General features: G+C 69.1%; 93 protein-coding genes, 3 tRNA genes, 1 pseudogene and 1 riboswitch (2 of these 98 cut by a window edge). Of the genes and pseudogenes, 48 read left to right on the forward strand and 49 right to left on the reverse strand.

What is annotated here, in order from left to right:
• A protein-coding gene (purL, locus tag M0L44_RS15025; RefSeq protein ID WP_252770629.1) for a phosphoribosylformylglycinamidine synthase crosses the window boundary here: on the reverse strand, positions 1-3,699 show its 5' portion. The gene continues 306 nt to the left of window position 1, outside the view; 3,699 of the gene's 4,005 nt are visible here — the first part of the coding sequence; it begins with the start codon at positions 3,697-3,699; its stop codon lies off the left edge, out of view.
• A 141-nt stretch (positions 3,700-3,840) separates the two neighbouring features.
• Between purL and map the strand changes: the two genes are divergently transcribed.
• From map to M0L44_RS15050, 5 genes are all read left to right on the forward strand, one after another.
• Entirely contained in the window at positions 3,841-4,644 is an 804-nt protein-coding gene (gene map / locus M0L44_RS15030; protein WP_252770630.1) for a type I methionyl aminopeptidase, read from the forward strand.
• Positions 4,645-4,723: 79 nt separating this feature from the next.
• A complete protein-coding gene (locus tag M0L44_RS15035) occupies positions 4,724-7,306 on the forward strand; it encodes a [protein-PII] uridylyltransferase (RefSeq protein ID WP_252770723.1) in 2,583 nt (860 codons plus the stop codon).
• Positions 7,307-7,477: 171 nt separating this feature from the next.
• Positions 7,478-8,212 (forward strand): DUF2189 domain-containing protein, encoded by a 735-nt coding sequence (locus M0L44_RS15040; RefSeq protein ID WP_252770631.1) that lies wholly within the window; start codon positions 7,478-7,480, stop codon positions 8,210-8,212.
• The gene (locus tag M0L44_RS15045) at positions 8,213-8,431 is read left to right on the forward strand and encodes a DUF2788 domain-containing protein (protein ID WP_252770632.1); all 219 of its coding nucleotides are present in this window, start codon (positions 8,213-8,215) and stop codon (positions 8,429-8,431) included. It abuts the gene before it with no gap.
• Positions 8,428-9,063 carry a YitT family protein gene (locus M0L44_RS15050; protein WP_252770633.1) on the forward strand — a complete coding sequence of 212 codons (636 nt, stop codon included), beginning with the start codon at positions 8,428-8,430 and terminating at the stop codon, positions 9,061-9,063. The genes M0L44_RS15045 and M0L44_RS15050 overlap by 4 nt, the downstream gene beginning before the upstream one ends.
• Before the next feature lie 77 nt (positions 9,064-9,140).
• Here the strand turns inward: M0L44_RS15050 and phbB are convergent, their stop codons facing one another.
• Together phbB and phaC are read right to left on the reverse strand one after the other, a co-directional pair.
• The gene (gene phbB, locus M0L44_RS15055) at positions 9,141-9,881 is read right to left on the reverse strand and encodes an acetoacetyl-CoA reductase (protein ID WP_252770634.1); all 741 of its coding nucleotides are present in this window, start codon (positions 9,879-9,881) and stop codon (positions 9,141-9,143) included.
• Positions 9,882-10,032: 151 nt separating this feature from the next.
• Positions 10,033-11,655, reverse strand: coding sequence for a class I poly(R)-hydroxyalkanoic acid synthase (gene phaC / locus M0L44_RS15060; protein WP_252770724.1), 1,623 nt, complete (start codon positions 11,653-11,655; stop codon positions 10,033-10,035).
• Between the two features lie 162 nt (positions 11,656-11,817).
• Between phaC and M0L44_RS15065 the strand changes: the two genes are divergently transcribed.
• Complete coding sequence (locus M0L44_RS15065) at positions 11,818-12,108, forward strand: hypothetical protein (RefSeq protein WP_252770635.1); 291 nt, start codon at positions 11,818-11,820, stop codon at positions 12,106-12,108.
• Here M0L44_RS15065 and pgeF read toward each other — a convergent pair.
• Both pgeF and maiA read right to left on the reverse strand, forming a co-directional pair.
• A complete protein-coding gene (gene pgeF / locus M0L44_RS15070) occupies positions 12,040-12,825 on the reverse strand; it encodes a peptidoglycan editing factor PgeF (protein ID WP_252770636.1) in 786 nt (261 codons plus the stop codon). The genes M0L44_RS15065 and pgeF overlap by 69 nt on opposite strands.
• A complete protein-coding gene (gene maiA / locus M0L44_RS15075) occupies positions 12,815-13,447 on the reverse strand; it encodes a maleylacetoacetate isomerase (RefSeq protein ID WP_252770725.1) in 633 nt (210 codons plus the stop codon). The genes pgeF and maiA overlap by 11 nt, the downstream gene beginning before the upstream one ends.
• 64 nt (positions 13,448-13,511) lie before the next feature.
• On the opposite strand from maiA, the gene M0L44_RS15080 reads away from it, so the two are divergent.
• On the forward strand, positions 13,512-14,057 hold the full coding sequence (locus M0L44_RS15080) for an NUDIX hydrolase (RefSeq protein ID WP_252770637.1): 546 nt from the start codon (positions 13,512-13,514) through the stop codon (positions 14,055-14,057).
• Positions 14,058-14,066: 9 nt separating this feature from the next.
• Here M0L44_RS15080 and M0L44_RS15085 read toward each other — a convergent pair whose 3' ends face one another.
• The 4 genes from M0L44_RS15085 to aceE form a co-directional block, all read right to left on the reverse strand.
• Positions 14,067-15,965, reverse strand: coding sequence for a bifunctional diguanylate cyclase/phosphodiesterase (locus tag M0L44_RS15085; RefSeq protein ID WP_252770638.1), 1,899 nt, complete (start codon positions 15,963-15,965; stop codon positions 14,067-14,069).
• A gap of 135 nt (positions 15,966-16,100) precedes the next feature.
• On the reverse strand, positions 16,101-17,948 hold the full coding sequence (gene lpdA / locus M0L44_RS15090) for a dihydrolipoyl dehydrogenase (protein WP_252770639.1): 1,848 nt from the start codon (positions 17,946-17,948) through the stop codon (positions 16,101-16,103).
• Positions 17,949-17,961: 13 nt separating this feature from the next.
• A complete protein-coding gene (aceF, locus tag M0L44_RS15095) occupies positions 17,962-19,617 on the reverse strand; it encodes a dihydrolipoyllysine-residue acetyltransferase (protein ID WP_252770640.1) in 1,656 nt (551 codons plus the stop codon).
• Positions 19,618-19,637: 20 nt separating this feature from the next.
• Complete coding sequence (aceE, locus tag M0L44_RS15100; protein WP_252770641.1) at positions 19,638-22,355, reverse strand: pyruvate dehydrogenase (acetyl-transferring), homodimeric type; 2,718 nt, start codon at positions 22,353-22,355, stop codon at positions 19,638-19,640.
• Between the two features lie 229 nt (positions 22,356-22,584).
• On the opposite strand from aceE, the gene M0L44_RS15105 reads away from it, so the two are divergent.
• The 5 genes from M0L44_RS15105 to M0L44_RS15125 all read left to right on the forward strand — a co-directional run bounded on the left by M0L44_RS15105 (position 22,585) and on the right by M0L44_RS15125 (position 29,521).
• The gene (locus M0L44_RS15105) at positions 22,585-25,170 is read left to right on the forward strand and encodes a PAS domain S-box protein (RefSeq protein WP_252770642.1); all 2,586 of its coding nucleotides are present in this window, start codon (positions 22,585-22,587) and stop codon (positions 25,168-25,170) included.
• Positions 25,167-25,790, forward strand: a complete 624-nt coding sequence (locus M0L44_RS15110; protein ID WP_022980093.1) for a response regulator transcription factor — start codon at positions 25,167-25,169, stop codon at positions 25,788-25,790. The genes M0L44_RS15105 and M0L44_RS15110 overlap by 4 nt, the downstream gene beginning before the upstream one ends.
• A 123-nt stretch (positions 25,791-25,913) precedes the next feature.
• Positions 25,914-26,771, forward strand: coding sequence for a bifunctional methylenetetrahydrofolate dehydrogenase/methenyltetrahydrofolate cyclohydrolase FolD (folD, locus tag M0L44_RS15115; protein ID WP_252770643.1), 858 nt, complete (start codon positions 25,914-25,916; stop codon positions 26,769-26,771).
• Between the two features lie 38 nt (positions 26,772-26,809).
• A complete protein-coding gene (locus M0L44_RS15120; RefSeq protein ID WP_252770644.1) occupies positions 26,810-28,831 on the forward strand; it encodes a M3 family metallopeptidase in 2,022 nt (673 codons plus the stop codon).
• Positions 28,832-28,885: 54 nt separating this feature from the next.
• Positions 28,886-29,521, forward strand: a complete 636-nt coding sequence (locus M0L44_RS15125) for a glutaredoxin family protein (protein WP_252770645.1) — start codon at positions 28,886-28,888, stop codon at positions 29,519-29,521.
• 35 nt (positions 29,522-29,556) lie between these two features.
• On the opposite strand, the gene M0L44_RS15130 is transcribed toward M0L44_RS15125, so the two are convergent.
• Genes M0L44_RS15130 through M0L44_RS15140 form a run of 3 tightly spaced genes read right to left on the reverse strand, consistent with a single transcriptional unit; the run spans position 29,557 to position 32,862 of the window.
• Positions 29,557-30,834 carry a DNA recombination protein RmuC gene (locus M0L44_RS15130; RefSeq protein WP_252770646.1) on the reverse strand — a complete coding sequence of 426 codons (1,278 nt, stop codon included), beginning with the start codon at positions 30,832-30,834 and terminating at the stop codon, positions 29,557-29,559.
• A gap of 27 nt (positions 30,835-30,861) precedes the next feature.
• On the reverse strand, positions 30,862-31,863 hold the full coding sequence (locus M0L44_RS15135; RefSeq protein WP_252770647.1) for a 2-hydroxyacid dehydrogenase: 1,002 nt from the start codon (positions 31,861-31,863) through the stop codon (positions 30,862-30,864).
• An 18-nt stretch (positions 31,864-31,881) separates the two neighbouring features.
• Positions 31,882-32,862 carry a histone deacetylase family protein gene (locus tag M0L44_RS15140; RefSeq protein WP_252770648.1) on the reverse strand — a complete coding sequence of 327 codons (981 nt, stop codon included), beginning with the start codon at positions 32,860-32,862 and terminating at the stop codon, positions 31,882-31,884.
• Positions 32,863-33,080: 218 nt separating this feature from the next.
• Between M0L44_RS15140 and phaP the strand changes: the two genes are divergently transcribed.
• Entirely contained in the window at positions 33,081-33,638 is a 558-nt protein-coding gene (phaP, locus tag M0L44_RS15145) for a TIGR01841 family phasin (protein WP_252770649.1), read from the forward strand.
• Between the two features lie 190 nt (positions 33,639-33,828).
• Here phaP and M0L44_RS15150 read toward each other — a convergent pair whose 3' ends face one another.
• Positions 33,829-34,740, reverse strand: coding sequence for a patatin-like phospholipase family protein (locus M0L44_RS15150; RefSeq protein ID WP_252770650.1), 912 nt, complete (start codon positions 34,738-34,740; stop codon positions 33,829-33,831).
• A gap of 170 nt (positions 34,741-34,910) precedes the next feature.
• On the opposite strand from M0L44_RS15150, the gene M0L44_RS15155 reads away from it, so the two are divergent.
• From M0L44_RS15155 to M0L44_RS15200, 10 genes are all read left to right on the forward strand, one after another.
• Entirely contained in the window at positions 34,911-36,632 is a 1,722-nt protein-coding gene (locus tag M0L44_RS15155; protein ID WP_252770651.1) for a nitrite/sulfite reductase, read from the forward strand.
• A gap of 8 nt (positions 36,633-36,640) precedes the next feature.
• Positions 36,641-37,114, forward strand: coding sequence for a DUF934 domain-containing protein (locus M0L44_RS15160; protein ID WP_252770652.1), 474 nt, complete (start codon positions 36,641-36,643; stop codon positions 37,112-37,114).
• A gap of 13 nt (positions 37,115-37,127) precedes the next feature.
• Positions 37,128-37,922, forward strand: a complete 795-nt coding sequence (locus M0L44_RS15165) for a phosphoadenylyl-sulfate reductase (RefSeq protein WP_252770653.1) — start codon at positions 37,128-37,130, stop codon at positions 37,920-37,922.
• Positions 37,923-37,928: 6 nt separating this feature from the next.
• The gene (gene cobA, locus M0L44_RS15170) at positions 37,929-38,666 is read left to right on the forward strand and encodes a uroporphyrinogen-III C-methyltransferase (RefSeq protein WP_252770654.1); all 738 of its coding nucleotides are present in this window, start codon (positions 37,929-37,931) and stop codon (positions 38,664-38,666) included.
• A 133-nt stretch (positions 38,667-38,799) separates the two neighbouring features.
• Positions 38,800-39,123: a ferredoxin FdxA gene (fdxA, locus tag M0L44_RS15175; protein ID WP_252770655.1), complete on the forward strand. Its 324-nt coding sequence runs from the start codon at positions 38,800-38,802 to the stop codon at positions 39,121-39,123.
• 140 nt (positions 39,124-39,263) lie between these two features.
• A riboswitch (TPP riboswitch) is annotated at positions 39,264-39,368 on the forward strand.
• Between the two features lie 65 nt (positions 39,369-39,433).
• Entirely contained in the window at positions 39,434-41,605 is a 2,172-nt protein-coding gene (locus M0L44_RS15180) for a TonB-dependent siderophore receptor (protein WP_252770656.1), read from the forward strand.
• A 37-nt stretch (positions 41,606-41,642) separates the two neighbouring features.
• Positions 41,643-41,718, forward strand: a tRNA-Asn gene (locus tag M0L44_RS15185).
• 84 nt (positions 41,719-41,802) lie between these two features.
• Positions 41,803-41,878: transfer RNA gene (locus M0L44_RS15190), tRNA-Asn, on the forward strand.
• 84 nt (positions 41,879-41,962) lie between these two features.
• Positions 41,963-42,307 (forward strand): zinc ribbon domain-containing protein YjdM, encoded by a 345-nt coding sequence (locus M0L44_RS15195; protein ID WP_252770657.1) that lies wholly within the window; start codon positions 41,963-41,965, stop codon positions 42,305-42,307.
• A 25-nt stretch (positions 42,308-42,332) separates the two neighbouring features.
• Positions 42,333-43,640, forward strand: a complete 1,308-nt coding sequence (locus M0L44_RS15200) for a leucine-rich repeat-containing protein kinase family protein (protein ID WP_252770658.1) — start codon at positions 42,333-42,335, stop codon at positions 43,638-43,640.
• Between the two features lie 7 nt (positions 43,641-43,647).
• On the opposite strand, the gene M0L44_RS15205 is transcribed toward M0L44_RS15200, so the two are convergent.
• The 3 genes from M0L44_RS15205 to M0L44_RS15215 are packed head-to-tail and all read right to left on the reverse strand — an operon-like array spanning position 43,648 to position 48,284.
• Positions 43,648-45,351, reverse strand: a complete 1,704-nt coding sequence (locus M0L44_RS15205; RefSeq protein WP_252770659.1) for an AMP-binding protein — start codon at positions 45,349-45,351, stop codon at positions 43,648-43,650.
• Positions 45,348-46,526, reverse strand: a complete 1,179-nt coding sequence (locus M0L44_RS15210) for a helix-turn-helix domain-containing protein (protein ID WP_252770660.1) — start codon at positions 46,524-46,526, stop codon at positions 45,348-45,350. Before M0L44_RS15210 ends, M0L44_RS15205 begins: the two co-directional genes overlap by 4 nt.
• 51 nt (positions 46,527-46,577) lie before the next feature.
• The gene (locus M0L44_RS15215) at positions 46,578-48,284 is read right to left on the reverse strand and encodes an AMP-binding protein (RefSeq protein ID WP_252770661.1); all 1,707 of its coding nucleotides are present in this window, start codon (positions 48,282-48,284) and stop codon (positions 46,578-46,580) included.
• Between the two features lie 306 nt (positions 48,285-48,590).
• Between M0L44_RS15215 and M0L44_RS15220 the strand changes: the two genes are divergently transcribed.
• Both M0L44_RS15220 and M0L44_RS15225 read left to right on the forward strand, forming a co-directional pair.
• Positions 48,591-48,833 (forward strand): hypothetical protein, encoded by a 243-nt coding sequence (locus tag M0L44_RS15220; RefSeq protein ID WP_252770726.1) that lies wholly within the window; start codon positions 48,591-48,593, stop codon positions 48,831-48,833.
• Between the two features lie 65 nt (positions 48,834-48,898).
• The gene (locus tag M0L44_RS15225; RefSeq protein WP_252770662.1) at positions 48,899-49,252 is read left to right on the forward strand and encodes an H-NS histone family protein; all 354 of its coding nucleotides are present in this window, start codon (positions 48,899-48,901) and stop codon (positions 49,250-49,252) included.
• On the opposite strand, the gene recD is transcribed toward M0L44_RS15225, so the two are convergent.
• The 13 genes from recD to M0L44_RS15290 all read right to left on the reverse strand — a co-directional run bounded on the left by recD (position 49,191) and on the right by M0L44_RS15290 (position 67,921).
• On the reverse strand, positions 49,191-51,326 hold the full coding sequence (gene recD, locus M0L44_RS15230) for an exodeoxyribonuclease V subunit alpha (RefSeq protein WP_252770663.1): 2,136 nt from the start codon (positions 51,324-51,326) through the stop codon (positions 49,191-49,193). The two genes, M0L44_RS15225 and recD, sit on opposite strands and share 62 nt — an antisense overlap.
• Positions 51,320-55,021 (reverse strand): exodeoxyribonuclease V subunit beta, encoded by a 3,702-nt coding sequence (gene recB / locus M0L44_RS15235; RefSeq protein WP_252770664.1) that lies wholly within the window; start codon positions 55,019-55,021, stop codon positions 51,320-51,322. The genes recD and recB overlap by 7 nt, the downstream gene beginning before the upstream one ends.
• 1 nt (position 55,022) lies before the next feature.
• Entirely contained in the window at positions 55,023-58,508 is a 3,486-nt protein-coding gene (gene recC, locus M0L44_RS15240) for an exodeoxyribonuclease V subunit gamma (protein ID WP_252770665.1), read from the reverse strand.
• Positions 58,509-58,664: 156 nt separating this feature from the next.
• Positions 58,665-58,741 (reverse strand) — tRNA-Pro (locus M0L44_RS15245).
• 31 nt (positions 58,742-58,772) lie between these two features.
• Positions 58,773-59,243, reverse strand: a complete 471-nt coding sequence (locus M0L44_RS15250) for a MerR family transcriptional regulator (RefSeq protein WP_252770666.1) — start codon at positions 59,241-59,243, stop codon at positions 58,773-58,775.
• A gap of 60 nt (positions 59,244-59,303) precedes the next feature.
• Positions 59,304-59,678, reverse strand: a complete 375-nt coding sequence (locus M0L44_RS15255) for an integration host factor subunit alpha (protein WP_252770667.1) — start codon at positions 59,676-59,678, stop codon at positions 59,304-59,306.
• Positions 59,679-59,701: 23 nt separating this feature from the next.
• Entirely contained in the window at positions 59,702-62,125 is a 2,424-nt protein-coding gene (gene pheT / locus M0L44_RS15260; RefSeq protein ID WP_252770668.1) for a phenylalanine--tRNA ligase subunit beta, read from the reverse strand.
• 66 nt (positions 62,126-62,191) lie between these two features.
• Complete coding sequence (pheS, locus tag M0L44_RS15265) at positions 62,192-63,247, reverse strand: phenylalanine--tRNA ligase subunit alpha (RefSeq protein ID WP_252770669.1); 1,056 nt, start codon at positions 63,245-63,247, stop codon at positions 62,192-62,194.
• Positions 63,248-63,357: 110 nt separating this feature from the next.
• Entirely contained in the window at positions 63,358-63,714 is a 357-nt protein-coding gene (rplT, locus tag M0L44_RS15270; protein WP_022981258.1) for a 50S ribosomal protein L20, read from the reverse strand.
• Between the two features lie 26 nt (positions 63,715-63,740).
• Entirely contained in the window at positions 63,741-63,944 is a 204-nt protein-coding gene (gene rpmI / locus M0L44_RS15275; protein WP_022981259.1) for a 50S ribosomal protein L35, read from the reverse strand.
• Between the two features lie 120 nt (positions 63,945-64,064).
• A complete protein-coding gene (gene infC / locus M0L44_RS15280; protein WP_252770727.1) occupies positions 64,065-64,613 on the reverse strand; it encodes a translation initiation factor IF-3 in 549 nt (182 codons plus the stop codon).
• 81 nt (positions 64,614-64,694) lie between these two features.
• The gene (thrS, locus tag M0L44_RS15285; RefSeq protein ID WP_252770670.1) at positions 64,695-66,614 is read right to left on the reverse strand and encodes a threonine--tRNA ligase; all 1,920 of its coding nucleotides are present in this window, start codon (positions 66,612-66,614) and stop codon (positions 64,695-64,697) included.
• Positions 66,615-66,826: 212 nt separating this feature from the next.
• The gene (locus M0L44_RS15290; RefSeq protein ID WP_252770671.1) at positions 66,827-67,921 is read right to left on the reverse strand and encodes an AraC family transcriptional regulator; all 1,095 of its coding nucleotides are present in this window, start codon (positions 67,919-67,921) and stop codon (positions 66,827-66,829) included.
• Between the two features lie 136 nt (positions 67,922-68,057).
• On the opposite strand from M0L44_RS15290, the gene M0L44_RS15295 reads away from it, so the two are divergent.
• The gene (locus M0L44_RS15295; protein WP_252770672.1) at positions 68,058-69,734 is read left to right on the forward strand and encodes a GMC family oxidoreductase; all 1,677 of its coding nucleotides are present in this window, start codon (positions 68,058-68,060) and stop codon (positions 69,732-69,734) included.
• Between the two features lie 16 nt (positions 69,735-69,750).
• Here the strand turns inward: M0L44_RS15295 and M0L44_RS15300 are convergent, their stop codons facing one another.
• The 5 genes from M0L44_RS15300 to M0L44_RS15320 form a co-directional block, all read right to left on the reverse strand.
• The gene (locus M0L44_RS15300; RefSeq protein ID WP_252770728.1) at positions 69,751-70,854 is read right to left on the reverse strand and encodes a patatin-like phospholipase family protein; all 1,104 of its coding nucleotides are present in this window, start codon (positions 70,852-70,854) and stop codon (positions 69,751-69,753) included.
• A gap of 39 nt (positions 70,855-70,893) precedes the next feature.
• Positions 70,894-73,224, reverse strand: a complete 2,331-nt coding sequence (locus tag M0L44_RS15305) for a Tex family protein (RefSeq protein ID WP_252770673.1) — start codon at positions 73,222-73,224, stop codon at positions 70,894-70,896.
• A gap of 115 nt (positions 73,225-73,339) precedes the next feature.
• Entirely contained in the window at positions 73,340-74,431 is a 1,092-nt protein-coding gene (locus M0L44_RS15310; RefSeq protein ID WP_252770674.1) for a hypothetical protein, read from the reverse strand.
• Positions 74,432-74,534: 103 nt separating this feature from the next.
• Complete coding sequence (locus M0L44_RS15315) at positions 74,535-75,035, reverse strand: GNAT family N-acetyltransferase (RefSeq protein WP_252770675.1); 501 nt, start codon at positions 75,033-75,035, stop codon at positions 74,535-74,537.
• 35 nt (positions 75,036-75,070) lie between these two features.
• A complete protein-coding gene (locus M0L44_RS15320) occupies positions 75,071-75,511 on the reverse strand; it encodes a PaaI family thioesterase (RefSeq protein WP_252770676.1) in 441 nt (146 codons plus the stop codon).
• Between the two features lie 120 nt (positions 75,512-75,631).
• On the opposite strand from M0L44_RS15320, the gene M0L44_RS15325 reads away from it, so the two are divergent.
• From M0L44_RS15325 to M0L44_RS15350, 6 genes are all read left to right on the forward strand, one after another.
• The gene (locus M0L44_RS15325) at positions 75,632-77,131 is read left to right on the forward strand and encodes a protein adenylyltransferase SelO (RefSeq protein ID WP_252770677.1); all 1,500 of its coding nucleotides are present in this window, start codon (positions 75,632-75,634) and stop codon (positions 77,129-77,131) included.
• Positions 77,128-77,565 carry a peptide-methionine (R)-S-oxide reductase MsrB gene (msrB, locus tag M0L44_RS15330; protein WP_252770678.1) on the forward strand — a complete coding sequence of 146 codons (438 nt, stop codon included), beginning with the start codon at positions 77,128-77,130 and terminating at the stop codon, positions 77,563-77,565. Before M0L44_RS15325 ends, msrB begins: the two co-directional genes overlap by 4 nt.
• Positions 77,562-78,215 carry a septation protein A gene (locus M0L44_RS15335; protein WP_252770679.1) on the forward strand — a complete coding sequence of 218 codons (654 nt, stop codon included), beginning with the start codon at positions 77,562-77,564 and terminating at the stop codon, positions 78,213-78,215. Before msrB ends, M0L44_RS15335 begins: the two co-directional genes overlap by 4 nt.
• A complete protein-coding gene (locus M0L44_RS15340) occupies positions 78,212-78,493 on the forward strand; it encodes a BolA family protein (protein WP_252770680.1) in 282 nt (93 codons plus the stop codon). The genes M0L44_RS15335 and M0L44_RS15340 overlap by 4 nt, the downstream gene beginning before the upstream one ends.
• Before the next feature lie 139 nt (positions 78,494-78,632).
• Positions 78,633-79,433 (forward strand): peptidylprolyl isomerase, encoded by an 801-nt coding sequence (locus M0L44_RS15345; protein ID WP_252770681.1) that lies wholly within the window; start codon positions 78,633-78,635, stop codon positions 79,431-79,433.
• 124 nt (positions 79,434-79,557) lie between these two features.
• A complete protein-coding gene (locus M0L44_RS15350; protein WP_252770682.1) occupies positions 79,558-80,487 on the forward strand; it encodes a DUF808 domain-containing protein in 930 nt (309 codons plus the stop codon).
• Positions 80,488-80,502: 15 nt separating this feature from the next.
• Here M0L44_RS15350 and M0L44_RS15355 read toward each other — a convergent pair whose 3' ends face one another.
• Positions 80,503-81,195, reverse strand: coding sequence for an ABC transporter ATP-binding protein (locus M0L44_RS15355; RefSeq protein WP_252770683.1), 693 nt, complete (start codon positions 81,193-81,195; stop codon positions 80,503-80,505).
• Positions 81,196-81,213: 18 nt separating this feature from the next.
• Between M0L44_RS15355 and M0L44_RS15360 the strand changes: the two genes are divergently transcribed.
• Positions 81,214-81,906, forward strand: coding sequence for an arylesterase (locus tag M0L44_RS15360; protein WP_435526428.1), 693 nt, complete (start codon positions 81,214-81,216; stop codon positions 81,904-81,906).
• 12 nt (positions 81,907-81,918) lie between these two features.
• Here M0L44_RS15360 and M0L44_RS22125 read toward each other — a convergent pair whose 3' ends face one another.
• Together M0L44_RS22125 and def are read right to left on the reverse strand one after the other, a co-directional pair.
• Positions 81,919-83,853: a DUF6600 domain-containing protein gene (locus M0L44_RS22125; RefSeq protein WP_290429061.1), complete on the reverse strand. Its 1,935-nt coding sequence runs from the start codon at positions 83,851-83,853 to the stop codon at positions 81,919-81,921.
• Positions 83,854-83,938: 85 nt separating this feature from the next.
• On the reverse strand, positions 83,939-84,478 hold the full coding sequence (gene def / locus M0L44_RS15370; protein WP_354004134.1) for a peptide deformylase: 540 nt from the start codon (positions 84,476-84,478) through the stop codon (positions 83,939-83,941).
• A gap of 95 nt (positions 84,479-84,573) precedes the next feature.
• Between def and M0L44_RS15375 the strand changes: the two genes are divergently transcribed.
• Together M0L44_RS15375 and M0L44_RS15380 are read left to right on the forward strand one after the other, a co-directional pair.
• Positions 84,574-86,325 carry an ABC transporter ATP-binding protein gene (locus M0L44_RS15375; RefSeq protein WP_252770684.1) on the forward strand — a complete coding sequence of 584 codons (1,752 nt, stop codon included), beginning with the start codon at positions 84,574-84,576 and terminating at the stop codon, positions 86,323-86,325.
• Positions 86,312-88,114: an ABC transporter ATP-binding protein gene (locus tag M0L44_RS15380; protein WP_252770685.1), complete on the forward strand. Its 1,803-nt coding sequence runs from the start codon at positions 86,312-86,314 to the stop codon at positions 88,112-88,114. The genes M0L44_RS15375 and M0L44_RS15380 overlap by 14 nt, the downstream gene beginning before the upstream one ends.
• A 26-nt stretch (positions 88,115-88,140) precedes the next feature.
• Here the strand turns inward: M0L44_RS15380 and M0L44_RS15385 are convergent, their stop codons facing one another.
• The 3 genes from M0L44_RS15385 to M0L44_RS15395 form a co-directional block, all read right to left on the reverse strand.
• Entirely contained in the window at positions 88,141-88,305 is a 165-nt protein-coding gene (locus M0L44_RS15385; RefSeq protein ID WP_252770686.1) for a DUF3149 domain-containing protein, read from the reverse strand.
• A 108-nt stretch (positions 88,306-88,413) separates the two neighbouring features.
• The gene (locus M0L44_RS15390) at positions 88,414-89,484 is read right to left on the reverse strand and encodes a 6-phosphofructokinase (protein ID WP_252770687.1); all 1,071 of its coding nucleotides are present in this window, start codon (positions 89,482-89,484) and stop codon (positions 88,414-88,416) included.
• A gap of 35 nt (positions 89,485-89,519) precedes the next feature.
• The gene (locus tag M0L44_RS15395; protein ID WP_252770688.1) at positions 89,520-90,263 is read right to left on the reverse strand and encodes a 2OG-Fe dioxygenase family protein; all 744 of its coding nucleotides are present in this window, start codon (positions 90,261-90,263) and stop codon (positions 89,520-89,522) included.
• A 140-nt stretch (positions 90,264-90,403) separates the two neighbouring features.
• Between M0L44_RS15395 and M0L44_RS15400 the strand changes: the two genes are divergently transcribed.
• Positions 90,404-92,299 (forward strand): hybrid sensor histidine kinase/response regulator, encoded by a 1,896-nt coding sequence (locus M0L44_RS15400; RefSeq protein ID WP_252770689.1) that lies wholly within the window; start codon positions 90,404-90,406, stop codon positions 92,297-92,299.
• A gap of 11 nt (positions 92,300-92,310) precedes the next feature.
• Positions 92,311-93,231 carry a DMT family transporter gene (locus M0L44_RS15405; protein WP_252770690.1) on the forward strand — a complete coding sequence of 307 codons (921 nt, stop codon included), beginning with the start codon at positions 92,311-92,313 and terminating at the stop codon, positions 93,229-93,231.
• Between the two features lie 9 nt (positions 93,232-93,240).
• Here M0L44_RS15405 and M0L44_RS15410 read toward each other — a convergent pair whose 3' ends face one another.
• Entirely contained in the window at positions 93,241-94,149 is a 909-nt protein-coding gene (locus M0L44_RS15410; RefSeq protein ID WP_252770691.1) for a DMT family transporter, read from the reverse strand.
• Between the two features lie 159 nt (positions 94,150-94,308).
• On the opposite strand from M0L44_RS15410, the gene M0L44_RS15415 reads away from it, so the two are divergent.
• Positions 94,309-95,157, forward strand: a complete 849-nt coding sequence (locus M0L44_RS15415; RefSeq protein WP_252770692.1) for a TlpA family protein disulfide reductase — start codon at positions 94,309-94,311, stop codon at positions 95,155-95,157.
• Positions 95,154-95,786 carry a thiol:disulfide interchange protein DsbG gene (gene dsbG, locus M0L44_RS15420; RefSeq protein ID WP_252770693.1) on the forward strand — a complete coding sequence of 211 codons (633 nt, stop codon included), beginning with the start codon at positions 95,154-95,156 and terminating at the stop codon, positions 95,784-95,786. The genes M0L44_RS15415 and dsbG overlap by 4 nt, the downstream gene beginning before the upstream one ends.
• Before the next feature lie 27 nt (positions 95,787-95,813).
• Here dsbG and M0L44_RS15425 read toward each other — a convergent pair whose 3' ends face one another.
• The 6 genes from M0L44_RS15425 to M0L44_RS15450 are packed head-to-tail and all read right to left on the reverse strand — an operon-like array spanning position 95,814 to position 101,718.
• Entirely contained in the window at positions 95,814-97,625 is a 1,812-nt protein-coding gene (locus M0L44_RS15425; RefSeq protein ID WP_252770694.1) for a GspE/PulE family protein, read from the reverse strand.
• Positions 97,626-97,637: 12 nt separating this feature from the next.
• On the reverse strand, positions 97,638-98,423 hold the full coding sequence (locus tag M0L44_RS15430) for a spermine/spermidine synthase domain-containing protein (protein ID WP_252770695.1): 786 nt from the start codon (positions 98,421-98,423) through the stop codon (positions 97,638-97,640).
• On the reverse strand, positions 98,420-98,917 hold the full coding sequence (locus M0L44_RS15435; RefSeq protein ID WP_252770696.1) for a DNA-deoxyinosine glycosylase: 498 nt from the start codon (positions 98,915-98,917) through the stop codon (positions 98,420-98,422). The genes M0L44_RS15430 and M0L44_RS15435 overlap by 4 nt, the downstream gene beginning before the upstream one ends.
• Positions 98,918-98,922: 5 nt before the next feature.
• The gene (locus M0L44_RS15440) at positions 98,923-99,741 is read right to left on the reverse strand and encodes a TatD family hydrolase (RefSeq protein WP_252770697.1); all 819 of its coding nucleotides are present in this window, start codon (positions 99,739-99,741) and stop codon (positions 98,923-98,925) included.
• Positions 99,742-99,752: 11 nt separating this feature from the next.
• A complete protein-coding gene (gene lolD, locus M0L44_RS15445) occupies positions 99,753-100,454 on the reverse strand; it encodes a lipoprotein-releasing ABC transporter ATP-binding protein LolD (protein WP_252770698.1) in 702 nt (233 codons plus the stop codon).
• Positions 100,447-101,718, reverse strand: coding sequence for a lipoprotein-releasing ABC transporter permease subunit (locus M0L44_RS15450; protein WP_252770699.1), 1,272 nt, complete (start codon positions 101,716-101,718; stop codon positions 100,447-100,449). Before M0L44_RS15450 ends, lolD begins: the two co-directional genes overlap by 8 nt.
• Positions 101,719-102,010: 292 nt before the next feature.
• Here M0L44_RS15450 and M0L44_RS15455 point away from each other — a divergent pair, with 292 nt between their 5' ends.
• Positions 102,011-103,057 carry a M35 family metalloendopeptidase gene (locus tag M0L44_RS15455; protein ID WP_252770700.1) on the forward strand — a complete coding sequence of 349 codons (1,047 nt, stop codon included), beginning with the start codon at positions 102,011-102,013 and terminating at the stop codon, positions 103,055-103,057.
• A gap of 40 nt (positions 103,058-103,097) precedes the next feature.
• Complete coding sequence (locus M0L44_RS15460; protein ID WP_252770701.1) at positions 103,098-103,589, forward strand: hypothetical protein; 492 nt, start codon at positions 103,098-103,100, stop codon at positions 103,587-103,589.
• Positions 103,590-103,597: 8 nt separating this feature from the next.
• Here the strand turns inward: M0L44_RS15460 and otsB are convergent, their stop codons facing one another.
• Positions 103,598-104,368: a trehalose-phosphatase gene (otsB, locus tag M0L44_RS15465; protein ID WP_252770702.1), complete on the reverse strand. Its 771-nt coding sequence runs from the start codon at positions 104,366-104,368 to the stop codon at positions 103,598-103,600.
• Positions 104,365-106,770: an alpha,alpha-trehalose-phosphate synthase (UDP-forming) gene (locus M0L44_RS15470; RefSeq protein ID WP_252770703.1), complete on the reverse strand. Its 2,406-nt coding sequence runs from the start codon at positions 106,768-106,770 to the stop codon at positions 104,365-104,367. The genes otsB and M0L44_RS15470 overlap by 4 nt, the downstream gene beginning before the upstream one ends.
• Before the next feature lie 136 nt (positions 106,771-106,906).
• On the opposite strand from M0L44_RS15470, the gene M0L44_RS15475 reads away from it, so the two are divergent.
• From M0L44_RS15475 to M0L44_RS15505, 7 genes and pseudogenes are all read left to right on the forward strand, one after another.
• Positions 106,907-108,721 carry a glycoside hydrolase family 15 protein gene (locus M0L44_RS15475; RefSeq protein ID WP_252770704.1) on the forward strand — a complete coding sequence of 605 codons (1,815 nt, stop codon included), beginning with the start codon at positions 106,907-106,909 and terminating at the stop codon, positions 108,719-108,721.
• Between the two features lie 41 nt (positions 108,722-108,762).
• Positions 108,763-109,701, forward strand: a complete 939-nt coding sequence (locus M0L44_RS15480; protein ID WP_252770732.1) for a hypothetical protein — start codon at positions 108,763-108,765, stop codon at positions 109,699-109,701.
• A 5-nt stretch (positions 109,702-109,706) separates the two neighbouring features.
• The gene (recJ, locus tag M0L44_RS15485) at positions 109,707-111,455 is read left to right on the forward strand and encodes a single-stranded-DNA-specific exonuclease RecJ (protein WP_252770731.1); all 1,749 of its coding nucleotides are present in this window, start codon (positions 109,707-109,709) and stop codon (positions 111,453-111,455) included.
• Positions 111,455-111,910 carry a hypothetical protein gene (locus tag M0L44_RS15490; RefSeq protein ID WP_252770705.1) on the forward strand — a complete coding sequence of 152 codons (456 nt, stop codon included), beginning with the start codon at positions 111,455-111,457 and terminating at the stop codon, positions 111,908-111,910. The genes recJ and M0L44_RS15490 overlap by 1 nt, the downstream gene beginning before the upstream one ends.
• 229 nt (positions 111,911-112,139) lie before the next feature.
• Positions 112,140-113,104: pseudogene (locus tag M0L44_RS15495) on the forward strand (IS110 family RNA-guided transposase).
• 238 nt (positions 113,105-113,342) lie between these two features.
• The gene (locus M0L44_RS15500) at positions 113,343-114,038 is read left to right on the forward strand and encodes a hypothetical protein (protein WP_252770706.1); all 696 of its coding nucleotides are present in this window, start codon (positions 113,343-113,345) and stop codon (positions 114,036-114,038) included.
• A gap of 246 nt (positions 114,039-114,284) precedes the next feature.
• Positions 114,285-114,362, forward strand: the 5' portion of a protein-coding gene (locus tag M0L44_RS15505) for a DUF3892 domain-containing protein (protein ID WP_252770707.1). The gene runs 201 nt beyond the window's last position; only the first 78 of its 279 coding nucleotides appear in the window; its start codon is at positions 114,285-114,287; its stop codon lies beyond the right edge, outside the window.

The raw sequence follows: 114,362 nt of genomic DNA on the forward strand, positions 1-114,362 counted from the left end.
CAGGCGGCTGCCGGCCATGCCCTGGAAGAAGATGGAGGGGCTCTCCAGCACCTCGACCTGGGCCAGGCGGGCCTCGAACTGCTCGCTCTTGTTGCGGGTGAACTTGGGCCAGGCCTCGGCGCCCGGGATGATGGGCGACAGCGCCGCCATCATCTGGCAGCCGTTGCAGATGCCCAGGGCGAAGGTGTCGCTGCGGCCGAAGAAGGCCTGGAACTGGTCGGCCAGGGCCGGGTTGAACAGCACGGAGCGGGCCCAGCCCTCGCCGGCGCCCAGGGTGTCGCCGTAGCTGAAGCCGCCGCAGGCCACGAAGCCCTGGAACTGCGACAGCGGCACGCGGCCGGACTGCAGGTCGCTCATGTGCACGTCGTGGGCGTCGAAGCCGGCCAGCGCGAAGACCTGACTGGTCTCCACATGGCTGTTGACGCCCTGCTCGCGCAGGATGGCCACCTTGGGCCGGGCCTTGGCGATGTAGGGCGCGGCCACGTCCTCGGCCGGGTCGAAGCTCAGGGCCAGGTGCAGGCCCGGATCCTCGCTGCCGGCGGCGGCGTGTTCCTGGTCGGCACAGGCGGGGTTGTCGCGCAGGCGGGCGATGCGCCAGCTCACCTCGTCCCAGAGCTGGTGCAGCTCGGACAGCGGGGCCGAGAACTGGCTCTTGGCGTCGCGCCAGACCTCGACCACACCCTTGTCGTTGGGCTTGCCCACCACGTGGCTGCAGGTGGACAGGCCGTGCGCGCGCAGGGTGGCCAGCACCGCGTCGCGGTCGGCAGTCCGCACCTGCAGCAGGGCCCCCAGTTCCTCGTTGAACAGGGCCTGCAGGGTCAGCTCGTCGCGGCGGCCGCTGACCTGGGTGGCCCAGTTCTTGGCATCGCCGGTGTCGGCGCGGCTGTCGCTGATGCCGTCGCCCTCGAAGACCAGCATGTCCACGTTCAGGCTGACGCCACGGTGGCCGGCAAAGGCCATCTCGCAGGCTGCCGCCCACAGGCCGCCGTCGGAGCGGTCGTGGTAGGCCAGCAGCTGGCCTTCGGCACGCAACTGGTTGACGGCGGCCACGAGGGCCTTGAGCTGGGCTGGGTCGTCCAGGTCGGGCACCGCGTCGCCGAACTGCTGCAGCGTCTGCGCCAGGATGGAGCCGCCCATGCGGCGTTTGGCCTGGCCCAGGTCCACCAGGATCAGGGTGGTGTCGCCATCCTGCAGCTGCGGGGTCAGGGTGCCGCGCACGTCGTCCAGCGTCACGAAGGCGGAGACGATCAGCGACACGGGGGCCACGACCTGCTTGGTCTGACCTTCATCGTTCCAGCGGGTGCGCATGGACAGGCTGTCCTTGCCCACCGGCACGCTCACGCCCAGGGCCGGGCACAGGTCCATACCCACGGCCTTGACTGTTTCGTAGAGCGCAGCGTCCTCGCCCGGCTCGCCGCAGGCGGCCATCCAGTTGCAGCTGAGCTTGACGCGCGAGAGCTCGAAGGGTGCGGCCAGCAGGTTGGTGATGGCCTCGGCCACGGCCATGCGGCCCGACGCCGGGGCGTCCAGCGCCGCCAACGGGGTGCGCTCGCCCATGCTCATGGCCTCGCCGCGGAAGCCGGCGAAGTCGGCCAGCGTCACGGCGCAGTCGGCCACCGGCACCTGCCAGGGGCCGACCATCTGGTCGCGGTGGTTCAGGCCGCCCACGGTGCGGTCACCGATGGTGATCAGGAAGCGCTTGCTGGCCACGGTGGGGTGGCGCAGCACGTTGCGGGCCGCATCGGCCAGCGACACGCCGGTCAGGTTCAGCGGCGCCAGCTGGCGTTCCACCCGCTTCACGTCACGCAGCATCTTGGGCGGCTTGCCCAGCAGCACGTCCATGGGCATGTCGATCACGCGCTCGCCGCCCGGCCCGTCCTCCAGGATCAGCTCGGGCTCGTCGGTCGCCACGCCGACCACTGCGTAGGGGCAGCGCTCGCGCCGGCACATCGCATCGAAGGCGTCCAGCTTGGCCGGGTCCACCGCCAGGGTGTAGCGCTCCTGGCTCTCGTTGCACCAGATCTCCTTGGGCGCCAGGCCGGATTCCTCCAGCGGCACCTGGCGCAGATCGAAACGCGCGCCTTTCTCGGCACCGTCCACCAGCTCGGGGAAGGCATTGGAGATGCCGCCAGCGCCCACGTCGTGGATGGCCACGATGGGATTGGCCTCGCCCAGCGTCCAGCAGTGGTTGATGACTTCCTGGGCGCGGCGCTGGATCTCGGGGTTGCCACGCTGCACGCTGTCGAAGTCCAGCGCCGCGGTGTTGGTGCCCGCGGCCATCGAGCTGGCGGCGCCGCCGCCCATGCCGATGCGCATGCCCGGGCCGCCCAGCTGCACCAGCAGCGTGCCGGCACCGAAGGGCAGCTTCTTGGTCTGGCCATCGCTGATCACGCCAATGCCGCCGGCGATCATGATGGGCTTGTGGTAGCCGCGGCGAACGGCCTGGGCGCCCTCGCCCACCGTCTGCTCGTAGACGCGGAAGTAGCCGCCCAGGTTGGGTCGGCCGAACTCGTTGTTGAAGGCCGCGCCGCCCAGCGGGCCCTCGGTCATGATCTGCAGCGGGCTGGCGATGTGCTCGGGCTTGCCGTAGGGTTGGGCTTCCCAGGGCTCGTCCGTGTCGGGCAGATGCAGGTTGGACACGCTGAAGCCGGTCAGGCCCGCCTTGGGCTTGGCGCCGCGGCCGGTCGCGCCCTCGTCGCGGATCTCGCCGCCCGCGCCGGTGGAGGCCCCGGGGAACGGGGAGATGGCTGTCGGGTGGTTGTGGGTCTCCACCTTCATCAGCACATGGGCCGTCTCGGCTTTGGCGCCGTACTTGGGCGCGTCCAGATAGCCCTCGGGCAGCCAGCGCTGCACCGGGCCGCCTTCCATCACCGCCGCGTTGTCGTTGTAGGCAATGATGGTGTGCTGCGGGTTGAGCTTCTCGGTGTTGCGGATCATGCCGAACATCGACAGCGGCTGCTTCTCGCCGTCGATGACGAACTCGGCGTTGAAGATCTTGTGCCGGCAGTGCTCGCTGTTGGCCTGGGCGAACATCATCAGCTCGACGTCGGTCGGGTTGCGCTGCAGGCCGGTGAAGGCCTTGACCAGGTAGTCGATTTCGTCGCCCGACAGCGCCAGGCCGAAGGTGACGTTGGCGGCCTCCAGCGCGGCACGCCCTTGCCCCAGCACGTCGACATGGGCCATGGGTTCGGCCGGCTTCTCGTCGAACAGGTGGGCGGCCGCCTCGCGCTCGAAGGCCACGCTCTCGGTCATGCGGTCGTGCAGCAGCAGCGCGCAGGCCTGCAGTTCCTCGGTGTTCAGCGGCTTGGCGCTGCCGGTCAGGCTGCTCACCAGCCCGCTCTTGAGCTGCAGCCGGTATTCAGTGACGCGCTCGACCCGGTGGATGGCCAGGCCGCAGTTGTGGGCGATGTCGGTGGCCTTGGAGGCCCAGGGCGAGACCGTGCCCAGGCGCGGCATGGTCAGCACCAGGGTGCCGTCGTCACCCTGCGCCGGGTCGCCGTAGTTCAGCAGCTCGGCCAGCTTGCCAGCGGCTTCGGTCGACAGCGGTCCGTCGCTCCAGACCCAGTGCACATGGCGGGCCGTCACCCCGGTGATGCGCGGGCAGGCGGCCTGCAGGCGAGGCAGCAGCGCGGCGGCGCGGAAGGCGGACAGGGCGTTGCCGCCCTCGAAGTGCATCAGGTGCTTGGGAGCTGTGGACATGGAATCCCGTCGGTTGGCGGCGGTCTGAGGCGGTGCTTGCGGGCAGCCTGGAGTGGCATCGGCACGGGCAGTCCTTGCGCGAAAGCACTGCCTGGGCCATGGAAACCGGCAATTTTACGATGCGATGGGATAATTCAGCCCATGACGATTTCCATCAAGAGCGCGGCCGACATCGAAGGCATGCGGGTGGCCGGACGCCTGACGTCCGAAGTGCTGGACATGCTGGCCGAGCATGTGAAGCCCGGGGTCACCACCAACCAATTGGACCAACTGGCCCACGACCTGATCGTCCACGAGCAGAAGGCCATTCCGGCGCCGCTGAACTACGCGCCGCCGGGACACCGCCCCTACCCCAAGTCGATCTGCGCCTCGGTGAACCACCAGGTCTGCCACGGCATCCCGAACGACAAGCCGCTCAAGGAAGGCGACATCGTCAACCTGGACATCACGGTGATCAAGGACGGCTGGCATGGCGATTCCAGCCGCATGTTCATCGTCGGCGAAGGCTCCATGGTGGCCAAGCGCCTGTGCCTGCTGACCCATGAGGCCATGTGGAAGGGCATCGTCAAGGTGCGCGCTGGTGCCCGCTTGGGCGACATCGGTCACGCCATCCAGACCTTTGCCGAGAACGCCGGCCTGTCGGTGGTGCGCGAGTTCTGCGGCCACGGCATCGGCCGCGGCTTCCACGAAGAACCCCAGGTGCTGCACTATGGCCGCCCGGGGACGCTGGAAGAACTCAAGGCGGGCATGACGATCACGATCGAGCCCATGCTCAACGCCGGGCGCCGCGAGATCAAGGAAGGCCCGGATGGCTGGGCCATCGTCACCAAGGACCGTTCCCTGTCCGCCCAGTGGGAACACACGGTGCTGGTGACTGAAACCGGCTACGAAGTGCTGACCCTGTCGGCCGGCACGCCCAAGCCACCGGCCTTCGTCACCGGCTGAACGCCTCCGGCCCCGCAGTACCATGGCCCGCGACGACGACAGCTCCGCACCCGCTCCGGCCCCGGCCGGCCCGCTCCCAATGGGCGAGATCCGCCAACGCTTCAAGCAGGGCAAGGCGGAGTTGCTGGACCATTTCCGCGAGGCCCGTCCCACGGTCACCAGCGCCTCGCGGCTGATGAAGGCCCTGGCGCGGCATGTGGACACCACGCTGGCCCAGCTGTGGCATCAGGCGGCGCTGCCTTCACAGGCCGCGCTGATCGCGGTGGGTGGCTACGGGCGTGGCGAGCTGTTCCCCTACTCGGACGTGGATGTGCTGGTGCTGCTGCCCGAGGCTCAGGCGCGCGACGAAGCCGTGAAGTCCGCGGTGTCGGACTTCATCACCGCCTGCTGGGATGTGGGCCTGGAGATCGGTTCCTCGGTGCGCACGCTGGCCGAATGCATCACCGAGGCCAAGGCCGACGTGACGGTGCAGACGGCCTTGCTGGAAAGCCGCCTGCTGTGCGGCACCCGCAAGGTCTACAAGCAGTTCGCCGACCGCACCCTGGCGTCGGTGGAGCCGGAGGGCTTTCTGCGCGCCAAGACGCTGGAGATGCGCCAGCGCCATGAAAAGTACGAGGACACGCCCTACGCGCTGGAGCCCAACAGCAAGGAGAGCCCGGGCGGCCTGCGCGACCTGCAGGTGGTGATGTGGGTGGCCCGCGCCGCGCGCCTGGGCAAGACCTGGGCCGAACTGGCGGCCAAGGGCCTGATCACGCCCTTCGAAGTCAAGCAGTTGCAGCGCAACGAGGGCATCCTCAAGCTCATCCGCTGCCGGCTGCACCTGGTGGCTGGGCGGCGCGAAGACCGGCTGGTCTTCGACCTGCAGACCGCCGTGGCCGAGAGCTTCGGCTTCCACGCCAGCGGCAGCGAACGGGCCTCCGAGGTGCTGATGCACCGCTATTACTGGGCAGCCAAGGCAGTCACGCAGCTCAACCAGATCCTGATGCTCAACATCGAGGAGCGGATCAACGCGTCCGAGAGCGTGCCGATGCGGCCGATCAACGCCCGCTTCCTGGACCGCGCCGGCATGCTGGAGGTGGCCAGCGACACGCTGTACCTCGACAACCCGCATGCCATCCTTGAGACCTTCCTGATCTACCAGCAGACGCCGGGGATCAAGGGCCTGTCGGCCCGCACGCTGCGCGCGCTGTACAACGCCCGCGGGGTGATGAACGGCGCTTTCCGGCGCGACCCGCTCAACCGCGATCTCTTCATGGAGATCCTGCAGCAGCACGAGGGACAGACCCACGCCTTCCGGCTGATGAACCAGACCTCGGTGCTGGGGCGCTACCTCTGGGTCTTCCGCGGCATCGTCGGACGCATGCAGCACGACCTGTTCCACGTCTACACCGTGGACCAGCACATCCTGATGGTGCTGCGCAATGTGCGGCGCTTCTTCATCCCCGAGCACGCCCACGAATACCCCCAGTGCAGCCAGCTGGCGGCCAACTGGGACAAGCCCTGGCTGCTGTACATCGCCGCTCTCTTCCACGACGTGGCCAAGGGGCGCGGCGGCGACCATTCCGAGCTGGGCGCGGTGGAGGTGCGGCGCTTCTGCCGCGACCACGGCCTGGACAAGACCGACACCGGTCTGGTCGAGTTCCTGGTGCGCGAGCACCTGACCATGAGCCGCGTGGCGCAGAAGGAAGACCTGTCCGATCCGGACGTGGTGGCCCGTTTTGCCCAGAAGATGGGCGATGCCCGGCGGCTGACCGGTCTGTACCTGCTGACTGTGGCCGACGTGCGCGGCACCAGCCCGAAGGTCTGGAACGCCTGGAAGGCCAAGCTGCTGGAAGACCTGTTCCGCATGACGCTGCGGGCCCTGGGCGGCGCGGCACCCAATGCCGATGCCGAGATCGAGGCCCGCAAGCAGGAGTCCCGCCATTTGCTGGCCCTGCATTCGGCCCTGCCCGGCACCGAGGGGCCGCTGTGGGACACGCTGGAGCTCAGCTACTTCGCGCGGCACGACGCCTCCGACATCGCCTGGCATGCCCGCTCGCTGTGGCGCTACCTGGAGACGCAGGAGCCGATCGTGCGGGCGCGGCCGTCCAGCGTGGGCGAAGGTCTCCAGGTGCTGGTGTATGCGCCGGACCGGCCGGACCTGTTCGCACGCATCTGCGGCTACTTCGATGGCGCGGGCTTCTCGATCCAGGACGCCAAGGTGCACACCACCAAGAAGGGCTATGCGCTGGACACCTTCCAGGTGGTGAGTTCCACCATGGACGATCCCGAGCCCTCGGCCTACCGGGACATGATCTCCCTGGTCGAAACCCAGGCCACCCAGGCCCTGGCCAGCACCGCCCCGCTGCCGGAGGCCGGCATGCGTGGCCGTGTTTCGCGCCGGGTGCGCTCCTTCCCGGTCAAGCCGCGGGTGGCCCTGCGGCCTGACGAGCGCCGCCAACGCTGGCTGCTGTCCATCAGCGCCAGCGATCGGCCCGGCCTGCTGTACGCCATCGCCCGGGTATTGGGTCGCCATGAGATCAGCCTGCAGCTCGCCAAGGTGACGACGCTGGGCGAGCGGGTGGAGGACACCTTCCTGGTCTGTGGCAAGGCCATGCAGCAGCCCAAGATCCAGCTGCAGGTCGAAAGCGAATTGCTGGATGCCCTGACGCCACCTCGGTGATTCTGGCGCCTCGGGACCAACCCGGTGGCGTGAGCCCGGTCGGACACTGACACTTGGGCTGCGCCCCCTTTCGGCGCGGTGAGCATGTCTGTCAGGAGAGCCGCCATGTCCATCCACCTGGCCGAGAAGGCACTGATCGAGTCCCGCAGCTACCGGGTCCGTGCCCTGCCCTTGCTGCAGCCGCTGGCCTGGCTGGGGCAGGGATGGCGGGATTTCATGCGCTGCCCGGTGCCGGGGCTGCTGCACGGCCTCGCGGTCAGCCTCTTCGGCATGTTGCTGGCTGCCGCGGGGTGGCACCATTTCTGGCTGCTCATCGGGGCCTTCACCGGCTTCCTGCTGATCGGGCCCTTGCTGGTCACTGGCCTGTATGCGATCAGCCGCGATCTGGAGCGCGGGCTGTCGCCAAGCTTGCATACCGCGCTGTCATGCTGGGCTCTGCGGGATGGGCGCCTCGTGGTTTTCGGTATCCTTCTGGCTTTTGCCGGCACGGGTTGGGTGTTGACCTCGGCCCTGCTGGTCACTGGTCTGGTGCCCAGACACCTCGAGACGCTGGAAGACTTCTTGCGTTATGTGGTGCTGGCACCGGAAGGACTGGTGTTCGAATCCTGGCTGGCGCTGGGAGCCCTGCTGGCCGCACCGGTGTTCGCCTCCACAGTGGTGGCGATGCCGCTGCTGCTGGATCGCCCGATCGGGGTGATGGGCGCCGTGTTCACCAGCTGGAAAGTGATCCTGGAACACCCTGCCGCCATGGCATTCTGGGCGGCCCTGCTGATGGGCCTGACCGCCCTGGGCATGGCCACGGCCATGCTGGGATTGATCGTGATCGTGCCCTGGTTGGGGCATGCCAGCTGGCATGTCTACCGGGATGTAGTGGACGGTTCTGCCCGGGCAGGCCGCGATGGATAGATGTTTGGTTTTTCGGAAGAACAGATTGCCTGGTTCGGCCTGACCTTCGGGGTCACGGCCTTCATGCTGTACATGGTGTTCATCATCCTGCAGCTGGCCCGGGAGTCGAAAGCGGGGCGTTTCGGTACCTTCGTGCTCCTGCTGGGCCTGGGGGTGGGACTGCTGGGTTTTGCTGCCAAGGGCCTGATCAAGTTCTTCATGGCGGGCATCATCGAATGAGCACCGCCCCTTCTGCAGCGGCTGCGGCCGAGGTCTCCGCGCAGCGTCACACGCTGTTCGAAGATGTTCAGGCACTGCTGATCGGCACGCTGTTCGTGGCGGTCGGCCTGACCCTGTTCCGGCAAGCCGGCCTGATGACCGGCGGCACTGTGGGCCTGGCCCTGCTGACCCGCCTGGCCACCGGCTGGGCTTTCGGGCCGGTGTTCTTCGTCATCAACCTGCCTTTCTACTGGCTGGCGTGGCGACGGCTGGGGCCGCGCTTCACCATCAAGACCCTGCTGGCGGTCAGCCTGCTGGCCCTGCTCAGCGAATGGATGCCGCACTGGCTGCGCCTGGAGATGGTGCAACCCCTGTTCGCGGCCGTGGGGGGCGGCCTGATGATCGGCACCGGCTTCATCATCCTGTTCCGCCATCGCGCCAGCCTGGGCGGTCTGAACGCCGTCGTGCTGTGGCTGCAGGAACGCTTCGGCTGGCGGGCGGGCAAGGTGCAACTGCTGCTGGACGCCACCATCCTGCTGGCATCCCTGCCCTGGGTGGATGTGCGGCGTCTGGCACTGTCCGTGCTGGGGGCGGCGGCGATGAACTTCGCTCTGGCCGTCAACCACAAGCCGGGGCGCTACACCGCGTTCTGAACAGTTCGCATCGCGGGCACCGCCACCAAAGAAAACGGGCGCCCAAGGGCGCCCGTTTTGTCGTTGGCCGAGGGCTTTCAGCCCATGTGCAGGCCGCCGTTGCAGGAGAAGTCCGCGCCCGTCGTGAAACCCGAGTCCTCACCGGCCAGCCAGGCGACGATCGAGGCGATTTCTTCTGGAGCCCCCAGACGCCGGACTGGGATGCTGGCCACGATCTTTTCCAGGATCTCGGGCTTGATGGCACGGACCATGTCGGTGCCGATATAGCCAGGCGACACGGTGTTCACGGTCACACCCTTGGCCGCCAGTTCCTGGGCCAGGGCCATCGTGAAGCCATGCATGCCCGCCTTGGCGGCCGAGTAGTTGGTCTGACCCGCCTGCCCCTTCTCACCGTTCACCGAAGAGATCTGGACGATGCGACCCCAGCCGCGTTCGACCATGTCACCCACCACCTGTTTGGTGACATTGAACATCGAGGTCAGGTTGGTGCTGATCACCGCATCCCAGTCTTCCTTGCTCATCTTCAGGAACATGCGGTCGCGGGTGATGCCGGCGTTGTTCACCAGCACATCGATCGGGCCGTGGGCCTGCTTGGCGGCATTGAAGGCCTCGACGGTGGAATCCCAGTCGGCCACATTGCCCACGGAGGCGTGGAACTCGTAGCCCAGGGCCTTCTGTTCGTCCAGCCACTTCTGGAAGTCGCGGCTGGGGCCACAACCGGCGATCACCTTGTAGCCACTCTTGGCCAGGCGCTGGCAGATGGAAGTGCCGATGCCTCCCATGCCCCCGGTCACGTAGGCCACCCGTTGCTGCGTCATGGTCTGTCTCTCCTCTGGTGTGTCAATGGATTGCTTGAGGAACACTATCGGGCCTGCCGGATCGTCACACCCTCGGGACTATCCCTTTGCACTGCAACAAAGCCCACGCGGCATGATGTTGGGCCCGGGCTGACGAGCGGCTTGACACGGCTCAAGCAGAAGCCTTCACATAGCGTCCGGGTGCGGGCTCGATGGCCTGATAGCCACGCCCGCCATAGCTCTTGGGGGCCGTGATCTGGCGGCCGCTGTGCGGCGCCAGCCAGGCTGACCAGTCCGTCCACCAACTGCCCGGCTGCTCCTGGGCACCCGCCAGCCAGGCTTCCGGTTGGTCTGCCAGCGTCTCGTTGGTCCAGTGGGAGCGCTTGCGGGCCTCGGGCGGGTTGATGACCCCGGCGATGTGGCCCGACGCGCCCAGCACGAAGCGGCGGGGCCCCTGGAACAGGCGGGTGGAGGCGTAGGCGCTCTGCCAGGGCACGATGTGGTCCTCGCGCGAGGCATAGAGGTAGATCGGCAGCTTCAACAGCCCGAGGTCCAGACGCTCGCCGCAGACGGTGAGCGCCCCGGGCTCGCGCAGTCGGTTCTCCAGGTAGGTGTTGCGCAGGTACCAGCAGTACATCGGCCCGGGCAGATTGGTGCTGTCGCCGTTCCAGTAGAGCAGATCGAAGGCTGGCGGCATCTCGCCCTTGAGGTAGTTGCCGACCACGTAGTTCCAGACCAGATCGTTCGGGCGCAGGAAGTTGAAGGCCGTGGCCAGTTCCTGCCCCTTGAGCAGCTTGGGGCCGCCCGGGGCCTTGTCGCCGATAGTGACCTCACGCAGCTGCACGGCCGCTTCGTCGATGAAGACGTCCAGCATGCCGGTGTCGCTGAAATCCAGCAGGGCGGTGAGCAGCGTCATCGAGGCGGCGGGGTGCTCGCCGCGCGCTGCCAGCACGGCCAGGGCCGTGGCCAGCAAGGTGCCCCCCACGCAGAAACCCAGGGTGTTGATCTGCTTGGCGCCGGAGAGCGCCTGCACCGTCTGGATGGCGCGGATCACGGCCTGCTCGACGTAGTCATCCCAGCTCCGGTGGGACAGGCCCTCGTCGGGGTTGCGCCAGCTGAGCATGAAGACCCGGTTGCCCTGTGCCACCGCATAGCGCACCAGCGAGTTGGCCGGCTGCAGGTCCATGATGTAGTACTTGTTGATGCACGGCGGCACCATCAGCAGCGGCCGCTCGGCCACCTTGGCGGTCAGCGGCTTGTACTCGATCAGTTGGAACAGTTCGTCCTCGAAGACCACCGCGCCTTCGGTGGTGGCCACGTTGCGGCCCACCTCGAACTGGGTGGTGTCGGTCTGCGACACATGCCCCTGGCGCAGGTCGTTCCACAGGTGCTGCATGCCCTGGACGATGCTCTGGCCGCCGGTCTCCAGGGCCTTGCGCTGGGCCTCGGGGTTGAAGGCGAGGTAGTTGGCCGGGCTGGCGGCGTCCACCCACTGCTGCACAGCAAAGCGCACCCGGGCCTTGGTCTTGTCGTCGGCCTGCACGGCCTCGGCCATTTGCATCAGCGTGCGCGCATTGAGCAGGTACATGCGCGCCACATAGTCGGAACTGGGCCGGGTCTGCCAGTCCGCCGCGCTGAAGCGCCGGTCTTTGACCGGCGCGAGCGGTGGGCCGGCCTCGCCAGCCACCGGCGCGAGCACGCCATTCCAGAGCAGCGTGGCATCCCGCAGGTAATCGGCCTGCAGTTGGGACAGCGCGGCCGAAGGAATGCTCAGCGCAGACAGGGACTTCCACATTTCCCCCACGGCAGAGCCAAAGGCTTCGGCGGGATCGGGCTGCGGGCCCGTTTTGGCTTGTTCGGACTTCTTCTTGGTCACCACGCTTGTGTCTCCGTCATGCCCTCACAATGGATGCGTGAGCCGGCAGCGCCTCACCCACCTTCATCCCACTGATCCCGAATGTATATCGTTGCCATTGCATGGGCCTTCGTCGTTGCCCTGATGACACTGGTGGAAGCCACCTCTCCTCAGGGCAGCGTGCTTGGGGCACTTTTCACGCTGTTGCTGTATGGCGTCATCCCGCTGTCCGTTGTGCTCTACATCCTGGGCACGCCCGCGCGGCGGCGGGCGCGTCTTCGCGTGACAGAAGCCGTACCGGCCGAGACGGCCCGTGCACCTATTTCAGACGATCCAGATGGCGGCAGCGTGTCGGCCGGTGTCCCGATCGCGCCGGAACGAGAAGAACCGTGATGGGTCGCTGACGGTGCACCATTGCCCGCCGCTGATCTGCCGTACCCCCAGGTGGCCCAGGCGCTCCCGCGCCAGGCCTGGCAGATCGGCCCACCATTTGCCCTGCACGCCGGTGGCGCGGAAGCGCTCTGCCGAATGCTGAGGCTGATCCAGGAAGGCCGTTCGTACTTCGCCGCCCACCTCGAAGCGCGCGGGGCCGATGCTGGCGCCCAGCCAGGCCGAGAGCTCCGATGGTGCGCAGCCGCTGGCCTCGCACAGCGCGGCCACAGTGCGATCCAGCACCCCGCCGGCCAGACCGCGCCAGCCGGCGTGCGCAGCGGCGACCCCTCGGCCCGCAGGCGCGGCCAGCAGAACCGGCAGGCAGTCGGCCACCAGCACCGTGCAGGCCACGCCCTGATCGGTCGTCAGGCTGGCGTCGGCCACCGGGCAGTCGCCCGGCGTGGGCAGCCGGTCCCGGTGCAGGCGTACGACGTCAGCACCATGCACCTGGTTCAGATAGACCGGCACGGCGCCGTCCAAGGCGGCGGCAAAGCGCCGCTGGTTCTCGCGGATGTGGGCGGGATCGTCCTCGGTGGCCCGGGGCAGTTCGTTGGGGCGCAGGTTGAGTCCCTGGCAGGCGCCCTGGCTGACGCCGCCGGCCCGGGTGGCCATCAGCCCCCGGACCTGCGCGGGCAGCCCGTCGGCCACCAGCCAGTCGGGATGGCGTTCACTCGGCATCGGGGCAGTACTTGGGCTGGGTCTTGTCGAAGGCCGGCAGGGCCATGCAGGCCTCGAACACCCGCATCACTTGCGGCACGTGGTCGAGTCGGCAATTGAAGCGCTGGGCGTTGAACACCTGGGGCACCAGCACGCAGTCCACCAGTCCTGGCTGGTCGCCGCAGGCATAGCGGGCTGGCGCCTGGGCCAATTGGGCGTCCAAGGTAGCAAGGCCCGACTCCACCCAGTGACGGTACCAGCGCTGCTTGTCGGCGTCTGGCAACCCCAGGTCCTTGACCAGAAAGCGCAGCACCCGGGTGTTGTTCAGGGGGTGGATCTCGCAGGCGATGTCCATGGCCAGTGCCCGCACCCGGGCTCGCTCGGCCGGTGTTCTGGGCAGCAGCGGCGGCTCGGGGTGGGTCTCGTCCAGGTACTCCAGGATCGCCAGGGACTGGTGCAGGCGCTGATCACCGTCGACCAGCAGGGGCACCAGCCGTGTGGCAGACACCGCCGCATAGGACTCGCCGTGCTGCTCTCCCTTGGCCAGATGAACGGGGCGGTAGGTGTAGTCCAACCCCTTGAGGGCCAGACCAATGCGTACCCGGTAGGACGCGGAAGACCGGAAGTAGTTGAAGAGTTCCATCTCGCAGGCGGGTGTGCGGTTCAGGCAAGGCATCATGCCACGCGCACCGGTACACTTTGCCGCCATGCTGCCCGTGCGCTCCATCTGTCATTGCCGCGTCTGCGGTGCCCCCACCGACTACCGCGTACCGCCGGACGACAACCGGCCCAGGGCGGTCTGCACCGCCTGTGGTCTGGTGCACTACGAAAACCCGCTGAATGTGGTGGGCACCGTGCCCGTGTGGGGTGAGCAGGTGCTGCTGTGCCGGCGTGCGATCGAGCCCCGCCATGGGCTGTGGACCCTGCCCGCCGGCTTCATGGAACTGGGCGAGACCACGGCCGAAGGCGCCCTGCGTGAGACGGTCGAGGAGTCCGGCGCCCATGTCGAGCTCGAAGGGCTTTTCACCCTGCTCAATGTGGTGCGGGTGGGCCAGGTGCACCTGTTCTACCGCGCCAGGATGCTGGACCTGCACCTGGATCCGGGCCCGGAAACCCTGGAGGCCCGCCTGTTCCGGGAAGACGAGATCCCCTGGGACGAGCTGGCCTTCCGCACCGTGCGCGAAACGCTGCGCCTGTTTTTCGAGAACCGTCGCACGGGCCAGTACGACGTCCACGCCCTGGACATCGCCTGACCTGGCCCTTCAGCGCCGGGCAGCTGGCCCGGTGATGCCGTCCACCCCGGCGCGCCACAGTGCGGCGGCGTCGTCCGGACTGGCCACGCCCTCGGCATAGACCTTCAGGCCAATGCCGTGCAGCATGCGGACCAGCGCATCTGCGTGCTGGCCCAGGGCCTCGTCAAGGGCGATGCCCTCGGTCACGCTGGCATCGAGTTTGACAAAGTCCAGTCCGGCCTCCAGCAGGGCGGTGGGGTCGGACAGATGGTGGCCGGCGTGCTCCAGGCCCACGCGGGCGCTGCGGGCGTGGGCCATGCCCACCAGCTCTCGCAGCGATGGCAACTGGTTCAGGGCGCCCTGCTCGTCCACCTCCAGCCACAGGCCCGGTGCACTGGCGGCGTGCGCTTCCAGCAGCGCCCGCAGGCGCGGCATCAGCTGGCTGTCCTGCAACGACCGGGGGCTCAGGTTCACTGCGCGGGACATGCTGTCGCGCGCGATGGCCTTGAGCGCCAGTTCCACCGCCACCAGGTCGACCTGGGCCGTGAGCTGGGTCCGCTTGGCCATGGGCAGCCATTCGGCCGCCGGGGCGGGGGTTTCGGTCCCCTGCAGGGGCAGACGCAGAGGGCATTCCAGGTGCACCACCGCGGCGTTCATGTCGATCAGCGGGAACTCGGCCAGCGCGGCCTGGCCCGTCGACAATGCGTTGCGCAGCAGCTGGCGCCACGCGTCTTCGCCCATCGCCAGGGAATCGCCGCTGTCATCGATCTCCACCGCAAAAGGCCCCCGCGCCTCGGCGCGCGCCAGGGCATGGTCCGCCGCTGCCAGCAATGCAGACATGGGCGCGCCATGCCACCAGCGCACCGCGCCGATCACCGCGGCCACTGGCGGCAGCTGGCCGCGCCAGAGCGAACGCAGCCGTGCGGCCACATCCATGGCGGGTTCGCGCAGGCTGCCCACCTCGGGCAGGACGATCGCAAAGTCGGAGCCATTCAGACGCCCCACCTCGAAGACGCTGGCGCCTCCCACCGAGTCCAGGATGGTGTGGGCGGCCTCCCGCAGGACATCGTCCGTGCGCTGGCGGCCCAGGCGGCGGTTCAGGCCCTGCAGGTCGCCGACACGCACCAACAGCAGCGCACCGCCTGCGGCATGTTCCTCGGACTGCAGCATCAGCTTGAGCCGCGTCATGAAGTGGGCCCGGTTGGACACGCCGGTCATCGGGTCAGCATGGGCCTGACGGCGCCAGTGCTCGACCTGTCCCGCCTGCTCGTCGAACAGCGCCTTGAGCCGTTCCACCATCACATTCATGGCCCGGGTCAGCTGACGCAGTTCGGGCACATCGGGTTCGCTGACCGTCACGAAGCGTCGTTCGGTCAGGGCCTGGGCCTGTTCCACCGTGCGGGCCAGGGGTTGACGCAGGCGCCGCAAGACGCCCCAGCCCAGCGCCCCCATCAGGACGCCAAGGCTCAGCATCGCGAACAGGCTGCGTCGGCTCACCGCCCAGAGCTCCTGCAGCGCAAAGCGGGTGCTGCTCTGCACCTCCAGAACGCCGGCGTGCTGGGGCCCTGCCATGAGCTCGGCCCGCCCCGCCACCGGTTCGAGCGCCACCCAGCGCGCAAACCAGCCAGGCACACCGTCCACGGTCGGGGACGCCGTGCGCTCCAGCACCGGCATGCCCTGGGCGTCGAGCAGCCGCAGGTGTTCATAGGCACCCAGCTTGAACTGCCGGTCCAGCGTCAGCGCCATCACGGTCAGTCGCCCGTCCTGGTCCAGGACCTGCGCCAGCGACAAGGCGCTGTTCTGGTTCTGCTGGGTGATCTGGGTGCTCAGCGACGCGCGGGCCGAAACCAGCGACAGGCCAAAAGCACCCCCGAAGGCCAGGATCAGGGTCAGCAGCAGCAACAGCCAGATTTGGCGGATCAGACTCATGGGCTCTCCTCTGGCGCTCTTATACCCTGCGCGCTCCATGGGTGAGCCTTCGAAAAGCGGGGCCGTCCGCCCAGCCAGGCAGAAAAAAGGGGACCCGGAGGTCCCCTGCTCTGCCCGTGGCGGAGGATGAGGGCATCAGCGCCGCTGCGGCGGCAGGTCGGTGCAACTGCCGTGGGCCACCTCGGCCGCCATGCCCAGGCTCTCGCCCAGCGTGGGGTGCGGGTGGATGGTGGCGCCGATGTCCACCGCGTCCGCGCCCATCTCGATGGCCAGCGCGATCTCGCCGATCATGTCGCCCGCATGGGTGCCGACGATGCCACCACCCAGGATGCGGCCGTGGCCATGGGCTTCGGGCGAATCGTCGAACAGCAGCTTGGTGAAGCCCTCGTCGCGGCCGTTGGCGATGGCGCGGCCCGAGGCGGTCCAGGGGAACAGGCCCTTCTTGACCTGGATGCCCTGGGCCTTGGCCTGGTCCTCGGTCAGGCCCACCCAGGCCACCTCGGGGTCGGTGTAGGCCACGCTGGGAATCACGCGGGCATCAAACTGGCTGCGGGCCAGCGCGGCATCGCCCTTGACCGTGCCGGCGATGACTTCGGCCGCCACATGGCCCTCGTGCACCGCCTTGTGGGCGAGCATGGGCTGGCCCACGACGTCGCCGATGGCGAAGATGTGTGGCACGTTGGTGCGCAGCTGGGCATCCACCGGGATGAAGCCGCGCTCGCCCACGGCCACGCCGGCGGCCTCGGCACCGATCTTCCTGCCGTTGGGCGTGCGGCCCACGGCCTGCAGCACCAGGTCATAGACCTGCTCGCTGGTCGTGCCGTCGGCGGCCTCGAACTTCACCTTGATGCCTTCGGGCGTGGCCTCGGCCCCCACCGTCTTGGTTTTCAACATGATGTTGTCGAAGCGCGGCGCGTTCATCTTCTGCCACACCTTGACCAAGTCGCGGTCGGCGCCCTGCATCAGGCCGTCCAACATCTCCACCACGTCCAGGCGGGCGCCCAGGGTGGAATAGACGGTGCCCATCTCCAGGCCGATGATGCCGCCGCCGACGATCAGCATCTTCTTCGGGACGGACTTCAGGTTGAGCGCACCGGTGGAGTCGACGATGCGCTCATCGGCCGGGAAGAACGGCAAGCGCACGGCCTGCGAACCCGCGGCGATGATGGCGTGGCCGAACTTGACCACCTTGCCGCCGCCGCTGCGGTCCTGCCCGGGGCCGGTGGTCTCGTCCACCTGCAGGTGGTAGGGGTCGATGAAGCTGCCGTAGCCGCGCACGATCGTGACCTTGCGCATCTTGGCCATGGCACCCAGGCCGCCGGTCAGCTTGCCCACCACCTTGTCCTTGTGGCCGCGCAGCTTGTCGATGTCCACCGCCGGCTCGGCGTAGGCGATGCCCGCTTCGGCCAGGTGCTTGACCTCGTCCATCACCGCGGCCACATGCAGCAGCGCCTTGGACGGGATGCAGCCCACGTTCAGGCAGACGCCGCCCAGGGTCGGGTAACGCTCGACCACCACCACGTTCAGACCCAGGTCGGCCGCGCGGAAGGCAGCCGAATAGCCGCCAGGGCCACCGCCCAGCACCAGCACGTCGCAGCTCAGGTCCACCGGGCCGGTGTAGCTGCCGGCCGCGGCCGGCGCCGCCACCGGCGCGGGAGCCGGAGCCGGAGCCGGAGCCGGAGCAGCCGCCGGTGCGGCGGCCGCGGGGGCTGCCACGGGTGCGGCAGGCGCCGCGGCGGCAGCTTCGGCCGCTTCCAGCGTCAGGATCACGCTGCCCTGGTTGACCTTGTCGCCCAGGGCCACCTTCAGTGCCTTGACCACCCCGGCATGGCTGCTGGGGATCTCCATCGAGGCCTTGTCGGACTCGACGGTGATCAGGCTCTGCTCGGCCTTCACCGTGTCGCCGGGCTTGACCAGCAGCTCGATGATGGCCACGTCCTTGAAGTCGCCGATGTCCGGCACACGCACGTCGATCAATGCCATGCTGTGCTCCCGCTCAGAGGGCGATGCGGCGGAAGTCCGCCAGCAGCTGCGCCAGGTAGACGTTGAAGCGGGTGGCCAGCGCGCCGTCGATCACGCGGTGATCGGCGGTCAGCGACAGCGGCAGCACCAGACGCGGCTGGAAGGCCTTGCCGTCCCACACCGGCTTCATCACGCTCTTGTTGACCCCCAGGATGGCGACCTCGGGTGCGTTGACGATCGGCGCGAAACCGGTTCCGCCGATGCCGCCCAGGCTGGAGATGGTGAAGCAGGCGCCCTGCATGTCGGCCGGGCCCAGCTTACCGTCGCGGGCCTTCTTGGCCAACACGGACGACTCCGCGGCGATCTCGATCACGCTCTTCTTGTCGGCATCCTTGATCACCGGAACCATCAGGCCATTGGGCGTGTCGGCCGCAAAGGCAATGTGGAAGTACTTCTTGTAGACCAGGTTGTCGCCGTCCAGCGAGCTGTTGAACTCGGGGAACTTCTGCAGCGCCTTGACGCAGGCCTTGACCAGGAAGGCCAGCATGGTCAGCTTGGCGCCGCCGGACTTCTCGTTCTCCTTGTTCACCAGGACGCGGAAGTCCTCCAGGTCGGTGATATCGGCATCTTCGTGGTAGGTGACCGCGGGGATCATCACCCAGTTGCGGGCCAGGTTGGCGCCGCTGATCTTCTTGATGCGCGACAGGGCCACGGTCTCGATCTCGCCGAACTTGGCGAAGTCGACCTTGGGCCAGGGCAGCAGGCCAGGGATGCCACCGCCCTGCTCGGCCGCTGGCGCGGCGGCCTTCTGGGCCGCGGTCTTCACCTGGCCGGCCATCACGCCCTTGACGAAGCCCTGCAGATCCGCCTGGGTGATGCGGCCTTTGGGGCCGCTGCCCAGGATCTCGGCGAGCGGCACGCCCAGCTCGCGCGCGATCTTGCGGATGCTCGGCGAGGCATGCGGCAGCTTGCCGCTGGGCGCGACCGTGGGCTCGTGGGCGGGCACCGCCGAAGCGACCGGTGCCGTCGCGACAGCGGTGGCCGGAGCCGCCGCGGCCACGGCAGGTGCGGCTGCCGGTGCAGCCGCCACCGGTGCGGGGGCGGCCGACGACGCGACGCCTTCCAGGATGGCCACCAGGCTGCCCTGGTTGAGCTTGTCGCCCAGGGCGACCTTGATTTCCTTGACCACACCGGCCGCGCTGGAGGGGATCTCCATCGAGGCCTTGTCGGACTCGACCGTGATCAGACTCTGCTCGGCCTTGACGGTGTCACCCACCTTGACCAGCAGCTCGATGACCGCGACGTCCTTGAAGTCGCCGATGTCGGGCACGCGCACCTCGACCGGGCCCGAGGCCGCCGGGGCTGCCACGGGAGCCGCTGCAGCAGGGGCGGCCACTGGTGCCGCCACCGCGGGTGCAGGGGCTGTGGCCGGAGCCGGCGCAGCCGCACTGCCCGCCGTTTCCAGCAGCAGCAGCAGGCTGCCCTCGTTGACCTTGTCACCCAGGGCGACCTTGAGTTCCTTGACCACGCCCGCGTGGCTCGACGGAATCTCCATCGAGGCCTTGTCGGATTCGACCGTGATGAGGCTCTGCTCGGCCTTGACCGTGTCGCCGGGCTTGACCAGCAGCTCGATCACGGCGACGTCCTTGAAATCCCCGATGTCGGGGACCTTCACTTCCACCAATGCCATGTTCTTGTCTCCGTGGTGCGTCAGGCGTACAGCGGGTTGATCTTGTCGGCGTTCAGGCCGTACTTGGCGATGGCCTCGGCCACCACCGTGGCGGGCACGCTGCCTTCGTCGGCCAGGGCCTTGAGCGCGGCGACCACGACATAGTGGCGGTTGACCTCGAAGTGGCAGCGCAGCTTGCTGCGGAAGTCACTGCGGCCGAAACCGTCCGTGCCCAGCACCTTGTAGCTGCGGCCCTTGGGAATGAAGGCGCGGATCTGCTCGGCGTAGCTCTTGATGTAGTCGGTCGAGGCGATGACCGGGCCGGCGTGGGCCGAGAGCTGCTCGGTGACGAAAGGCACCTTGGGCGTCTCGGTCGGGTGCATCAGGTTCCAGCGTTCGCAGTCCTGGCCATCGCGGGCCAGTTCGTTGAAGCTCGGGCAGCTCCAGATGTTGGCGGCCACGCCCCAGTCGGCCTCCAGCAGCGCCTTGGCAGCCATCGATTCGCGCAGGATGGTGCCCGAGCCGAGCAGGTTGACGCGCGGGGTCTTCTTGGCGCCCTCTTCCAGCAGGTACATGCCCTTGATGATCTGCGCTTCGGTGCCCGGCTTCAGGCCCGGCATGGCGTAGTTCTCGTTGAGCAGCGTGATGTAGAAGAACACGTTCTCCTGCCGCTCGACCATGCGCTTCAGGCCATGGTGCATGATCACCGCCACCTCGTGCGCAAAGGTCGGGTCGTAGCTGACGCAATTCGGGATGGTGCCGGCCAGGATGTGGCTGTGACCATCTTCGTGCTGCAGACCTTCACCATTGAGCGTGGTGCGACCCGAAGTGCCGCCCAGCAGGAAGCCGCGGGCCTGCATGTCGCCCGCCGCCCAGGCCAGGTCGCCGATGCGCTGGAAGCCGAACATCGAGTAGTACACGTAGAACGGGATCATGATCCGGTTGTTCGTGCTGTAGCTCGTGGCCGCGGCGATCCAGCTGGCCATGCCGCCAGCCTCGTTGATGCCTTCCTGCAGGATCTGACCGTTGGTCTCTTCCTTGTAGTACATGACCTGGTCGCGGTCGACCGGGGTGTACTGCTGGCCCTTGGGGTTGTAGATGCCGATCTGGCGGAACAAGCCTTCCATGCCGAAGGTGCGGGCCTCGTCCACCAGGATGGGCACCACGCGCGGGCCGATGGCCTGGTCGCGCAGCAACTGCGTCAGGAAGCGCACATAGGCCTGGGTGGTCGAGATCTCACGACCGGCGGTCGTGGGTTCCAGCACCGCCTTGAAGATGTCCAGCGCGGGCACGGTGAACTGCTCGGTCGCCTTGGTGCGGCGGTGCGGCAGGTAGCCCCCCAGCGCCTTGCGGCGAGCGTGCAGGTACTGCATCTCCGGCGTGTCGTCGGCCGGCTTGTAGAACGGGATCTTGGGCAGCTCGCTGTCCGGGATGGGGATGTTGAAGCGGTCGCGGAAGTACTTGATGTCTTCGTCGGTCAGCTTCTTGGTCTGGTGGGCGGTGTTCTTGCCCTCGCCGCTCTTGCCCATGCCGTAGCCCTTGACCGTCTTGACCAGCAGCACGGTAGGTTGGCCCTTGTGGTGGTGGGCGCGGTGGAAGGCGGCATAGACCTTCTGGGCATCATGGCCGCCACGGCGCAGCGCCCACACATCGTCGTCGCTCATGTGCTCGACCAGCTTGGCCGCGCGCGGATCACGCTCGAAGAAGTGCTTGCGGACGAAGGCGCCATCGTTGGCCTTGAAGGCCTGATAGTCGCCGTCCAGCGTGTCCATCATGATCTTGCGCAGCGCACCGTCCTTGTCGCGCGCCAGCAGCGGGTCCCAGTTGCTGCCCCAGATCAGCTTGATCACGTTCCAGCCGGAACCGCGGAACTCGCCCTCAAGTTCCTGGATGATCTTGCCGTTGCCGCGCACCGGGCCGTCCAGGCGCTGCAGGTTGCAGTTGACGACGAAGATCAGGTTGTCCAGGCCCTCGCGCGCGGCCAGACCGATGGCGCCCAGGCTCTCGGGCTCGTCCATCTCGCCGTCACCCAGGAAGGCCCAGACCTTGCGTTCGGAGGTGTCGGCGATGCCTCGGGCGTGCAGGTACTTGAGGAAGCGGGCCTGGTAGATCGCCATCAAGGGGCCCAGGCCCATCGAGACGGTGGGGAACTGCCAGAACTCCGGCATCAGCTTGGGGTGCGGGTAGCTGGACAGGCCCTTGCCTTCGACCTCCTGGCGGAAGTTCAGCAGTTGCTCCTCGCTGATGCGGCCTTCCAGGAAGGCGCGGGCGTAGATGCCAGGGGCGCTGTGGCCCTGGATGTACAACAGGTCACCGCCGTGCTGACCACCGTGGTCGGTGTCGTCCGCGTGCCAGAAATGGTTGAAGCCAGCCGCCAGCATGTGAGCCAGCGAGGCAAAGGAGGAGATGTGTCCTCCCAGGTCGCCGCCATCTTCAGGATGCAGGCGGTTGGCCTTGACCACCATGGCCATTGCGTTCCAGCGCATGAAGGCGCGCAGGCGTCCTTCCAGGTCCAGGTTGCCAGGCGAGCGGGCCTCGTCCTGTGGCTCAATGGTGTTGACGTAACCGGTGGTGGCCGAGAACGGCAGGTCCACCCCTTGCTGCCGGGCTTCTTCCAGCAGTTGTTCCAGCAGGAAATGCCCCCGCTCGCGGCCTTCGGCCTGGATGACGGCGTTCAGGGCATCCAGCCATTCACGGGTCTCCTGGCTGTCGGCATCGGTGGCCGGGGTGCCCATGGAGGATTCGGGCGGAGCGGACATGCGTGTCTCCTGAGTTGTGCGGGACGGCCTGAGGCTTCCCGCCTTGGTGGGAACTTGGGTGCGGGCGGAGTTTGGCACAGCCCGATTTGATTTTCAAATAGCGAATGTTGATTTCATAATACGGAACAAATGCGACCCCCCAAACAACGCCTTTCTAGGGGAAAACCCCCGATAAAAGCATGCTGTGCTGCACCATCCCCCTCCATTCCCGCTTCGATAATTGCGCCTGATGCAAGCCCCCCGCGATGTTTTTCCTCCGCTGCCGTCCAGCCGGCTGAACCTGCTCGTGCAGCGTTGGTGGGGGCGCCAGTCTCCATCCCGTCAGGACAGGCTGGCCACGCTCGCGCCGCTCACCTCGGTGCTGCTCTTCTTGGCCGCCATCACCTTTGCCTTCTGGTACCTGCGCAACGAGGAGATGAGCCGGGCAGAGGAATCGCTGCGCCGGGACACCGAGGTGGCGCAGCAGGAGATTCGCCTTCACCTGGTGGACAACCAGGAGCAACTGTTGCGCATCGCGCGCGAAGTGGCCACTCGGGCGATCACCCCCGAGCAGTTCTTGACTCAGGCGGCCAGCTTCCTGCAGGTGCGGCCCGCGGTCCGCTATCTGAACTGGCTCAACGCCAAGGGGGAGCTCCGCGCGACGCAATCCCTTCAATCGGGTACGGGCATGGGCATGGACGGTGCCGCGGACCCCGCGCATGGCCCTGGTGTGGGTGGGGGCGAGGGGGCGGCGAGCGTGCCCCAGGCTTCCGAGGCCGCGCTCGAGGCGGCGCGGGCCATGCGTCAGCCCATCTATTCCCGCGCCTTCCGGCACGCCGACGGGGTCTGGGTGTTTCAACTTCAGGTTCCCATCATCGACCGGGGGGCCTTCGCGGGCGTGCTGGTGGCTGAGTACGGTCTGGACACCTTGCTGCGCACGGCGGTGCCGGCAGAAGTCACGGTGCGCCACCCGGTCAGCATCCTGGACGTGGACTTCAGCCCGCTGGTGAGCACGGTGACGAATCTTCCCGGGCAACGCAGCGCACCGCCCTCCATGACCCTGGACCTGCCGCTGACCCCGGCTGCCAATGGGCTGATGCTGCGGGCCCAGGGCTACCGCACCACCGCGGGCCTGGTGGGCAACACCCTGTTCTGGATGGTGGTGGCCCTCTCGGCCCTCACCGTCTGGACCCTGCTGGCCACCTGGCGGCACATGCGTCGGCGTGCGCAGATCCAGAACGCGCTGATCAACGAGACCAACTTCCGGCGGGCGATGGAGAACTCCATGCTCACCGGCATGCGGGCCACCGACATGGACGGCCGCGTGACCTATGTGAACCCGGCCTTCTGCGCCATGACCGGCTACGCCGAATCCGACCTGCTGGACACCCTGCCGCCCTTCCCCTACTGGCCCAGCGACCGGGTGGACGAGCACATGCGCATCTTCCAGCAGGAGTTGCAGGGGCGCAGCCCGGCGGGCGGCATCGAGGTCAAGGTTCAGCGCAAGGATGGCTCCAATTTCGATGCCCGCCTCTACGTTTCGCCGCTGATCGACCCGCGTGGCCAGCAGACCGGCTGGATGACCTCGATGACCAACATCACCGAGGCCAAACGCATCCGCGACCAGCTCTCCGCTTCGCACGAGCGCTTCACCACCGTGCTGGAGGGCCTGGACGCCGCCGTGTCGGTGCTCTCGGTCCAGCAGGGCGAGTTGCTGTTCGCCAACCGTTCCTACCGGCTCTGGTTCGGGGCCGATGCCCGTGGCCACGATCTGCTGGCCAATGGCGATGCCGCCTACACCGAGGTGCCGGAAGACGATGTGGATGCCATGTCCGGTCTGCCCACCCAGGAGTTGACGGAGATCGGTACCCATCCACGCGAGGTCTATGTGGAGTCGCTGCAGATGTGGTTCGACGTGCGCACGCGCTACCTGCAGTGGACCGACGGCCGCCTGGCCCAGATGCTGATCGCCACCGACATCACAGCACGCCGGCAGATCGAGGAACAGGCCCAGCAGCAGGCCGAACGGGCCCAGGTCACCAGCCGCCTGGTGACGATGGGCGAGATGGCCTCCTCGGTGGCCCACGAACTCAACCAGCCGCTGACGGCCATCACCAACTACTGCAACGGCATCGTCAGCCGGGTGCGCAACAACGCCATCAACACCGAGGAGCTGGTGGCCGCCTTGCAGAAGACCGCCCGCCAGGCCGAACGTGCGGGCCAGGTCATCCACCGCATCCGGGCCTTCGTCAAAAAGAGCGAGCCGCAGCGCCAGGCCGCCAAGGCCCAGGACATCGTCGAGGACGCGGTGGAATTGGCCGGCATCGAGTTGCGGCGACGCAAGGTGGCCATCCACACCTATGTGGCGCAGCGCCTGCCGCTGCTGCGCGTGGACCCCATCCTGATCGAGCAGGTGCTGATGAACCTGCTGAAGAACGCGGCCGAAGCCATTGACACCTCGCAGCTGCCGGCCGAGCGCCGCCATATTGAACTGCAGGTGGTGCCACGCCAGTCGCCGGACGAGGGCAGCGTGATCGAATTCTCGGTCACCGATGCCGGCCCCGGCATGCGCGAAGAAGTCATCTCCCGCCTCTTCGAAGCCTTCTTCTCCACCAAGGCCGAAGGCCTGGGCATCGGGCTTTCCCTGTGTCGCTCAATCATCGAGTCGCACCAGGGGCGGATGCGTGCGGAGAACCTCTACAATGGATCGACCGTCGTGGGGTGCAGGTTTGCCTTCACCCTGCCGGTTGATCAGATGTCCCCCGCAGATCGCCCGCCCGCGCCTGCGGTGCCCAAGGATGTTTCTGCTTCCAACCCCAACGCTGCTGCTTCATGAGCCTGATTCCAAAAAAGGGTACCGTCTACGTCGTGGATGACGACGAAGCCGTTCGCGATTCGCTGCAATGGCTGCTGGAAGGCAAGGACTACCGGGTCAAGTGCTTCGAGTCTGCCGAGTCGTTCCTCTCCCGCTTCGACCCCCGTGAGGTGGCCTGCCTGATCGCCGACATCCGCATGGATGGCATGAGCGGCCTGGAACTGCAGGATCGTCTGCTGGAGCGCAAGAGCCCGCTGCCCGTGGTGTTCATCACCGGCCACGGCGATGTGCCGATGGCCGTGACCACCATGAAGAAGGGGGCGATGGACTTCATCGAGAAGCCCTTTAAGGAAGAGGAGTTGGTGTCGCTGGTCGAACGCATGCTGGACCAGGCCCGTGCCGCCTTCTCGCACCACCAGGAAGCCGCCAGCCGCGACGCCCTGCTGGCCCGCCTGACCACCCGGGAGGCCCAGGTGCTCGAGCGCATCGTCGCCGGCCGCCTGAACAAGCAGATCGCCGACGACCTGGGCATCAGCATCAAGACGGTGGAGGCCCACCGGGCCAACATCATGGAAAAGCTCAACGCCAACACGGTGGCCGACCTGCTCAAGATCGCGCTGGGCGCCTCGCACAAGGCCTGAAGCCGGGCCTGCGGCGCCGGCAGACTGGGAACCATGGGGCCTTCGAGGCCCCTTTCCCTTTTTCGGCATCCGCTTTGGTCCCGCACCTTTGAACACCTCACCTCTGACCGAAAGAGAACGCCCATGACCGCTCAAGTGATCGACGGCAACGCCCTGTCCCGCCAACTCCGTGCCGAAGTCGCCCAGCGGGCGGCCGCCCTCACCTCGCGTGGCCACCAGCCCGGCCTGGCGGTCATCCTGGTGGGTGAGGATCCGGCCTCGGCGGTCTACGTGCGCAACAAGGTCAAGGCCTGCGAGGACAGTGGTGTGCGCTCGGTGTTCGAGAAGTACGACGCCAGCCTGACCGAGGCCGCATTGCTCGAGCGCATCGCTGCGCTGAATGCCGACCCGACGATCCACGGCATCCTGGTGCAGATGCCCCTGCCCAAGCACATTGACCCGCACAAGGTGATCGAGGCCATCGCCACCACCAAGGACGTGGACGGCTATTCGGTGCTCTCCGCCGGTGAGCTGATGGCCGGGCTGGAAGGATTCCGCCCCTGCACCCCCTACGGCTGCATGAAGCTGATCGAGAGCACCGGCGTGTCGCTCAAGGGCAAGCACGCGGTGGTGATCGGCCGCAGCAACACGGTGGGCAAACCCATGGCCCTGCTGCTGCTGCAGGCCAACGCCACCGTCACCATCTGCCACAGCGGCACGCCCGACCTGGGCTACCACACCCGCCAGGCCGATGTGGTGGTGGCTGCCGTGGGCCGGCGCAACACGCTGACCGGAGACATGGTCAAGCCCGGGGCCATCGTGATCGACGTCGGCATCAACCGCAACGATGAAGGCAAACTCTGCGGCGACGTGGACTATGCCTCGGTGAGCCCCGTGGCCTCGCACATCACCCCGGTGCCGGGGGGCGTGGGCCCGATGACCATCACCATGCTGCTCGTCAACACGCTGGAGGCCGCCGAACGGGTGGCTGGCCAGGCCTGAAGAAACACCGCTACCGCGACGCGACCAGGACCCCATAGATGACCAATCCGCTGCTGCAGGACACCCCCCTCACCGACTTCGCCGTCGTGCGCCCCGAGCATGTGACGCCGGCGATCGACGCGCTGCTGGCCGAGGCCAACGCGGCACTGGACCATGCGGTCGGCCCCGACGTGCCGCCCGACTACGACGCGCTGTCGATGGTGCTGGAGGTGCCGGTGGAGCGGCTGGGCCGGGCCTGGGGCGTGGTCAACCACCTGGCCCATGTGGCCGACACGCCCGAGTTGCGTGCGGCCCATGCCGAGAACCTGCCCAAGATCACCGAGTACTACACCCGCCAGGGCAGCGACGAGCGGCTCTACGCCAAATACAAGGCGATCGCCGCCAGCCCCGCGGCGGCCCAGCTGAGCCCGGCCCGCCGCCAGGCCCTGGCCCATGCGCTGCGCGACTTCCGCCTGGGGGGGGCCGACCTGCAAGGCGAGGCCAAGACCCGCTTCATGGCCCTCCAGGACCGCATGGCCGAGCTGTCGCAGGCCTTCTCCAACCATGTGCTGGATGCCACCGACGCCTTCGCCCACTACGCTACGGCGGAAGAGCTGGCCGGTGTGCCAGCCGATGTGGTGGCCGCGGCCCGCGCCGCGGCCGAGGCCGAGGGCAAGGAAGGCCACAAGCTCACGCTGCACTTCCCCAGCTACTTCCCGGTCATGCAGTACGCCCAGAACCGGGCCCTGCGCGAAACCCTTTACACCGCCTACGTCACCCGCGCCAGCGAGCTGGGCGTGGCGGAGCGCGACAACAGCGCGGTCATGCGCGAGCTGCTGACCCTGCGGGCCGAAGAGGCCCGGCTGCTGGGCTTTGCCAACTACGCCGAGGTCTCGCTGGCGCCCAAGATGGCCGGCACCCCGGCCGAGGTGCTGCACTTCCTGCGTGACCTGGCCCAGCGTGCCCGCCCCAGCGCCGAGAAGGACCTGGCCGACCTGCGCGCCTTCGCCGCTGGCGAGCTGGGCCTGACCGAACTGCAGGCCTGGGACCTGGCCTACGCCGGCGAGAAGCTCAAGGAAGCCCGTTATGCCTTCAGCGACCAGGAGGTCAAGGCCTACCTGCCTCTGCCCAAGGTGCTCGATGGCCTGTTCCACATCGTCGAGACCCTGTTCGAGGTGAAGATCCGCCCGGCCGAGGCGCCGGTGTGGCACCCGGCGGTGCGCTTCTTCCGCATCGAACGGGCCGGCCAGGTGGTGGGCGAGTTCTATCTGGACCCGCACGCCCGCCCCGGCAAGCGTCCCGGCGCCTGGATGGACAGCGCCCGCAGCCGCTGGCTGCGGGTCGACTCCCACCGCCTGCAGACCCCGGTGGCCTACCTGGTCTGCAACTTCTCGTCTCCGGTGGGCGACAAGCCGGCCCTGCTCACGCACGACGAGCTGACCACCCTCTTCCACGAGTTCGGCCACGGCCTGCACCACATGCTGACGCAGGTGGACGAGATGGGCGTCTCGGGCATCGACGGCGTCGAATGGGATGCGGTGGAGCTGCCCAGCCAGTTCATGGAGAACTTCTGCTGGGAGTGGGACGTCATCCGCCGCCTGAGCGCCCATGTGGACAGCGGCGAGCCGCTGCCGCGCGCCCTGTTCGACAAGATGCTGGCGGCCAAGAATTTCCAGAGCGGCTTGCAGACCCTGCGCCAGGTCGAGTTCGGCCTGTTCGACATGCGCCTGCACACCGAAGCCGATGCCGCCGACCGCGTGCAGGCCATTCTGGCGGAGGTGCGGCAGGAGGTGGCGCTGGTGCCGGTGCCGCCCTTCAGCCGCACAGCCCACACCTTCTCGCACATCTTCGCGGGCGGCTACTCGGCCGGCTACTACTCCTACAAGTGGGCCGAGGTGCTGTCGGCCGATGCCTGGAGCGCCTTCGAGGAAGAAGGCGTGCTCAACCCCGAGACCGGCCGCCGCTACCGCCGCGAGATCCTCGAAGCCGGCGGCGCCCGCCCGGCCATCGAGAGCTTCAAGGCCTTCCGCGGCCGCGAGCCACGCATCGACGCGCTGCTTCGCCACCAGGGCATGGCCTGAGCCCAGGGCGTACCCTGAGCGTATAGTCCGAGCCGATTGAGTCTGCCTGCTGCCATGACATCGATGTCCCACCGTCTTTCCGCCCTGTCTGCCCTGTTGCTCACGCTGGTGGCCGCGCCGTCGGCCATGGCCCAGTACAAGGTCATCGGGCCAGATGGCAAGGTCACCTACACCGACCGGCCGCCGACCTCCTCGCAGGCACAGGTGCAGATGATTTCTCCCAATGGGGCCGTGGGCGGTGGTGCGGAACTGGCGTCCCTGCCGGCGGCCTTGCGCCAATCGGCCAGCCGCTACCCGGTGACGCTCTACGCGGCCAAGAACTGCCCGCCCTGCGACACCGGCCGCGACCTGCTGGTGCAGCGTGGCATCCCGTTTGCCGAGAAGCGGGTGGAGACCAGCGCCGATCTGGAGGCCTACGCCAAGTTCAGTGGTGCGCGCACCCTGCCACTGCTGACCGTGGGCAGCCAGCAGATCAAGTCGGGCTCTCTCAACGACTGGAGCAGCTATCTGGACGCGGCCGGCTATCCCAAGACCTCCGCCCTGCCCGGCAACTACCGGCGACCCTTGCCAACGCCCATGGCGGGCAATGCCCTGCCTCCAGGCGCGATCCCGGCATCCGCCCCCGGGCCGGCGCCCGAGAATCAGACCGCGCCCGCGCCGTCAGGCAACACGCCCAACATCCGCTTCTGAGCGGTTTCGCGAGCCGACTCCGCCCGTGACGGTGCTCAGGTCTCGGGCCCCTCGTCGGGCTCCGCACCGGCCTGCAGGATCTGCTGGGCCTGCGGCTCGGGCAACTGCTCGACGCTCTTGAGCCTGCGGGCCATTGCCCGGGTCCGCACTTCTGCGCTGTCGATGGTGGCGCTGGCCTCTTCCAGCTTCTTCTTGGTCTTGGCCAGCACCTCGCCGAACTTGGCGAACTCGGTCTTGACAGCACCCAGCACCTCCCAGACCTCGGCGCTGCGGCGCTCCAGCGCCAGGCTGCGAAAGCCCATCTGCAGGCTGCTGAGCGTGGCCAGCAGCGTGGTGGGGCCGGCCAGGGTGATGCGGTGCTCGCGCTGCAGGGCCTCGACCAGGCCCGGCCGGCGCAATGCCTCGGCATACAGCCCTTCAGTGGGCAGGAACAGGATGGCGAAGTCGGTGGTGTGTGGCGGCGCCACGTACTTCTCGCGGATGCTGCGGGCCTCGGCACGCAGGCGGACCTCCAGCGCCCGGGCCGCCGCCTCGGCCGCCACCGGATCGGCCTGGTCCTGAGCCTGCAGCAGGCGCTCGTAGTCCTCGCGCGGGAACTTGGCATCGATCGGCAGCCACATCGGCAGGCCATCCTCGCGCCGCCCCGGCAGCCTGATGGCGAACTCGACCCGCGCGCCCGTGCCCGGCACGGTCTCGACGTTGGCAGCGTACTGTTCCGGGGTCAGCACCTGCTCCAGCAGGCCGGCCAGTTGCAGCTCGCCGAAGACGCCGCGCGACTTCACATTGGTCAGCACGCGGTTGAGCGAACCCACATCGCGGGCCAGCCCCTGCATCTCGCCCAGGCCCTGGTGCACCAGTTCCAGCCGCTCGGCCACTTGGCGGAAGCTCTCGCCCAGGCGCTGCTCCAACGTGGCGTGCAGCTTCTCGTCCACCGTGGCCCGCATCTGCTCGAGCTTCTTCTCGTTGCCATCCTGCAGTTGCAGCAGGCGGCGCTCGATGGTCTCGGTCACCCGACGCAGGGCCAGATCCTGGGCCTCGCGCGCCTGCGCCAGGCTGCGGGCCGCGTCGCCCGATTGCGTCAGCAGGCTCTGTTGCAGTTGGCCCAGGGACTGCGCCAGGGTCTGAGCCTGCTCCATGCGCGCCACACGCGCGCTCTGCTGCACCTCGGTGCGCAGTTCGCGCTCCAGCCGCTCCAGGGCATCCAGCAGCTCAGGGGGGAGGTTCGAGGCGGGCCGCAGCCAGAGGCCCAGCACCGCCAGCAGGGTCAGGCCCAGCAGGACCAGCACGCCAACTTCATAGAGAGACAGGGACATGCCGGCATTGTCGCCGGCCCCCGGGGCTCAGGCCGAGGCCAATACCTCGGGGTTCAGCGGCGTGAGCGGCTGCCCGCCCGTGAGGGCAGCGATCAGGTTGTCGGCCGCCAGTTCGGCCATGGCCCGGCGGGTGGCCAGGCTGGCACTGGCGATGTGCGGGGTCAGCACCACATTGGGCACCTCCAGCAGGGCCGGGTGGACACGGGGCTCGCCTTCAAACACATCCAGGCCGGCCGCGGCCAACTGGCCGGCCTTCAGCGCCTCGGCCAATGCGGCATCGTCCACCACGCCCCCGCGGGCGACGTTGGTCAGCGTGGCGGTGGGCTTCATCAAGGCCAGCTGCTCGCGCCCCACCAGGTGGTGGGTGGCGGCGCTGTAGGGCACCACGATGACGAGGTGGTCCGCCTGGGCCATCAGCTCGGGCAAGGTCAGCCAACGGGCGCCGATGGCGGCCTCCTCGGCCTCGGACAGTCGGCTGCGGTTGTGATAGATCACCTTCATGCCGAAGCCCAGGGCGCCGCGGCGGGCGATGGCCTGGCCGATGCGGCCCATGCCCAGCACCCCCAGGGTGGCGCCGTGGATGTCCTGGCCGGCCATCAGGTCGTAGGACCAGTGCGTCCACTCGCCGCGGCGCAGAAAGCGCTCTGACTCGGTGATGCGACGGGCCGTGGCCATCATCAGCGCAAAGCCGAAGTCCGCGGTGGTCTCGGTCAACACCCCGGGGGCGTTGGTCACCAACACCCCGCGGGCGGTGCAGGCGGCGACGTCGATGTTGTTGTAGCCCACGGCCATGCTGCAGACGGCCTTCAGGGAGGGACACGCATCGAGCAAGACCGCATCGATCGGCTCGGACGCGGCCACGAAGACACCCGCCTTGCCTTGCAGACGCCGGACCAGTTCTTCACGCCCGATCAGGGCGCTGTCCGCATAGGCCTCGACATCAAAGTGTTGGCGCAGGCGGTCCACGGTGTCGGGAAACACCTGGCGGGCCACCAGGACGGCAGGACGGTGGGGGGCCGATGGGGACATGGCGTGCAGAGGCTGTGTTCAGCGCGGAGTCGTGTCAGGCGGGCGATTGTGCGTGGAATCCATGCCCCTGCGGACCTGCCTGGCTTCCCAACTGGCCAGGGCCTGCGCCACGGTGGTCAACTGGATGGACACCGTGTCTGCGATGTCCCGGCCGTAGCCGCCAGCCATGGTGAGCGCCACCGGGATGCCGCGCTCGCGGAGTGCGACCAGCACCCGGCAGTCCCGCTCGGCCAGCCCGGCGGCGGTGAGGCGCAGCCGCCCCAGCCGGTCGTTCTCGTGCGGGTCCGCACCGGCCAGATAGAAGGCCAGCCCGGGGAGATGGTCCCCATGCCGGGCCCAGACGGTGTCCAGGGCCTGGTCCAGGGCTTGAAGGTAAGGCTCGTCGGTGCAGCCATCGGGCAGGTCCACGTCCAGGTCGCCGGGCACCTTGCGAAAAGGAAAGTTCCGCTCGCCATGCAGGGAGAGCGTGAACACCGTTGGATCGTCAGCAAAGATGGCGGCCGTGCCATTGCCCTGGTGCACATCCAGGTCGATCACCAGCACCCGCAGCAGCTGCCCATGGAGGCGATGCCACTCCCCTTGCATTCGCCGGGCGGCGACGGCGACGTCGTTGAAAACGCAGTAGCCTGAGCCCTTGTCGGAGCTGGCGTGGTGGGTGCCGCCGGCCAGGTTGACGGCCACGCCTTCGGACAGCGCGGTTCGGGCCGCCGCGATCGTCGCACCGACGGATCGCCTGGAACGCTCGGCCATGCGCTCGGACCAGGGAAAGCCGATCTCCCGTTGCTGGGCCGGACTCAGCCAGCCTTCGAGCACCGCGGCCACGTAGTCGGGGCTGTGCGCCAGCATCAGTTCGCCATCACTGGCGGCGGGCGCCGGGCTCAGCCGAACCTTGGGCAGGCGGCTGGCCACAGCCTCCCGCAGCAAGCCGTACTTGGAGACAGGAAAGCGGTGCCCCGCCGGCAGAGGCAGCGTGTGGTGGTCGGAGGTGAAGGCCTGCATCGGTGCCTGATTCTGCGTCGCGCAGGGATGCCCCGTGCGGCAGCCGCTTTTAGAGTGGCGACACTAGATTGCTGCATCGCAACATTCTGGGCTTGTGTTCCCGCCGCCGGGCCCTATACTTGGAGCCATGTTGCAGCGCACAAACCTCGGATGGTTGTCGTAGACCGAATGGGCTGCATCGGTTCCTGAACCCCTGACCCCCACCTTTGGAGACTGACATGCTGACTGCCGAACAAGTGATCGCCACCCAAAAAGCCAACGTCGAAACCGCCCTGGATCTGGCCAGCAAGGCCTTTGAAGGTGTGGAAAAGCTGGTTGAACTGAACATGCAAGTGGCCAAGGCCACCATGGGCGATGCCGCCGAGACCGCCAAGGCCGCCATTGCCGCCAAGGACCCGCAAGAGCTGCTGTCGCTGCAAGCCGGCATGCTGCAACCGGCCGCCGAGAAGGTTGCCGCCTACAGCCGCCACCTGTACGACATCGCTGCCAGCACCAACGCCGAACTGACCAAGGCCATGGAAGCCCAGCTGGGCGACGCCCAGAAGAAGTTCATGGCCACCGTGGACACCGCGGTCAAGAACGCCCCGGCCGGTACCGAGAATGCCGTGGCCCTGGTGAAGTCCGCGATGGCTGCCGCCAACAACGCCTACGAATCCGTGCACAAGGCCGCCAAGCAGGCCGCCGACGTGGCCGAAGCCAACTTCCAGGCCATGACCAACACCGCCGTGAAGGCCGCCCAGGCTGCCCCGAAGGCAACCCGCCGCACGACGGCCTGAGTGAAGGACGCCTGCGGGCCTGGAACTTTCCTGTCCCGCAGGACTCTTTCCGGGTGTCATGGCGTTGCCATCGCCATGGCCTCCACAGGAGACCTCTCCTCGGTACCTGTCTGAGATGACTCTCAAGGTACTTTGACCCGGCCCTTCGGCCGGGTTTTTCTTTGGGGGCACCCGTTTTGTGCCCCGCCCCTCAACGGGTCAGGGCTGCGATCTTCGCCTTCAGCGCGGGCCACTGGGCCGTGGCGGCCTCGCGTCCCGACTGCACCGCCTTCATCCGGGCGGTGAAATCCGAGCTCGACACTCCGACCAGGCTGGGCCGGATCAGCACATCCGCGTTCTGCAGTTCCCAGCGGTTGATGCTGCGCCCCATGATGGCAAAGGTCTGCATCAGCAGATGAAAGGCATCGCCGGTGGCCCCCGGGTCCGGCGGGGTCGAGATGTCCACCGCAATCACCAGTTCGGCCCCCATTTCACGTGCGAAGCGCACCGGGACCGGGCTGGCCAGGCCGCCATCCAGGTATTCCCGCTCGCCGATGCGCACCGGCTGGAACACCGCCGGCACCGCGCTGGATGCACGCACCGCTGTGCCGGTGTCGCCTCGGCGGAACAAGACCGGATCACCACTGGCGGCATCGGTGGCCACGATGCCCAGAGGCAGTGGCATCTGCTCGATCAGCCGGTTGCCGGTCTGGCTGCGTACATAGCGCGCCAGGGCCTCGCCACGAATCAGCCCACGGCCCGGAAAGGCCCAGTCCGTCAGGGCCGACTCGTCCATGGTCCGCGCCAAGCCGACCAGTTCAGTGCCGTTCTTGCCACTGGCATACAGCGCGGCCACAAGGCTGCCGGCCGAGGTGCCGACCACCAAGTCCGGTCGAATGCCGTGTTCTTCCAGAACCTGGATCACCCCAATGTGGGCAAAACCGCGTGCAGCACCGCCGCCCAGGGCCAGACCGATGCGTGGCAGACGGGGCGGCTTGACAACGGGGGGAAGCGGGGGCGGCTCGATGGCCGGCGGGGTGGACTGGCATCCAGCCAGGTACAGCAGACCGGCCCCCAGGCCGCCCAGGAGGTGGCGGCGGGCCGGAACAAAGTCAGACGGCATGGCGGGATTCTAGGACCAGCGCGACCTTCTTCGAAAACATCATATTCAAATGCGAAATAAGCATTCAACTTAAATGTACTTTTCAAGAATATAAGGCCTCCCTAGAGTGCGGGTCATGGGTCGTCCTCGATCCCCTTCTCTGTGCCGTTGACCTGCACCTCACCTGCGTCATGTACCAGTACACCTCCTTTGACCGCCAAGTCGTCCACCAACGGGCTGCCCAGTTCCGCGACCAGCTGGAACGCAACCTGAAGGGCGAGTTGGCCGACGACGACTTCCGCCCGCTGCGGCTGCAGAACGGCTGGTACATCCAGCGTCATGCGCCGATGCTGCGGGTGGCCGTGCCCTATGGCGAGCTGTCCTCGGTCCAGCTGCGGCAGCTGGCGGTCATCGCCCGCGAGCTCGACCGCGGCTTCGGACACTTCACCACCCGCCAGAACCTGCAGTTCAACTGGATTCCGCTGGCGCGCTCCGCCGACGCCATGGACCTGCTGGCCGAGGCGGACATGCACGGCATCCAGACCTCGGGCAACTGCATCCGCAACATCACCAGCGATGCACTGGCTGGCATCGCACCGGACGAGATCGTCGACCCGCGGCCCTACTGCGAGATCCTGCGCCAGTGGAGCACGCTGCACCCTGAGTTCGCCTTCCTGCCGCGCAAGTTCAAGATCGCGGTCAGCGGTGCCGCTGAGGACCGTGCGGCCATCGCCTGGCATGACGTCGGCCTGCAACTGCTGAAGAACGACGCGGGTGAGGTCGGCTTCAAGGTCTATGTTGGCGGCGGCATGGGCCGCACGCCCGTGATCGGCTCGGTGATCAACGCTTTCGTGCCCTGGCAGGAGATCCTGGTCTATCTGGAGGCCATCGTCCGCGTCTACAACCGCTTCGGCCGGCGCGACAACCTCTACAAGGCCCGCATCAAGATCCTGGTGAAGGCCGAGGGCCAGAAGTTCTTCGACGCGGTCAACGCCGAGTTCGACAAGATCCTGAGCCAGGATGCCGACGGCCGCGAGCACATCATCCCGGTCAGCGAACTCGAGCGCGTGTCGCGCAGCTTCGTCGACCCGGCGGGCGTGCGTCCGGCCACCAACGGCTTCGACCCGCACCGTGGCGGCCAGACCCCGCCGGCCTTCCTGCGCTGGCTGGAGCGCAACGTGCACGCCCACCGCGTGCCGGGCTACCGCGCCGTGACCCTGTCGCTCAAGCGTGCGGGCCAGGCCCCTGGCGACGTGACCGCCGAGCAAATGGACATCGCCGCGACGATGGCCGACCGCTATTCGCTGGGCGAGCTGCGTGTGACCCACGAGCAGAACCTGCTGCTGCCCTGGGTGCGTGAGGCCGATCTGCTGGCCGTCTGGCATGCCGCCCGCGAAGCCGGCTTCGCCACGCCCAACATCGGCCTGCTCACCGACATCATCGCCTGCCCAGGCGGCGATTTTTGCGCCCTGGCCAATGCCCGCTCCATTCCCGTGGCGGCCGACATCAGCGAGCGCTTCGCCGATCTGGACGCGGTCTACGAGCTGGGCCCCATCGACCTGCACATCAGCGGCTGCATGAACTCCTGCGGCCACCACCACACCGGCCACATCGGCGTGCTCGGCGTCGACAAGGACGGCAAGGAGTGGTACCAGGTGTCGGTGGGGGGCTCGGATGGCAGCCACCTGTCCGGCCCCGCCATTCCGGGCAAGGTCATCGGCCCCGCCTTCGCGGCCGAGGAAGTGGCCGACGTGGTCGAGGCCCTGATCGAGGCGTACCGGGCCCACAAGGCGCCTGGCGAGCACTTCGTGGACACGGTGCGCCGCATCGGCATCCCGCCGCTGCGCGCCGCCGCCGACGCCGTGCGCCATGCCACCGCCCAGCCTGCCACGGCCGAAGCCGAGACCGTGTGAGAACCGCCATGCAATTCATCCACGACCCCCAAGACCGCTGGCACCGCCTGGACGGTGACGCGCCGGCCCTGCCGACAGCCCATGCCCTGCTGACCCTGCCGCAGTGGCAAGCCGTGCGCACCACCTGGCCGGCCGATCTGCCGGTGGGCCTGGCCCTGGCCAACACCGACGAGGTCGAGGATCTGGCTGGCGATCTGCCCCGCCTGGCGCTGGTCGCCCTGCACTTTCCCAAGTGGACCGATGGCCGCGCCTACAGCCAGGCCCGCGTGCTGCGCACCCGTCTGCGCTTTGCCGGCGAGCTGCGCGCCACCGGCGATGTGCTGGTGGACATGCTGCCCTTGCTCTCGCGCACCGGCTTTGACGCCGTCCAGTTGCGCGCGGGTGAGAACGAGGCCAGTGCCCGCCGCGCCCTGACCCTGGTGACCGATCACTACCAGGGTGACGTGCACCAGCCCCGCCCCCAATTCGCCCGCATTGCCTGAAGAGTTGCCTGAGATGACCGACCTGTCCGTGTTGCCGGGCGCCGCCCGTGCCAGTGCCATCGAGCTCTACGCTCGCAAGACCACCGGTTATGAATTCCGTGTGGAAGCCGCCGTCCAATGGCTGCGTCGGGCAGCCGAGCAGCATGCCGGCCACGTCGTCCTGGCCAACAGCCTGGGCGCCGAGGACATGGTGCTCACCGACCTGATCGCCCGCCACCAGATCCCCATCACCATCGGCACGCTGGACACCGGTGCCTTGCACTCGGAAACCCTGGCACTCATCCCGAAGATCGAGCAACGCTACGGGCTGAAGGTGGAGGTCTACCGTCCCCGCGAGGAAGCCGTGGTGCAGTTCGTGCGTAAGAACGGCGAGAAGGCCATGTACCAGAGCCTGGACTTGCGCAAGGGCTGCTGCCAGGTGCGCAAGCTCGAGCCCCTGGGCCGCATGCTGGAAGGCCGCAGCGCCTGGGTCACCGGCCTGCGCCACGAGCAGTCGAGGAACCGCTCGGACATGCCGGCCCACGAGATCGAGCCCAATGGCCGCGCCAAGTTCAATCCGCTGGTGGACTGGACCTGGGCCGATGTCTGGCACTACATCGCCAGCCACGACGTGCCCTACAACGACCTGCACGACCAGTTCATGCCCAGCATCGGCTGCGCGCCCTGCACCCGCGCCATCGCCGTGGGCGAGGAGTTTCGCGCCGGCCGCTGGTGGTGGGAAGACGAGAAGGCCAAGGAATGCGGCCTGCACGTCAGCACGGCCCACCCGACGGACGCTCCGAAGAAAGAAGCGCCGGCGCACGCCTGAGCTGCCATGCCGTCGGGCCATGTCGTCTTCATCGGTGCCGGACCGGGCGCCGCGGATCTCATCACGCTGCGCGGGCTGGCCGCCCTGCAACAGGCCGAGGTGGTGCTGGCCGACGCCCTGACCGACCCGGCGCTGCGTGAGCACGCGCCGCAGGCCGAGTGGATCGATGTCGGCAAGCGCGGCTTCGCCCACGCCACCGGCCAGGCCCGCATCAACACACTGCTGGTGGAGCAGGCTCTGGCAGGACGCCGGGTGGCCCGACTCAAGGGCGGCGACCCCAGCATCTTCGGCCGGCTGGAGGAGGAACTCCAGGCCCTGGCCGAGGCCGGTATCGCCTGCGAGGTGATCCCTGGCGTGACGGCCGCTGTGGCCGCGGCAGCCCAAAGCCAGCGGCCGCTCACCCGCCGCGGGCAGGGGCGCACCGTGGCCCTGACCACAGCCATGACGCTGCAGCACGCTCTGCAGGCCGGGCACCATGCCGACACCGAGGTGTTCTACATGGCGGGGCAGCAACTGGTCGCCCTGGCCGACAGCCTGCAAGCCTGCGGCTGGCCCTTGGCCACGGCGGTCAGCGTCGTCTCTCGCGCCGGTTGCGCCGATGCGCAGGTGTCGGCCCACACGGTGGGTTCACTGGCCCAGGCGGCGGCCCTGCATGCGGGGCGACCGGCGGTCGTCACCGTGGGGGTGGGCGCCACACCGGCCACGGCCGCACCAGGGCCGGCCGAGGTGGTCCGGGATGATTGACGGCCATCAATTCAGCCCGGCCGACAAGACTTAGAATTCATCGGTTGGTCAGAACGTGCCGCCCGACGGCGTGTTCAGGCCCGCGTTCCTTTCGGGGGGCGCTCTTTCACTTCCATCCTTCACAGTTCGCCCCATGACCCACGTCGTCACCGAAGCCTGCGTCCGTTGCAAGTACACCGACTGCGTCGATGTCTGCCCCGTGGATTGCTTCCGCGAAGGCCCCAACTTCCTGGCCATCGACCCGGACGAGTGCATCGACTGCGCCGTCTGCATCCCCGAGTGCCCGGTGAACGCCATCCTGCCTGAGGAAGACGTGCCCGCCGACCAGCAGGCCTACATTCCGCTGAACGCCGAACTGGCCAAGGCTTGGCCCAGCATCACCAAGCGCAAGGCCCCGCTGCCCGACGCCGAGGAGTGGAAGGACCGCAAGAACAAGATCGGCGAGATCATCCGCTGATCGCCAAGCGCTGGCGGCCCCGCGCCGTTGCCTCGCTGAAAAGCCCACCCTTGGTGGGCTTTTTTGTTGCCACCTGTCCACGCCAAAGCCTGGGGTGCGTGCCGGGCGCGATAATCCGTGTCGGCCGTGTGAAGACCCGGCCACTTCGCTAGGGGTGTTGGCCCGCCGCAAGGCAGGTCGACTGAGAGAGTCCCTTTGAACCTGATTGAGGTAATCCTCGCGCAGGGAAGCCGTGTTCAGCGTGCCACCGTTCGTGTGGTGTCGCCTCTCCTGACACTTGCCTCTCTGCCATCGACATGGATGTTCCACGATGGCTGCTTGCCGTACCCGTTTTTCTTCCCTTCCTTCACGCACCCCGCTGTGCCTGGCCCTGGGCCTGGGCCTGATCGGCACGGCCGCCACAGCACAGACCGTTGCGGTGGCCGACACCGCCGCGCCCAGCGTCATCACCATCACCGGCCAACGGGCCGCGCTGCCCAGCACCGGCGTGGCTGGCTTCGGCGATGTGCCAGCCGCGCGTGCGCCCTTCCAGACGCAGGGCTATGACAGCGCGGCGTTGAGCGACGCGGGCATCACCGCCCTGAACGAACTGACCCGGCTGGACCCGGGGCTGGGCGACGCCTACAACTCCACCGGCTACTGGGCCTCGTTCAGCATGCGCGGCTATGCGCTGGACAACCGCTTCAACTACCGGCGTGACGGCCTGCCGGTCAATGCCGAGACCGCCATTTCGCTGGACAACAAGGAGCGCGTGGAACTGTTGCGCGGCACCAGCGGCATCCAGGCCGGCACCAGCGCCCCTGGCGGTGTGGTGGACTTCGTGGTCAAGCGTCCGCGGGGTGACCAGAAGAGCTTCTTCCTGGGTTACACCCAGAGCGGCAGCCTGAAGGCAGCGGCCGACATCGACCAGACCCTGGGCAACGAAGGCCAGGCCGGCCTGCGCATCAATGCCTCGGTCGAAAAGCTCGACCCCCAGCTGCGCGTTGCCCAGGGCCACCGGCAGCTGCTGGCAGCCGCCGGCACCCTGCGGGTGTCCCCAAACACACTGCTGGAGGTGGAGGTCGAGTACAGCCACCAGTCCCAGCCCAGCCAGCCGGGCTTCAGCCTGCTGGGTGGCACGCTGCCCACGGCGGGCAGCATCAACCCGCGCATCAACCTCAACAACCAGTCATGGACCCAGCCGGTGGTCTTCGACGACACCACCGCCAGCCTGCGCTGGACCCAGCAGCTCGATCGCGACTGGCGGCTGCAGACCCAGGCACAGGTGCAGCGCCTGACCAACAACGACCGTGCGGCCTTTCCCCTGGGCTGCTCCAGCGAGGACAACTACCAGAGCTACTGCAGCGACGGCAGCTTGGACCTTTACGACTACCGCAGCGAACACGAGCACCGCACGAGCCGTGCGGTGCAGACCGAGTTGCAGGGCCGCACCCAGTGGCTGGGTCTGGCACAGGACCTGACGGCCGGCCTGCTGTGGAACGACTACCGCGGCCGCTTCGGCCCGCAAGCCTACAACTGGGCCGGTGTCGGGCAGATCGATGGCAGCGTGCAGGTGCCCGCCGCGCCGGACGCCGGCTACACCAACACCAACCGTACCGAGCGCAGCCTCGAATGGACGCTGCGCGACGTGGTGACACTGGCCGAGCCCACCCGCCTGTGGCTGGGCCTGCGCCACACCACGCTGCACCGCGACAGCGTCAACACCGATGGCACCGAGCCCACCCGCAGCGCCCAGGCCTTCACCACGCCCTGGCTGGCCCTGAGTCAGCAGTTCACGCCGGCGCTGATGGGCTATGCCAGCTGGGGTCAGGGCGCAGAAAGTTCGGTGGTCCCGAACCTGCCGATCTACAGCAACCGCGGCCAGGGCAGCACCCACAAGAGCCGCCAGACCGAGCTGGGGCTGAAATACGCGGATGACACCTGGGCCGCCAGCCTCACCGGTTTCGACATCCACCGCCCGGCCACGCGAGACACCGGCAACTGCGATTCCGACGGCGGCTGCACGGAAGTGTCCGACGGCAACGACCACCACCGCGGCCTGGAGGCCAGTCTCTCAGGCCACTGGGCCAGCTGGACGCTGGACACGGGCGCCATGTGGCTGCGGGCCCGCCGCGAGGGCTCGGGTGACGCCAGCCTGAATGGCCTGGCGCCCACCAACGTGCCGCGCCAGACCCTGCGCGCCGCGCTGGACTACGCCCTGCCCGACTGGCCGGGCCTGAGCCTGCAGGCCACGGTGCTGCACGAAGGCCAGCGCGAGGTGCTGCCCGACAACAGCCTGAGCCTGCCCGCCTGGACCAGCTGGGGTCTGGCTGCCCGCTACCAGTGGCAGCAAGGGCGCGGGACACGCTACACGCTGCGCGCCGGGGTGGACAACCTCTTTGACGTGCGGGCCTGGAAGGAGAGCCCCTACCAGTACGACCATGTGTATCTCTACCCGCTCGATCCGCGGACTGTGCGCATTTCTTTGCAAGCGAGCTTGTAAAGGTCGCAAAACTCTGCCTATAATTTGAGGCTTCACTTCCCCGATAGCTCAGTTGGTAGAGCGCCGGACTGTTAATCCGTAGGTCCCTGGTTCGAGCCCAGGTCGGGGAGCCAAATTCAAGAATGCCGCGATCAAGCGTCGCAGGCATCACCAAGACGCCAAGGTGCCACCGCATGCCTTGGCCGACATAAAACCATTCCCCGATAGCTCAGTTGGTAGAGCGCCGGACTGTTAATCCGTAGGTCCCTGGTTCGAGCCCAGGTCGGGGAGCCAAATTCAAGGCCCTGCACGTGCAAGCGTGTGGGGCCTTCTTCATTGTTCCGTCCCGGTCCACCCCTTTTTTGCGTGAGCCTTCGCATGAGCACCCTGCCCGCCTGCCCCAAGTGCCAATCGGCCTACACCTATGAAGACGGCGCGATGCTGGTCTGCCCCGAATGCGGCCACGAGTGGTCGGCTGCAGGCGCGGAGCCGGTGGCGACCGACGAGGTGCGCGTCGTGCGCGATGCCGTCGGCAACGTGCTGCAGGATGGCGACACGGTGACGGTCATCAAGGACCTCAAGATCAAGGGCTCCTCCTCGGTGGTCAAGGTCGGCACCAAGGTGAAGAACATCCGCCTGGCCGACGGCGACCATGACATCGACTGCAAGATCGATGGCGTTGGCGCGATGGGGCTGAAGTCCGAGTTCGTGAAGAAGGTCTGAGCGGGCCTCTCGATTCCCGATGGCCATGCCGGACACCCTGGAGGCCCTGCGCGCAGGCCAGCTGCACGGCGTGCAGCGCCTGGACCTGACGCAACTGGGGCTGCGCGAACTGCCGCGCGAAGTCTTTGCGCTGGCCGACACGCTGGAGATCCTGGACCTGGGCGGCAATGCGCTGGAGGATCTGCCGGCAGACCTGCCGCGCCTGCACAGGCTGCGCATCCTGTTCTGTACGGGCAACCGCTTCGAGCGCATACCCGAGGTGCTGGGCCGCTGCCCGGCGCTGGAGATGGTGGCCTTCAAGAGCAACCAGATTCGAGAGGTTCCCGCCGCGGCCCTGCCACCCCGGCTGCGCTGGTTGATCCTTACCGACAACCGCATCGACACCCTGCCCGAGACCCTGGGCGACTGCCCACGGCTGGAGAAGCTGGCCCTGGCCGGCAACCGCCTCCGCACCCTGCCTGCCCGCCTGGCCCACTGCGAGCAACTGGCCCTGCTGCGCATCGCTGCCAACCGCTTCGAGGTGCTGCCCGAGGTCCTGCTGACCCTGCCCAGGCTGGCCTGGCTGGCCTTTGGCGGCAACCCGCTGACCCTGGATCACGAGGCCGCTGGTCTGCGGCAGACCGCCCTGCCCCAGGTGCACTGGGGCCAGTTGCAGATCGGGGCCCTGCTGGGCCAGGGCGCCTCGGGACAGATCCACCGCGTGCACGACGCCACCGGTCGGCCGCGGGCCCTGAAGATCTTCAAGGGTGCGCTGACGAGCGACGGACTGCCCGGCAGCGAACTGGCCGCCGCGCTGCAGGCGGGCCGGCATCCGCGGCTGATCGGCGTCGAGGCCCGCCTGAGCGAGCACCCCGAAGGCGCCGACGGCCTGCTGATGCCGCTGATCGACCCGGCCTGCCGCGTCCTGGCCGCCCCGCCCAGCCTGGACAGCTGCAGCCGCGATGTCTACGCCCCCTCGCTGCGCCTGAGTGCGGCCACCCTCCTGCGCATGGCCGCCGGGCTGGCCGATGCACTGGCGCACCTGCACGCGCGCGGCGTGGCCCACGGGGATCTTTACGCCCACAACATCCTGCACGATGGCGAGGGCCAGGCCTGGCTGGGAGACTTCGGGGCGGCGTCGCTGCTGCAGGCCCTGCCGAAGGCCCAGGCCCAGGCGGTGCAGCGGCTGGATGTGCTGGCCTTCGGCCATCTGCTGGACGAGGGGCTGGCCCGCTGTGAGGCCCCTCCGCCTCCCGCGCTGACCCGCCTGTGCGTTGCCTGCCAGCACCGCGACCCCACCCAGCGCCCGCTGGCCGGAGACCTGGCGGCCGCCCTGCGTCCTTTCCTGGACTGAGCGGGGCTCAGTCCGTCGCCGCGTCTTCCTCGCGGAATTCTGCGGCGGCGCGCTCGCCACAGGCGGCTCGCCCCAGCTCCCGCGCCCTCAACAGCCCCCGCTGCACCTTGCCGGAGATGGTGCGCGGCAGCGGCGCAAACTCCACCCGTCGCACCCGCTTGAAGGGTGCCAGCCGCTCCCGCCCGAAGGCCATCAGGGCCTGGGCCAGCGGCGCACCCGCCTCCCAGCCCGGGTTCAGGCTCACATAGGCCTTGGGGTAGGCCAGGCGGGTGTCGTCCGGGTACGGCACCACGGCCACCTCGGCCACGGCAGGATGCTGCAGCAGCACGGCCTCCAGTTCGGGCGGGCTGATCCGGTAGTCGGAGGACTTGAACACGTCGTCCGCGCGGCTGAGGTAGTAGAAGCCGCCGTCGGCGTCCCGCCGCGCCAGGTCGCCAGTGCGGTAGTGCCCGGCGCGCATGGCCTGGCCATTGCGCTCCGGCTCGTGCGCATAGCCCAGCATCAGCGGCGGCAGCGGCGCATCCAGCGGCAGGCTGATCTCTCCTTCCTGGGCCGGCTGGTCGTTGCCGTCCAGCAGCTCCACCCGGTAACCCGGCAGTGACCAGCCCATGCAGCCCGGCTGGATCGGCCTGCCCGGCGGGTTGCCGATCTGGCAGGTGGTTTCGGTCTGGCCGTAGCCGTCCCGCAGGCACAAATCCCAGGCGTCCCGCACCGAGGCCATCAGCTCCGCGTGCAGGGGTTCACCGGCACTCATCACATCGGCCAGCGCTGTCGGCCGAGCACCCAATCCGGCCCGCAGCAACATGCGCCAGACCGTCGGCGGCGCGCACAACGAGCTGACCGGCCGGCTGCGCAGCACGTCCAGCACCGCCTCGGCGCTGAAACGGGGATGGTTCAGCACCAGCACGCCTGCGCCGGCATTCCAGGGTGCAAAGAAGGTGCTCCAGGCATGCTTGGCCCAGCCCGGGCTGGAGATGTTGAAATGCAGGTCACCGGGCCGCAAGCCCAGCCAGTACATGGTCGAGAGGTGCCCCACCGGGTAGCTCTCGTGGCTGTGGGCCACCAGCTTGGGCTGGCTGGTCGTGCCGGAGGTGAAGTACAGCAGCAGCGGGTCGCTGGCCCGCGTCAGCCCCAGCGGGACGAATTTGGTCGGTGCCGTGCTGGCCTCGTCGAACGCCCGCCAGCCCGGCGCCGCATGCCCCACGACGATGCGGGTGTAGTCCCCGCCGATGGCGTCGAACTTGTCGCGCTGCCCGGCCGCGCAGATGACGTGGCGCACCTCGCCGCGGGTGAAGCGGTCGGCCAGGTCCTGCGGTGTCAGCTGGGCCGTGGCCGGCACGATGACCGCCCCCAGCTTCATGAGGGCCAGCATCGATTCCCACAGGGCCCGCTCGTTGCCCAGCATCAGCAGCACCCGGTCGCCGCGCTGAATGCCCTGCGCACGCAGCCACATGGCCACCTGGCCGGAACGCCGGGACAGCTCGGCAAAGCTCACCGTCTCGTCCCGTCCCTTGGCGTCGACGATCCACAGGGCCACTGCTGCGTTGTCGCGGGCCATGGGGTCGAAGTAGTCCAGCGCCCAGTTGAAGTGCTCCAGCCGCGGCCAGCGGAAGCCCGCGCAGGCCGTGGCCAGATCGGTGCGGTGATCCAGCAGCCAGCGGCGGGCGTCCAGAAAGCCCTGCAAACCTTCTGCCGGCACGTCTGCGTTCACGAAGGATTCCTCTCGGAGGTGGCGGGCACAGCGGTCTTGTCTTGAGCCTGCAGATGGCGGTAGATGCGCCCGCGGGAGATGCCCAGCCGCTTGGCGGCCAGTGACACATTGCCCCCGCAGGCGGCCAGGGTTTGGTCGATCAGGGCGCGGCTGGCATCGGCCAGGCGTGGCGAGGCCAGGGCCGTCTCCTCGTCCGGTGGGTCCTGCGCTGGCGGTGGCGCCAGGGCACCGGCGGCGGGCAGGCGCAGGCTGCTTCGCAGCCAGACCGTGAGGCCGCTGGGCAGACACAGGGGGCGAACCACCCCCTCGAGCGCCGGCCAGCCGGCGGCTTCGCCCAGCAGCCCCTGGACCGAGGGCATCGGCCCGCCTTCCCAGCCGGTCAGGCGACGCGCGACACCGTTGAGCCAGATCACCTGCCCCTGCGCATCCACCCCCAGCAGGGCGGCCAGCGGCGTGCCCAACAGGTCCGGCGAGGTCTGGAACTCCAGCAGCCCGTCGACATCGGCCTGCTGCCGCAGCAACTGGTTCTCAATGGCCGAGGCGTACTGGCTCACCACCGCCACCGGGTCAAAACCGAAAGCCGGCGCCTGGGTCATCAGCAGCACGGTTCCCACCAACTGTCCCCTCACATCAAGCACCGGCGCCGCCGCATCCTGACACTGCCCCCAGGCCTCGTAGAAGTGCTCTCCCCGGCGCACCTGGATGGCGGAGCCCTGCGCCAAGGCCAGTGCCACGGCATTGGTGCCCAGGGCGGCCTCGGACCAGTCGGTCCCGGCCCGCAGTCCCACCTCACTCGGCGGGGCCCAGGCTTCGGCACCGGCCGCTTCGAGCACGACGCCGCGGCCATCCGTGAGACCGATGGCCGCCGGACTGGCCTGCAGCGCCGCCGCCAGTTCCTGCAACGGGCCGTGTGCGGCCAGGCACAGCGCGCGAGCCTGCCGGCGCGCGCTGTCCAGGCGCAGGGCGCTCAGTCCTACGTGTCCTGGCCAGGCGGCCGGATCATGCCCCGCGCCAGCGCAACGCCCCCAGGAGGCCAGCACCGGCTCCGACACCAGCCCGGTCGGGCGCTCGCCCGCGCCGAAGAAGCGCTCGCGCGCCAGCGCCAGGCGTTGCTCGGGGGTAGAGAAGAAGGGGCCGGCGGTGAGGCCCTGGGCACAGGGGGACGAAGAAGGCATGGACAGGCGCGTGCTGCACTGCGGCAAGCACGGCCGCCAGCCTAACGGCTGTCAGCGTTTCGCCAAAGCGGGGAAATCCTCCTCCCAGTACTCGCGCTCGCCACGTTGCCCCTCGGCCACACGCTGGGCCTCGCCCTTGCGCAGCACCGCGCGCTGGATCTTGCCGGAGATGGTCTTGGGCAGGGTGGCGAACTCGATGCGCCGGATGCGCTTGTACGGCGCCAGATGCTCGCGGCAGAAGCTGAAGATTGACAGCGCTGCCTCCGGCCCTTCCTCCACGCCATCGCGCAGCACGATGACCGCCTTGGGCACCGACAGGCGCAGCGGGTCCGGGCTGGGGATGACTGCAGCCTCCACCACATCCGGGTGCTCGATCAGCACCGATTCCAGCTCGAAGGGGCTGAGCCGGTAGTCCGAGGACTTGAACACGTCGTCAGCCCGGCCGACGTAGGTGATGTAGCCCTGCGCGTCGCGCTGGGCCACGTCGCCGGTGCGGTAGCGGCCGTTGCGCATCACCTGCTCGGTCTTCTCCGGGTCGCCCGCATAGCCCAGCATCAGGCCCAGGGGCCGCGCATCGCCCAGCTCCAGGCTCACCTCGCCCTCTTCCACCGCCTGGTCGTCGATGTCCAGCAGCACCACCTTGTAGCCCGGCAGCGGCCGGCCCATGCTGCCTTCCTTCACCGGCTGGCCGGGGGTGTTGCCGATCTGGCAGGTGGTCTCCGACTGGCCGAAGCCGTCGCGGATGGTCAGGCCCCAGGCCCGGCGCACCTGATCGATCACTTCCGGATTGAGCGGCTCGCCCGCGCCCACCAGTTCACGCAGGCTGACCTTCCAGGCCGCCAGGTCCTGCTGGATCAGCATGCGCCACACCGTCGGCGGGGCGCACAGCGAGGTCACGCCCTTGGCCTGCAGCACGTCGAGCAAGGCCGGTGCCTGGAAGCGGCTGTAGTTGTAGATGAACACACAGGCCCCGGCATTCCAGGGCGCAAAGAAGCAGCTCCAGGCATGCTTGGCCCAGCCCGGCGAGGAGATGTTCAGGTGGATGTCGCCCGGCTTCAGGCCGATCCAGTACATGGTCGACAGATGCCCCACCGGGTAGCTCTGATGGCTGTGCAGCACCAGCTTGGGCTTGGACGTGGTGCCCGAGGTGAAGTACAGCAGCAGCGGGTCGCTGGCGAGCGTCTGTCCTTCGGGGGCGAAGTCCGCCGAAGCCTCGTAGGCCTGCTCGAAGCGCTGCCAGCCGGCCACGTCTGCGCCCACCACGATGCGGGTGTACTGGCCGGGCATCTCGTCGAACTTGCTGGCGTGGGCATGGCCGACGATCACATGCTTGACGTCGCCGCGGTCGAATCGGTCGCGCAGGTCATCGCCCACCAGCAGTGTGGTGGCCGGGATCATCACCGCGCCCAGCTTGATCAAGCCCAGCATGGCCTCCCACAGCGGGCGCTCGTTGGCCAGCATCAGCAGCACCCGGTCGCCGCGTCGCACGCCCTGGGCGTGCAGCCAGTTCGCCGCCTGGCTGGAACGCTGCGACAATTGGGCAAAGCTCAGCTTCTCCTCGCGTCCGTCCTCCTCGACGATCCACAGGGCGGGAGCCGCGTTGTCACGGGCCATCACGTCAAAGTAGTCCAGCGCCCAATTGAAGCGCTCCAGTGCCGGCCATTGGAAGCCGGCATAGGCGGCGGCGTAGTCCTCGCGGTGGTCCTGCAGAAACTGGCGGGCCTGGAGAAAGGCTTGCGTGGCGGCGTTGTCGCTCATGGCAGATGGCTCGGCGGCATGGATGAAGATGCCGGTGAGCTTAGGCAGACCGGCCAAGGGCCGGAAGCCTGGGGGAAGCCCGCATGCACCGGTGTTCCGGCGCGGAACACCTCGCCTTGCATCAGATCAAGGGCTTGCGTGAATCAGCGGCGGTATTTTCGACTCGCGGGTATTCACCGTGCGGAAAGGCTGGCCCGATTTGTGCAGCTGCGCGATAATAAGAGGTTATCGAAGCAGACCTTACCACCCACAAGGCGGTTTGTCTGCCAAACCGGTTGTTGAACTTTTTCGTTTGAGGAGCGTATTCTGGCCAAGGACGATCCCAAGACCGCCATCGACGCCGGTGGTCTGCGTTACCGCTCGAAAGTGGCGGGTTCTCCCTTCTCCGCGACAGGTGCCTTCGGCGCCGCCACGATGTCGTGTTTCCTGTGTGGCAAGCATCGCCCCCGAGCCCAGCTGAAATCCCGCAAGCTGCTCGGCAAATCCCAAGCCGTGTGTGCGCCTTCGTGCAAAGAGCTCGAAGCCATGCTGGCTGCCAATAAATCCTGATTTCGCCTCACCGGCGCACCGCTTTCACGGCGGTGCGCCGTTTTTGTTGGTGAGTTCGAGCCCACATGCACGACGCCGAGTCGCCCTTGCCCAGCGAATTGCCCGAGCCTGACTCGGCCCTGCCTGCGTCGGATGCGCTGCGGCAGCCACTTTCGCGACGCGAGCGGACGGCTGTGATCGCCCGCATCGAGGCGCTGATGGAGTATTGGGCCATCACGGTGGCCGATCTGGAGGGGGACACACCGGACCTGCCCCCGCCGGCTGCCGCCCCCCGCGCGGTCAAGTACCGCCATCCCGTCACCGGCGACACCTGGGACGGTGACGGTCCTCACCCCGACTGGTTGCGCAGCGCCCTGCTCAAGGAAGGCTATCGCCTGGACGAGCTGCGCCCGGGTCCAACATCCGAAGCAGACCACTGACCCGCCGGGTCGGCTGCTGCACCGCCTCCTCCAGGGCCCCGGCGCGGGCCGTGACCAGCGTGAAGGCTTCACGGGCCCGGGTGATGCCGGTGTAGACCAGCTCGCGGCTCAGCAGCGAGCCAGCCTGCTCGGGCAGCACCAGAACGGTGTGCCAGAACTCCGAACCCTGGCTCTTGTGCACCGTCATGGCGAACGCCGTCTCGACATGGGCCAGGCGGCCCACGCCCACCGAGCGCAGGGTTTCGCCGTCCAGGAACCAGGCCCGCAGTGCCTCGCTGCGCGCGCCGGGCAGCACCATGCCGATGTCGCCGTTGAACACGCCCAGGGCCGGGTCGTTGCGTGTGACCATCACCGGCCGGCCCACGTACCACTCGCCCTGTGGCCGCAAGCCCAGCCGGGCCAGGGCCTGTGGCACGGCGCGGTTCAGGGCTTCGGTGCCCCAGGCCCCGTCGCGCACGGCGCACAGCAGGCGAAAGCGGTCGAAGGCAGTGAGCACCCGGCGCACCCAGTCTTCATGGGCCCGCTGCACCGGCTCGCCCCCACCGGGCGCGGGCCGGTCCTTCAGCAGGGCCACATAGGCTCCATAGCCCCCCGGGGCACCGTCCCGACCCGCGCAGGCCAGTGACAGCAGCGCCTCGGGCTGACCGCCCTGCAGGGCGCGGATCGCCGGATCCTCGGCCTGGGCGCGCGTGGCCAGCAGGGCCTGCACGGCCGCACGGTCCCCGGCGTTGACGGCCTGGGCCAGCTGGCCGATGGCGCCGCCGAAGCGCCGGCTCTCGCGCAGCATCACGGTGTGCTGGGCCAGGCGCGGGCCGGCATCGTCGGCGTACTCGGCGGGCAGTTGCACGCCAGCGCTGGCGGCCAGGTGGGCGCGGGTGGCCGCGTCGTAACGGCCGGCCACCGCATCGCGGCACAGGTCGCCCAGCACCGCCCCGGCCTCCACCGAAGCCAGCTGGTCCTTGTCGCCCAGCAGCACCAGCCGGGCCCCGGGCGGCAGCGCGGCCAGCACGGCGGCCATCATCTCCAGGTGGACCATGGAGGCCTCGTCCACGATCAGCACGTCCAGCTCCAGCGGGTGGCGGGCATCGTGGCGGAAGGCGCGCCGGTCGGGCCGGGCCCCCAGCAGCGCGTGCAGGGTGCGCGCGGCGCCGATGCGCTCGGTCAGCTCCCGCAGGTCGAGCAGCCCGTCCAGGCCGGCTTCCAGCTGCCCCAGGGCGCTGTCGATGGCCTGCTTGAGCCGCGCAGCCGCCTTGCCGGTGGGCGCGGCCAGGGCCACGCGCAGCTGGGTCGGGTCCGGCGCCTGGGCCAGCAGCAGGGCCAGCAGCCGGGCGGCGGTGTAGGTCTTGCCGGTGCCCGGTCCGCCGGTGATGACGGTCAGCCGGCCGCGCAGGGCCAGGGCACAGGCGGCCTTCTGCCAGTCCACCCACTCACGCGGCGGGAACAGGCGGTCCAGCCAGGCCCGCGCCTGGGCCAGCGCGCCGGGTTCCAGCGCCTGGGCCGGCTCCTCACCGCAACGCTGGCGCACCGCCTGGGCCACCGCCCGCTCGTGGTGCCAGTAGCGCCGCAGGTAGAGCATCTCGCCTTCCAGCACCAGCGGTTGGCCGGTGTCGGGCGCGGTCTCGGTGGCCCGCACCGTGGCGCTGCGGGTCAGCTGCTGCTGCAGCGCGACCAGCGAGGCCGTGGCTCCGGTGCCTTGCCAGGCCCCATCCCAAGCGGCGTCCCAGGCGGCCAGGCCCTCGGTGGGCCAGGCCAGCAGGCGGGACGGCTGCGTCATCAGCTCGCGCAGGTCCAGGCCGGTGTGACCGTGTCCCTCCAGATGGGCCAGGGCCGCCGCGCAGAGCAGCAGCGCGGGCGGGGCCTCGGGGTCCAGCTCGGCGAGCAGGGCCGCCAGCGCGCCGTCGAGCCGGCGCAGCCAGCCCGCGGCCACCCACTGGCGCAGCAAGGCCAGGGTGCCGGCCGGCAAATCGGCCGCAGGCGCCGCCGAGGCCGGCCCGCTGGCAGCAGCGGCCTCGTCCGCGCGCTCCTCGTCGTCATCGCCATCGAAAAGCGATCGCGTCAGGTCGTTGCTCAGCATGTCGTGGCCTCCGTGGCCGGGGTCCCGCCCAGCCAGGCATCCAGGGCGTCCAGCAGGGCCAGGGGCGGCGGCAGGTGCACGGTGCCGCGGGTCGGCCCGTCGATGCCGCGCAGGAAGAGGTAGAGCGCGCCGCCCAACTGGGCCTCGGGCCGGTAGGCATCGCCCAGGCGGGCGCGCAGCAGGCGGTGCAGGGCCAGCAGGTAGAGCGCGGCCTGCACGTCGTAGCGGTGGTGAAGCATGGCCGCGTCCAGCGCCTCGGGGCTGTAGGCCCGGCCGTCGGGCCCGAGCTGGTTGCTCTTGTAGTCCAGCACCCAGTAGCGGCCGTCGTGCTCGAACACCAGGTCGGCAAAGCCCATCAGCATGCCGTGCAGCTCCCGCGCGCTCAGGGCCGGGCGGGGCTGGCCGGGCAGCAGATGGGCCTGGCACAGCGCATCCAGTTCGGCCACCGGCAGCTTTTCGGCCGGTAGCCAGAACTCCATCTCGGGCAGCAGGCGCTGCAGGTCGGCCAGCGGTGCGCCCAGGCCCGGCAGCGGCGTGTGCAGCAGCGTCTGCAGCCAGTGCACCACGTCCGGCGCGGCCGCCTCGCGGCCGGTGCGGGTGATGCGTCGGGCCAGGGCCTCGGCCACCATCGGTTCCTCGGCGCGGTCAAAACCCTCCTGGGCCAGCCATTCCAGCTGGTCGTGCAGGAAGTTGCCCGCCAGGGCCCCGCGTTCGAAGCGGTGCCAGGCCGGCGCGTTGTCCGCCGTGGCGGCGCGCAGCATGGCGCCGGGCACCGGTTCGGCATCAGGCTCGTCGTCGGCCGGCCGCGGGGCCTGGGTGACGCCCAGGCTGGGCACGCCACCCAGGTCGCGCACCAGGGCCGAAAAGCTGCCGATGCCCCAGCGGCGGTCGAACTGGCCGGCGTAGACCGGGGCCTCGGCCAGGGGCAGCGGTGCCTCGCGCGGGGCCAGCGGGGTCAGGCCCACCGCCGGGCCGGCTGGCTGCAGGGCGATGTCCCGGCAGCCGGCGGCCCAGCCGACCAGCGCCTGGGCCAGGGCCTCGGGCGTGGTGGCCTCGGGGCCGGCCAGCAGCCAGCCGGCCGCGCTGCGATGGGTCTGGCAGGCGGGGCTGTTGCCGATGGTCAGCGCGGTGAAGCCCAGCCACAGGGCATGGCGGGCCCGGGTCAGGGCCACGTAGAACAAGCGCAGGTCCTCGCGCAGGCGCTCCTGTTCGGCCCATGCCAGGTCGTCCTTGCCCGGAGCCAGCACCAGGCGGGGTTGGCCCGCGTCGTCCTCGCGCAGCACGAAGGGTGTGCTGCGCCCGTCGGCCGGGCGCAGGCTGGTGGCAAAGGGCAGACAGACCACTGGGTACTCCAGGCCCTTGCTCTTGTGCACGGTGATGACCTGCACCAGGTCGGCATCGCTTTCCAGGCGGACGATCTGCTCGTCGCCGCCACCGCCACGGCCCTGCTGGGCGTCGTCGATGGCCTCGGCCAGCCAGCGGATCAGAGCCTGCTCGCCTTCCAGCCGCGCGCTCTGGGCCTGCAGCAGCTCGGCCAGGTGCAGCAGGTTGGTCAGGCGGCGTTCGCCCTCGGGCTGACTCAGCCAACGCGCGCCCAGGTCCAGGCGGTGCACCGTCTGGCGCACCAGGGGCAGCACGCCCTGCGCCTGCCACAGGGCCTGCAGCTGGCGCATCAGCTCGGCATAGGGGTCGAAGGCCTCGTCGTCGTCGGCCAGCTGCTGCAGCGTGGCCAGCGGCAGGCCCAGGGTGCGGGTGGCCAGGGCGGCGCGCACCAGCCGGGTGTCCTGCGGTTGGGCCACGGCCTGCAACCAGCGCAGCAGGTCGGCGGCCTCGTCGCTGGCCAGCACCGATTCGCGGTCGGACAGGTACACCGAGGCCACCTGCCGGCGCCGCAGCGCGGCCCGCACGGCCCGGGCCTCGCGCCCGCTGCGCACCAGCACCGCGATGTCGGCCGGGCGCAGGCGCTGCACGCCCTGCCCCGTGCGCTCGAAGCCCGTCTGAGGCCCGTTGAGCCATTGCACGATCTGCTCGGCGCATCGTTCGGCCATGGGGCGCAAGTGCTGTTCGAAGGCGCGCGGCAGCAGGTCGTGCACCAGGGTCAGCGCCGGTACCCCCTCGCCGTCGTGCACCAGGCGTTCGGCCCGGCCCCGGGCCCCCACGGGTTCGAGGGGCACCGGGTTGCCGGCCGCGCTGCGGTAGCCGAAGGCGCCCTCTCCCGGCCGGGCCTCGGCCTGGGCAAACCCATGGTTGACCGCGGCCACCAGGGCCTGGGTGGAGCGGAAGTTGGTGCCGAGCATGTGGTGCCGGCCCTCGGTGGCCTGGCGCGCGCGCAGGTAGCTGCCGATGTCGGCGCCCCGGAAGCGGTAGATGGACTGTTTGGGGTCGCCGATCAGCAGCAGCGCGGTGTCGGGCGCGTTGTCCGCCACGCGGTAGAGCCGGTCAAAGAGCGCGTACTGCAGGGCCGAGGTGTCCTGGAATTCGTCGATCAGGGCCACCGGGGTCTGGCCGACGATGCGCTGGCGCAGGGCCTCGCCACGCGGCCCGTCCAGGGCCTGCAGCAGGCGCTGCTGCAGATCGGCAAAGCCGAACTGGGCGGCCTGGCGCTTGAGCAGGGCCAGGCGCGCGGCGATGCGGGCCGCCGCATGCAGGCGCAGGGTGTCGCGCACCGACGGCAGGCCGGCCAGGGCCGCGGGCAAGGCCTCCAGTTCGGCCAGCGCGGGGGGCCAGGCCGGCGGAGGCAGATCGGGCTTGCGGGCCTCCAGCAGGCCGGCCACGGTCAGCCGTGTCCAGCCGGTTTTCAGGTCGGGCTGGTCGGGGGCGTCCGGCCCGCCACGGCCCCAGGCCGCCAGGTTGTCCAGCCACTTGCCGAAATTGGCCGGCTTGAGCTTGGCGCCGTTCCAGGCGCCCTTGTCCGCCACTTGGTCCAGCAACCAGGCACGCAGATCCTCGGCCCGCGCGGCCCAGCCGTCACGCAGCCGGGTCAGGGCGTCGGCGCGGGCCTGACGGGCCTGCTGCACCACGTCGGCCAGCCGCCCCTGCCCGGCCGTGGCCGGCCGCGGCAGGTCCAGCAGGGCCGCGGCATCGGCCTGCAAGGCCGTCACATCGGGCCACAGGGACAGCACCTCGTCCAGCAGTTCGCCCCGCAGCGGGTAGACCTGCTGGCGCCAGTGGTCGTGGGCGGCCTGGGTCAGCAGCTGGGCCTCGTCGGGCACCAGCTCTTCCTCGAAGAGCTGGCCGCTGTCGAAGGCGTGCTCGCGCAGCATGCGCTGGCACCAGGCGTCGATGGTGTGGATGGCAGCGTCGTCCATGCCCTCGGCCGCCAGGGCCAGGCGCCAGGCGGCCTGCTGCCGTTCGGCTTCACCGGGGCAGGAGGCCAGCAGCGCCGCCAGGAACTCGTCGCCCGCAGGCAGGGCCTGCGGCCCGGCGCGGAAGACCTGGGCAGCCTCCAGCAGGCGGGCGCGGATGCGGTCCGACAGCTCGCGGGTGGCCGCGCGGGTGAAGGTCATGACCAGGATCTGGTCGGGCCGCAGCGGCCCGCGCGGGCAGGCCTGTTCGCCGCCGTGGCCCAGCACCAGGCGCAGGTAGAGCGCGGCGATCGTCCAGGTCTTGCCAGTGCCGGCGCTGGCCTCGATCAGCTGGCTGCCGTGCAGCGGAAAGTTCAAAGGGTCCAGGCGTTGGCTGGTGGGTTCGCTCATCTCAGCCCTCCTCCTCGGCCAGGGTATCCAGGCCGCTGCCGTGCATCTCGATTTGCACCTGCTGCGCCACCCAGGCGGCCAGCGGGGCGTAAAGCCGCGCGGCCCAGACCTCGAACTGGCCATCGACCGTCAGGGCCTCGAAATCCTCGAACAGCCGGGCCAGACAGGGGTCGGCCACCTCGCCGGTGTGGGTGAAGCTGCCCTCGTAGGCCTGTTCCGGTCGTTCCTGCCGCACCCAGGCCAGCGCGGTGCGCAAGGCCACCGGCAGGGGCGCGTCCATGCCGGCCTGCCAGCCTTCGAGCAGCGCGGGCAGCACCGCCCTCGCCTCTTCCCCGTCGGACGGCTGGCAGCGCAGCGTGGCGTCCCGCCCCACCAGCACCACGCCCACCGGCGTGTCCATGGCAGCGGCGGCCAGGGTCCAGAGCCAGGCCGCCAGCAGCGGTTCGGCCCGCGGGGTTTCCTTGCCCGGCGATCCCTGGACCAGCCGGCTGGGCGTGATGAGCAGGGCCACCGGCAGACCACCGGGCGCCTGGCGCAGCCCCTGCAGCCAGTCCTGCAGCACCACCTGGCCGGCACGGGCCTCCACCGGGCGGTGGGGCGCCGGCTCGGGCCACTGGGCTTGTTCGCGCGCCCAGGCGGCCAGCTGACGGTCCAGCATCTCGGCCAGGGTCTGGGCCACCTTCTGCCCCGGCCCGCCCAGGGGCAGCGCCCCTTCGCGCTGGATCTGCTGGACCAGGGTCGCAGCGTTCACGGGGGCCTGCGCATCGCCCGCCGCGCCCACGGCCTGCTCCAGCAGACGGCCCAGCAAACCGTGGGCCTCCAGCCCATCCAGCGCAAAGCGTTCCTCGTCCTCGGTGAGCGCATCGGCCTCATCGAAGACCACACCCAGCCGGTGGCGGAAGAAGGCCTTGACCGGGTTGCGCAGGAAGCGGGCGAGCAACTCCAGTGTCAGCACGGTGGGTACGGCCTCGGCCTCCTGCACCACCGGGGCAGGCGACGGCGCCTCAGCCACGGCGGCCGCATGGGCCTGCCGCCATTCCCGGGCGTAGGTCTGGAATGCGCTGCCGGGCTCGAAGTAGCGGCGGCTGAAAGGCTGCAGCGGATGCTCCCGGGTGCGTTCAGTCACCACGGCCGGGCTCCAGCCGGCGGCCAGGTAATCGCGCAACTGGGCCACCAGCACCGAGGGCGGTTGCGCGCTGTTGTCGCGCACGCTGCGGCCTGTCCAACTGACATAGAGCTGCCGGCGGGCAGACAGCAGCGCTTCCAGCATCAGCTGGCGGTCGTCGTCGCGCCGGGCGCGGTCACCCGGGCGGCCTTGGCCGGGCTGGGCCATCAGGTCGAAGTCGCTGCGCGGCGCGCGGCGCGGGTAGTCGCCTTCGTTCATGCCCAGCAGGCAGACCAGTTCGAAAGGGATGGCCCGCATCGGCATCAGGGTGCAGAAGGTCACGCCGCCGGCCCGGAAGCGTCGGTTCAGCGCAGGCTCGTCCAGTGCGCCCAGCCAGGCCTCCCGCGCCACCGCCAGGGGCACCGGGCGGTCGAAGCCGGCCAGGTCGCAGTCACGCAGCCAGCGCGACAGGGCCTCGTCCAGCGCCTGCAGCACCTGGCGTTCGTCCTCGCTGCGGCCGAGGAAGAGATCCGCCAGCAGTGCCCGCCCGCGCTCGGCCCATTCGACCGGCGTGGCGGGTGTGTCCAACTGCGGCCACCAGTGATTCAGGCGGTCCAGCAGCTCGGCCAGGCCCCCGGCCAGCTCGGCCTCCAGGCCCGCCACCTCGGCATGGGGTTCGATGCCGGCAAAGGGTTCGTCCACCCCGGGGGCCCGGGGCGCACCGCCGGCGGCATAGCCCATCAGCATGCGCCGCAGCGCCCACCAGGCGCTGTTGACCGGGCCGCATTCGGCCAGGCCCAGGCGCTCACGCTGCGCGGCCGACAAGCCCCAGCGAAGACCGGCATCCTCCATCCACTGGGTCAGCCGTGGCAGGGCCTCGGCGTCCAGGCCGAAACGGGCCGCCAGGGCGGGTACCTCGATCAGGTCGCGCAGCTCGCTGGCGGTGCAGCGCTGCTGCGGCAGGCGCAGCAGCCATTCGACGGCGGTGACGATGGGGCTGCTGCGCTTGGCGCTGAGGTCGGCGATGTCGTAGGGGATGTGGCGGGCGTCATGACGCCCGTACTGGCCGAACACGGCGTGGATGGCGGGCGCGAAGGCTTCGATGTCCGGCACCATCACCACGATGTCGCGTGGGGCCAGGGCCCGTTCGCCCGCGGGTGTGGGCCGGGCCAGCTCGCGCAGCAGGTGGTCGTGCAGCACCTCGACCTCGCGCATGGCGCTGTGCGCCAACTGGAAGACGATGGAACGGTCGTCAGCCGCGATTTCGGCGTGGGGATGCTCGGCCAGCGGCGTCAGGTCACGGATGTGGGCCTGCACCTGGCGCAGCAGCGGCAGCCCGACCGCGCCATCGTCGGCGCCCTCCTCGTCGAAGAGGTCCAGCCGCGGCAGGGCAAAGCGCTGGCGCGCCTGTTGGGCGTCGTCGAAGGCGTCAAGCTGACGCACGAAGTCCCGCCCCTGGCGGCCCCAGGCGGCCAGCAGCGGGTGGGCGTGCAGATGCAGGGCCTCCAACGGGGTCTCGGCCAAATCGCGCCCGGCCTTGAGCGGCTGGCGGCGGCGCTGCTGACGCAAGAGCTCGCGGCCATCGATGATGTCGGCCCAGTGGAAACGGCAGGGGTTGGGCACCGCCAGCACCACCTGGCTGTGGCGGGACAGGGCCGCCAGCAGTTCCAGTGTGGGCAGGGGCACATGGGTCATGCCGAACAGCACCACGCGGCGCGGCAAGGGGCCGGCGAAGTGATCGGCCTCGTGCAGCCGGGCCAACACCTGACGGTGCAATTGAGGCCGCAAGGCACCCAGCGCACCCGGCCCCACCGAGGCCAGCAGCGCCCGCCACAGCAGCGGCTGCCAGGCCTGGTCGGCAGGCACCGGCACGGTCTGTCCATGGCCGTCGCGCAGCACGTCCTGCCCTTCAGCCCAGTCGCCCAGCCAGTCGGCCCGGTAGACCTGGTACTGGTCCAGCAGGTCGGCCAGGCGCTGGGCCAGTTGCAGCAGGCGCTCCGGGTCGTCGTCGTGCAGAAAGCCGGCCACCGGCGCAAAGCCCGGCTGCTGGGTCAGATCCGGCAGCAGACGCACCAGGCGCCAGGTCAGCGCGGCCTTGTCCAGCGGGGAATCGCGCGGCACGCCTTCGCGGCCCAGCACCTGGCGGTAGAGCCACCACTGGAAGCGCGCGGGCAGCTCCACCCGCGAGGCGGCACACACGCCCATCGTGCCGGCCAGCGTCATCTTCAGCCACTCGGCCATGCCGTTGCTCTGCACCAGCACGATCTCGTCTTCCAGTGGTGAGAGCGGTTGCCGGGCCAGCCAGCCGGCCACCGTCTCGGCCAGCAGTTCGGCGCGGTTGCCGTGCAGGACCAGCAGGCCGGTGGGGAGGGAGGCGCTCATGGTGCGAGTATCGGTCGGAAGAAGGTCTTCATCAGACTCGCACAGGAGTGGCTCAGGAGAAGAGCCTGAGCGAACGGCGGCGCATGGTGCATGCCCAAAGGGCGCGCCACAAAGCAAAAAGCCCGGTTCCTTTCGGAACCGGGCTCGTGCTTTCTTTGGTCGGGGTGGCGGGATTCGAACTCGCGACCCCTTGCACCCCATGCAAGTGCGCTACCAGGCTGCGCTACACCCCGACTGAAGCTAGAAGTATATACCGGAAATGGGTCAGATGGAAAGTAATTCGTGAATCGATTGAAGTTCTTCGCGCAGCTGAGCCAGGCTGGGGTTGTCCGGCAGCGGCGGACGCACGCTGAGTTCGGCGATGGCGAGGTGGCTGGCCAGGGCCGCCATGGGCACGGCCGTCGCAGACGGCTCTCGCACATCAAGGCCGTCAAGCACCACCACATCGTCCTGGGCCGCCGCATCCCCCGAATCACCCTCGATCAGGCGGTTGCGCGCTCCGCTGATCGTGAAACCCTGGTCGTACAGCAGTTCGCGGATGCGGCGGATCAGCAGCACCTCGTGATGCTGGTAGTAGCGGCGGTTGCCGCGGCGCTTCATTGGCCGCAGTTGGGTGAACTCCTGCTCCCAGTAGCGCAGCACATAGGGCTTCACCCCGCACAGCTCGCTGACCTCACCGATGGTGAAGTAGCGCTTGGCGGGGATGGCCGGCAGCTCGATGTGGGCGTCTGACATGGCGTGGATTCAACAGGAGCGCACCAGCGATGGGGCCGGCGCGAACAGGGAGAGGAAACTTTACTCGAAGTCTTCGGAGGGCGGGACATCGCCCTGCACCACCGCCTTGAGCTTGGCGCTGGCGTGGAACGTGACCACATTGCGGGCCTTGATAGGGATCGACTCGCCCGTGCGCGGGTTCCGTCCTGGGCGCGGCGCTTTGCGACGAATTGCAAAATTGCCGAACCCCGAGAGCTTCACATCCTCACCCTTGACGAGGGCCTCCGTGATGATCTCGAAGAAGGCCTCGACCATGTCCTTGGACTCGCGCTTGTTGAGGCCGAGTCGTTCGAACAGCAGTTCGGACAGCTCGGCCTTGGTCAGCGTCGGCGTTTCCACCGAGGTCAGCAGCACGCGCTCGCCGCCGGGCAGATCGTCTTGGGCATCCATGCTCATCGACTTCCCTCTCCTACTTCCATTCAAGCACGCAGGCGTGCGCCGTGGGCCGCTTGCACCCGAGCCACCGCGGCGGCGATGACCGCCTCGATGCGCTCGTCGTTCAGCGTGGTCTCGTTGTCCAGCAGTTCCAGGCGCACCGCCAGGCTGCGCTCGCCTGCCGGGATGTCGGCCGTGGGCTGGGCCGGCTTGTAGATGTCGAACAGCACCGCCGTGCGCACCAGGCCTTGCGGGTCAGCGCGCAGGGTGTCGATCAGGGCTTCGTGGCTGACCTTGTCGGAGACCACCAGGGCCAGGTCGCGCAGGCTGCTCTGCTGGCGCGGCACCGGCTGGGCGACCGGCACGGGGCGTGCCTGCACGGCGGACAGATTGAGCTCGAACAGCACCGGAGCCTGTGGCAGGTCATAGGCCTGGCGCCACTTGGGATGCAACTCGCCCACATGGCCGATCACCTCGCCATCCAGCAACACCGCGGCACAGCGTCCCGGGTGCATGGCGGGATGCTCGGCCGCCTGGAAGCTGGCCTTGTACGGCGCGAGCAGCGCTTCGACATCGCCCTTCGCATCGAAGAAATCGACGTTGCGCTCGGGCTCGCCCCACTGCAGCGGCAAGGCCTGACCATAGGCCAGACCGCCGACATGCATGGGCTGGCAGACACCTGCGACGCTGGTATCGGTGGAGGCCACGCTGGCGTCGCGCCAGAACACGCGGCCCACCTCGAACACCCGCACGCGCGAGGCCCGGCGCGCCAGGTTGTACTTGAGCACATTGACCAGGCTGCCCATCAGGCTCGAGCGCATCACGGCCAGCGGGGCGGCGATGGGGTTGAGCACCTTGATCGGGTCCTCGTTGCCGGACAGCTCACGCTCCCAACGTTCCTCGACGAAGCTGAAGTTGATCGTCTCCTGGTAGCCCAGTGCGGCCAGGGCATGGCGCACGGCGTGGCTGCTGCGGCGCGCCTCGGGGCGCACCTTCACGGTCACCGGAGCCAGCGGCGGGGTGGCGGGCAGGCGGTGGAAGCCCAGCACCCGCACCACCTCCTCGATCAGGTCTTCCTCGATCGTCAGGTCGAAGCGCCAGGACGGCGGCGTGACGGTCAGCTCGCCCTCGCCTTCGGTGGTCTGCAGGCCCAGACGCTGCATCACGCCCACGCACTCTGCCTGGGTGACGGGCATGCCGATGACCTTGGCCGCGCGGGCCACGCGCAGGCGCACCGGCCGGCGCTCGGGCATGGCCGGCTGCACGTCGGTGATCGGGCCGGCCTGGCCGCCGCAGATCTGCTGCACCAACGCAGTGATGCGCTCGATGTGCTCGACCGTCTGCTGCGGGTCCACACCGCGTTCGAAGCGGTGGCCGGCATCGGTCGAGAAGTTGAAGCGGCGCGAGCGGCCGGCGATGGCCGTGGGCCACCAGAAGGCAGCTTCGATGTAGATGTTGCGGGTGTCGTCGGACACGGCGGTGGCGTCACCGCCCATGATGCCGGCCAGCGATTCGACGGCCTGGTCATCGGCGATCACGCCAACCTGGCCATCCACCGTGATGGTGTTGCCGTTGAGCAGCTTGAGCGTCTCGCCCTCGCGGCCCCAGCGCACCTGCAAGCCGCCGTGGATCTTGTCCAGGTCGAAGATGTGCGACGGGCGGCCCAGCTCGAACATCACGTAGTTGGAGATGTCCACCAGCGGGCTCACCGCGCGCTGGCCGCAGCGCGCCAGGCGCTCGACCATCCAGGCCGGCGTCTGGGCCTGGGTGGTCACGCCGCGCACGATGCGACCCGAGAAGCGGCCGCACAGGTCGCTGGCCTGCACGTCCACCGCCAGGGTGTCGTCCAGCGCGGGGGCCACGGCGTCGATGCGGGGCGCGTTCAGCGGCGTGCCGGTCAGCGCGGAGACCTCGCGCGCCACGCCGTACACGCTCAGGCAGTGCGCCAGGTTGGGCGTGAGCTTGAGGGTGAAGAGCGTGTCGTCCAGGTTCAGGTACTGGCGGATGTCCTGGCCCAGCGGCGCGTCGGCCGGCAGCTCCAGCAGGCCGCCATGGTCCTCGCTGAGCTGCAGTTCGCGGGCCGAGCACAGCATGCCGAAGCTTTCCACGCCGCGCAGCTTGCCCACCTTGATCTGGAAGGGCTTGCCATCTTCGCCCGGGGGCAGTTCGGCGCCCACCATGGCCAGGGGCACGCGGATGCCCACGCGGGCGTTCGGCGCACCGCAGACGATCTGCAGCGGGCCGTCCTTGCTGTGCGGGCCGGCGTCCACGCGGCACACGCGCAGGCGGTCGGCATTGGGATGCTGCTCGGCCTCGACGATCTCGCCCACCACGATGTTCGTGAACGGCGGCGCCACCGGGCTCATCTCTTCCACCTCCAGACCGGCCATGGTCAGCAGGTCGGCCAGTTGCTGGGTGGAGATCGGTGGGTTGCAGAACTCGCGCAACCAGGATTCAGGGAATTGCATGTTGGGATCCGATGATGTTCTGGGAAACGGGCGGGAGCGGCGGGCACCTCGGGCGCCCTGCCCGGCTCACTTGAACTGGCTCAGGAAGCGCAGGTCACCGTCAAAGAACAGGCGCAGGTCGTTCACGCCGTAACGCAGCATGGTCAGCCGGTCGGGCCCCATGCCGAAGGCGAAGCCGATGTAGCGCTCGGGGTCCAGGCCGAAGTTGCGCACCACGTTCGGATGCACCTGACCGGAACCGGCCACCTCCAGCCAACGGCCCTTCAGCGGCCCGCTGGCGAAGGCGATGTCCACCTCGGCCGAGGGCTCGGTGAACGGGAAGAACGACGGGCGGAAACGGATCTCTAGGTCGTCGGTCTCGAAGAAGTTGCGGAAAAAGTCGGCGAACACCGCCTTCAGGTCCTTGAAGGACACGTTCTCGCCGATCCACAGGCCTTCACACTGGTGGAACATCGGCGAATGGGTGGCGTCGCTGTCCACACGGTAGGTGCGGCCCGGCGCGATCACGCGGATCTCGGGCATGGCCTGGCCCGCGGCCAGCGCGGCGGCGTGGCGCTTCACATGCTGGACAGCGTGCCGCACCTGCATCGGGCTGGTGTGGGTGCGCAGCAGGTGGCCGCTGCCATCCGGCGCCTTCGTGTCGACATAGAAGGTGTCGTGCATCGAGCGCGCGGGGTGGTCGGCCGGCGTGTTCAGCGCAGTGAAGTTGAACCAGTCTTCCTCGATCTCGGGGCCATCGGCCACCTCGAAACCCATCGAGCCGAAGATGGCCTCGATGCGCTCCATCGTGCGGGACACCGGGTGCAACCCACCCATGCCGTGCTGGCGGCCGGGCAGCGAGACGTCCAGCGACTCGGCCTTCAGCTGCGCCTGCAGCTCGGCCTCGGCCAGGGCCTGACGGCGTTCGGTCAGCAGCGACTCGATGCGCTGCTTGGTCTGGTTGATCTCGGCCCCGCGGGTCTTCTTTTCCTCATGGGACAAGGCGCCCATGCCCTTGAGGAGTTCGGTCACCTGACCGGCCTTGCCCAGGTAGCGGGCCTTGGCGTTTTCCAGCTCGGCTGGCGTGGCGGCGGCGGCGAAATCCGCCTGCGCAGCGCCCACCAGTAGGTCGAGATCGTTCATGTTCGGTGCAAATCAATGAAAAAAAGGCCGACACCTGGGGTGACGGCCTTTGAGAGCCTGAGAGGGTTCCCAAAGCCTGCTGGGCAGGCCCCGGTCACCCTGCAGGGTTATCAAGCAAGCTGGGCCTTCACCTTGTCGACGATGGCGGCAAAAGCGGCCGGGTCGTGGATGGCCATGTCCGACAGAACCTTGCGGTCGATGTCGATCGAGGCCTTCTTCAGGCCAGCCATGAACTTGCTGTAGGTCAGTCCCAGGCTGCGGGCACCGGCGTTGATACGGGCGATCCACAGTTGACGGAACACGCGCTTCTTGGCGCGACGGTCACGGTAGGCGTACTGACCCGCCTTCATCACCGCCTGCTTGGCGATGCGGAAGACGTTCTTGCGACGGCCGCGGAAGCCCTTGGCCAGGGCCAGAACCTTCTTATGACGAGCGCGGGCGGTAACACCACGTTTGACGCGAGGCATATGTTTCTCCTTCTAGTCTTGGTGGATTACAGGCCGGCGAACGGCAGCATCTGAGCGATGTGGCCCATGTTCGTCTCATGGACGTTGGCCGAACCGCGCAGCTGACGCTTGTTCTTGGTCGTCTTCTTGGTCAGGATGTGACGCTTGAAGGCTTGGCCGCGCTTGACGGTACCACCCGGGCGCACGCGGAAGCGCTTCTTGGCGCTGCTCTTGGTCTTCATCTTGGGCATGACTGCTCCTTTTATGACACCTCTGCTGGGCGGCGGCGTGGTCACACCGCGCTTGATGGCCTGCAGTGGCTTCTCTTCGCCGCCTGGTGACCAGACCAGACGGTGAAATCTTGAAAACGCTTACTTCTTCTTCGGGGCCAGGACCATGATCATCTGGCGGCCTTCGAGCTTGGGCATGTGCTCGACCACCGCCACATCGGCCAGTTCGTCGCGGATGCGCTCCAGCAGCCGCATGCCGATGTCCTGGTGGGTGATTTCACGACCACGGAACCGCAGCGTGACCTTGCCCTTGTCGCCGTCTTCAGCGATGAAGCGGCGCAGATTGCGCATCTTGATGTTGTAGTCGCCTTCGTCCGTGCCCGGACGAAACTTGACTTCCTTCACCTCGATGACCTTCTGCTTGGACTTGGCCTCGGCAGCGCGCTTCTGCTCCTGGTACTTGAACTTGCCATAGTCCATCAGCCGGCACACCGGCGGATCGGCCAGGGCTGCGATCTCGACCAGATCGACGTCGTGCTCGGCGGACAAGCGCAAGGCATCCTGAATGCTCACGATGCCCAGCGGCTCGTTTTCCACGCCATTCAGACGCACCTGAAGCGCTGTGATCTCGCGGTTGAGTCGATGCTTGCGCTCGACGTTCGGAATCCGACGGTCGGCAAAGGTAGCGATGGTGAAAACCCCTCATGCAGGTCTTCCGGCAAGAGGAAAACCCCGTTGAAAAAGACTGGAACGCAAAAAACCGAGGACGCGTCAGACCTTGGTGGCGATGTCGTTCGCGAGCTTCTCTTGGAACTCTGCGAGGGACATCACACCCAGGTCCTGGTTGCCTCGGGCGCGCACCGCGACAGCCCCGCTTGCCTTCTCCTTGTCGCCAATGACAAGGATGTACGGAACTTTCTGCAAAGAGTGCTCGCGGATTTTATACGTGATTTTCTCGTTACGCAAATCCGCCTGCACCCTAAGCCCTTGTTTTTGCAACGCTTTCACCACGTCCGTGACGTAATCCGCCTGGGCGTCGGTGATGGAGGACACCACCACCTGCGTCGGCGCCAGCCAGACGGGCAGCGCGCCGGCATGCTGTTCGATCAGGATGCCGATGAAACGCTCCAGGCTGCCGACGATGGCCCGGTGCAGCATCAGCGGGCGGTGGCGGTTGCCATCCTCGCCCACAAAGTCGGCGTCCAGGCGCTCAGGCAGGTTCGGGTCGATCTGGATCGTGCCACATTGCCAGGGCCGCCCCAGCGCGTCCTTCAGCGTGTATTCGATCTTCGGGCCGTAGAAGGCGCCCTCGCCCGGCAGGTACTCGAACTCGCAGCCCGAAGCCTTCAGGCCGTTGGCCAGCGCGGCCTCGGCCCGGTCCCAGCTCTCCTCCGTGCCGATGCGCTTCTCGGGACGGGTCGACAGCTTGTAGATGATGTCGGTGAAACCGAAGTCCTTGTAGACCTTCTGCAGCAGCCGGGTGAAGGCCACCACCTCGGATTCGATCTGGTCCTCGGTGCAGAAGATGTGACCGTCGTCCTGCGTGAAGGCGCGCACGCGCATGATGCCGTGCAGGCCACCGGTGGGCTCATTGCGGTGGCAGGCGCCGAACTCACCGTAGCGCAGCGGCAGGTCGCGGTAGCTCTTGATGCCCTGCTTGAAGATCAGGATATGACCGGGGCAGTTCATCGGCTTGAGCGCGTAGTCGCGCTTCTCCGACTCGGTCGTGAACATGTTCTCGCGGTACTTGTCCCAGTGGCCGGTCTTCTCCCACAGGCCCTTGTCCAGGATCTGCGGCCCCTTGACCTCCTGGTAGCCGTTCTCGCGGTAGACGCGGCGCATGTACTGCTCCACCTCCTGCCACACGGTCCAGCCCTTGGGGTGCCAGAACACGGTGCCGGGCGAGTGCTCATCGATGTGGAACAGGTCCAGCTCGCGACCGAGCCTGCGGTGGTCGCGCTTTTCGGCCTCCTCCAGCATGGTCAGGTACTGCTGCAGGTCTTCCTTGCTGGCCCAGGCTGTGCCGTAGATGCGCTGCAGCATCTCGTTGCGGTGGTCACCGCGCCAGTAGGCGCCGGCCACCTTCATCAGCTTGAAGTGCTTGAGCTTGCCGGTGCTGGGCACGTGCGGGCCGCGACACAGGTCCTCGAAGGCGCCCTCGCGGTACAGCGACACATCCTGATCGGCCGGGATGCTGCCGATGATCTCGGCCTTGTAGGCCTCGCCCTGGTCCTTGAAGTAGGCCACGGCCTCGTCGCGCGGCAGCACGCGGCGCACCACCGGCTCGTCCTTCTTGGCCAGCTCGGCCATCTTCTTCTCGATGGCCGTCAGGTCTTCCGGCGTGAAGGGGCGCTTGTAGGCAAAGTCGTAGTAAAAGCCGTTCTCGATGACCGGACCGATGGTCACCTGGGCTTCGGGGAACAGTGCCTTCACCGCATAGGCCAGCAGGTGGGCGGTGGAGTGGCGGATCAGCTCCAAGCCCTCGGGCTGCTTGTCCGTGATGATGGCCAGCGTCGTGTCCGACTCGATGCGAAAGCTGGTGTCCACCAGCCTGGCTTGCTCGCCGCTGCCGATCTTGCCGCCCAGGGCGGCCTTGGCCAGGCCGGTGCCGATGGACGCCGCCACCTCGGCCACCGTCAGCGGGGCCGGGTATTCGCGTTTCGAGCCATCGGGCAAGGTGATCGTGAGCATCAGGGATTCCTCAAGGGGCACCTGCAGGTGCCAAGCTGGATTTCAGGGGGAGTGCGCGATGGCCGGCTCAGAAATGCAAAACGCGGCCACCGGGGCCGCGTTGCGAAAGCACAAACAAGAGACGCAGGAGTGCACCGCGGCCGATCAGACCTCTTCGAAGAAGATCGAGGGAGTTCGCGGTGTCATAACCCGTGCTGCCTTTCCCGGTTCTGCTAGGTTGTTCGTGATGACGGAGTGGCAGTATAGCCCGGCTGGGCCGCTTCATCGGTGGCCGCGGACGTCTGTCTTCGCAGGTCACCGGGGGTGCAACCGAACCAGCGGCGCATCACCCGGCTGAAGTTCGAGGTGTCAGCCAAACCCAGCTGCGCCGCCACTTCCTCCACCGGCAGGCGGGTGTGGCGCAGCAGCCAGAGCGCACGCGCCTGCCGGGCCTCGTCCAGCAGGGCCTGGAAGGAGCGACCTTCGGCAGCCAGGCGACGCATCAGGGTGCGCGGGCCCAGTTCGCACAGTGCGGCCATCTCCGTCAGGCTGGGATAGCTGCCGGCCGGCTGACTGCGCAGCAGCCCCGCCACGCGACGGGAAAGGCTGCGCTCCGCCAGCGCGCGCAATTCGGCTTCACAGGCCCGGCAAGCGGTGGCGTGTGCGCGGGGGTCAGCGCCCAGACAGGCCATGGTCAACACCCGGGCCTCGGCCCGCAGCGCCAGGACGGGCGCACCGAAGCGAAAACGCACGGGTGCAAAGCGCTGGTATTGCGTGCTCCAGGGTGGCGCCGCGAGGGGCCAGTCCACGCTCAGCCCGTCGGGCAGTTCGCCCAGCGCGGCCTCCACCAGACGCAGCGTGGCGGCCACCACCGTGTCCAGATAGAAGCCGCGCGCCGGCCCCCAGTCGGCACACTCGCGTCCCACCAGCAGGGTCTGCTCCGCACCGGCATCGTCTTCCAGCGCCCAGACCAGTGCCTCGTTGCGCACGGTGCTGTAGCGCGCGAACACCCGCAGCACGTCCCCCAGGCTGGACGCTGTGAGCGCCGCGTAGCCGATCAGGCCATGCATGGACACCTGGGTCTGTCCACCCAGATCCAGCCCCAGCCAGGGACGGCCGGTGGCGGCCATAGCGGCCACCACCAGGCGCCGCGTGGTCTCCAACGAGAGGGGACGCTCGTCCTGCCCCAGGGCCTGGGCATCCAGGCCGGCCGCGGCCAGGACCGGCACGGTCTCCACCGACGCCTGTTCCAGCAGACGTCGCAGCATCCGGGCATAGACCGGGTGGACCAGGGCATCGGTTTCGGGCAGGCGGGCAGTGGCGGACATGGGGCAGGGGCAAGGACGGCAGGCCGTGGAAACCCGCGCTTGTCACTTTATGACGACCCGCTGTCAGAGCCATCGGTGGAAGCACGCAGGCGTGCTCCGGACACTGCCGCCCACTCCGCCCCATTTCCCACGGACCATGAGCAGCACCTCCCTTCCCTCCCAGGCCTTCGATTACGTGATCATCGGCGGCGGCAGCGCCGGCTCGGTGCTGGCCAGCCGGCTCAGCGAAGACCCCGCCGTTTCCGTCGCCTTGCTGGAGGCCGGGCCGGCCGACCGCAGCGTGCTGATCCACTGCCCGGCCGGTCTGGGCGTGATGGCCCGCACCGGCCAGGCCAACTGGTGCTTCGAGACCACGCCCCAGACCGGGCTGAACGGCCGGCGCGGCTACCAGCCCCGCGGCAAGGTGCTGGGCGGCTCCAGCTCGATCAACGCGATGATCTACATCCGCGGCCACCGCAGCGACTACGACGCCTGGGCCGCCGCCGGCAACCCCGGCTGGGATTGGGACGCCGTGCTGCCCTGGTTCAAGCGCGCAGAGAACAACGCCCGCGGCGCCGACGCCTGGCACGGCCAGGGTGGCCCGCTGCATGTGATGGACCTGTGCGACCCCAACCCGCTGTCACGCCGCTTCGTCGAGGCCGGCCGCCAGGCCGGCTGGCCCGAGAACCCGGACTTCAACGGTTCAGACTTCGAAGGCGTCGGGATGTACCAGGTCACCCACCAGAACGGCGAGCGCTTCAGCGCCGCCAAGGGCTATCTGCGCCCTCACCTGGGCCGGCCCAATCTGCAGATCTTCACCGAGGCCCGGGCCGAGCGCCTGATTCTCGACGGCCGGCAGGTCCGCGGCGTGGAGCTGCTGCACCGCGGCCAGCGCCTGCGGCTGACGGCGCGCCACGAGGTGGCCCTGTGTGCCGGCGCCTTCCAGTCGCCGCAGCTGCTGATGCTCTCCGGCGTGGGCGACCCGGCCGAGCTGCAGCGCCACGGCATCACGGTGCGTCACGCCCTGCCCGGCGTGGGCCGCAGCCTGCACGACCACCCGGACGTGGTGATGGTGCTCAAGGCCCCCCAGGCGCGCACGAGCTTTGGCCTGAGCCTGGGCGGCGGCTGGGACATCGCCCGCGCCATGGGCCAGTGGCGCCGCGAGCGGCGCGGCCTGCTGACTTCCAACTTCGCCGAGGCCGGCGGCTTCTTCCGCAGCCGACCCGACGAGGCCGTGCCGGACCTGCAGTGGCACTTCGTGGTGGGCCAGCTGGTCAACCACGGCCGCAGCGCGGTGTGGGGCCACGGCTACTCGGTGCATGTGTGCCTGCTGCGACCCCAGAGCCGCGGGCGGGTGACGCTGGCCAGCGCCGACCCGCTGGCCGCCCCGGTGATCGACCCGGCCTTCCTGGCCGAGGCCGACGACCTGGACCGGCTGGTCAGCGGCGTGCAGCAGACGCGCCGCCTGCTGGCCCAACCGGCGATGGCAGCCCTGGGCGGACAGGAGCGCGGCGCCCTGGCTCGGGCACAAGATCCGCAGGCCGTTGCCGAATTCATCCGCAACCACGCCGACACCATCTACCACCCGGTGGGCAGCTGCCGCATGGGCGCCGACCCGCTGGCCGTGGTGGACGCCCAGATGAAGGTGCTCGGTCTGTCGGGCCTGCGGGTGGTGGACGCTTCGGCGATGCCCAGCATCGTCAGCGGCAACACCAACGCTCCGGTCATCATGATGGCCGAGCGGGCGGCGGCCTGGATGGCGGCCGCCCGCTGGCGCCGGGAGGATGCCACCGTCATCGCGCCGGCACAGCCGATGGCCGAAGCCGCGGGCTGAGCCGCCGCCGCGGCGCTCAGGGCAAAGGCTGCAGCTCGGGTGAGGCCCGGCCGTCGACCCAGGCCTGGAACTCGTCGGCCAGGCGCTGGCTCTCGGCCACCGCGCGGCGCCAGGCGCGCTCGCGCGCGGCGTCGTCGTCCAGGTGGACCTTGAAGTCCTCCCGGCTGGGCAGCCGGCCTCCGGGCAGCGTGGCCAGCCATTCGGGGCGCGGCGCCAGCACCACCACCCGGTCCAGCGCAGTGGTCGCACGGTGGCGCCAATGCCAGCCTTTGTCCAGCCAGCCCGGCACCAGCGTGGGCTGGAAGTGCGGGTACAGCACCCAGCCCGGGTCCCCACCCTGCCCCGTGTCACCGGCCAACAGGCGGTCGTAACGCAGGTGCAGGTGGTAATCGGTGATGCCGCCGTCCCAGTAGGCCCCGCGTGGCGCGCCCGGGATGTCATGCACCGCATCCAGCCAGAAGGGGATGGCGCAACTGGCCAGCACCGCCGGGATGAGGTTCTGTGGCGACAGCGGCACCTGCTGCCCGCGGAAGTCGTGCAGCGGCAGTGGCAGTGCGTCGCGTGGGTCGGAGAACACCACCCGCTCCAGCCAGGCGCCCAGCGCCGAACGGGCGACCAGGTTGCTGGCGAAGGCCGCGCCATAGCCCAGGCTGGTGCGCCAGCGCGCGGTCTCACGCCGCAGCCAGCGCCGGCCGTGGCTGGTGAAGACATGCAGCCGGTACTGCGGATGGGCCAGCAGCGCGGCTTCCTGCCCGCCGAAGTGCTCATGCAGCTTGGCACCGAACACCGCGCTGACATGACTGGGCAGGGGCGCCTTGCCCGGTGCGTGCGCGTAGCGCTGGGTGATGTAGTCCTCGCCCAGGCGCTGCAGCGCGGCCACCGGGTCGGCCATGCAGGCCGCCGTCACGCGCCAGGCGCCGATGGAGGCGCCCAGCAGGTGCACCGTGTGGCCACCACGCGGCAGCCAGTGGCCGAACAGGAACTGGTCCAGCGGGCTCAGGATCAAGCCCTTGGGGCCACCGGCCGCGCCCGGCACCACGCGTACCTCGGAGGGCGCGAGCGGCCCCTGGCGCAGGCGCGCCAGCGCGGACGGGCCGGCCAGGATGCGCAGGGCCTTCATCACCATGCCCGTCAGGTGTCCCGTCGCACCCGCAGGCTCTCAGCGCTTGAGCTTGGCGAAGGCCGCGGCCATCGCGTTCGGCGCCTCGGCCGGGTGACCACGGCCCGACTGGGCACGCTCACCCCTGGCGGCGGGACGGTAGCTGTTGTCGCCACGGCTGCCACTCTTGGGTCCGGGCGCGGCGGCGTCCAGCTTCATCGTCAGGCTGATGCGCTTGCGGGCCAGGTCCACCTCCAGCACCTTGACCTTGACGATGTCACCGGTCTTGACCACCTCGCGGGCGTCGTTGACGAACTTGCTGGACAGCTGGCTCACATGCACCAGGCCGTCCTGGTGCACGCCCAGGTCCACGAAGGCGCCGAACTGGGCCACGTTGGACACCGTGCCTTCCAGCACCATGCCTTCCTTCAGGTCCTTGATGTCCTCGACGCCGTCGTTGAAGCGGGCCACCTTGAAGTCCGGGCGCGGGTCGCGGCCGGGCTTTTCCAGCTCGGCCAGGATGTCCTTGACCGTGATGGCACCGAACTTCTCGTCGGCGAAGGCCTCGGGCCGCAGCTTGCGGATCACATCGGCATTGCCGATCAGCTCCTGGATCGGCCGGCCGGCCGCGGCGATGATCTTCTCGACCACCGGGTAGGTTTCCGGGTGCACGCCCGACAGGTCCAGCGGGTTGTCGCCATCGCGGATGCGCAGGAAGCCCGCGGCCTGCTCGAAAGTCTTGGCGCCCAGGCCGGCCACGTCCAGCAGCTGCTGGCGGTTGCGGAAGGCGCCGTTGGCGTCACGCCAGCGCACGATGCTGTTGGCCACCGCGGTGGACAGGCCCGAGACCTGGGCCAGCAGCGGCGCCGAGGCAGTGTTCAGGTCCACGCCCACCGAGTTCACGCAGTCTTCCACCACCGCGTCCAGCATGCGGGCCAGCTCGCTCTGGTTGACGTCGTGCTGGTACTGGCCCACGCCGATGCTCTTGGGCTCGATCTTCACCAGCTCGGCCAGCGGGTCCTGCAGGCGGCGGGCGATGGACACCGCGCCGCGCAGGCTCACGTCCAGGTCCGGCAGCTCCTTGGAGGCGAACTCGGAGGCCGAGTAGACCGAGGCGCCGGCCTCGCTGACGACCACCTTCTCCAGCTTCACGTCCGGGGCCATGCCCTGGATGCGCTTGATCAGGTCGCCGGCCAGTTTGTCGGTTTCGCGGCTGGCGGTGCCGTTGCCGATGGCGATCAGGTTCACGCCATGGCTGGCCACCAGGCGGCCCAGGGTGTGCAGGCTGCCCTCCCAGTCGCACTTGGGCTCGTGCGGGTAGACGGTGGCCGTGGCCAGCACCTTGCCGGTGTCGCTCACCACCGCCACCTTCACCCCGGTGCGGATGCCCGGGTCCAGGCCCATCACCACGCGCTTGCCGGCCGGCGCGGCCAGCAGCAGGTCGCGCAGGTTCTCGGCGAAGACCCGGATGGCGACCTTCTCGGCCTCTTCGCGCAGGCGGCCGAAGAGGTCGCGCTCCAGGCTCATCGAGAGCTTGACCTTCCAGGTCCAGGCGATGCTCTTGCGGATCAGCTCGTCGCCGGCGCGCTTGGCGTGGCGCCAGCCCAGGTGCTGGGCGATGCGGCCTTCGGCCAGCGTGGGCTGACCCGGCACCACCTCCTCGTCGAGCACCAGCTTGGCGTCCAGGATCTCCAGTGTGCGGCCACGGAACACCGCCAGCGCGCGGTGGCTGGGCACGGTGCGGATGGGCTCGTCGTAATCGAAGTAGTCGCGGAACTTGCTGTGGTCGGGGTGGTTCTCGTCCTTGCCCGGGGCCAGCTTGGACTGGAACAGGCCCTCGGCCCACAGCCATTCCCGCAGCTTGCCGACCAGCGCCGCGTCCTCGGCCCAGCGCTCGGACAGCAGGTCGCGCACGCCGTCGAGCACCGCGAAGGCATCGGCAAAGCCGGCGTCCGGGTTCACGAAGGCGCTGGCCTCGGCCATCGGGTCCAGGCTGGGGTCCGCAAACAGCTTGTCGGCCAGCGGCTCCAGCCCCGCCTCGCGAGCGATCATGCCCTTGGTGCGGCGCTTGGGCTTGTAGGGCAGGTAGAGGTCTTCCAGCTCCTGCTTGGTAGGCGCGGCCTCGATGGCGGCACGCAGCTCCGGCGTGAGCTTGCCCTGCTCGTCGATGCTTTTCAGCACCGCCTCGCGACGCTCTTCCAGTTCGCGCAGGTAGCCCAGCCGGGCCTCCAGTTCACGCAGCTGGATGTCGTCCAGGCCGTCGGTGGCTTCCTTGCGGTAGCGGGCGATGAAGGGCACCGTGGCGCCGCCGTCCAGAAGGTCCACGGCGGTTTTCACCTGAGCCGGCCGAACACGCAGTTCGGCGGCAATCTGCAGAAGAATCTTGTCCAAAACCTGAAGGCGCAGGCAGCGGCCCGCGCGAGAGACCGGGAAAGCGCGGCAGTGTGCCAGATCCGCGGACCGGCCCCCGGATGGTGGCCGGCCGCGGCGCCTTCCCGGCGCCCGCTCAGGGCGCGGGAACGGCCACGCGGTTGGCCGGCACGATCATCGGCTGGTAGGAGAAGACCTCCCGCGTCTCGGGGCGCACCTGCACCCGCAGCCAGTGGACGTCGTTGGTGCCGTTGCCCGCGTTGTCCCCGAAGGTTTCCACGCGGGTGAAGTTCTCCAGGCGGCGGCCCTGGGCGTCCAGGAAGGGCTTGTCGACGCGCTGGTAGTGCGAATCCCCGTGCACATAGGCCACCGGCTTCTGGAAGTCGATCACAAGGTCGCGCAAGGCCAGCAGATAGGCCTGGAAGCCATCGGGCTGGCCGTCGGTCTCGGCCAGCGTCTTGGGGTCGCGCAGCGGCGCACGGGTCGGGTCGGCCTGGTCCCAGCCCGGGTTGGCCTGCGAAATCAGCATGATGGCCGCCGCGCCCCGGGCCTTGGCCTGGGCGAAGCTCTGCTGCAGCCAGACGATGTTGGCGTTGTTGCGGGCGGTCCACTCGGCGGCATCCGGCGCGGTGTCGCACAGGTTGTTGCACGAGCCCTGCACGTTCAGGGTGACGTAGGTGACGTTGCGATAGGTCCAGCGCCGGTTCTCCACGCAGGCGGTGGCCGCGCCGTTGTGGTCCAGGCACAGCTTGTCGGTCTGCACCTCCTGTCGCAGTCGGCGCTGGCCCATCGAGTACGGCGTGGAGAAAAAGACCTGGCGCTCATGGTCCAGGCGCTCCAGCGAGTTGTAGCCCCCGTTGGACGGGCGGTCGCAATCCGTCCAGTCGTTGTCGCCCGGCGTCAGCATGGCCGGCGCCCGCAGTGCGTTGAAGTAACCCAGGCCCTGGGTGTAAAGCGCATCGCTGCAGGTGGTGGGCGTGACAGAGCCCGCGGTGCTGTTGCCGGCCTTGAGGTCGCCATCGTGCACGGTGAAGGCCAGGGCATGGGCGTTCATGTCGGCGATCAGGTTGGGCACGCCGACCTGGGCCTGCAGGTCCGAATAGGGCAGGTCGCCCCAAAGGCCGATCTCGTAATCGCCCAGGCCTGTGGCGCTGGCCGCCAGGGCGATGGACGACAGGCTGGCGGCGACCAGGGTGCGCGCGGCGCGCAGAGAGGAAGTGCGGGTCATGGGAAGTCTCCTGAACGGCGGGCGCCAGGACATCCGGGCCGGCCTACCGCCCTTGTAGGAGGACTGCGTGACAGGGTGCTGAAACGGCCCCCCGCGACTCGGCCTATGCCGCCGGTGCCTGGCCGGGACGCAGCATCTCCTGGTGGGGGATGTCGTCCTCGAGATAGACCTCGCCCACGGCCTGGTAGCCGAAGCCGCCGTAGAAGTCCGCCAGGTGCGCCTGCGCGCTGATGCGGTTGGCCTGCCCTGGCCAGCTCAGATCGCAGCGGCGCACGCCCTCGCCCACGAGCACGCGGCCCAGGCCCAGGCCGCGCACGGCGGGATGGTTGACCACCCGGCCCAGCGCCGGCTCGTCGTACTTGACGCCGGGGTCCACGGCCCGCAGGTAGAGCACCAGTTCGCCGGCCGGCAGGCCGTGCCAGTCACGGGCCAGGCGGCCCAGCAGGTGCCAGCTGCGCTGGTCCAGGCCATCCGGGTCCAGGTAGGGGCCCTGCTCCAGGATGAACACGCGGGCCCGCAGCTGCAGCAGGTCGTACAGATTCTGCAAGCCCAGATCGGGGAAGCGGCACCAGGTCCAGAGGATGTCGGGCGGTTGGGTCGTCATGGTGGACCGCATTGTCCATCCGCCGGTGGCACACCTCAGCGTGGCGGCCGCGCCGGCGCGGTGACGCCGCCCAGGAACTTGAAGGTGGCGGTGGCATGGGCGCACAGCTCGCCCTGGGCGTTGAGCACCCGGCCCTCGCAGAAGGCCATGCTGACGGTGCGTTGCAGCACCTTGCCGATGCCGCGCAACTCGCCCTCGGCGGGCCGCAGAAAGCTGGTCTTGAGCTCGATGGTGGCCACGCCCGGGCCTTCCTGGTGGCCGCTGCGGGCGGCCAGGGCCATGGAGATGTCCATCATCGTCAGCAGCAGCCCGCCATGCGCCACACCCCAGCCGTTCAGGTGGGGCGCCTGCAGCCAGACCCGCACCTCCGCGCTGTCCTCGGTGGCGCCGTAGAACTGCAGGCCCAGGTGGTGGGCAAAGGGAATGGGGATCGGGAAAGGCTGGGGGTGGGCCTGGGGCGGGACAGGGGCGTTCATGCCGCGATCTTCTCGCAAACCCTGAGTGAACGCCCTCCCCAGGACCGCAGCCGCGCCGGTGCCTGCGGCGGAAAGCCCCACCCCCGGCCGGGCACTGCCGCCTTGCCTACACTGCCCCGCATGGACGACCGCCGCGCCCCCCTGCCCCCCGACGCCACACGCTGGCCCAACCGCTTCGCGGGCCTGGGCCCGGCCTTCCACACCCCGATGCGCGGCACCGGCCTGCCCGACCCGCACTGGGTGGCCACCAGCGACGATGCCGCCGCCGTGCTGGGCTGGCCGACCGACTGGTGGCAGCGCTGGCCCGAGGCCCTGGCCGTCTTCAGCGGCAACGCCACCTGGGAGGGCATGGCGCCGCTGGCCTCGGTCTACAGCGGCCACCAGTTCGGTGTCTGGGCCGGTCAGTTGGGCGACGGCCGGGCCTTGATGCTGGGCGAGGTGGACACGCCTCAGGGGCCGATGGAGCTGCAGCTCAAGGGGGCGGGCCGCACGCCCTATTCGCGCATGGGCGACGGGCGGGCGGTGCTGCGCTCCTCCATCCGCGAGTTCCTGGGCTCCGAGGCCATGCACCACCTGGGCATCCCCACCAGCCGCGGCTTGTGCCTGACCGGCTCGGCCCTGCCGGTGCGCCGCGAGCGGGTGGAGACGGCAGCCGTGGTCACCCGCGTGGCGCCCAGCTTCCTGCGCTTTGGCCACTTCGAGCACTTCTACCACCACGACCGGCATGAGGAGCTGCGCACGCTGGCCGAGCACGCCATCGCGCACCACTTCCCGGCCTGCCGCGAGGCCGAGCAACCGGTGCTGGCCCTGCTGAGCGAGGTCACGGAGCGCACGGCCCGGCTGATCGCCCAGTGGCAGGCGGTGGGCTTCTGCCACGGGGTGATGAACACCGACAACATGTCGCTGCTGGGGCTGACGATCGACTACGGCCCCTTTGGCTTCCTGGATGTGTTCGACCCGCAGCACATCTGCAACCACTCCGACGAAGGCGGGCTGTATGCCTACGCCCGCCAGCCCAAGGTGGGCTGGTGGAACCTGCACGCCTTCGCCCAGGCCCTGGTGCCCCTGGTCGGCCAGGGTCAGGGCACGCCGGAGGACGTGGCCGCCATCCGCGCCGCGCTGGCCCGCTACGAAACCGTCTTCGCCCAGGCGCTGGCCGCGCAGATGCGCGCCAAGCTGGGCCTGCGCGAGGTGCGCGAAGCCGACCAGGACCTGGTCAACGACTGGCTGCGCCTGCTGGAAACGCAGAAGGCGGACTACACCATCGCGATGCGCAGCCTGTGCGACTTCTCGCCCCGGGATGCGGGGCCCGTGCGCGATGTCTTCATGGACCGCGAGGCCTTTGACACCTGGGCCGCGCGCTACGCCGAGCGCCTGACCGCCGAGCACAGCGTCGACACCGAGCGCCAGGCCGCCATGCGGCGGGCCAATCCGCGGGTGGTGCTGCGCAACCACCTGGCGGAGACGGCCATCCAGCGTGCGGAACAAGGCGACTTCAGCGAAGTCCAACGCCTGCTGGCGGTGCTGTCCCGCCCCTTCGACGACGACAGCGGCACCGCCGCCGACGCCGGCTTCCCGCCCGACTGGGCGCAGCAACTCTCCGTGTCCTGCTCCTCATGACCCACGATCCGCGCGACCACGACGACGCCCGCTATCCCGTCCAGAAGACCGAGGCCGAGTGGCGCGACCAGCTCGACCCGACGCAATTCGCAGTGGCCCGCCAGGCGGCCACCGAGCGCGCCTTCACCGGCGTCTACTGGAACCATTGGGAGCCCGGCATCTACCGCTGCGTGGGCTGCGGTCAGGCCCTGTTCAGTTCCGACACCAAGTTCGATGCCGGCTGCGGCTGGCCCAGCTACGGCCAGGCCATCGAGGAAGGCCGGGTCGAGCGGCGGGTCGACACTTCGCACGGCATGACGCGCGTCGAAGTGCGCTGCGCGAACTGCGGCTCGCACCTGGGCCATGTGTTCGATGACGGCCCCGCCCCCACCGGAGAGCGCTTCTGCATCAATTCGGCAGCGATACACTTCGCGCCGGATTCCGGAACGCCATGAAACTTCTGTTCGACCTGCTGCCCATCGTCCTGTTCTTCGCCACCTTTCGTTATGCGGAAGGCCATCAGGACTGGGCGGGCGCCTTCGCCACCGAACATTTCGGCAGCCTCGTCTCCGGCGGCGTGGTGGCACCCAAAGAAGCCCCCGTGCTGCTGGCCACCGTGGTGGTCATCATCGCCACGCTCGCCCAGGTGGTCTACCTGAAGGCCCGCGGGCGCAAGGTGGACGCCATGCTCTGGTTCAGCCTGGCCCTGGTGGTGATCCTGGGCGGTCTGACCATCTGGTTCCACAACGAGACCTTCATCAAGTGGAAGCCCAGCGGCCTGTACTGGGCCTTCGGCATCGCCCTGTGGGCCAGTCAGGCCCTGTTCGGCAAGAACCTGCTGCGCAGCACGCTGGGCAAGGAACTGCCCCTGCCCGAACCGGTGTGGCGGCGCCTGAACTTCGCCTGGATCGCCTTCTTTGCCCTGATGGGCCTGGTCAACCTGTGGGTGGCCTACAGCTTCGAGACCGCCATCTGGGTGGACTTCAAGCTCTTCGGTGCCACCGGCCTGATGCTGCTGTTCATGGTGGCGCAGGGCGTCTACATCAGCCGCCACCTGCCCGAAGCCGAGAGCAGCGAAGGCGAGTCCCCCAAGAGCCTGCCATGAACACCCGCCCCCAACGCCCCACGGCCGACCAGATCGAGGCCGTCCTGCGATCGGCCCTGACGCCCTCGCTGCTGGAGGTGCGCGACGACAGCGCGGCCCATGCCGGCCATGCGGGCGCCGCCGAGGGCAGCCATTTCAGCGTCCGGATCGTCAGCGCGCAATTCGTGGGGGTGGCCCGCGTGGGCCGTCACCGCCTTGTGTATGATGCCCTGCGCGACCTGATGACCCAGGGGATCCACGCGCTGGCGCTGGACACCCGCGCACCGGGCGAACACTGAGCTCCGGGGCGCCACAGGCATCGGACGGCCTTCACGTGTGCCTCACGTCAACCCGCCGTTTCGCTTCGCGCCCTCTCCCTCTTCCTTCCCGTCATTCCTGTTCCTGACGACACGAGTCCCCCGAAAGGCGACATCCACCATGAAGCTGAAGTCCACTGTCCTGCTGGCGGCCCTGGCCGTGATCCTGCCGCTGGCGGCCCAGGCCCAGAACGTTGCCATCGTCAATGGCAAGCCGGTGCCCAAGGCGCGCGTGAACACCCTGCTGCAACAGGCCAACCGCAGCGGCCAGCCGGTCACCCCGGAGATGGAATCCCGTGCCCGCGACGAAGTGGTGCTGCGCGAGATCTTCGCCCAGGCCGCCGAGAAGGCCGGCATCCCCGCCAGCGCCGACTTCAAGGCCCAGCTGGAACTGCTGCGCCAGACCGTGCTGATCCGTGAGCTGTTCGCCGACTACCAGAAGAAGCATCAGCCTTCTGAAGCCGACGCCAAGGCCGAATACGAGAAGATCAAAGTGGCTTCGTCCGGCACCGAGTACCACGCTCGCCACATCCTGGTGGAGACCGAGGACGAAGCCAAGAAGCTGATCGAGCAGATCAAGGGTGGCGCCAGCTTCGAGGAACTCGCCAAGAAGAACTCCAAGGATCCGGGCTCGGCCGAGAACGGTGGTGACCTGGACTTCGCCAAGCCCGAGACCTATGTGCCGGAATTCGGCCAGGCCCTGGCCGCGCTGAAGAAGGGCGAGTACACCCAGACCCCGGTGAAGACCCAGTTCGGCTGGCACATCATCAAGCTGGAAGACACCCGCGAAGCCAAGTTCCCGGCCTTCGAGGAAGTCAAGCCGCAGATCATGCAACGCCTGGCCCAGGCCGCCCTGCAGAAGTACCAGGAAGACCTGAAGAACGCCGCCAAGACCGACTACAAGTTCTCGGCTGGCGAATAAGCTTCCCAGGCCCTGAGCCTCTGACGACAAGGCACCTTCGGGTGCCTTGTTCATTTGGTGCAGCCGCGGGGCCCGCCGCACGGGCCGGTTAGCATCTCGCCATCTCACTTTCACCTCTGCCACCATGGCCGCTGCCAACCTGCTCGCCCTGATCGACGACATCACGACCGTCCTTGACGACGTGTCGGTGCTGACCAAGGTGGCCGCCAAGAAGACGGCTGGCGTGCTGGGCGACGACCTGGCGCTCAATGCCCAGCAGGTCCACGGTGTGGACGCCAGCCGCGAGCTGCCGGTGGTCTGGGCCGTGGCCAAGGGCTCGCTGGTCAACAAGGCCATCCTGGTGCCGGCGGCCCTGACCATCAGCGCCCTGGCGCCATGGCTGGTCACCCCCTTGCTGATGGTCGGCGGTGCCTACCTGTGCTTCGAAGGTTTCGAGAAGGTGTGGCACCGGCTGCGCCATGGCACCGAGGAAGGCGCCGAGCATGCCGCACTGACCGAGGCCCTGTCCGACCCCTCGGTGGACCTGGTGGCGCTGGAGAAAGACAAGATCCGCGGCGCCATCCGCACCGACTTCATCCTCTCGGCCGAAATCATCGCCATCACCCTGGGCAGCGTGGCCGGGGCCACGCTGCTCACCCAGTTCGGCGTGATGGCCCTGGTGGCCGTCGTCCTGACCATCGGGGTCTACGGCCTGGTGGCGGCCATCGTCAAGCTGGACGACGCCGGCCTGGCGCTGGCCCGTCTGCAAGGCGACGGCGCCACTTGGCGCGGTCTGCGCAACCTGGGCCGGCTGCTGCTGGGCGCCGCGCCCTGGCTGATGAAGATTCTCAGCGTGCTGGGCACGGCTGCCATGTTCCTGGTGGGCGGGGGCATCCTGGTGCACGGCTGGCCCTTCCTGCACCACGGCGTGCTGGCGCTCACCCAGGCGCTGCCTGGCTGGCTGAACGCCGTGGCCGGGCTGCTGGCACCGGCCCTGATCGGGGTGGTCGCTGGCGGCCTGGTGCTGGCGGTGGTGAACCTGGTGGCCCGCCTGCGCGGGCGCGCCGCGCACTGACCCCTCGGCCGCCGATCAGACGCTCAGGGTTTCGCCCTGGGCCGCCAGGCGGCCGGCGTCGATCAGCAACTGCCGGTCGCAGCGGGCAGCAATGCCCCGGTCGTGGGTCACCAGCACCAGGGTGGTCCCGCGCTCGCGCTTGAGCTCGAACATCAGCTCCATCACCTTCTCGCCGGTGGCATGGTCCAGGCTGCCCGTGGGCTCGTCGGCCAGCAGCACCTTGGGTTGCACCACGAAGGCCCGGGCCAAGGCCACCCGCTGCTGCTCGCCGCCGGACAGCAGCCGCGGGTAGTGGCTCAGGCGCTGACCCAGCCCGACACGCTGAAGCATGTCGGTGGCAGCGGCACGGGCATCGCGCCGGCCTGCCAGCTCCAGCGGCAGCATCACGTTCTCCAACGCCGTGCGGTTGGCCAGCAGCTGGAAGCTCTGGAACACGAAGCCCAGGGCCCGAGCCCGCAGGGCGGCGCGGGCATCCTCGTCCAGCGCGAACAAGTCCTCGCCATCGAGCTTGACCGTGCCCTCGCTGGGCACGTCCAGCCCGGCCAGCAGGCCCAGCAATGTGCTCTTGCCCGAGCCCGAGGCCCCCACGATGGCCGCGGATTCCCGGGCCTGCAGCGTGAAACTGATGTCGTGGAGAATGGTCAGAGTCCCGGTGGCGTCGCTCACCCGCTTGGCGAGGTGCTCGACGGCGATGATGGCTGGGGTCATGGAATGAAGGACAAGGGCGTGTCAGACAAGAGAACCGCACCGGACGTGAAGCCGGTGCTGCCAGTCGGGCGTCGGCAATGGCTGCTGCACTGTAGCCTGTTGGCCTGCGCCCTGCCCTGGCAGGCCCATGCAGGGGCCGCCGAAGCCGCCCAGAAGCCCACGCTGCTGGTGCTGGGCGACAGCCTGTCGGCCGAGTACGGCCTGGCCCGTGGCAGCGGCTGGGTGGCGCTGCTGGGCGAGCGTCTGGCCAAGGCGCCACGCCCCTGGCTGGTGGTCAACGGCAGCATCAGCGGCGACACCACGGCCGGTGGCCGCAGCCGCCTGCCCGCCCTGCTGAAACAGCATCGGCCGAAGGTGGTGATCATCGAGCTGGGCGGCAACGACGCACTGCGCGGCCTGCCGCTGGCCAGCACCCGCGACAACCTGGACCAGATGGTCGCCCAGGCTCAGGCCCAGGGCGCCAAGGTGCTGGTGGCCGGCATGCAGGTGCCGCCCAACTACGGGGCGGCCTACACGCGGGATTTCGCCGCGGTGTTCAGCGAGGTGGCCCGGCAGCACAAGGCCACCCTGGTGCCCTTCCTGCTCAAGGGCGTGGCCGACCGGCCCGATGCCGATGCCTGGTTCCAGGCCGACCGCATCCACCCTCTGGCCAAGGCCCATCCCCTCCTGCTGGACAACGTCTGGCCTGCGCTGCAGCCGCTGCTGCGCTGAGGCCGCATCCGCTCAGCGCTGGTTGTTGTCGCGGCGCTTGTCCTCGTCCTGCGGCCCAGGCCGCCTGCCGCCGCCGTGCGGGTCTCCCCGTTCGGCACCGGGTGGCGCCTGCCGCACCGGTGCGGGCTGGTAGGCCGGCATGGCAGGCTGATGTGGCGCGGGGGGCACGGCACGCGGCTGAGGCTCTGGCTGGCGCGGCTCTGGCACGGGCCGCACCGGCTGGGGCATGGCGGCCGGCGGCCGATAGCCACCACCGCGTCCTTCACCCTCGACGGCGTCATCCCTTGACGGCGCCTGGAAGCGCGGCGTCGGGCTCGGCGCATGGGGGCGCTGCTCCTGCACGGCCCCGGGCCACGCGGGTTGCCGGGCTGGCGTGGGTGGCACCACAGGTTGTGGCATGGGTTGCGGCACCGGCATCGGAACGGGTGTCTGCGGTCGGGGCGTGACGGGTGCGGAGTTCCCCGGCTGCGGCCTCACCGGCAGAGGGTGCCGGCGCCCATCGGGCCCACCGTCGTCTGCCCCAGGTGCAGGCGAACGGGGCACGGAAGGCGAGGTCGGCACGGGCTGCAGCGCCTGCACCGGCTGCACTGGCACGTGGCCCCAGCCCGGTGTGGGCACTGCGCGGCCGCCATGGTCAGCGCCCTGTCCCGGCAGCGGCCCCACGGGCCGAGACGGCGGCGCCACCGGCACCAGCGGGCCACGGCCCCGGTCCTCGTCATCGTGCGGACGCACCGCCCGCCACACCGGCTGCTGGGCCTGCACCACCTGGGCGGGCACCCAGGTCGCCCCACCCGGGGCCAGGCGGTTGCGGTAGTCGATGGTCCCGGCCGCCAAGGGATAGCGAACCAGCGGCGGACGCCAGGGGTTGACCCGCTGGTAGTACACCGGCGTGTAGACATAGGCCGGCACGAAGGGCTCCATCGGCGCCAGCGGCACCCAGCCCACCGTGGGCGGGCCGGCATTGACCGAGACGCTCCAGCCCGGGCCGCCCACCCAGCCCACCAGGGCCGGCGCATAGACCGGCCGGCGCACATAGCTGCCAGGCACCCAGACCCAGCGGGTACCCCAGTAGACCCAACGGCCGTAGTGGAAGGGGGCAAAGCCCCAGGGCGCGTCGTCCACCCAGGTCCAGCCCCAGGGAGCAACCCAGAGCCAGCGGCCGTAGCGGTACGGTGCCCAACCGGCGCTCACCACCATCGGCTGCCACACCGCCCCATAGTCGGGGTGCTGCTCCCAGCGGCCATAGCGGTCCAAATCGCCCGCGCCGGTCATCTCGTTGGAGACCGGCGGGTTGTCGCGGGCCCAGTCGTTGCGCAGATCCTCGTCCTGCACCCAACCCACGAAGCGGTCCTGTGGCAGGTCCGTCCAGGTGATGTCGAGTTGCCGGCTGCCCGGCTGCTGGGCCAACGCAACCGATTGCCCGGCCCGCAGATTGAAGCTGCGCACGGGGCTGTTGAAGCGCCCCTCCCCGGCCAGCACGCTCAGGCGCGCGCCCTCGTCATCCAGCCTCAGCACATAGGCCCCGGTGCCGGTGGGCTGCAGACTGCCCTGGGCCCAGTTCAGCGAGAACTCGCGGATCACCTCCGGCTGGCGGATGCGAGCCGACACGGCACCGGACTGCAACCAGAGGTCGATGCGCGCATCGTCCAGCCGGCGCACCTGCAGCACCGTGCCACCATCCAGGCGCAGCACGGTGGAGCCGATCTCCACCCGGGCACGGCTGCCCGGGTCGGTGCTGATCCAGTCACCGGTGGTGAGCGGCTGATTGCGCTGCAGGCCGGCCCATTCGCCCTGCCCACCCTGCTGCAGCCAACCGCTGCCGTCCAGTTCCGCCAGCCGGCCCACGCGACCGGGAGGGTCACCGGCGGCCTGGGCAGCCACCATGCCGGCCGCCAGGGTCAGCCCCAGCCACACCCGGACACACCATGATGAGAAAAGCTTGCTCATGCCACAGCAACGCGCCAGCCGGCTCGCCGGCTGACGGGGAAGTCCCAATGACCTTGCTCCCGTCAGGCCGGAGTCCGGTGGACGCTCAATCATCCGAGGCCGGGTCCAGGCCGGGAAACAGCACGCTCGTGAAGCCGAGCTGACGCAGGTCCCGCATGCGCGTCGGATAGAGCCGGCCGATCAGGTGGTCGCACTCGTGCTGCACCACCCGGGCATGGAAGCCCTCGGCCCAGCGGTCGATGGGCTGCCCCTGCGGGTCCACACCCTGGTAGCGGATGCGCTTCCAGCGCGGCACCTGCCCCCGCAGGCCAGGCACCGACAGGCAGCCTTCCCAGCCGTCTTCCTCGCCGGCGGCCTCGTCTGGCGTGATCAGGGGGTTGAGCAGCACGGTGTAGGGCACCGGCGCGGCATCCGGGTAACGCTCGCTGCGCTCGAAACCGAAGATCACCAGTTGCAGGTCGATGCCGATCTGGGGGGCCGCCAGGCCCACGCCACCGGCGGCCGCCATGGTCTCGCGCATGTCCGCGATCAGGGCCTGCAATTCGGGCGTGCCGAAGGCCGACACGGGCTGGGCGACCCGCAGCAGGCGGGCATCGCCCATCTTCAAGATCTCACGTGCGGGCACAGGCTGTCCTCATTCAGGTGGCGGCAAGGTGGGGAGGACGGGCCTCCGCCACGACAGATTGTCGCGCGCCCTGCCTAGAATGCCCGGTTCCACCCATGTCGCTCGCCCGCCTGATCATCGCCTTCGTCCGTCGCCATGCCTGGGCCTACGCCAGCGCCGGGTTGACGCTGGTCGGGATCGCCCTGCTGACGGTCTGGCTGCCGCGCCAGATCGGCCACCTGGTGGACGCCCTGGTGCAGCACCGGCTGGACCGCGCCACCCTGGTCTGGGAGCTGGGGCGCCTGCTGCTGGCCGGCGTGGTGATCTACGGCCTGCGTGTGGCGTGGCGACTGCAGCTCTTCGGTGCGGCCTACCAGATGGGGGTGGAGCTGCGCGCGCGGCTGTACGAGCGACTGGCCCTGCAGGGCCCGCGCTTCTTTCAGACGCGGCGCACCGGCGATCTGATGGCCCTGGCCACCAACGACGTGGACGCGGTGGAGATGGCTTCGGGCGAGGCCGTGCTGGCCGGCTTCGACGGCACACTGACCCTGGTGATGGTGGCCGGCACCATGGCCCTGGCGGTGGACTGGCGCCTGGCCGCGGTGGCCCTGCTGCCCTTCCCCTTCATGGCGACTGCCTTCTGGTGGATCTCCACCCGGGTGCATGACGCCTCGCGCCTGGCGCTGGAGCGCTTCGGGGCGCTCAACGATCATGTCCAGGAAACCCTGTCCGGCGTGCGCACCCTGCGCGCCCTGGGCCTGGAAGCCCGCAGCAGCACCCGCTTTGGTCAACTGGCGGGTGAGGCGGCCGATGCCAGCTACCTCTCCCAGCGCTGGGAGGCTCGCTACGAGCCGGCCGTGGGCATGACCCTGGCGCTGGCCAATGCGCTCTCCCTGGGCCTGGGCGGCTGGCTGGTCTGGCAGGGTGAGCTGACCATCGGCCAGCTCACCAGTTTCGGCCTGTACCTGGGCCAACTGGTGTGGCCCATGTTTGCGGCCGGCTGGGTGCTGGCCCTGTGGGAACGCGGCCGCGCCGCCTGGGGCCGGCTGAGCACGGTGCTGGAAGAGCCCCTGGCCATCGACGACGACGGCGCGGTGGCGCCGGTGCGTCCCGGTGGCCTGCAGCTGCGCGCCGTGAGCCTGCATTACCCCGGCAGCACCCGCGCGGCCCTGTCGGCCTTGGATCTGGACATCCCCCAGGGCAGCACTCTGGGCCTTGTCGGCCCGACCGGCGCCGGCAAGAGCACGCTGATCCGCCTGCTGCTTCGGCAATGGATGCCCCAGTCGGGACAGATCCGGTGGGGCGGCGTGCCGCTGGCGGACTACACGCTGGAGGCCCTGCGCGCCGGCATCGCCTGGGTCCCGCAGGAGCCCATCCTCTTCTCGGCCAGCGTGGCGGAGAACATCGCCCTGGGACGCCCCGATGCCAGCCCGGCCGAGATCGAGGCGGCTGCGCGGCTGGCCGCGGTGCATGAGGACATCGAGCGCCTGCCCCAGGGCTACGCCACCCCGGTGGGCGAGCGCGGCGTCACCCTGTCCGGCGGCCAGCGGCAGCGCGTGGCCATCGCCCGGGCCCTGCTGGCTGACGCCCCGCTGCTGCTGCTGGACGACGCGCTCTCGGCAGTGGACACCGAGACCGAGCACCGCATCCTGCAGCACCTGCGCGCCCAGCGCCAGGGCCGCACGGTGATCGTGGTCAGCCACCGGCTCTCGGCGGTGATGGATGCCGACGCCATCGCCGTGCTGCGCCAGGGCCAACTGGCCGAGCTGGGCACGCACGAAACCCTGCTGGCCAAAGGCGTGCAGGCCGGCTGGTACGCCCACCAGTGGCGCATCCAGCAACTGGAGACCTCGCTTGACCAAGCCTGACGCCGCCTCCGCATCGCCCTTCCAGGACGGCGTGGCGCGCAAGGCCGCCGCCCTGCTCTGGCAGGCCGCCCGCCCCGAAGCCCGGCCCATCGGCTGGGGCCTGCTGTGGCTGCTGCTGGCTGCAGCGCTGGACGCGCTGGGGCCGGTGCTGGGCAAGGCCTTCATCGACCGCCACCTGGTGCCCCACCAGCCCGGGCTGGGCGCCATGCTGGGTCTGCTGCTGGGGACCCTGGTGGCCGGCTGCATCGCCAGCCTGCTGCGCTACGGCCAGCTCAGCCGCCTGGCCGGTGTGGCCATGCGCTCGGTGCAACGCATCCGCGAAGCGGTCTATGGCCACGTGCTGCGCCTGCCCATGGCCTTCTTCGACACGGCCATCACCGGCCAGCTGGTCAGCCGCGTCACCAACGACACCGAGGCGGTCAAGCAGCTCTATGTGCAGGTGCTGTTCGTGATGCTGGACGCGGTCATCATGCTGCTGAGCGTGCTGGTGACCATGACGCTGCTGGACTGGCGCCTGATGCTGATCGTGGCCACCTTGGTGCCGGCGGTCTTCGCCATCGTCTACGTCTACCAGCGCATCTCCGCCCCCGCGGTGGCCCGCACCCGCGAGCTGCGCAGCAGCCTGAACGCCCAGGCGGCCGAATCGATCGCCGGCATGGCGGTGCTGCAGGCCAGCGGGGCGGCGGCGCGCTACGAGGCCCGCTACGCCCAGGTGAACCTGGCGCACTACGCCTCGCGGCGGGTCGAACTGCGGGCCAACGCCTTTCTGCTGCGCCCGGCACTGGACCTGCTCAATGTGCTGATGCTGGCCATGGTCATCGCGGTCTTCGGCCTGCGCGAGGCCGGCGGGGAGCTCAGCACGGTCGAGGTGGGCGTGGTCTACGCCTTCGTGGCCTACATCGGCCGGGTGGTGGAGCCGCTGATCCAGATGACCATGCAGTTCTCGCAACTGCAGCAGGCGGTGATCGCCGCGGCCCGGGTCAACACCCTGCTGGACGAGGCCCAGGCCGCACGCCCGCGGGCGCAGGGCCGGGTCACGGCCGGTGAGGTGGACATCCGCCGGCTGAACTTTGCCTATGGCCAAGGCGCACCGGTGCTGCGCGAGGTGGACCTGCGCATCGCGCCCGGCGAGTTCATCGGCATCGTCGGGCCCACCGGCAGCGGCAAATCGACGCTGCTGTCGCTGCTGCTGCGCTTTTATCCCGTCACCCAGGGTGCACTGTGCATCGACGGGCAACCCCTCGCCTCGTTGGACGAAGAGGCCTTCCGCGACGCAGTGGGCTTGGTGCCGCAGGAGCCCTTCCTGCTGGCGGCCACGGTGCGCGAGAACATCGCGATGGGCCGTCCGCTGACCGACGCCCAGATCCAGGCCGCCGCCGAGGCCGCCGGTGCGGCGGGCTTCATCGCCCGGCTGGAACAGGGTTATGACACGGTGCTGGGCGAAGGCGGTGCCCGCCTGGCGGTGGGTGAAAAGCAGTTGCTGGCCATCGCCCGTGCGCTGGCCGTGCGCCCGCGCATCCTGCTGCTGGATGAGGCGACCTCGCACATCGACAGCGAGACCGAACAGGTGGTGCAGCGGGCGCTCGCCGCGCTGCACGGCCAGTTGACGATCATCTCGATCGCCCACCGGCTGTCGACCATCCGCGATGCCGACCGCATCGTGGTGCTGCAGCACGGCCGTGTGGCCGAACTGGGGCCGCATGAAGCCCTGATGGCCCTGGACGACGGCATCTACCGCCGTCTGGTCGAACTGCAGCAACTGGCGGCAGAGAACGAAGCCTCTGCCTGAGCCGGTCGGTGACCGGCTGCGTCAGCTCACTTGCCGGCGGCGGCCAGACGGGCCTGCTCGGCCTTTTCATCCACATGCATGTGATGGATGAAGTAGTAGACGTAGTAGCCCAGCATGCCCAGCATGAACAGGATGCCGGCCGCGCTCATCAGGCCATAGTCGGTCGTGAAGAAGTCGCGCAGTGCGTGCATGTGAATCTCCTCGGGTGGGTTGGTGTCGCCATGAGACACCGAGGCCCCGAGGATCTTTCTGCGCCAGCGCAAATTCCGGGAGCCCGCAGCACGGGCGTTTGATCATGATCAGACGGCAGGCTGCCCCAGCGACAAGCCCAGCCCCTTGGCGGCGGCCAGCAGCGGGTGGTCCAGCGGCACCTGACGGCTCCGCCCGGCCACGCTGGCCAGCGGCACGCTGGTGCAGACATCCCCCTGCAGCACCACCATGCGGTTGAACTGTCCCTGACGGACCAGCTGCGCCGCGTGGTAGCCAAAGCGGGTGGCCAGCACACGGTCGAAGGGCGTGGGCGAGCCCCCCCGCTGCACATGGCCCAGCTGGGTGCTGCGCACCTCGCTGCCCACCAGCGGCTGCAGGGCCTGGGCCAGCCACTGTCCCACCCCGCCAAGGCGCACAGGCTCCGGGCTGTCGGCCAGCCGGGCGCGCACCACCTGCTCCTGGTTCAGGGCGTGGGCCCCTTCGGCAATGCAGATCAGGGTGTCGCCCTCGCGGGCCTCGCGCAGGCGGCAGACCTCGGCCACGGCCTCGACCGAAAACGGCAGCTCGGGCAGCAGGATCACATCGGCGCCACCGGCCATGCCGCCTTCCAGCGCTATCCAGCCGGCGTAGCGGCCCATGGTCTCGGCAATCATCACGCGCCCATGGCTCTTGGCCGTGGTGGCCAGCCGGTCCAGCGACTCCGCCACCACCGCCACCGCGCTGTCGAAGCCGAAGCTGCGGTCGGTGTGCATCAGGTCGTTGTCGATGGTCTTGGGCACGCCCACCACCGGTACGCCCAGGCGGGCGAAGCCCTCGGCAATCACCATGGTGCCGTCGCCGCCGATCACCACCAGGCCATCAATGCCCTCGCGCTGGAGGGTGGCCACCGCCTGGGCCGAGACATCGCCCCCGTTGGCACCGAAATAGTGGAAGGGATCGCAGCGGTTGTGCGTGCCCAGGATGGTGCCGCCCAGCGACAGGATGCCTTCCACGTCGGGGACGCGCAGCGGCCGCATGGCCGGCCGGCACAGGCCCAGAAAGCCCCTTTCGATGCCGGTGACGGTGGCCCCCGCCTCGTTGATCAGAGCCAGGGTGACCGCCCGGATCACCGCGTTGAGTCCGGGGCAGTCACCACCGCCAGTCAGGATACCGATGTGCATTTTTCAACGATACACCGGCACCGTGACGGCACGGCTCAGCTGTTCTCCGGCCCCTGGAAACCGCCCGAGCGGAAGGTCAGCACCAGGGTGTCGCGATGCCCGCCCACCGCCGGGTCCAGCGGCTGGATCGGGGTGGATTCGTGGATCACCCGCTCGTCGTCCAGCAGCAGGGTGCTGAAGGGCTCGCTGAGCGTGAAGCGCTGGCCGGCGGTGCCCTGGGCCTCGAAGACCCGGGTCTCGCCGCCCTTGATGCCCACGCGGCTGATCAGGGTCACGGTGACCAGATCCACGCCATCGCGGTGGGCGCCTTCGGGCGTGGGCCGGCCGATGCCGTCGGTGGTGTCGATGCGGAAGGGGTGGGCTTCGACATACCAGGTCCGTGACCCGCGCAGGGCCGAGGCCCGAGCAGCCATGCCCGCGAGCCAGCGCGACCACAGCGGGTCGGCCACCAGCGAGGGTTCGATCGGCTCGAAGTGGCGCTGGATGCCGCCATGCAGGGCGTTGTAGGACACCGGCTGCCAGTGCGGCCGGTGCGGCACCTGGGTCACCGCCTGGCCTTCGACGATGAAGCAGCTGTGGCGCCGGCGCCGGTAGCGGCCGCCGTCGCGCAGGTAGCCGTCGGCCGGCAGGCGGTCCCAGTAGGCCGGCCAGGCGGCCAGCGCCTCGGGCGGGGCCGACAGCATCTCGCCCAGTCCGTGGGCATTCAGCACCGCGAAGCCCTGGGCGGCCAGGGTCGCGTCCAGACCCGACAGCGGGGTCAACGCAGGAGCAAGCATCATGTGCAGATTGTCGCGCTTCGGGCACTGCGACAGCCGGCAGACATCGGGATCGGACCGGCCCGTGCTACCGTTTCAAGGTGTCGAACAATGCCCTGCCCTCTGGTTCCCGCGAGAAGCCACCCTCTGGCGATCACTCGCCCGTGGACCCTCGCCTGATCAACGATCTGGCGGGGGTGATCACCTGGCAGCTGGACCTGGACACCGGCCTGCTGAGCACCGACCAGCAAGGCTATCACCTGCTGGGCCTGCCCACCCAGACGGACGGCTGGGCCGTGCATGAATTCACCAACCGCGTGCACCCGGACGACCTGCTGGCCCTGCGCGAGGCGAATGCCCTGAGCCTGGCCACCCACGGGCCGGTGGACGTCACCCTGCGGGTGCGGGGGGAGGATGGACACTGGGTCCACCTGCTGACCCGGCGCATCGTGCAAGGCAACGAACAGGGGCGCCCCCGCATCCTCCAGGGCATCGCCTTCAATGTCACCCAGCAGCAGCGCCTGGCCAGCGAACTCAAAACCGCCAGCGACCGGATCGCGCTGGCGGCCCGCGGGGTGGGCATGGGCACCTGGGTGCGAGACATCGCCACCGGCGCCCACCAATGGGACGCCCAGATGTGGGCACTGCGCGGTCGCCCCCCTCGGCCGGAAGCCCCCAACTACGAAGAGATGCTCGCCTGGGTTCATCCCGACGACCGCCTCTGGGCAGAACGCCGCCTGCAGGACAGCGTCACCGCACGCGAAGGCCAGCACGAGTTCCGCGTCGTCTGGCCCGATGGCTCGGTGCACTGGCTGGCCTCGCGCCGGCTGGTGGTGCGCGACGACCAGGGCTTGCCCATCCAGCAGATGGGCGTGAACTGGGACGTCACCGACGCCCACCGCGCCTTGGAAGAGCGCCACGCCCGTGAACTGGCCCAGCGCGAAAGCGAGGCCAAGTCCGAGCTGCTGGCCCGCCTCAGCCACGAACTGCGCACCCCGCTGAACGCCATCCTGGGCTTCACCCAGCTGCTGCTGGCCGACCACGACCGCATGGCCGCGGTGGAGCGGCAGAAGCAGCTGCAGCAGATCGAGCACGCCGGCGTGCACCTGCTGTCGCTCATCAACGATGTGCTGGAGCTGGCGCAACCGCAGCCAGCCTCGGTCAGCCAGGCGCCGCAGACCCCGGTGGACCTGTCCGAGGTGCTGGCATCCGCCCGTCCGATGGTGGAGGCCCAGGCCGCCCAGAAGCAGATCGACTGGCGGGTGGATGTGCCAGCCGGCCTTCTGGCCCGCGGCGACCCGGTGCGCCTGCGGCAGGTGCTGATCAACCTGCTGACCAACGCGATCAAGTACAATCGGGATGGTGGCTGGGTGGCCGTGCGGGCCCACCAGGAAGGTCGGGAGGTGCTGCTGTCGGTCAGCGACAGCGGCATCGGCATGCCGGCCGAGGCGCAGAGCCAGGCCTTCGAGCCCTTCCACCGCCTGCCAGCCAGCGCGGCCGACGTGGATGGCGTGGGCATCGGGCTGGCCATCGTCAAGACCCTGGTGGGACGCATGGGCGGCGAGATCCGGGTGCACAGCCAGCCCGGCCAGGGCAGCACCTTTGAGGTCCGCCTGCCAGCGGTGCAGGACGATGTGCTGCCCGAACCCGCGCCCGCCGCGCCGCCCCCCGCCCAGGCCGAACTGCCTTGCCTGCTCTACATCGAAGACAACCCGGTCAACATGACCATCGTCGCCGAGCTGGTGGCCCGCCAACCGGGGGTGCGCTTCGTGGGCGCCCCTGATGCGCTGAGCGGCCTGCGCCTGGCCCGCGAGCTGCGCCCCCGACTCATCCTGACCGACATGCAGCTGCCCGACCTGCATGGCAGCGAGGTGCTGCAGCGCCTGCGGGCCGATCCGCAGACGCGGGACATCCCCTGCATCGCCCTGTCGGCCAATGCCCTGCCCAGCGACATCGAGGCGGCATTGGCCCAGGGTTTCTCGGCCTATTGGACCAAGCCGCTGGACTTTTCCGCGTTTCGTCAGACACTGGGCGCCCTTTTCGATGCTTCCGGCCGCTGACGGCCCGCCCCATGTCGACTCACCAGCCGCTGTCGCTGCGCACCGCCCTGCTGCTCACCCTGCCACCCCTGCTGTGGGCGGGCAATGCCGTGGTGGGCCGCCTGGCGGTGGGCGCCGTGCCCCCGGTGGCCCTGAACTTCGTGCGCTGGCTGCTGGCCTTCGCCCTGCTGTGGCCGCTGGGCCGGGCAGCCTGGCGTGACCGTGCCGCCCTGCGCGCGCGCTGGCCCTACCTGTCCGGCCTGGGCCTCCTGGGCATGGGCAGCTACAACGCACTGCAGTACCTGGCCCTGCACACCTCCACGCCGCTGAATGTCACGCTGATCGCCGCCAGCTCCCCGGTGTGGATGCTGGGCATCGGCGCGGTGCTCTACGGCGTGCAGCCCCGGCGCCAGGACCTGCTGGGCGCGGCCCTGTCGCTGCTGGGCGTGGCCCTGGTCATCGCCCATGGCGAGCCGGAGCGCCTGCTGACTCTGCGCTTCTCGCCGGGCGATCTGCTGATGCTGCTGGCCATGTTCAGCTGGTGCCTGTACAGCTGGATGCTGGCCCGCCCGCCCGCCTCGATGCGCCCACCGGAAAGGCCGGCCTGGGGCTGGGCCGAGTTCCTGTCGCTGCAGATCGGCTTCGGCCTGGTCTGGTGTGCGGCGGCCACCGGCGTGGAAACCGTGGTGGCCGATGCCCAGTGGCACTGGAGCCCGGCCGTCTTCGCCATCCTGGCCTATGTGGCCATCGGCCCCTCGCTGATCGCCTACTACTGCTGGGGCCAGGGCGTTGCCACGGTGGGGCCGGCCATTGCCGCCTTCTTCATCAACCTCACGCCGCTGTTCGCGGCGTTGATGTCCGCCGCCCTGCTGGGCGAAGCGCCGCACTGGTACCACGCGGCCGCCTTCGGCCTCATCGTCGGCGGCATCGTCATCTCCTCGCGCGAGCGCTGAACGCCGCGCTCAACGCCAGCGGGCCAGCAGCCAGATGCCGCCCATCACCAGGGCGGTGCCCACGAGGAGCAGCGGCGTGAAGGGCTCGCCCAGCAGCACGATGCCCATGCCGATGGTGCTCAGCGGGCCGATCATCCCGATCTGCGCCGTCAGCGGCGCGCCGATGCGCTCGATGGCCATCATCACCATCAGCACCGGCGCCACCGTGCAGGCGGTGGCGTTGAGCAGCGACAGCCACAGCACCGGCGCAGGCACCAGGGCGGCCGACATCGGCTTGAGCAGCAGGAACTGCAGCAGGCAGAAGGCGCAGGCCACGCTGGAGGCCAGCCCGGTCAGGCGCAGCGAGCCCAGCCGGCCCACCACCTCGCCGCTGCCCACCATGTAGAGCGCATAACTGACCGCGCTGCCGAACACCAGCGCGGCCCCCAACACGGCGTGGGTCCCCTGGTCGGCCGCCTCATGGCCAAAGACCAGCATGGTGCCCAGGTAGCTCAGCCCGGCCGCAGCCCATTGCCGGCCCGTGACCCGGCGCTTGAACCACAGCACCGAGATGGCCATCACGATGGTGGGACCGAGGTAGAGGATCAGCCGCTCCAGGCTGGCACTGATGTAGGCCAGGCCCATGAAATCCAGCTGGCTGGCCAGGTAGTAGCCGGAAAAGCCCAGGGCCAGCACCGCCGTGCGGTCGCGGTGGCTCAGCGCGGGCTTGCCGCGCCCGGCCCACCAGGCCAGCAGCAGGAACAGCGGCAGCGCGATCAGCATGCGGTACATGATCAGGGTGACCGCGTCGACGCCGTGCCGGTAGGCCAGCTTGACGATGATGGCCTTGCCCGAGAACGCGATGGCGCCCAGGGCGGCCAGGGCCAGCCCGCGCCAGTCGGCCTGGCGGGCTGTGCCACTGGAGGTGTGCAGTGTCATGGGCGGCATCTTCGCAGCTTCGGTCCCGCGCGGCCGGTCGCCACGCCTCTCCACCCTTCGTGGAATGGCACGCCAGGCTTCACCGTGGGGAACTTGCGGCCCGCAGGCACACTCCACCCATACCCCACCCCGCATCTTCCCCACCAGACCCTGGTCCCCATGAGCAGCAGCCTCCAGATCGGCCCCTTCACCCTGCCCTGGGCCCTCCTGCTGATGGTGCTGGCCGTCCTGGCAGGCAACACCCTGGGGCGCCGGGTCGGCCGGGCGCAGGGCATTGATCCCGAGGCCCAGGCCTTCCGCGTGCTCCTGCTGGCCCTGCTGGCCGCGCGGCTGGCCTTCGTCTGGCCCTACCGCGGGCTGTACCTGGGGGAGCCGTGGCGGCTCATCGACATCCGCGATGGCGGCTGGAACGCCCAGGCCGGGCTGATCGCCGGCTGGATTGCCACGGCCTGGTGGGTGCAACGGCATCCGCCGTTGCGCCGGCCCTTGCTGGCTTCGGTGGGCGCAGCCAGCCTGGTCTGGCTGGTGGGCAGCGGGCTGCTGCTGTGGCAAAGACCGACAGACCCGCAGCTGCCCGCACTCACCCTGAACGATCTGCAGAACCAGCCGGTGGCGTTGGCCCAGTTCCGGGGGCAGCCGACCGTGGTGAACCTGTGGGCCACCTGGTGCCCGCCCTGCCGCCGCGAGATGCCGGTGCTGGCCGCGGCCCAGTCCCGCTACCCCGGCGTGCGCTTCGTCTTCGTGAACCAGGGCGAGTCGGCCGCCACCGTCCAGGCCTACCTGGCCAGCCAGGGCCTGCACCTGGATCAGGTGCTCATCGACCCGCGCTCCGAACTGGGGGCCCGTCTGGGCCAGCGTGCCCTGCCCACCACCCTCTTCCTGGACACGCAGGGCCAGGTGGTGACGCAGCGCATCGGTGAGCTCTCTCCCGCCACGCTGGCCGACAAGCTCGGCGCACTCGGCCCGCCATCGCCCCCATCCACGCCGCCCTCAACACCATCGCCATGACAACACACCGTCTTCCCACCCCTGCTCTGTCCGGGGCGCTCACCCGCCGCGCCCTGCTGGCACTGGCGGCCATCGCCAGTGCCTCACCGGCGTCCGGCCTCGCTGCGACGGCCTCGGCCGATCAGTTGCTGCCCCTGCTCCAGAACAGCAGCTGGATCGCCGATGGCAGCATCGGCGCACGCCGGGTGGTCTATGTCTTCACCGACCCCAACTGTCCCTACTGCAACAAGTTCTGGGCCGATGCGCGGCCCTGGGTGCAGGCCGGCAAGGTGCAGCTGCGGCATGTCATCGTGGGCATCCTGACGCCGGAAAGCCCCGGCAAGGCGGCGGCCCTGCTGGGCGCACCCAATCCGGCGGCGGCGCTGGCGAGCTACGAGGCCGGGCAGGTCGAGGCCACGGCCCGGGCGCTGGCCTCGGGTCACCCCCATCCCCTGTCGAACCAGGGGCTGCGACCCCTGGCCGTGGTGCCCGCGGCACTGGGGGCCCGGCTGGAAGCCAATGCCCGCCTGATGCAGGCCCTGGGACTGCAGGCCACGCCAGCGGTGGTCTGGCGTGACGAAAACGGCGCGCTTCAGGCGCGCACCGGCGTCACGCCGCGCACCCTGAACGAGGCCATGGGCCCGCGCTGACCCGCCCCTGCGGCGCCCGGCGCCGGCTCACTCGCTGTCCCAGCGCGGCGTGCAGCGCAGCACCTCTTCCAGCGAGGTCAATCCCTGCGCCACCTTGGTGAGGCCGGCCACGCGCAAGGGCAGCAGCCCTTCCTCGCCGGCCTGGCGACGCAGCCGGGCCAGGTCCAGCTGGGGGTGCATGGCCTGGCGCACTGGCTCGCTGACCTCCATCAACTCGTAGAGCGCGGCACGGCCGCGGTAGCCGGTGCCGCGGCAGGCCGGGCAGCCCACGGCCTTGTGCACCCGCAACGGGCCGGCCAGGCCCCAGGGCTTGGCGTGCAGGCTCAGGTCCTCGGCCGAGAGGGAGGGATCGGGCTGCTTGCACTGCGGGCACAGGGTGCGGGCCAGGCGCTGGGCCAGCACACCGATGACCGTGGCGGAGATCAGGTAAGGCGGCACGCCCAGGTCCACCAGCCGGGTGATGGCCGAGGGCGCGTCGTTGGTGTGCAGGGTGGAAAACACCAGATGGCCGGTCAGCGCCGCCTGGATGGCCATCTCGGCCGTCTCCAGGTCGCGGATTTCACCGACCATGATGATGTCCGGGTCCTGCCGCATCAGCGCCCGCAGACCTTCGGCAAAGCTCAACTCCACCGAGGGCTGCACCTGGGTCTGGTTAAAGGCCGGCTCGATCATCTCGATCGGGTCCTCCACGGTGCAGACGTTGACCTCCTCGGTGGCCAGCTTCTTGAGCGTGGAATAGAGCGTGGTCGTCTTGCCCGAGCCAGTCGGGCCGGTCACCAGGATGATGCCGTGGGCCTGGCCGATCAGCGCGCGCCAGCGGCGGGCCTCGTCGGGCGAGAAGCCCAGCGCGTCGAAAGGCTTGTCGGCCGTGCCCGGATCGAAGATCCGCATCACCACCTTCTCGCCGAAGGCGGTGGGCAGCGTGGACAGGCGCATCTCCACCTCGCCGCCACCGGCCAGCCCCTCGGGGCGGCGGGTCTTGATACGGCCGTCCTGCGGGCGGCGCTTCTCGATCACGTCCATGCGGCCCAGCAGCTTGATGCGGGCCGTCATCGCCGCCATCACCGGCGCGGGCACGCGGTGCACGGTGTGCAGCACGCCGTCGATGCGAAAGCGGATGGCGCCAGTGTCACGCCGGGGCTCCAGGTGGATGTCGCTGGCGCGCTGCTCGAAGGCGTACTGCCACAGCCAGTCGACGATCTGCACCACGCCCTGGTCGTTGGCGTCCAGGTTGTCGCGCGACTTCAGGTCCACCAGCTGCTCGAAGCTGTTGGCCAGCGCGCTCTCGGCGTTGGTCTTGCGCGCGGCGCGCACGCTCTGGGCCAGCTGGTAGAACTCGGTGGTGTAGCGGGCGATCTCGTCGGGCGGGGCCAGCATCAGCTTGATGCGCCGACGGGTGTGGGCCTCGATCTCGGGCACCCACTCCACCGCGAAGGGCTCGCAGGTGACGATGGTGATCTCGGTGGGCGTGACCAGCACCGGCAGCGCGTGGCGGCTTTCGGCGTAGGCCTGGGACATCACCTCCTGCACCCGGCTGGCCTCCACCCGCAGCGGGTCGATGCGCATGACCGGCAGGCCGAAGCGATCCCCCAGCCACGCGGTCAGGTGCTCGGTGTCCAGGGTCTGGCCGCTGCGCGCGTCCTTCAGGCCCACACCGCCCAGGCGCTGCAGCGGATGCAGGCTGGAGCCGGTCTGGGCAAAGCGGCGCAGCAGGCGGTCGGCCTCGTCAGCCGCCAGGGCCCCGTCGTCGCGCAGCCACTTGAGCAGGTGGCGCATGTCCAGCTTGCCGCGTGGCGCGGTGTGAGGACGTTCGGAAGGCGAAGGGGCGGCAACGGTCATGGCACGGGACGCTCAGCCCAGAACGGCCGGATCCAGCGGGCGCACCATGCGCAGCCACTTGCGTGCCGGCAGGCCGAAGCGCGCTTCGATGTTAGCGGCGCGGGCGGTCAATTCCTCCCGGTCGGGCACCTTTACATGGCGGGCTGCCACGATGACGGTGTTGCCCTCCTTGGTGGGCCGCAGGCTCCAGACCTGGTCCAGCCCGAAGACGCGGGCAATGCGCCCGGCGCTGCGGGTGAAGCTGGCGTCGCGGCCGAACAGGTTCACGGTCATCAGGCCCCCCTCGTCCAGCACATCGCGGCAGTGGGCGTAGAAGTCCTCGTCGTCCAGCACCGGGGCGGCGGCCTCGTGGTCGTAGAGGTCCACGTTGAGCGCCTGCACCGTGTGGCGGTGGGCCGGGTCGGCCACCCAGCGGGCAGCGTCCTCGTTCACCACGCTCAGGCGCTGGTCGTCGTCGGGCAGGCGGAACCACAGCCGGCAGGCGTGGATGACGGTGGGGTTGAGCTCCACCGCGGTGGTCGGCATGCGCAGCACCTTGTGGCAGAACTTGGTAAGCGCGGCCGCGCCCAGCCCCAACTGCACCACCTGGCCTTCGGTCACCTCGTCCTGCGGGCGCCAAAGCAGCCAGGCCATCATGCGCTGGATGTACTCCAGCTCCAGCTGGTAGGGCTTGCTGATGCGCATGGCGCCCTGCACCCAGATGGAATCCAGGTGCAGGTAGCGCACGCCATCGAGCTCGGACATCGTGGCGCCGACCATGTCGTCGGTGCGGCTCTCGCGGTTCTTCTTGGTCGTCATGCGGTGGGCAGCAGGCCGCACTGGGCGAACACCTCGCGCCAGGCGGCGAGCTTGCGCTCGAAGGACCAGCTGGCATTGGCCGGGCTGGTGGAGGGCAAGCGGTACACGGGCAACCCGAACGAGGCGGTGAAACGCCGCGCCCGGGCCGATTCCCCGCCATTGTGGGCGATGCCACGCAGTTGCGGCAGCCGGGCGATCAGGCCAGCGAAGTCGTTGTACTCGGCCTGCTCGATGGCGCTGTCCAGGCTGCCCTCGCGCAGGCAGGCCGCATAGACGTCCCAGATGCCCAGGCCACGCGCTTGCACGGCCGCGACCCGCTCGGCGTAGGGCATGGCTTTCAGGTCCAGGCCGAACAAGGCCGAGAGCAGCGGCCAGAACTGGTTGCGCGGATGGGCGTAGTACTGCTGGGCCTGCAGAGAGGCCACGCTGGGAAAGCTGCCCAACACCAGCAGGCGCGTGCCCCCATCGGCCACCGGCGGGAAACCCGTCAGCATGCCGATCAGCACCCCAACAGCGGCTTGAGCCGCGGCAGGGCCGTGCAGGCGTTGGTGCTGGTGATCAGCGCCGTCTCGGCCAAGGTCCACTCGCGCAGGCCCGCCAGGGTGCGGGCAATGCGCGGCAGTTCGCCGGGCTCGTTGCGGCTGCGGTCACCCGCTGCCCGCTGGGCCGCGGTGCGGTAGAGCCACTGGGGCGGGATGTCCGGCGCATCGGTCTCCAGCACCAGGGCGTGGGCCGGCAGCTCGGCGGCCAGGGCCTGGATGTTGAGCGAACGGTCGAAGGTCATGGCCCCGCCGAAGCCCAGCACGAAACCCCGGCGCACGAAGGCATGGGCCTGCTGCGCGCTGCCATTGAAGGCATGGACGATGCCGGCGATGCCTTCGAAACGACGCAGGCCCTTGAGCAGGGCATCGGCCGAGCGCCGCACATGCAGCAGCACCGGCAGGCCGAAGCGCCGGGCCAGCTTGAGCTGGGCCAGGTAGAAGCGCTCCTGCCGGGCACGGTCCAGGTCCGGCACGAAATGGTCCAGGCCGATCTCGCCCACCGCCACCAGGCGCGGGTCATCCTGGTGCTTCGCCAGCGCGTCCGTCAGCCGGTCCAGGTCATCGTCGGCGGCCCGGTCCACGTACATCGGGTGGATGCCCAGCGCGTAACTCAGGCCATGCTGGTGGGCCAGCGTGCGCACCGCGTCGAAATTGGCGACCTCCACCGCCGGCAGCACCTGCATCGACACCCGGGCTTCGCGGGCACGTGCCAGCACCGCCTCACGGTCGGGGTCGAATTCGGCAGCGTCCAGGTGGCAGTGGGTGTCGATCCACATCGGGCAGGCGTTCAGACGGTCTCGGCCGGCGTCGGCGCGGCCAGCAACTGCCCGGCCTGCATGCGCACCACGCGGTCACAGCGCGCGGCCAGCGCAGCATCGTGCGTCACCAGCACAAAGGCAAGCCCCTTTTCCCGGGTGCGGCCCAGCATCAGGTCGAACACGCGGTCGGCCGTCTCGCGGTCCAGGTTGCCGGTGGGCTCGTCGGCCAGCACGCAGGCCGGATGCGCCACCAGCGCACGCGCCAGGGCCACCCGCTGGCGCTCGCCACCGGAGAGTTCGGACGGCCGGTGCAGCACCCGCTCGCCCAGGCCCACCGCGGCCAGGGCCTCGCGAGCGGCGGCATGGGCGGTGGCCACGCTCTCGCGGCGGATGCGCAGCGGCATGGCCACGTTGTCCAGCGCGCTGAACTCCGGCAGCAGGTGGTGGAACTGGTAGACGAAGCCCAGGTGCCGGTTGCGCCAGACGCCCTGCTCCGTCGCGCTGAGCGTGTCCAGGCGCTTGCCCATCAGCGTCACCGCGCCCTGGCTGGGCGCGTCCAGCCCGCCCAGCAGGTGCAGCAGCGTGCTCTTGCCCGAGCCCGAGGCGCCGACGATGGCCAGGGTCTCGCCTGCGCGCACCTGCAGGTCCACGCCGCGCAGCACGTGCACGTCCAGCGGGCCCTCCACATAGCGCTTGTGCAGGCCGGTGGCTTCCAGGATCAGGTCACTCATAGCGCAGGGCCTCCGCGGGGTTGACCCGGCTGGCGCGCCAGCTGGGGTACAGGGTGGCCAGGAAGGCCAGGGCCAGCGAAATGCAGGCGATGGGCACGATGTCGCCGGCCTGCGGATCGCTGGGCATGCGGCTGATCAGGTAGACGCTGCCGGGCAGAAAGTGCACGCCCAGCAGGTGCTCGATGGCCGGCACGATGACGTCGATGTTGAAGGCCACCAGCAGGCCCAGGCTGACGCCGGCCAGGGTGCCGATCACCCCGGCCGCCGCGCCCTGCACGACGAAGATGCCCATGATGGAGCGCGGGCTGGCGCCCAGGGTGCGCAGGATGGCGATGTCGGCCCGCTTGTCGGTCACCGTCATCACCAGCGTGGACACCAGGTTGAAGGCCGCCACCGCGACGATCAGCGTCAGGATGATGGCCATCATCCGTTTCTCGATCTGCACCGCGTCGTACCAGGCGGCATTGGTGCGGGTCCAGTCGCGCACCAGCACCTGGTTGCCCAGGCGCACGCTGAGGTCGGCGCCCACGCGGCGGGCGTCCTGCACGTCCTTCAAACGCAGCTGCACGCCGGTGGGGCCGCCCACCCGGTACAGCCTTGCGGCATCGTCCAGATTCACCAGGGCCAGCGCGCTGTCGTATTCATAGTGCCCGACGGTGAACACGCCAGCCACGGTGAACTGCTTCAGGCGCGGTGCCACGCCGGCCGGCGTGACCTGGCCGCCAGGGGCGATCAGGGTGACGGGGTCGCCCTCGCGCACGCCCAGCGAGCGGGCCAGTTCGCTGCCCAGCACGATCTTCCATTCGCCAGGCTGCAGCCGGTCCAGCACGCCATCGCGCTTGAGCTGGGCCGCCAGGTCGGTCACCCCGCCCTCGTCGGCCGGCTCCACGCCGCGCACCATCACGCCGCGCATGTCCTCGCCCCGGGCCAGCAGCGACTGCACGGCAATGAACGGCGCCGCGGCCTGCACCTCCGGTTGCTGCTTCGCCTGTTGCGCCAGGGCCTGCCAGTCGGGCAACGCATCGCCCCCCGGCGACAGCAACTCCACATGCGGGATGGCCGACAGCATGCGGTCGCGCACCTCTTTCTGGAAACCGTTCATCACGCTCAGCACGATGATCAGCGCGGCCACGCCCAAGGCGATGCCGATGACCGAGACAAAGGAGATGAAGGAGATGAAGCCGTTGCGCCGGCCCGCGCGGCCGGCGCGGGTGTAGCGCCAGCCGATCTGCCACTCGTAGGGCAGCTGGGTGAGAAAGCTCATGGGCGTGATGCTACCCCGCAGCGGGCATCGGCCCCGCGGGAGGGACAACCGGCATCTGCGGGTCAGTACCCCCCCAATATATCGGTCCGCATCCCCTGTTCAGGGTTGACACACGCTTGTTATAAAACCGCCGCACTCCGGTTCAAATGGATTGAGGCGGGCGCCCCAAAGGATTTCCACCCGGATTTCCTGTATCAAGAAGTTATTGGGGCCCGGGGTTGTCCATTTGACCGGCGGGCACACCACACCGGCCCACGAGGCCGGGCAACCCACCCACACCCAAGAGGAAGCCATGAATTTCAACAAGTATGGGATCGCCGCGGCGGTGACCTTGCTGGCCCTGGGCAGCGCCCAGGCCGCTCAGCGGGCCCAGCTGGACGTGCAGCTCTCGTTCGACAACGCCATCGTCCAGGGCGACAGCGACGTGCCGGTGAACGTGGTCGTCACCAACAACACTGGCACCGTGGTGCCGGTGCTGAAGTGGCAACTGCCCACCGGCAAGCTGCAGGGCCAACTGTTCCGCGTGGTGGGTGATGATGGCCAGCCGGCCACCTACATCGGCCCGATGGTCAAGCGCGCCGAACCCCGCGAACAGGATTACATCCTGCTGCAACCCGGTGCTTCGCTGAGCTACCAGGTCGAACTCACCAGCCAATATGTGCTGGGCAACGGCCATTACACGGTCGAATATGTCGGCGGCGGGGTTTTCCGCCAGGGCGTGGATTTCCGCTCGACGGCCACCAATCTCTGGACCCAGGGCCGCAGCGCATCGGCTGAATCCCTGGTCGCCGAGGAATCCCTGCGCGGCCGCACCGGCACGCAGGGCATCAGCTACACCGGCGGCTGCAGCAGCTCGCGCCAATCCACCCTGGCCAGCGCCGTGTCGGCCGCCACCACCTATTCCAGCAACGCCTACAGCTACCTGAGCGGTTCGGGCAGCGGCACGCAGCGCTACGTCAAGTGGTTCGGCAGCTACACCTCCTCGCGCTGGGCGACCGCCAAATCCCACTACTCGGCCATCAAATCGGCCTTCACCACCCAGAACGTGACGCTGGACTGCTCGTGCACCGACACCGGCACCTATGCCTACGTCTACCCGACCCAGCCGTACAAGATCTACGTCTGCGGCGCCTTCTGGAACGCCCCGATGACCGGCACCGACTCCAAGGGCGGCACCCTGGTGCACGAGATGTCGCACTTCAACGTGGTGGCCAGCACCGACGACTGGGCCTACGGCCAGACCGCGGCGGCCAACCTGGCCAAGTCCAACCCGACCAAGGCGCTGGACAACGCCGACAACCACGAGTACTTCGCCGAGAACAACCCGGCGCTGCCCTGACGTGGGACGCGGCATCGGCTGGCATGTTCTGGGGGCCTGCATGGCACTCGGTGTCCTGACCGGATCGGCGGCAGCGCAGCCCGTGCTGCGCTGCACGCTGTCCGTGCCGGGCCATCTGGCGGCCGGCCAGCCGCTGCCGCTCACCCTGACGCTGCACAACCCCGGCGCGCAGCCGGTGTTCGTGTTGCGTTGGGGCACCCCCTTCGAGGGGCGGTGGATGGGCGCCTCCATCCAGCTCACGCGTGATGGCCAACCCCTGCCCTACCGGGGCCCACTGGCCAAGCGCGGCGACCCCGACGCCAGCCAGTACCTGAGACTGGCCGCTGGCGCCCAGGCCTCGGCCACGCTGGATCTGGCGCTGGTCTTCGACCTGAGCGCCCCGGGCCACTACCGGCTCGGCGGTCCCTGGCACCTGCACGATGTCTTCACCGCCACGCAGGGCCGGCCGCCCCGCCTGCGCGCCACCCACACCGCGCTGGATCTGCCCTGCCCGGCGCTGGACTGGACGCTGGCGCCAGCCGGCCCGGGCTGAACGGCCCCTCAGCGGGCCAGCAGCTTCGGCACCAAGCCCAGAATGCGCTCGAGCAGCAACGCCATTTCCGCCGGGTTCTCCAGGAAGAAGCTGGCCCGGCTCTGTGCAGGCTCGCGCCCGATCTTGATCGTCAGCCAGTGCGGCGCCGCTGCGGCGAACACCGGCTCGTCGTTCAGGTCATCGCCCGCGAACAGCGCCCCACCCGCCCCGCTGCGCGCCACCAGCGCCCGCACCGCATGGGCCTTGTCCGGCGCATCCGCAGGGGCCAGGTTGACCACCAGCTTGCCCCCGAACACGGTCAGCGCCGGCCCCACGCCGGCCAGCGTCTCGTCAATGACCTGGCGGGCCCGTTCGCGGTCGCGGGCCAGGCGGTAATGCAGGGCGATGGACTGCTGCTTGTCCTCCACGCTCACGCCCGCGGCGCGCAGCAGCGGCTCGCGCTGGCGCAGCAGCTCACGGGTGCCCTCCAGTGCCTCGCGCAGGGCCACGGCCACGGCCGGATCGGCCTCGTCTTCAGCCCCGTGGTTGCCCACGATGTAGCTGGGCACGAAGCCCAGGCGCTCGCGCACATCGTCCACCCGCCGCCCCGTGACAATGGCCACGGGCAACCAGCGCATCAACTGGTTCAGCCGGCCAGCCACGGCCAGCGAGACGCGGGCATCGTCCGGCCGGGGCACGATGGGGGCCAGCGTGCCATCGAAGTCGAAGGCCAGCAAAGGCTGGTGCTGCAGCGCGGCCACCAGCGCGGCCTCGCCCTCGGGACTGAACAGATGCCTCATGGTGCGTCGCGTGTGGTGTGCGCCGCCTTGCTGTGCGGCTTGATGCCGTCGGTGCTTTGCTGCAGACGCCGGACCCGGGCCTCCACCCGGGCGCGCAGACGCCAGCGCGCGGCGTCGCTGAGCATGTGGCCGGCCCAGCGGTAGACGTTGAACTCATGCACCGTGCTGCGCAGGCTGGCCATGCGCTCGCGCTGCTCGGCCGAAGGCATGGTGGCCGCCTGGTACAGCGCGTCGGCCGTCTCTTCCACATGGTAGGGGTTCACGATCAGGGCCTCGGTCAGCTCGCGCGCCGCACCGGCAAAGCGGCTGAGCAGCAGCACGCCCTGCTCATCGTCGCGCGCGGCCACGAACTCCTTGCTCACCAGGTTCATGCCGTCGTGCAGGCTGGTCACCACACAGATGTTGGCGGCGCGGAACAGCTCGTTGACCTGCTCGGGCTCGTGGTGCTGGGCCAGCAGGTGCACGGGCTGGTAGCCCGGGCGCCCGAAGCGCTCGTTGATGCGCTGGCTCATGCGCTCGATGCGGTCCTGAAAGCTGCGGTACTCCTCCAGCGAACTGCGCGTGGGCGCGGCCACCTGGACGAAGACGAAACGACCGACCCATTCGGGGTGCTTCTCCAGCAGACGCTCCACCGCGTTCAGGCGCTCCAGGATGCCCTTGGTGTAATCGAAGCGATCCACACCCACGGCCAGGCAGGTGTCTTCGGCCAGGCCCAGGCGGGCAAAGACGCGCTGGCGGCAGTCCACCACTGGGCCCCAGCCGGCCACGGTGGCCGGTGCCGGCCACTCGATGGAGATGGGATAGGCCTCCACCAGCGTCTCCTTGTCCTGGAAGGAGATGGTGGAGTGCTCCTGCTCGATGCGGGCCTCCAGGTAGCGGTCCACCGTCTCCATGAAGTTGCGGCAGTGGAAGCGGGTGTGGAAGCCCAGGATGGTGGAGCCCAGCAGGCCCTGCAGCAACTCCTTGCGCCACGGGCAGATGCCGAAGGACTCCGGGTTGGGCCAGGGGATGTGCCAGAAAGTCAGGATGGTGGCCTGTGGCAGCTTCTCGCGCACCATGGCCGGCAGCAGGGCGAAGTGGTAGTCCTGCACCAGCACCACCGGGTCCTCGCTGCGGGCCTCGGCCACCACCGCGTCGGCAAAGCGCTGGTTGACCGCCTTGTAGGTCTCCCAGTCGTTCTCGCGGAAGATCGGCCGCACATGGGCCACATGGCACAGCGGCCACAGGCCCTCGTTGGCAAAGCCGAAGTAGTAGCCGCGCTCCTCCTCGGCGCTCAGCCAGATGCGGCGCAGGTAGTAGTCGTCGTGGCCCGGTGGCACGGCCACCCGGTCCTGGGCATCCACCACCTCGCGGTCGGCGCTGCCGCTGCCGTGGGCGATCCAGGTGCCCGAGCAGGCCCGCATCACCGGCTCCACCGCCGTGACCAGGCCGCTGGCCGGGCGACGCACCACCACGCCGTTCTCGCCGTGCTCGTGGATGTAAGGCTCGCGGTTGGACACCACGATCACCTGGTCCCCGCTGAGCTGGCTGTGCAGCAGCGCGCGCAGGCGCTCGGCGGTCCATTCACTCTCGGGGCCTTGCAGCCGGCGGTACTCGTCCTCCAGGTCGCGCAGACGCTGCTGCATCTCCTCGGCAAAGGGGGCCAGTTCCGGCGCCGGCACCATGGGGGTGAGCAGGCCCTCGCCGCGCAGGATGGCGCGCACCCCGTTGACCCAGCCGCGCCAGCTCAGCTGGGCCACCACCATGGTGATGACCGCGATGACGAAGCCCAGCACCGCCAGGAAGACGATGAGGTAGCGACGGGTGTCCTGGCTGCGGCGCTCCATGAAGCTCAGGTCGTGCACCAGCACCAGTTCACCCAGCTGCACCGGCTGGGCATCGCTGGGCGCGGCACGCGGTTCGATCAGCGGGCCCACAAAGAGGCTGGAGGCCTGGGCAGCCGACGAAGCGGCCGAAGACGGCGTCTGCGCCACCAGGGGCTGCACCGGCGTGCCAATGACCGGATGGACGCCCAGATGCACCGGCCCCCCCGCCAGGTCCAGCCGGTGCTCGGGCTGGGCTGCCACCGTCTCGGCCTGCTGGCAGCTCAGTTCCCGCGGGAAGCCGCTGGTGCGCACCAGCCAACGCCGATCGGGGCTGCACAGGCCCATGGCGAACAGGCGCTCGTCCTGCGCCACCCGCTCCATCGTCGCCCGCAGGCGCTCGTAGCGGCCCGAGCTGATGGCGTCGGCCGCGTTGTCCGACAGCGTGCCGGCCACCAGTTGGCCGCGGCTGTTGAGATCCCGGGCGAACCAGCGCAGAGTCACCTGGTCGAGCAGCGGCACCGCCAGGTAAGCCGCGGCCACCAGGGTGATCGCCAGCGGAAGAAGGAACCGAAGCTGCAGTCGCAGGGTCTTGAACATGCCGTGGGAGCCTCCTCGATCCACGCCTCATGCGCGGCAAGCTGTAAAAGTGTAAGCATTTATATTTGCTTCAATATAAGAACCCCCATCCGCCCCAAAGTTCCCCACCGCCCTGTTTTGCCTGGAGTCTTCGCCGATGACCGCCCCCGCCGCGACCCGTCCCCCCGCTTCCCTGGACCTGGCCCTGATCGGCAATTGCACCGTCGGCGCCCTGGTGGACAACCGGGCCAACCTGGTCTGGTGCTGCATGCCGCGCTTTGACAGCGCGCCGGTCTTCGACGCCCTGCTGCATTCGGCCGATGGCCTGCCACTGGACGGCGCGATGACCGTGGAACTGGAAGGCCTGACCCGCACCGAGCAGCAGTACGACGACGGCACGGCCGTGCTGCGAACCCGCCTGTGGGACGGCCAGGGCCAGGGCATCGAGGTGGTGGACTTCGCCCCGCGCTTCGTCACCCGCGAGCGGGTGTTTCGGCCGGCGCAGCTGGTGCGGCGGGTGCGCCCGCTGGCGGGCCACCCGCGGGTGCGCTTCTCGGTCAAGCCCCGGGGCGACTGGGGCGCCACGGCCCCCACCCTCACCCGCGGCAGCCACCATCTGCGCTACGTGCTGCCCGACATCACGCTGCGCCTGAACACCAACGTGCCGCTGACCTACCTGCTGGACGGCACCTGGTTTTCGCTGCACGGCCCGGTCAGCCTGCTGCTGGGGCCGGACGAGACGCTGACCGGCGGCATCGAGGAAACCGCCCGCGACTTTGAGGAAGCCACCGGCCTGCACTGGAAGAACTGGACCCACCGCCTGGCCCTGCCGCTGGAATGGCAGGACGCGGTGATCCGCGCGGCCATCACGCTCAAGCTCTGCCAGTACGAGGAAACGGGCGCCATCGTCGCCGCCATGACCACCAGCATCCCCGAATCCGCCCACAGCGGCCGCAACTGGGACTACCGCTACTGCTGGCTGCGCGACGCCTTCTTCGTCGTGCGGGCGCTCAACGGCCTGTCCGAGGTGGGCACGATGGAGAGCTATCTGAACTGGCTCTACAACGTGATCCGCAGCACCCCCGGCGACCACGTGCAGCCGCTCTACGGCATCGGCCTGGAGCGGGCCCTGCCCGAATCCATCGTGCCGCAGGCCGCCGGCTACCGGGGCATGGGCCCGGTGCGGGTGGGCAACCAGGCCTACGAGCACTTCCAGCACGACGTGTACGGCAACATCGTGCTGGGCGCGGCCCAGGCCTTCCATGACCACCGCCTGTTCCGCCGCGGCGACAGCGCCGACTTTGCCGCGCTGGAAGCCATGGGCGAACAGGCCTGGCGCCTGCACGACCAGCCCGACGCCGGCATCTGGGAGCTGCGCACCCGCGCCAGCGTGCACACCTCATCCTCACTGATGTGCTGGGCCGCCTGCGACCGCCTGGCCCGCATCGCCACCTCGCTGGGGCTGCCGGAACGGGCCCACTTCTGGCAATCGCGCGCCAGCCGCATCCATGCGGCCATCCTGGAGCACGCCTGGAGCGACAAACGCCAGGCCTTTGTCGAGAGCTTTGGCGGGCAGGATCTGGACGCCAGCGTGCTGCTGATGGGCGAGGTCGGCTTTCTGCCGCCCAACGACCCGCGCTTCATCCAGACCGTCGAGGCCATGGAGCGCTCGCTGTGCGACGGCCCCTTCATGCGCCGCTACGAGGCGGCCGACGACTTCGGCAAGCCCGAGGTGGCCTTCAACGTCTGCTCCTTCTGGCGGGTGGATGCGCTGGCCCGCATCGGCCGGCGCGAGGAAGCCCGCGAATCCTTCGAGGCCCTGCTGGCCCGGCGCAACCACGTCGGCCTGCTCAGCGAGGACATGCGCGCCACCACCGGCGAGCTGTGGGGCAACTTTCCGCAGACCTATTCCATGGTCGGCATCATCCACGGCGCGGTGCGCCTGTCGGCCCCCTGGGACAGCGTGGTCTGAGCGCCTGCGCCCACCGGGTGGGGGACCGATAATCGCGCCCCATGCAGTTCGTCATCGCCCATGCCAGCGCCCTCTCGCCCGCGGCCACCCAGGCCCTCAGCGGCCTGGCCCTGCCGAACCTGGAACGCCTGCTGGCCCGCCTGTCCCCGGTGGCCCCGGCGGCCGAGGACCTGGGCGACGAGCTGAGCCTGAGCGCCCCGCACGAACGCGCGCTGGCCCAGGCCTGGGGCTGGCCCGTGGCCGATGGCCTGCTGCCGCTGGCCACGCTCAGCGCCCGGGCCGATGGCCTGGCCGCCGAGGGCGAAGGCTGGGGCCTCATCAGCCCCACCCACTGGCACCTGGGCACCGAGCAGGTGTCCCTGGCCAACCCGGCCGAGCTGGACCTGGACGAGCCCACCGCCCGTGCTCTGTTCGACGTGCTGCGCCCCCTGTTCGAGGAGGACGGCTGGCGCCTGCACTGGGGCGCGCCCACCCGCTGGTACGTGCAGCACCCGCAGCTGGCCAGCCTGCCCACCGCGTCGCTGGACCGGGTGATCGGCCGCAATGTGGACTGGTGGCTCAACGACCACCCCGCCGCCAAGCAGATCCGCCGCCTGCAGGCCGAGGTGCAGATGCTGCTCTACACCCACCCGCTCAACGACGAACGCGAGGCCCGCGGCCAGCTGCCCGTCAATTCCTTCTGGCTGAGCGGCACCGGCCCCGCCCTGCCCCCGCCCGCCACCGACACCGTGACCCTGGACGAGCGCCTGCGCGGCCCGGTGCTGGCCGACGACTGGGCCGCCTGGGCCGAGGCCTGGCAGGCGCTGGACGCCACCCGCATCCCCGAACTGCTGGCCCGGCTGGACCAGGGCCAGCCCCTGCGCCTCACCCTGTGCGGCGAGCGCCACGCGCGCCACTGGGCGCCGCAGCCCCAGCCCTGGTGGCGCCGCCTGCTGCCCCGCGCCCGCCCCCACGCCGCCGCCCTGCTGCAAGAACTGTGACCCCTGTGAACGCGCCCACCCCCGCCACCCCCACCCTCTTCACCCGCGACGTGCCGCCCCGCGCCGCCTTTGCGCTGGAAGAAAGCGGTGTGCACCCGCTGCTGGCCCGCCTGTTCGCCGCCCGCGGCGTGCGCAGCCCCGAGGCCCTGGACGATGGCCTGCCCAAGCTGCTGCCGCCCGCCGCGCTCAAAGGCGCGCTTGAGGCGGCCCAGTTGCTGGCCGATGCCATCGACACCGGCCGGCGCCTGTGTGTCATTGCCGACTACGACTGCGACGGCGCCACCGCCTGCGCCACCGCGCTGCGCGGCCTGGCCATGCTGGGCGCCCGGCCCGACACCCTGCACTACGTGGTGCCCGACCGCGCCGTGCACGGCTACGGCCTGACGCCCACCATCGTGGACCTGGCCATCGCCCAGTGCCAGCCCGCGCTGCTGGTGACGGTGGACAACGGCATCGCCAGTCTGGCCGGCGTGGCCCATGCCCGCGCCCAGGGCCTGGATGTGCTGGTGACCGACCACCACCTGCCCGCCGTCATCGACGGCCAGGTGGAGCTGCCCGCGGCCAACGTCATCGTCAACCCCAACCAGCCGGGCTGCAGCTTCGAGAGCAAGTCGCTCGCCGGTGTGGGCGTGGTCTTCTACGTGCTGCTGGCCCTGCGGGCCGAGCTGCGCGCCCGCGGCCGCTTTGACGCCAACAACCAGCCCCGGCTGGACGCCCTGCTGGACCTGGTGGCCCTGGGCACCGTGGCCGACGTGGTCAAGCTCGACGACAACAACCGCCGCCTCGTCACCCAGGGCCTGAAGCGCGTGCGCAGCGGCCGCGTGCACCCCGGCGTGGCCGCGCTGTTCCAGGCCGCGGCCCGCCAGCCGGCCAAGGCCAGCGCCTTCGACTTCGGCTTTGCGCTGGGCCCGCGCATCAACGCCGCCGGCCGCCTGGCCGACATGACGCTGGGCATCGAGTGCCTGCTCACCGACGACCCCGCCCGCGCCACCGAACTGGCCGGCCAGCTGGACGCCATCAACCGCGAGCGCCGCGAGGTGGAAGGCGGCATGCGCGAACAGGCCGAGGCCCTGCTGGAACACCTGATGCCCGAAGGCACGCCGCCCGAGGCGGTGGTGCTCTTCGACCCCGAGTTCCACGAAGGCGTGGTGGGCATCGTGGCCGGCCGCACCAAGGACCGGCTGCACCGCCCCACCTTCGTCTTCGCCATCGGCGCGGACGGGCTGCTCAAGGGCTCGGGCCGCTCCATCCCGGGTTTTCATCTGCGCGACGCGCTGGACCTGGTCAGCAAGCGCCACCCCGGCGTGCTGATCCGCTTTGGCGGTCACGCCATGGCCGCCGGCTGCACCCTGGCCGAAGAGCACCTGGACACCTTCGAGCAGGCCCTGCAACAGGTGGCCCGCGAATGGCTGGCGCCCGAGGCCCTGCAGCGCCGCATCGCCACCGACGGCCCGCTGCCGGTGGAGTACTTCACCCCCGCCACCGCCGCGCAGCTGGAACAGGTGGTCTGGGGCCAGGGCTTCGAGGCCCCCGTCTTCTGCGACGTGGTGGATGTGGTGCAGCAGCGCCTGGTGGGCGAGAAGCACCTGAAGCTGCGCGTGCGCCACCAGGGCCAGCTGCGCGACGCCATCTGGTTCGGCCACGCCGAGCCGGTGAGCGAAAAGGTGCGCCTGGCCTACCGCATCAGCCTGGACGAATTCCAGGGTCAGCAGCGCGTGCAGATGGTGGTGGAAGCGGCGGTGGAGGCGGCCTGATGGCACCGCGGGTTCTTCGCCATGCCTTGGCGCGGCCCCTGGCGCAGGCCGTCCTGGCCGCCGGGGTCGGCCTCACCGGAATGTCGGCCCGGGCCGCCGAGCCCCTGCAGTTCCCGCAGGACACGCCGGTGGCCGTGCAGGTCAGCCTGTGGAAGCCCGGCATGCGCAGCGGCCTGACCCAGCCCGTGTTCCACAACTTCATGGCCCAGGTGCAGTTTTCCGGCGAGCCCGCCGTCATCACCTGCGCCCTGCGCCTGCCCGACATCGAAGGCGAGATCGCCCCTGGCCAGAGCGCCGAGATCGCCCTGCGCTGCACCCAGCCCTTCCGCGTGGCCCCCGGCCAGCCGGACTTCAAGCTCTACGCCCAGGGCCGCCCCATCGGCCAGGGGCGGCTGCAGGCCATGCCGCTGCAGCAGGTGATGAACGCGGCATCGGCCGCGGCCAGCCAGCCCTGAGCAAGCCGGCCCCTACCGAGGCGGCTTGTATGTTCTAACCAGGCCAGCGCGGTAGAGTCTGAATGCCGATGAGGCGGCCAGACCGGCCCGTGCAGCTTGGTAGCGGCTGGGGTGAACGAGCCCGTCTCTGAGTACAGAGCGCACGGCCGCCGTGCTGGTCCTCCTGAAGCCCGAACGGTTACGCGCGCCGCTTGCGAGCGCGCATGCACAAGCAAGGGATCCGAAGACCATGGCTGCTTCCTCAGTGGTGGTGGACATCGGCGTGGCCAAGGCGCACGTCGATGTCTCGGTGCTGGGCGCCAAGCTCGATGTCCAGCGGTTCGATAACCAGGCCGAGGGCCACTCTGCGTTGACTGCGCAGCTCAAGCCGCTGGGTGTGGCGCTGGTGGTGATGGAGGCCACCGGCGGCTACGAGACCGAGCTGGCCTGCGCGCTGCAGGCTGCAGGCTTGTCCGTGGCGGTGGTCAACCCGCGCCAGGCACGCGACTTCGCCAAGTCGATGGGCCGCCTGGCCAAGACCGACGCGGTGGACGCACGCATGCTGGCGGAGTTCGCCGCGGTGCTGCTGCGCCGCGAGGACCTCGCGCGCTTCCTGCGCCCGCTGGCCGATCCGCAGCAGCAGTGGCTGGCCGCGCTGGTCACGCGCTGGCGCCAGCTGCTGGCCATGATGCTCAGCGAGCGGCAGCGGCTGCAGATCACGCCCAAGGCGTCTGCACCCGAGCATCGAAGCCATCGTGGCGGCCATCAAGGCCCAGCTCGACGAGATCGAAGGCGAGATGGTGGGCCACGTGCGCGAGCACTTCGGCGAACTCGATGCGCTGCTGCAGTCGGCCAGCGGCATCGGCCCGGTGGCCAGCGCCACGCTGATCGCCGAGCTACCCGAACTCGGCCGGCTCAACCGACGCGAGATCGCGGCGCTGGTGGGCATCGCGCCGATGGCCAACGACTCGGGCTCCAGCAAGGGCCGACGACGCATCCAGGGCGGGCGCTTCGAGATCCGGCGCGTGCTCTACATGGCGGCACTCACCGCCAGTCGCCGCAACCCCACCATCAAGACCTTCTACGACCGCCTGCTGGCCGCCGGCAAGCTGCCCAAGGTCGCGCTGGTCGCCTTGCATGCGCAAGCTCCTGACCACCCTCAACGCCATGGTCAGAACCAACAAACCCTGGGTCAACTCGCCTCGCGGCGCTTGACTTCGAAGACGGTTACTCAGAGCCGCTTGCCCATGAACACGCTCATCGGGTGTTCGGGATAGTCGCCAAAGGCGGCGCGGCTACATAGGCACCTCATGCAACGTCATCAATTTTCACCATGAACGGCAATTGATACAAATCTCACATTGGCATACATTGAGAATGCATCTCCTCAAAGTAATGCAAAAAGCAGTAACGCAGCAGAAGTACCCAATCAGCGACTTCACGAGGTAGCGTTATGAAATCAATATCCAATTGGATCATTCTGGCTTTAATTCCAATTCAGGTCTCTGCATCAGACATTGACAAACAACGCTCCTCGCCAGAGGGGCGGTCGAGCGGAAGCGAAATTGACAATTCTCTGGGACTTTTAATCGACCAGCAGGAAGTTGTTTTGCATCAAGATTTTAGATTCAATGACCGCCGAGACGAATATCAGTGCCAGGGAGCAATGGGACGTACGGCAACAAGAATTAATGATTGGACCCCACCCATCAGAATAAATACAGACGGGGGATGGGGAGGATGCACGCTAGCCTGGGCGATAACCGATCCAAAAAATACGCTCAAGGACTTGAAGATAAAAATCGGTTATTCATACGGAAATGGGCAAGCAACTGGCGAGTGCGGGACGCCCTCCGAGAGCAATATAGAAATAACAAAAATTCAGCCCTCTTGGATGCCAAAACTCCAAATAGACACCGACGACAGACCAAGTTGGTGTAATTTGAGGTTTGAAATCGAAGGGAGAAATGACATCGAACTAAACGTCAAGTTTTTTGCCGATGACTCAGGCGTAGATCAATGCAAGAACAGGCTCCCGGCTGATAAGTGGCACACAGTGAAGGCCGGTCAACCCCTGACTATTGGTCTAGATACCGATGGTCGATATGGTGGGTGCCAGTTATCGCTGAGAATAAGCAAGAAGACTTAATCTTCATCACGCACACATCCCGCCCCGATAGGCCAGCAAGCCAAGCGTATCGGTGGGTGCTCTCAAGTCTGAAGTGCAACGCCTTGCCGTAAGGTTTCAGGATAGAGACGAGATATAGGCAACCACAAACCAAGGCGTTGCGCGAAGCGGACTAGATCGCCAGAAGCCACCCATTCACTTTTCGCCGACCCATAATCAGCCATCATCAAAATATATTCAATGACAGCCAATTTTTACGTCAGCAGCGTGAGCTACAACAGCGATAACACGCACATCCAGAATCTCATGGTTCACAATGTGGATGTCAATGGCAAATTCAATTCG

Source organism: Ideonella oryzae (assembly GCF_024055665.1).
GTDB classification, from domain to species: Bacteria; Pseudomonadota; Gammaproteobacteria; order Burkholderiales; family Burkholderiaceae_C; genus Ideonella; species Ideonella oryzae.

Excerpts from the sequence above, each read along its gene's own strand:
- map (WP_252770630.1), top strand. The coding sequence starts at position 3,841 with ATGACGATTTCCATCAAGAGCGCGGCCGACATCGAAGGCATGCGGGTG.
- M0L44_RS15035 (WP_252770723.1), top strand. The coding sequence starts at position 4,724 with ATGGGCGAGATCCGCCAACGCTTCAAGCAGGGCAAGGCGGAGTTGCTG.
- M0L44_RS15045 (WP_252770632.1), top strand. The coding sequence starts at position 8,213 with ATGTTTGGTTTTTCGGAAGAACAGATTGCCTGGTTCGGCCTGACCTTC.
- M0L44_RS15050 (WP_252770633.1), top strand. The coding sequence starts at position 8,428 with ATGAGCACCGCCCCTTCTGCAGCGGCTGCGGCCGAGGTCTCCGCGCAG.
- phbB (WP_252770634.1), bottom strand. The coding sequence starts at position 9,881 with ATGACGCAGCAACGGGTGGCCTACGTGACCGGGGGCATGGGAGGCATC.
- phaC (WP_252770724.1), bottom strand. The coding sequence starts at position 11,655 with ATGTGGAAGTCCCTGTCTGCGCTGAGCATTCCTTCGGCCGCGCTGTCC.
- M0L44_RS15065 (WP_252770635.1), top strand. The coding sequence starts at position 11,818 with ATGTATATCGTTGCCATTGCATGGGCCTTCGTCGTTGCCCTGATGACA.
- pgeF (WP_252770636.1), bottom strand. The coding sequence starts at position 12,825 with ATGCCGAGTGAACGCCATCCCGACTGGCTGGTGGCCGACGGGCTGCCC.
- maiA (WP_252770725.1), bottom strand. The coding sequence starts at position 13,447 with ATGGAACTCTTCAACTACTTCCGGTCTTCCGCGTCCTACCGGGTACGC.
- M0L44_RS15080 (WP_252770637.1), top strand. The coding sequence starts at position 13,512 with ATGCTGCCCGTGCGCTCCATCTGTCATTGCCGCGTCTGCGGTGCCCCC.
- M0L44_RS15085 (WP_252770638.1), bottom strand. The coding sequence starts at position 15,965 with ATGAGTCTGATCCGCCAAATCTGGCTGTTGCTGCTGCTGACCCTGATC.
- lpdA (WP_252770639.1), bottom strand. The coding sequence starts at position 17,948 with ATGGCATTGATCGACGTGCGTGTGCCGGACATCGGCGACTTCAAGGAC.
- aceF (WP_252770640.1), bottom strand. The coding sequence starts at position 19,617 with ATGGCATTGGTGGAAGTGAAGGTCCCCGACATCGGGGATTTCAAGGAC.
- aceE (WP_252770641.1), bottom strand. The coding sequence starts at position 22,355 with ATGTCCGCTCCGCCCGAATCCTCCATGGGCACCCCGGCCACCGATGCC.
- M0L44_RS15105 (WP_252770642.1), top strand. The coding sequence starts at position 22,585 with ATGCAAGCCCCCCGCGATGTTTTTCCTCCGCTGCCGTCCAGCCGGCTG.
- M0L44_RS15110 (WP_022980093.1), top strand. The coding sequence starts at position 25,167 with ATGAGCCTGATTCCAAAAAAGGGTACCGTCTACGTCGTGGATGACGAC.
- folD (WP_252770643.1), top strand. The coding sequence starts at position 25,914 with ATGACCGCTCAAGTGATCGACGGCAACGCCCTGTCCCGCCAACTCCGT.
- M0L44_RS15120 (WP_252770644.1), top strand. The coding sequence starts at position 26,810 with ATGACCAATCCGCTGCTGCAGGACACCCCCCTCACCGACTTCGCCGTC.
- M0L44_RS15125 (WP_252770645.1), top strand. The coding sequence starts at position 28,886 with ATGACATCGATGTCCCACCGTCTTTCCGCCCTGTCTGCCCTGTTGCTC.
- M0L44_RS15130 (WP_252770646.1), bottom strand. The coding sequence starts at position 30,834 with ATGTCCCTGTCTCTCTATGAAGTTGGCGTGCTGGTCCTGCTGGGCCTG.
- M0L44_RS15135 (WP_252770647.1), bottom strand. The coding sequence starts at position 31,863 with ATGTCCCCATCGGCCCCCCACCGTCCTGCCGTCCTGGTGGCCCGCCAG.
- M0L44_RS15140 (WP_252770648.1), bottom strand. The coding sequence starts at position 32,862 with ATGCAGGCCTTCACCTCCGACCACCACACGCTGCCTCTGCCGGCGGGG.
- phaP (WP_252770649.1), top strand. The coding sequence starts at position 33,081 with ATGCTGACTGCCGAACAAGTGATCGCCACCCAAAAAGCCAACGTCGAA.
- M0L44_RS15150 (WP_252770650.1), bottom strand. The coding sequence starts at position 34,740 with ATGCCGTCTGACTTTGTTCCGGCCCGCCGCCACCTCCTGGGCGGCCTG.
- M0L44_RS15155 (WP_252770651.1), top strand. The coding sequence starts at position 34,911 with ATGTACCAGTACACCTCCTTTGACCGCCAAGTCGTCCACCAACGGGCT.
- M0L44_RS15160 (WP_252770652.1), top strand. The coding sequence starts at position 36,641 with ATGCAATTCATCCACGACCCCCAAGACCGCTGGCACCGCCTGGACGGT.
- M0L44_RS15165 (WP_252770653.1), top strand. The coding sequence starts at position 37,128 with ATGACCGACCTGTCCGTGTTGCCGGGCGCCGCCCGTGCCAGTGCCATC.
- cobA (WP_252770654.1), top strand. The coding sequence starts at position 37,929 with ATGCCGTCGGGCCATGTCGTCTTCATCGGTGCCGGACCGGGCGCCGCG.
- fdxA (WP_252770655.1), top strand. The coding sequence starts at position 38,800 with ATGACCCACGTCGTCACCGAAGCCTGCGTCCGTTGCAAGTACACCGAC.
- M0L44_RS15180 (WP_252770656.1), top strand. The coding sequence starts at position 39,434 with ATGGCTGCTTGCCGTACCCGTTTTTCTTCCCTTCCTTCACGCACCCCG.
- M0L44_RS15195 (WP_252770657.1), top strand. The coding sequence starts at position 41,963 with ATGAGCACCCTGCCCGCCTGCCCCAAGTGCCAATCGGCCTACACCTAT.
- M0L44_RS15200 (WP_252770658.1), top strand. The coding sequence starts at position 42,333 with ATGCCGGACACCCTGGAGGCCCTGCGCGCAGGCCAGCTGCACGGCGTG.
- M0L44_RS15210 (WP_252770660.1), bottom strand. The coding sequence starts at position 46,526 with ATGCCTTCTTCGTCCCCCTGTGCCCAGGGCCTCACCGCCGGCCCCTTC.
- M0L44_RS15215 (WP_252770661.1), bottom strand. The coding sequence starts at position 48,284 with ATGAGCGACAACGCCGCCACGCAAGCCTTTCTCCAGGCCCGCCAGTTT.
- M0L44_RS15225 (WP_252770662.1), top strand. The coding sequence starts at position 48,899 with ATGCACGACGCCGAGTCGCCCTTGCCCAGCGAATTGCCCGAGCCTGAC.
- recD (WP_252770663.1), bottom strand. The coding sequence starts at position 51,326 with ATGCTGAGCAACGACCTGACGCGATCGCTTTTCGATGGCGATGACGAC.
- recB (WP_252770664.1), bottom strand. The coding sequence starts at position 55,021 with ATGAGCGAACCCACCAGCCAACGCCTGGACCCTTTGAACTTTCCGCTG.
- recC (WP_252770665.1), bottom strand. The coding sequence starts at position 58,508 with ATGAGCGCCTCCCTCCCCACCGGCCTGCTGGTCCTGCACGGCAACCGC.
- M0L44_RS15250 (WP_252770666.1), bottom strand. The coding sequence starts at position 59,243 with ATGTCAGACGCCCACATCGAGCTGCCGGCCATCCCCGCCAAGCGCTAC.
- M0L44_RS15255 (WP_252770667.1), bottom strand. The coding sequence starts at position 59,678 with ATGAGCATGGATGCCCAAGACGATCTGCCCGGCGGCGAGCGCGTGCTG.
- pheT (WP_252770668.1), bottom strand. The coding sequence starts at position 62,125 with ATGCAATTCCCTGAATCCTGGTTGCGCGAGTTCTGCAACCCACCGATC.
- pheS (WP_252770669.1), bottom strand. The coding sequence starts at position 63,247 with ATGAACGATCTCGACCTACTGGTGGGCGCTGCGCAGGCGGATTTCGCC.
- rplT (WP_022981258.1), bottom strand. The coding sequence starts at position 63,714 with ATGCCTCGCGTCAAACGTGGTGTTACCGCCCGCGCTCGTCATAAGAAG.
- rpmI (WP_022981259.1), bottom strand. The coding sequence starts at position 63,944 with ATGCCCAAGATGAAGACCAAGAGCAGCGCCAAGAAGCGCTTCCGCGTG.
- thrS (WP_252770670.1), bottom strand. The coding sequence starts at position 66,614 with ATGCTCACGATCACCTTGCCCGATGGCTCGAAACGCGAATACCCGGCC.
- M0L44_RS15290 (WP_252770671.1), bottom strand. The coding sequence starts at position 67,921 with ATGTCCGCCACTGCCCGCCTGCCCGAAACCGATGCCCTGGTCCACCCG.
- M0L44_RS15295 (WP_252770672.1), top strand. The coding sequence starts at position 68,058 with ATGAGCAGCACCTCCCTTCCCTCCCAGGCCTTCGATTACGTGATCATC.
- M0L44_RS15300 (WP_252770728.1), bottom strand. The coding sequence starts at position 70,854 with ATGAAGGCCCTGCGCATCCTGGCCGGCCCGTCCGCGCTGGCGCGCCTG.
- M0L44_RS15310 (WP_252770674.1), bottom strand. The coding sequence starts at position 74,431 with ATGACCCGCACTTCCTCTCTGCGCGCCGCGCGCACCCTGGTCGCCGCC.
- M0L44_RS15315 (WP_252770675.1), bottom strand. The coding sequence starts at position 75,035 with ATGACGACCCAACCGCCCGACATCCTCTGGACCTGGTGCCGCTTCCCC.
- M0L44_RS15320 (WP_252770676.1), bottom strand. The coding sequence starts at position 75,511 with ATGAACGCCCCTGTCCCGCCCCAGGCCCACCCCCAGCCTTTCCCGATC.
- M0L44_RS15325 (WP_252770677.1), top strand. The coding sequence starts at position 75,632 with ATGGACGACCGCCGCGCCCCCCTGCCCCCCGACGCCACACGCTGGCCC.
- msrB (WP_252770678.1), top strand. The coding sequence starts at position 77,128 with ATGACCCACGATCCGCGCGACCACGACGACGCCCGCTATCCCGTCCAG.
- M0L44_RS15335 (WP_252770679.1), top strand. The coding sequence starts at position 77,562 with ATGAAACTTCTGTTCGACCTGCTGCCCATCGTCCTGTTCTTCGCCACC.
- M0L44_RS15340 (WP_252770680.1), top strand. The coding sequence starts at position 78,212 with ATGAACACCCGCCCCCAACGCCCCACGGCCGACCAGATCGAGGCCGTC.
- M0L44_RS15345 (WP_252770681.1), top strand. The coding sequence starts at position 78,633 with ATGAAGCTGAAGTCCACTGTCCTGCTGGCGGCCCTGGCCGTGATCCTG.
- M0L44_RS15350 (WP_252770682.1), top strand. The coding sequence starts at position 79,558 with ATGGCCGCTGCCAACCTGCTCGCCCTGATCGACGACATCACGACCGTC.
- M0L44_RS15355 (WP_252770683.1), bottom strand. The coding sequence starts at position 81,195 with ATGACCCCAGCCATCATCGCCGTCGAGCACCTCGCCAAGCGGGTGAGC.
- M0L44_RS22125 (WP_290429061.1), bottom strand. The coding sequence starts at position 83,853 with ATGAGCAAGCTTTTCTCATCATGGTGTGTCCGGGTGTGGCTGGGGCTG.
- M0L44_RS15375 (WP_252770684.1), top strand. The coding sequence starts at position 84,574 with ATGTCGCTCGCCCGCCTGATCATCGCCTTCGTCCGTCGCCATGCCTGG.
- M0L44_RS15385 (WP_252770686.1), bottom strand. The coding sequence starts at position 88,305 with ATGCACGCACTGCGCGACTTCTTCACGACCGACTATGGCCTGATGAGC.
- M0L44_RS15390 (WP_252770687.1), bottom strand. The coding sequence starts at position 89,484 with ATGCACATCGGTATCCTGACTGGCGGTGGTGACTGCCCCGGACTCAAC.
- M0L44_RS15395 (WP_252770688.1), bottom strand. The coding sequence starts at position 90,263 with ATGATGCTTGCTCCTGCGTTGACCCCGCTGTCGGGTCTGGACGCGACC.
- M0L44_RS15405 (WP_252770690.1), top strand. The coding sequence starts at position 92,311 with ATGTCGACTCACCAGCCGCTGTCGCTGCGCACCGCCCTGCTGCTCACC.
- M0L44_RS15410 (WP_252770691.1), bottom strand. The coding sequence starts at position 94,149 with ATGACACTGCACACCTCCAGTGGCACAGCCCGCCAGGCCGACTGGCGC.
- M0L44_RS15415 (WP_252770692.1), top strand. The coding sequence starts at position 94,309 with ATGAGCAGCAGCCTCCAGATCGGCCCCTTCACCCTGCCCTGGGCCCTC.
- dsbG (WP_252770693.1), top strand. The coding sequence starts at position 95,154 with ATGACAACACACCGTCTTCCCACCCCTGCTCTGTCCGGGGCGCTCACC.
- M0L44_RS15425 (WP_252770694.1), bottom strand. The coding sequence starts at position 97,625 with ATGACCGTTGCCGCCCCTTCGCCTTCCGAACGTCCTCACACCGCGCCA.
- M0L44_RS15430 (WP_252770695.1), bottom strand. The coding sequence starts at position 98,423 with ATGACGACCAAGAAGAACCGCGAGAGCCGCACCGACGACATGGTCGGC.
- M0L44_RS15435 (WP_252770696.1), bottom strand. The coding sequence starts at position 98,917 with ATGCTGACGGGTTTCCCGCCGGTGGCCGATGGGGGCACGCGCCTGCTG.
- M0L44_RS15440 (WP_252770697.1), bottom strand. The coding sequence starts at position 99,741 with ATGTGGATCGACACCCACTGCCACCTGGACGCTGCCGAATTCGACCCC.
- lolD (WP_252770698.1), bottom strand. The coding sequence starts at position 100,454 with ATGAGTGACCTGATCCTGGAAGCCACCGGCCTGCACAAGCGCTATGTG.
- M0L44_RS15450 (WP_252770699.1), bottom strand. The coding sequence starts at position 101,718 with ATGAGCTTTCTCACCCAGCTGCCCTACGAGTGGCAGATCGGCTGGCGC.
- M0L44_RS15455 (WP_252770700.1), top strand. The coding sequence starts at position 102,011 with ATGAATTTCAACAAGTATGGGATCGCCGCGGCGGTGACCTTGCTGGCC.
- M0L44_RS15460 (WP_252770701.1), top strand. The coding sequence starts at position 103,098 with ATGGCACTCGGTGTCCTGACCGGATCGGCGGCAGCGCAGCCCGTGCTG.
- otsB (WP_252770702.1), bottom strand. The coding sequence starts at position 104,368 with ATGAGGCATCTGTTCAGTCCCGAGGGCGAGGCCGCGCTGGTGGCCGCG.
- M0L44_RS15470 (WP_252770703.1), bottom strand. The coding sequence starts at position 106,770 with ATGTTCAAGACCCTGCGACTGCAGCTTCGGTTCCTTCTTCCGCTGGCG.
- M0L44_RS15475 (WP_252770704.1), top strand. The coding sequence starts at position 106,907 with ATGACCGCCCCCGCCGCGACCCGTCCCCCCGCTTCCCTGGACCTGGCC.
- M0L44_RS15480 (WP_252770732.1), top strand. The coding sequence starts at position 108,763 with ATGCAGTTCGTCATCGCCCATGCCAGCGCCCTCTCGCCCGCGGCCACC.
- M0L44_RS15490 (WP_252770705.1), top strand. The coding sequence starts at position 111,455 with ATGGCACCGCGGGTTCTTCGCCATGCCTTGGCGCGGCCCCTGGCGCAG.
- M0L44_RS15500 (WP_252770706.1), top strand. The coding sequence starts at position 113,343 with ATGAAATCAATATCCAATTGGATCATTCTGGCTTTAATTCCAATTCAG.